At 52.4% G+C, this 113419-nt stretch carries 115 protein-coding genes and 2 tRNA genes (2 of these 117 only partly in view); 59 read left to right on the plus strand and 58 right to left on the minus strand.

Annotation, left to right across the window (positions count from 1 at the left end):
• Window positions 1–117, plus strand: partial view of a hypothetical protein gene (locus tag KZZ10_RS00495; RefSeq protein ID WP_259659531.1) — the 3' end only. It extends 342 nt beyond the left edge of the window; 117 of the gene's 459 nt are visible here — the last part of the coding sequence; its start codon lies beyond the left edge, outside the window; the stop codon is at window positions 115–117.
• 18 nt (window positions 118–135) lie between these two features.
• Here the strand turns inward: KZZ10_RS00495 and KZZ10_RS00500 are convergent, their stop codons facing one another.
• The 4 genes from KZZ10_RS00500 to KZZ10_RS00515 all read right to left on the minus strand — a co-directional run bounded on the left by KZZ10_RS00500 (window position 136) and on the right by KZZ10_RS00515 (window position 3641).
• Window positions 136–468 (minus strand): hypothetical protein, encoded by a 333-nt coding sequence (locus KZZ10_RS00500; RefSeq protein WP_259659532.1) that lies wholly within the window; start codon window positions 466–468, stop codon window positions 136–138.
• 169 nt (window positions 469–637) lie between these two features.
• Window positions 638–1690, minus strand: coding sequence for a phosphotransferase family protein (locus KZZ10_RS00505; protein ID WP_259659533.1), 1053 nt, complete (start codon window positions 1688–1690; stop codon window positions 638–640).
• Window positions 1687–2472 (minus strand): SDR family NAD(P)-dependent oxidoreductase, encoded by a 786-nt coding sequence (locus KZZ10_RS00510; RefSeq protein WP_259659534.1) that lies wholly within the window; start codon window positions 2470–2472, stop codon window positions 1687–1689. Before KZZ10_RS00510 ends, KZZ10_RS00505 begins: the two co-directional genes overlap by 4 nt.
• Window positions 2469–3641 carry an acyl-CoA dehydrogenase family protein gene (locus tag KZZ10_RS00515; RefSeq protein ID WP_259659535.1) on the minus strand — a complete coding sequence of 391 codons (1173 nt, stop codon included), beginning with the start codon at window positions 3639–3641 and terminating at the stop codon, window positions 2469–2471. Before KZZ10_RS00515 ends, KZZ10_RS00510 begins: the two co-directional genes overlap by 4 nt.
• 133 nt (window positions 3642–3774) lie before the next feature.
• Between KZZ10_RS00515 and KZZ10_RS00520 the strand changes: the two genes are divergently transcribed.
• The gene (locus tag KZZ10_RS00520; RefSeq protein ID WP_259659536.1) at window positions 3775–4659 is read left to right on the plus strand and encodes a PCC domain-containing protein; all 885 of its coding nucleotides are present in this window, start codon (window positions 3775–3777) and stop codon (window positions 4657–4659) included.
• A 28-nt stretch (window positions 4660–4687) separates the two neighbouring features.
• Here the strand turns inward: KZZ10_RS00520 and KZZ10_RS00525 are convergent, their stop codons facing one another.
• The 3 genes from KZZ10_RS00525 to KZZ10_RS00535 form a co-directional block, all read right to left on the minus strand.
• On the minus strand, window positions 4688–5497 hold the full coding sequence (locus tag KZZ10_RS00525; RefSeq protein WP_259659537.1) for a hypothetical protein: 810 nt from the start codon (window positions 5495–5497) through the stop codon (window positions 4688–4690).
• Window positions 5498–5566: 69 nt separating this feature from the next.
• On the minus strand, window positions 5567–6394 hold the full coding sequence (locus KZZ10_RS00530; RefSeq protein ID WP_259659538.1) for an SDR family NAD(P)-dependent oxidoreductase: 828 nt from the start codon (window positions 6392–6394) through the stop codon (window positions 5567–5569).
• Window positions 6395–6406: 12 nt separating this feature from the next.
• Window positions 6407–7393 carry a Bug family tripartite tricarboxylate transporter substrate binding protein gene (locus KZZ10_RS00535; protein WP_259659539.1) on the minus strand — a complete coding sequence of 329 codons (987 nt, stop codon included), beginning with the start codon at window positions 7391–7393 and terminating at the stop codon, window positions 6407–6409.
• A 183-nt stretch (window positions 7394–7576) separates the two neighbouring features.
• Between KZZ10_RS00535 and KZZ10_RS00540 the strand changes: the two genes are divergently transcribed.
• Window positions 7577–8548: an NAD(P)H-dependent flavin oxidoreductase gene (locus tag KZZ10_RS00540; RefSeq protein ID WP_259659540.1), complete on the plus strand. Its 972-nt coding sequence runs from the start codon at window positions 7577–7579 to the stop codon at window positions 8546–8548.
• A 41-nt stretch (window positions 8549–8589) separates the two neighbouring features.
• Window positions 8590–9534 (plus strand): PaaI family thioesterase, encoded by a 945-nt coding sequence (locus KZZ10_RS00545; protein WP_259659541.1) that lies wholly within the window; start codon window positions 8590–8592, stop codon window positions 9532–9534.
• Here KZZ10_RS00545 and KZZ10_RS00550 read toward each other — a convergent pair.
• Window positions 9531–10415, minus strand: coding sequence for a lysophospholipid acyltransferase family protein (locus KZZ10_RS00550; protein WP_259659542.1), 885 nt, complete (start codon window positions 10413–10415; stop codon window positions 9531–9533). The two genes, KZZ10_RS00545 and KZZ10_RS00550, sit on opposite strands and share 4 nt — an antisense overlap.
• Before the next feature lie 141 nt (window positions 10416–10556).
• Here KZZ10_RS00550 and KZZ10_RS00555 point away from each other — a divergent pair, with 141 nt between their 5' ends.
• The 10 genes from KZZ10_RS00555 (at window position 10557) to KZZ10_RS15445 (ending at window position 20662) form a co-directional block, all read left to right on the plus strand.
• Entirely contained in the window at window positions 10557–11687 is a 1131-nt protein-coding gene (locus KZZ10_RS00555; protein ID WP_259659543.1) for a DSD1 family PLP-dependent enzyme, read from the plus strand.
• Between the two features lie 95 nt (window positions 11688–11782).
• Window positions 11783–12082: a hypothetical protein gene (locus KZZ10_RS00560; RefSeq protein WP_259659544.1), complete on the plus strand. Its 300-nt coding sequence runs from the start codon at window positions 11783–11785 to the stop codon at window positions 12080–12082.
• Window positions 12083–12144: 62 nt separating this feature from the next.
• Window positions 12145–13479, plus strand: coding sequence for a hypothetical protein (locus KZZ10_RS00565; protein WP_259659545.1), 1335 nt, complete (start codon window positions 12145–12147; stop codon window positions 13477–13479).
• Between the two features lie 576 nt (window positions 13480–14055).
• Window positions 14056–14772: a hypothetical protein gene (locus tag KZZ10_RS00570; protein ID WP_259659546.1), complete on the plus strand. Its 717-nt coding sequence runs from the start codon at window positions 14056–14058 to the stop codon at window positions 14770–14772.
• 10 nt (window positions 14773–14782) lie between these two features.
• Window positions 14783–15652: a Flp pilus assembly protein CpaB gene (gene cpaB, locus KZZ10_RS00575; RefSeq protein WP_259659547.1), complete on the plus strand. Its 870-nt coding sequence runs from the start codon at window positions 14783–14785 to the stop codon at window positions 15650–15652.
• The gene (locus KZZ10_RS00580; RefSeq protein WP_259659548.1) at window positions 15649–16935 is read left to right on the plus strand and encodes a type II and III secretion system protein family protein; all 1287 of its coding nucleotides are present in this window, start codon (window positions 15649–15651) and stop codon (window positions 16933–16935) included. The genes cpaB and KZZ10_RS00580 overlap by 4 nt, the downstream gene beginning before the upstream one ends.
• A gap of 4 nt (window positions 16936–16939) precedes the next feature.
• Complete coding sequence (locus KZZ10_RS00585; RefSeq protein WP_259659549.1) at window positions 16940–18571, plus strand: TadA family conjugal transfer-associated ATPase; 1632 nt, start codon at window positions 16940–16942, stop codon at window positions 18569–18571.
• Window positions 18565–19413, plus strand: a complete 849-nt coding sequence (locus KZZ10_RS00590; RefSeq protein ID WP_259659550.1) for a type II secretion system F family protein — start codon at window positions 18565–18567, stop codon at window positions 19411–19413. Before KZZ10_RS00585 ends, KZZ10_RS00590 begins: the two co-directional genes overlap by 7 nt.
• Window positions 19377–20309, plus strand: a complete 933-nt coding sequence (locus KZZ10_RS00595) for a type II secretion system F family protein (RefSeq protein ID WP_259659551.1) — start codon at window positions 19377–19379, stop codon at window positions 20307–20309. The genes KZZ10_RS00590 and KZZ10_RS00595 overlap by 37 nt, the downstream gene beginning before the upstream one ends.
• Window positions 20306–20662: a DUF192 domain-containing protein gene (locus KZZ10_RS15445; protein ID WP_375372517.1), complete on the plus strand. Its 357-nt coding sequence runs from the start codon at window positions 20306–20308 to the stop codon at window positions 20660–20662. Before KZZ10_RS00595 ends, KZZ10_RS15445 begins: the two co-directional genes overlap by 4 nt.
• On the opposite strand, the gene KZZ10_RS00600 is transcribed toward KZZ10_RS15445, so the two are convergent.
• Both KZZ10_RS00600 and KZZ10_RS00605 read right to left on the minus strand, forming a co-directional pair.
• Window positions 20616–21410: a BPSS1780 family membrane protein gene (locus KZZ10_RS00600; protein ID WP_259659552.1), complete on the minus strand. Its 795-nt coding sequence runs from the start codon at window positions 21408–21410 to the stop codon at window positions 20616–20618. The genes KZZ10_RS15445 and KZZ10_RS00600 overlap by 47 nt on opposite strands.
• Window positions 21410–22387 carry a homoserine kinase gene (locus KZZ10_RS00605; protein WP_259659553.1) on the minus strand — a complete coding sequence of 326 codons (978 nt, stop codon included), beginning with the start codon at window positions 22385–22387 and terminating at the stop codon, window positions 21410–21412. The genes KZZ10_RS00600 and KZZ10_RS00605 overlap by 1 nt, the downstream gene beginning before the upstream one ends.
• A 213-nt stretch (window positions 22388–22600) precedes the next feature.
• Here KZZ10_RS00605 and dusA point away from each other — a divergent pair, with 213 nt between their 5' ends.
• A complete protein-coding gene (gene dusA / locus KZZ10_RS00610; RefSeq protein WP_375372521.1) occupies window positions 22601–23575 on the plus strand; it encodes a tRNA dihydrouridine(20/20a) synthase DusA in 975 nt (324 codons plus the stop codon).
• Here dusA and KZZ10_RS00615 read toward each other — a convergent pair.
• Both KZZ10_RS00615 and KZZ10_RS00620 read right to left on the minus strand, forming a co-directional pair.
• Window positions 23572–24033: a CBS domain-containing protein gene (locus KZZ10_RS00615; RefSeq protein WP_259659555.1), complete on the minus strand. Its 462-nt coding sequence runs from the start codon at window positions 24031–24033 to the stop codon at window positions 23572–23574. The two genes, dusA and KZZ10_RS00615, sit on opposite strands and share 4 nt — an antisense overlap.
• Entirely contained in the window at window positions 24017–24916 is a 900-nt protein-coding gene (locus KZZ10_RS00620) for a YihY family inner membrane protein (RefSeq protein WP_259659556.1), read from the minus strand. The genes KZZ10_RS00615 and KZZ10_RS00620 overlap by 17 nt, the downstream gene beginning before the upstream one ends.
• A gap of 82 nt (window positions 24917–24998) precedes the next feature.
• Between KZZ10_RS00620 and KZZ10_RS00625 the strand changes: the two genes are divergently transcribed.
• From KZZ10_RS00625 to KZZ10_RS00765, 29 genes are all read left to right on the plus strand, one after another.
• Window positions 24999–25457 carry a DUF2069 domain-containing protein gene (locus KZZ10_RS00625; protein WP_375372518.1) on the plus strand — a complete coding sequence of 153 codons (459 nt, stop codon included), beginning with the start codon at window positions 24999–25001 and terminating at the stop codon, window positions 25455–25457.
• The gene (locus tag KZZ10_RS00630; RefSeq protein ID WP_259659557.1) at window positions 25454–27016 is read left to right on the plus strand and encodes a protein adenylyltransferase SelO; all 1563 of its coding nucleotides are present in this window, start codon (window positions 25454–25456) and stop codon (window positions 27014–27016) included. The genes KZZ10_RS00625 and KZZ10_RS00630 overlap by 4 nt, the downstream gene beginning before the upstream one ends.
• Window positions 27017–27058: 42 nt before the next feature.
• Complete coding sequence (aroC, locus tag KZZ10_RS00635; protein ID WP_259659558.1) at window positions 27059–28132, plus strand: chorismate synthase; 1074 nt, start codon at window positions 27059–27061, stop codon at window positions 28130–28132.
• A gap of 94 nt (window positions 28133–28226) precedes the next feature.
• The gene (gene leuC / locus KZZ10_RS00640; protein WP_259659559.1) at window positions 28227–29630 is read left to right on the plus strand and encodes a 3-isopropylmalate dehydratase large subunit; all 1404 of its coding nucleotides are present in this window, start codon (window positions 28227–28229) and stop codon (window positions 29628–29630) included.
• Between the two features lie 5 nt (window positions 29631–29635).
• Window positions 29636–30289 (plus strand): 3-isopropylmalate dehydratase small subunit, encoded by a 654-nt coding sequence (gene leuD, locus KZZ10_RS00645; protein ID WP_259659560.1) that lies wholly within the window; start codon window positions 29636–29638, stop codon window positions 30287–30289.
• Window positions 30290–30342: 53 nt separating this feature from the next.
• Window positions 30343–31419: a 3-isopropylmalate dehydrogenase gene (gene leuB / locus KZZ10_RS00650; protein WP_259659561.1), complete on the plus strand. Its 1077-nt coding sequence runs from the start codon at window positions 30343–30345 to the stop codon at window positions 31417–31419.
• Between the two features lie 59 nt (window positions 31420–31478).
• Window positions 31479–32606, plus strand: a complete 1128-nt coding sequence (gene asd, locus KZZ10_RS00655; RefSeq protein WP_259659562.1) for an aspartate-semialdehyde dehydrogenase — start codon at window positions 31479–31481, stop codon at window positions 32604–32606.
• A gap of 17 nt (window positions 32607–32623) precedes the next feature.
• Window positions 32624–34027: a type IV pilus assembly protein FimV gene (locus KZZ10_RS00660; RefSeq protein WP_259659563.1), complete on the plus strand. Its 1404-nt coding sequence runs from the start codon at window positions 32624–32626 to the stop codon at window positions 34025–34027.
• Between the two features lie 26 nt (window positions 34028–34053).
• On the plus strand, window positions 34054–34860 hold the full coding sequence (gene truA / locus KZZ10_RS00665; RefSeq protein WP_259659564.1) for a tRNA pseudouridine(38-40) synthase TruA: 807 nt from the start codon (window positions 34054–34056) through the stop codon (window positions 34858–34860).
• Window positions 34857–35528 (plus strand): phosphoribosylanthranilate isomerase, encoded by a 672-nt coding sequence (locus KZZ10_RS00670; protein ID WP_259659565.1) that lies wholly within the window; start codon window positions 34857–34859, stop codon window positions 35526–35528. Before truA ends, KZZ10_RS00670 begins: the two co-directional genes overlap by 4 nt.
• 38 nt (window positions 35529–35566) lie before the next feature.
• Window positions 35567–35643: transfer RNA gene (locus tag KZZ10_RS00675), tRNA-Val, on the plus strand.
• Window positions 35644–35731: 88 nt separating this feature from the next.
• Window positions 35732–37681 carry a threonine--tRNA ligase gene (gene thrS, locus KZZ10_RS00680; protein ID WP_259659566.1) on the plus strand — a complete coding sequence of 650 codons (1950 nt, stop codon included), beginning with the start codon at window positions 35732–35734 and terminating at the stop codon, window positions 37679–37681.
• Window positions 37682–37699: 18 nt separating this feature from the next.
• The gene (gene infC / locus KZZ10_RS00685) at window positions 37700–38245 is read left to right on the plus strand and encodes a translation initiation factor IF-3 (protein WP_259659815.1); all 546 of its coding nucleotides are present in this window, start codon (window positions 37700–37702) and stop codon (window positions 38243–38245) included.
• A 3-nt stretch (window positions 38246–38248) separates the two neighbouring features.
• Window positions 38249–39214, plus strand: coding sequence for a glutathione synthase (gene gshB, locus KZZ10_RS00690; protein ID WP_259659567.1), 966 nt, complete (start codon window positions 38249–38251; stop codon window positions 39212–39214).
• Window positions 39215–39219: 5 nt separating this feature from the next.
• Window positions 39220–39615 carry a PTS sugar transporter subunit IIA gene (locus tag KZZ10_RS00695; RefSeq protein WP_259659568.1) on the plus strand — a complete coding sequence of 132 codons (396 nt, stop codon included), beginning with the start codon at window positions 39220–39222 and terminating at the stop codon, window positions 39613–39615.
• Window positions 39616–39657: 42 nt separating this feature from the next.
• On the plus strand, window positions 39658–39927 hold the full coding sequence (locus tag KZZ10_RS00700; protein ID WP_259659569.1) for an HPr family phosphocarrier protein: 270 nt from the start codon (window positions 39658–39660) through the stop codon (window positions 39925–39927).
• A 28-nt stretch (window positions 39928–39955) separates the two neighbouring features.
• Complete coding sequence (gene ptsP / locus KZZ10_RS00705; protein ID WP_259659816.1) at window positions 39956–41668, plus strand: phosphoenolpyruvate--protein phosphotransferase; 1713 nt, start codon at window positions 39956–39958, stop codon at window positions 41666–41668.
• A gap of 87 nt (window positions 41669–41755) precedes the next feature.
• Entirely contained in the window at window positions 41756–42013 is a 258-nt protein-coding gene (locus KZZ10_RS00710; RefSeq protein WP_259659570.1) for an accessory factor UbiK family protein, read from the plus strand.
• Between the two features lie 79 nt (window positions 42014–42092).
• Complete coding sequence (locus KZZ10_RS00715; protein WP_259659571.1) at window positions 42093–43601, plus strand: YifB family Mg chelatase-like AAA ATPase; 1509 nt, start codon at window positions 42093–42095, stop codon at window positions 43599–43601.
• A 196-nt stretch (window positions 43602–43797) separates the two neighbouring features.
• Entirely contained in the window at window positions 43798–43995 is a 198-nt protein-coding gene (gene rpmI, locus KZZ10_RS00720; RefSeq protein ID WP_259659572.1) for a 50S ribosomal protein L35, read from the plus strand.
• Between the two features lie 13 nt (window positions 43996–44008).
• Entirely contained in the window at window positions 44009–44368 is a 360-nt protein-coding gene (rplT, locus tag KZZ10_RS00725) for a 50S ribosomal protein L20 (protein WP_259659573.1), read from the plus strand.
• 82 nt (window positions 44369–44450) lie between these two features.
• Window positions 44451–45473, plus strand: coding sequence for a phenylalanine--tRNA ligase subunit alpha (gene pheS, locus KZZ10_RS00730; RefSeq protein ID WP_259659574.1), 1023 nt, complete (start codon window positions 44451–44453; stop codon window positions 45471–45473).
• A 26-nt stretch (window positions 45474–45499) separates the two neighbouring features.
• A complete protein-coding gene (gene pheT, locus KZZ10_RS00735; protein ID WP_259659575.1) occupies window positions 45500–47911 on the plus strand; it encodes a phenylalanine--tRNA ligase subunit beta in 2412 nt (803 codons plus the stop codon).
• 44 nt (window positions 47912–47955) lie between these two features.
• The gene (locus KZZ10_RS00740; protein ID WP_259659576.1) at window positions 47956–48267 is read left to right on the plus strand and encodes an integration host factor subunit alpha; all 312 of its coding nucleotides are present in this window, start codon (window positions 47956–47958) and stop codon (window positions 48265–48267) included.
• Window positions 48268–48310: 43 nt separating this feature from the next.
• Window positions 48311–48727 carry a MerR family transcriptional regulator gene (locus KZZ10_RS00745; protein ID WP_259659577.1) on the plus strand — a complete coding sequence of 139 codons (417 nt, stop codon included), beginning with the start codon at window positions 48311–48313 and terminating at the stop codon, window positions 48725–48727.
• 50 nt (window positions 48728–48777) lie between these two features.
• A tRNA-Pro gene (locus KZZ10_RS00750) sits at window positions 48778–48854 on the plus strand.
• Window positions 48855–49006: 152 nt separating this feature from the next.
• Window positions 49007–49399: a hypothetical protein gene (locus KZZ10_RS00755; RefSeq protein WP_259659578.1), complete on the plus strand. Its 393-nt coding sequence runs from the start codon at window positions 49007–49009 to the stop codon at window positions 49397–49399.
• Window positions 49400–49671: 272 nt separating this feature from the next.
• Entirely contained in the window at window positions 49672–50430 is a 759-nt protein-coding gene (locus KZZ10_RS00760) for a polyprenol monophosphomannose synthase (RefSeq protein WP_259659579.1), read from the plus strand.
• 20 nt (window positions 50431–50450) lie between these two features.
• Window positions 50451–52097: a hypothetical protein gene (locus KZZ10_RS00765; RefSeq protein WP_259659580.1), complete on the plus strand. Its 1647-nt coding sequence runs from the start codon at window positions 50451–50453 to the stop codon at window positions 52095–52097.
• Between the two features lie 37 nt (window positions 52098–52134).
• Here KZZ10_RS00765 and KZZ10_RS00770 read toward each other — a convergent pair whose 3' ends face one another.
• The 6 genes from KZZ10_RS00770 to KZZ10_RS00795 form a co-directional block, all read right to left on the minus strand.
• Window positions 52135–52488 carry a hypothetical protein gene (locus KZZ10_RS00770; RefSeq protein ID WP_259659581.1) on the minus strand — a complete coding sequence of 118 codons (354 nt, stop codon included), beginning with the start codon at window positions 52486–52488 and terminating at the stop codon, window positions 52135–52137.
• Window positions 52489–52542: 54 nt separating this feature from the next.
• Window positions 52543–53589 (minus strand): threonine aldolase family protein, encoded by a 1047-nt coding sequence (locus tag KZZ10_RS00775; protein ID WP_259659582.1) that lies wholly within the window; start codon window positions 53587–53589, stop codon window positions 52543–52545.
• 5 nt (window positions 53590–53594) lie between these two features.
• Window positions 53595–55454: a potassium transporter Kup gene (locus KZZ10_RS00780; RefSeq protein ID WP_259659583.1), complete on the minus strand. Its 1860-nt coding sequence runs from the start codon at window positions 55452–55454 to the stop codon at window positions 53595–53597.
• 46 nt (window positions 55455–55500) lie between these two features.
• A complete protein-coding gene (gene puuE, locus KZZ10_RS00785; RefSeq protein WP_259659584.1) occupies window positions 55501–56433 on the minus strand; it encodes an allantoinase PuuE in 933 nt (310 codons plus the stop codon).
• A 151-nt stretch (window positions 56434–56584) separates the two neighbouring features.
• Window positions 56585–56911: a hypothetical protein gene (locus KZZ10_RS00790; protein ID WP_259659585.1), complete on the minus strand. Its 327-nt coding sequence runs from the start codon at window positions 56909–56911 to the stop codon at window positions 56585–56587.
• A gap of 119 nt (window positions 56912–57030) precedes the next feature.
• Window positions 57031–57642 (minus strand): glutathione S-transferase family protein, encoded by a 612-nt coding sequence (locus KZZ10_RS00795; protein ID WP_259659586.1) that lies wholly within the window; start codon window positions 57640–57642, stop codon window positions 57031–57033.
• A 164-nt stretch (window positions 57643–57806) separates the two neighbouring features.
• On the opposite strand from KZZ10_RS00795, the gene KZZ10_RS00800 reads away from it, so the two are divergent.
• Window positions 57807–58907, plus strand: coding sequence for a tartrate dehydrogenase (locus KZZ10_RS00800; protein ID WP_259659587.1), 1101 nt, complete (start codon window positions 57807–57809; stop codon window positions 58905–58907).
• A 16-nt stretch (window positions 58908–58923) separates the two neighbouring features.
• Window positions 58924–59691, plus strand: a complete 768-nt coding sequence (locus KZZ10_RS00805; protein WP_259659588.1) for an aldolase/citrate lyase family protein — start codon at window positions 58924–58926, stop codon at window positions 59689–59691.
• On the opposite strand, the gene KZZ10_RS00810 is transcribed toward KZZ10_RS00805, so the two are convergent.
• The 5 genes from KZZ10_RS00810 to KZZ10_RS00830 form a co-directional block, all read right to left on the minus strand.
• Window positions 59681–60673, minus strand: a complete 993-nt coding sequence (locus tag KZZ10_RS00810) for a ketopantoate reductase family protein (protein ID WP_259659589.1) — start codon at window positions 60671–60673, stop codon at window positions 59681–59683. The genes KZZ10_RS00805 and KZZ10_RS00810 overlap by 11 nt on opposite strands.
• Before the next feature lie 77 nt (window positions 60674–60750).
• Window positions 60751–62106, minus strand: coding sequence for an MBL fold metallo-hydrolase RNA specificity domain-containing protein (locus KZZ10_RS00815; protein WP_259659590.1), 1356 nt, complete (start codon window positions 62104–62106; stop codon window positions 60751–60753).
• A gap of 69 nt (window positions 62107–62175) precedes the next feature.
• Window positions 62176–62979, minus strand: a complete 804-nt coding sequence (locus KZZ10_RS00820; RefSeq protein ID WP_259659591.1) for a crotonase/enoyl-CoA hydratase family protein — start codon at window positions 62977–62979, stop codon at window positions 62176–62178.
• Window positions 62980–63027: 48 nt separating this feature from the next.
• Window positions 63028–64227 carry a CaiB/BaiF CoA transferase family protein gene (locus KZZ10_RS00825; RefSeq protein WP_259659592.1) on the minus strand — a complete coding sequence of 400 codons (1200 nt, stop codon included), beginning with the start codon at window positions 64225–64227 and terminating at the stop codon, window positions 63028–63030.
• Complete coding sequence (locus tag KZZ10_RS00830) at window positions 64227–65399, minus strand: acyl-CoA dehydrogenase family protein (protein ID WP_259659593.1); 1173 nt, start codon at window positions 65397–65399, stop codon at window positions 64227–64229. Before KZZ10_RS00830 ends, KZZ10_RS00825 begins: the two co-directional genes overlap by 1 nt.
• Window positions 65400–65601: 202 nt before the next feature.
• On the opposite strand from KZZ10_RS00830, the gene KZZ10_RS00835 reads away from it, so the two are divergent.
• Window positions 65602–66006 (plus strand): DoxX family protein, encoded by a 405-nt coding sequence (locus KZZ10_RS00835; protein WP_259659594.1) that lies wholly within the window; start codon window positions 65602–65604, stop codon window positions 66004–66006.
• On the opposite strand, the gene KZZ10_RS00840 is transcribed toward KZZ10_RS00835, so the two are convergent.
• Window positions 66003–66362, minus strand: coding sequence for a hypothetical protein (locus tag KZZ10_RS00840; protein ID WP_259659595.1), 360 nt, complete (start codon window positions 66360–66362; stop codon window positions 66003–66005). The two genes, KZZ10_RS00835 and KZZ10_RS00840, sit on opposite strands and share 4 nt — an antisense overlap.
• Window positions 66363–66434: 72 nt before the next feature.
• On the opposite strand from KZZ10_RS00840, the gene KZZ10_RS00845 reads away from it, so the two are divergent.
• From KZZ10_RS00845 to KZZ10_RS00860, 4 genes are read left to right on the plus strand one after another with little or no spacing between them, the layout of a single operon-like run.
• Window positions 66435–66989, plus strand: a complete 555-nt coding sequence (locus KZZ10_RS00845; RefSeq protein ID WP_259659596.1) for a peroxiredoxin — start codon at window positions 66435–66437, stop codon at window positions 66987–66989.
• The gene (locus KZZ10_RS00850; RefSeq protein WP_259659597.1) at window positions 66986–68404 is read left to right on the plus strand and encodes a cryptochrome/photolyase family protein; all 1419 of its coding nucleotides are present in this window, start codon (window positions 66986–66988) and stop codon (window positions 68402–68404) included. The genes KZZ10_RS00845 and KZZ10_RS00850 overlap by 4 nt, the downstream gene beginning before the upstream one ends.
• Window positions 68405–68412: 8 nt before the next feature.
• On the plus strand, window positions 68413–68916 hold the full coding sequence (locus tag KZZ10_RS00855; RefSeq protein ID WP_259659598.1) for a glutathione peroxidase: 504 nt from the start codon (window positions 68413–68415) through the stop codon (window positions 68914–68916).
• A 14-nt stretch (window positions 68917–68930) separates the two neighbouring features.
• Window positions 68931–70034 carry an RsiV family protein gene (locus tag KZZ10_RS00860; RefSeq protein ID WP_259659599.1) on the plus strand — a complete coding sequence of 368 codons (1104 nt, stop codon included), beginning with the start codon at window positions 68931–68933 and terminating at the stop codon, window positions 70032–70034.
• A gap of 1 nt (window position 70035) precedes the next feature.
• On the opposite strand, the gene KZZ10_RS00865 is transcribed toward KZZ10_RS00860, so the two are convergent.
• From KZZ10_RS00865 to mltG, 5 genes are all read right to left on the minus strand, one after another.
• Window positions 70036–70611: an ankyrin repeat domain-containing protein gene (locus KZZ10_RS00865; RefSeq protein ID WP_259659600.1), complete on the minus strand. Its 576-nt coding sequence runs from the start codon at window positions 70609–70611 to the stop codon at window positions 70036–70038.
• A gap of 267 nt (window positions 70612–70878) precedes the next feature.
• Window positions 70879–71649, minus strand: coding sequence for a TatD family hydrolase (locus KZZ10_RS00870; RefSeq protein WP_259659601.1), 771 nt, complete (start codon window positions 71647–71649; stop codon window positions 70879–70881).
• A gap of 40 nt (window positions 71650–71689) precedes the next feature.
• Window positions 71690–72769: a DNA polymerase III subunit delta' gene (gene holB / locus KZZ10_RS00875; protein ID WP_259659602.1), complete on the minus strand. Its 1080-nt coding sequence runs from the start codon at window positions 72767–72769 to the stop codon at window positions 71690–71692.
• Window positions 72766–73398 carry a dTMP kinase gene (tmk, locus tag KZZ10_RS00880; RefSeq protein ID WP_259659817.1) on the minus strand — a complete coding sequence of 211 codons (633 nt, stop codon included), beginning with the start codon at window positions 73396–73398 and terminating at the stop codon, window positions 72766–72768. The genes holB and tmk overlap by 4 nt, the downstream gene beginning before the upstream one ends.
• Window positions 73398–74420, minus strand: a complete 1023-nt coding sequence (mltG, locus tag KZZ10_RS00885) for an endolytic transglycosylase MltG (protein WP_259659603.1) — start codon at window positions 74418–74420, stop codon at window positions 73398–73400. Before mltG ends, tmk begins: the two co-directional genes overlap by 1 nt.
• Window positions 74421–74480: 60 nt before the next feature.
• Between mltG and ygfZ the strand changes: the two genes are divergently transcribed.
• Entirely contained in the window at window positions 74481–75542 is a 1062-nt protein-coding gene (gene ygfZ, locus KZZ10_RS00890) for a CAF17-like 4Fe-4S cluster assembly/insertion protein YgfZ (RefSeq protein WP_259659604.1), read from the plus strand.
• Window positions 75543–75554: 12 nt separating this feature from the next.
• Here the strand turns inward: ygfZ and mmsB are convergent, their stop codons facing one another.
• From mmsB to KZZ10_RS00915, 5 genes are all read right to left on the minus strand, one after another.
• The gene (mmsB, locus tag KZZ10_RS00895) at window positions 75555–76442 is read right to left on the minus strand and encodes a 3-hydroxyisobutyrate dehydrogenase (RefSeq protein ID WP_259659605.1); all 888 of its coding nucleotides are present in this window, start codon (window positions 76440–76442) and stop codon (window positions 75555–75557) included.
• Window positions 76439–77632: an enoyl-CoA hydratase/isomerase family protein gene (locus KZZ10_RS00900; RefSeq protein ID WP_259659606.1), complete on the minus strand. Its 1194-nt coding sequence runs from the start codon at window positions 77630–77632 to the stop codon at window positions 76439–76441. The genes mmsB and KZZ10_RS00900 overlap by 4 nt, the downstream gene beginning before the upstream one ends.
• Window positions 77629–78783, minus strand: a complete 1155-nt coding sequence (locus tag KZZ10_RS00905; protein WP_259659607.1) for an acyl-CoA dehydrogenase family protein — start codon at window positions 78781–78783, stop codon at window positions 77629–77631. The genes KZZ10_RS00900 and KZZ10_RS00905 overlap by 4 nt, the downstream gene beginning before the upstream one ends.
• Window positions 78784–78844: 61 nt before the next feature.
• Window positions 78845–79195: an RnfH family protein gene (locus KZZ10_RS00910; RefSeq protein ID WP_259659608.1), complete on the minus strand. Its 351-nt coding sequence runs from the start codon at window positions 79193–79195 to the stop codon at window positions 78845–78847.
• Window positions 79192–79632: a type II toxin-antitoxin system RatA family toxin gene (locus tag KZZ10_RS00915; RefSeq protein ID WP_259659609.1), complete on the minus strand. Its 441-nt coding sequence runs from the start codon at window positions 79630–79632 to the stop codon at window positions 79192–79194. The genes KZZ10_RS00910 and KZZ10_RS00915 overlap by 4 nt, the downstream gene beginning before the upstream one ends.
• 95 nt (window positions 79633–79727) lie before the next feature.
• On the opposite strand from KZZ10_RS00915, the gene KZZ10_RS00920 reads away from it, so the two are divergent.
• The gene (locus KZZ10_RS00920) at window positions 79728–80858 is read left to right on the plus strand and encodes a transglycosylase SLT domain-containing protein (protein WP_259659610.1); all 1131 of its coding nucleotides are present in this window, start codon (window positions 79728–79730) and stop codon (window positions 80856–80858) included.
• A 40-nt stretch (window positions 80859–80898) separates the two neighbouring features.
• Here KZZ10_RS00920 and KZZ10_RS00925 read toward each other — a convergent pair whose 3' ends face one another.
• From KZZ10_RS00925 to KZZ10_RS00935, 3 genes are read right to left on the minus strand one after another with little or no spacing between them, the layout of a single operon-like run.
• Window positions 80899–82293: an SGNH/GDSL hydrolase family protein gene (locus KZZ10_RS00925; RefSeq protein WP_259659611.1), complete on the minus strand. Its 1395-nt coding sequence runs from the start codon at window positions 82291–82293 to the stop codon at window positions 80899–80901.
• 24 nt (window positions 82294–82317) lie between these two features.
• Window positions 82318–83967 carry a DHHW family protein gene (locus tag KZZ10_RS00930; RefSeq protein ID WP_259659612.1) on the minus strand — a complete coding sequence of 550 codons (1650 nt, stop codon included), beginning with the start codon at window positions 83965–83967 and terminating at the stop codon, window positions 82318–82320.
• A complete protein-coding gene (locus KZZ10_RS00935; protein ID WP_259659613.1) occupies window positions 83967–85430 on the minus strand; it encodes an MBOAT family O-acyltransferase in 1464 nt (487 codons plus the stop codon). The genes KZZ10_RS00930 and KZZ10_RS00935 overlap by 1 nt, the downstream gene beginning before the upstream one ends.
• A gap of 180 nt (window positions 85431–85610) precedes the next feature.
• Between KZZ10_RS00935 and smpB the strand changes: the two genes are divergently transcribed.
• A complete protein-coding gene (gene smpB, locus KZZ10_RS00940; RefSeq protein WP_259659614.1) occupies window positions 85611–86069 on the plus strand; it encodes an SsrA-binding protein SmpB in 459 nt (152 codons plus the stop codon).
• Between the two features lie 60 nt (window positions 86070–86129).
• Here smpB and ppsA read toward each other — a convergent pair whose 3' ends face one another.
• Window positions 86130–88493: a phosphoenolpyruvate synthase gene (gene ppsA, locus KZZ10_RS00945; RefSeq protein WP_259659615.1), complete on the minus strand. Its 2364-nt coding sequence runs from the start codon at window positions 88491–88493 to the stop codon at window positions 86130–86132.
• A 188-nt stretch (window positions 88494–88681) separates the two neighbouring features.
• Here ppsA and ppsR point away from each other — a divergent pair, with 188 nt between their 5' ends.
• Entirely contained in the window at window positions 88682–89518 is an 837-nt protein-coding gene (ppsR, locus tag KZZ10_RS00950) for a posphoenolpyruvate synthetase regulatory kinase/phosphorylase PpsR (protein ID WP_259659616.1), read from the plus strand.
• A gap of 5 nt (window positions 89519–89523) precedes the next feature.
• On the opposite strand, the gene KZZ10_RS00955 is transcribed toward ppsR, so the two are convergent.
• From KZZ10_RS00955 to rpsB, 16 genes are all read right to left on the minus strand, one after another.
• The gene (locus KZZ10_RS00955) at window positions 89524–90294 is read right to left on the minus strand and encodes a TrmH family RNA methyltransferase (protein WP_259659617.1); all 771 of its coding nucleotides are present in this window, start codon (window positions 90292–90294) and stop codon (window positions 89524–89526) included.
• On the minus strand, window positions 90291–90899 hold the full coding sequence (gene rnhB / locus KZZ10_RS00960) for a ribonuclease HII (RefSeq protein ID WP_375372522.1): 609 nt from the start codon (window positions 90897–90899) through the stop codon (window positions 90291–90293). The genes KZZ10_RS00955 and rnhB overlap by 4 nt, the downstream gene beginning before the upstream one ends.
• A 31-nt stretch (window positions 90900–90930) precedes the next feature.
• Entirely contained in the window at window positions 90931–92118 is a 1188-nt protein-coding gene (gene lpxB, locus KZZ10_RS00965; RefSeq protein ID WP_259659619.1) for a lipid-A-disaccharide synthase, read from the minus strand.
• Entirely contained in the window at window positions 92115–92909 is a 795-nt protein-coding gene (gene lpxA / locus KZZ10_RS00970; RefSeq protein ID WP_259659620.1) for an acyl-ACP--UDP-N-acetylglucosamine O-acyltransferase, read from the minus strand. Before lpxA ends, lpxB begins: the two co-directional genes overlap by 4 nt.
• Entirely contained in the window at window positions 92909–93361 is a 453-nt protein-coding gene (fabZ, locus tag KZZ10_RS00975; RefSeq protein WP_259659818.1) for a 3-hydroxyacyl-ACP dehydratase FabZ, read from the minus strand. The genes lpxA and fabZ overlap by 1 nt, the downstream gene beginning before the upstream one ends.
• Window positions 93362–93427: 66 nt before the next feature.
• Window positions 93428–94522 (minus strand): UDP-3-O-(3-hydroxymyristoyl)glucosamine N-acyltransferase, encoded by a 1095-nt coding sequence (gene lpxD, locus KZZ10_RS00980; protein ID WP_259659621.1) that lies wholly within the window; start codon window positions 94520–94522, stop codon window positions 93428–93430.
• A 15-nt stretch (window positions 94523–94537) separates the two neighbouring features.
• A complete protein-coding gene (locus tag KZZ10_RS00985; RefSeq protein ID WP_259659622.1) occupies window positions 94538–95104 on the minus strand; it encodes an OmpH/Skp family outer membrane protein in 567 nt (188 codons plus the stop codon).
• Window positions 95105–95170: 66 nt separating this feature from the next.
• Window positions 95171–97525, minus strand: a complete 2355-nt coding sequence (gene bamA, locus KZZ10_RS00990) for an outer membrane protein assembly factor BamA (RefSeq protein WP_259659623.1) — start codon at window positions 97523–97525, stop codon at window positions 95171–95173.
• Window positions 97526–97578: 53 nt separating this feature from the next.
• The gene (gene rseP, locus KZZ10_RS00995) at window positions 97579–98943 is read right to left on the minus strand and encodes an RIP metalloprotease RseP (protein WP_259659624.1); all 1365 of its coding nucleotides are present in this window, start codon (window positions 98941–98943) and stop codon (window positions 97579–97581) included.
• Between the two features lie 20 nt (window positions 98944–98963).
• Window positions 98964–100166: a 1-deoxy-D-xylulose-5-phosphate reductoisomerase gene (gene ispC, locus KZZ10_RS01000; protein WP_259659625.1), complete on the minus strand. Its 1203-nt coding sequence runs from the start codon at window positions 100164–100166 to the stop codon at window positions 98964–98966.
• On the minus strand, window positions 100160–101005 hold the full coding sequence (locus KZZ10_RS01005; RefSeq protein WP_259659626.1) for a phosphatidate cytidylyltransferase: 846 nt from the start codon (window positions 101003–101005) through the stop codon (window positions 100160–100162). The genes ispC and KZZ10_RS01005 overlap by 7 nt, the downstream gene beginning before the upstream one ends.
• A gap of 3 nt (window positions 101006–101008) precedes the next feature.
• A complete protein-coding gene (gene uppS, locus KZZ10_RS01010; protein ID WP_259659627.1) occupies window positions 101009–101773 on the minus strand; it encodes a polyprenyl diphosphate synthase in 765 nt (254 codons plus the stop codon).
• Between the two features lie 12 nt (window positions 101774–101785).
• Window positions 101786–102346, minus strand: coding sequence for a ribosome recycling factor (gene frr, locus KZZ10_RS01015; protein ID WP_259659819.1), 561 nt, complete (start codon window positions 102344–102346; stop codon window positions 101786–101788).
• 11 nt (window positions 102347–102357) lie between these two features.
• Window positions 102358–103074: a UMP kinase gene (pyrH, locus tag KZZ10_RS01020; RefSeq protein ID WP_259659628.1), complete on the minus strand. Its 717-nt coding sequence runs from the start codon at window positions 103072–103074 to the stop codon at window positions 102358–102360.
• 91 nt (window positions 103075–103165) lie between these two features.
• Window positions 103166–104044, minus strand: coding sequence for a translation elongation factor Ts (gene tsf, locus KZZ10_RS01025; RefSeq protein WP_259659629.1), 879 nt, complete (start codon window positions 104042–104044; stop codon window positions 103166–103168).
• Between the two features lie 98 nt (window positions 104045–104142).
• Window positions 104143–104889: a 30S ribosomal protein S2 gene (gene rpsB, locus KZZ10_RS01030; RefSeq protein ID WP_259659630.1), complete on the minus strand. Its 747-nt coding sequence runs from the start codon at window positions 104887–104889 to the stop codon at window positions 104143–104145.
• A 167-nt stretch (window positions 104890–105056) separates the two neighbouring features.
• Here rpsB and map point away from each other — a divergent pair, with 167 nt between their 5' ends.
• The 3 genes from map to KZZ10_RS01045 are packed head-to-tail and all read left to right on the plus strand — an operon-like array spanning window position 105057 to window position 108961.
• Window positions 105057–105857: a type I methionyl aminopeptidase gene (gene map / locus KZZ10_RS01035; protein WP_259659631.1), complete on the plus strand. Its 801-nt coding sequence runs from the start codon at window positions 105057–105059 to the stop codon at window positions 105855–105857.
• A gap of 34 nt (window positions 105858–105891) precedes the next feature.
• Window positions 105892–108480, plus strand: coding sequence for a [protein-PII] uridylyltransferase (locus KZZ10_RS01040; protein WP_259659632.1), 2589 nt, complete (start codon window positions 105892–105894; stop codon window positions 108478–108480).
• Window positions 108470–108961, plus strand: coding sequence for a disulfide bond formation protein B (locus KZZ10_RS01045; protein ID WP_259659633.1), 492 nt, complete (start codon window positions 108470–108472; stop codon window positions 108959–108961). Before KZZ10_RS01040 ends, KZZ10_RS01045 begins: the two co-directional genes overlap by 11 nt.
• Here KZZ10_RS01045 and purF read toward each other — a convergent pair.
• The 4 genes from purF to folC all read right to left on the minus strand — a co-directional run bounded on the left by purF (window position 108930) and on the right by folC (window position 113144).
• Window positions 108930–110444 (minus strand): amidophosphoribosyltransferase, encoded by a 1515-nt coding sequence (purF, locus tag KZZ10_RS01050; RefSeq protein ID WP_259659634.1) that lies wholly within the window; start codon window positions 110442–110444, stop codon window positions 108930–108932. The genes KZZ10_RS01045 and purF overlap by 32 nt on opposite strands.
• Window positions 110445–110495: 51 nt before the next feature.
• Window positions 110496–110984, minus strand: coding sequence for a CvpA family protein (locus tag KZZ10_RS01055; protein ID WP_259659635.1), 489 nt, complete (start codon window positions 110982–110984; stop codon window positions 110496–110498).
• Window positions 110981–111772, minus strand: coding sequence for an SPOR domain-containing protein (locus tag KZZ10_RS01060; RefSeq protein WP_259659636.1), 792 nt, complete (start codon window positions 111770–111772; stop codon window positions 110981–110983). The genes KZZ10_RS01055 and KZZ10_RS01060 overlap by 4 nt, the downstream gene beginning before the upstream one ends.
• 64 nt (window positions 111773–111836) lie before the next feature.
• Window positions 111837–113144, minus strand: coding sequence for a bifunctional tetrahydrofolate synthase/dihydrofolate synthase (gene folC, locus KZZ10_RS01065; protein ID WP_259659637.1), 1308 nt, complete (start codon window positions 113142–113144; stop codon window positions 111837–111839).
• Between the two features lie 118 nt (window positions 113145–113262).
• Here folC and KZZ10_RS01070 point away from each other — a divergent pair, with 118 nt between their 5' ends.
• A protein-coding gene (locus tag KZZ10_RS01070) for a DMT family transporter (RefSeq protein ID WP_259659638.1) crosses the window boundary here: on the plus strand, window positions 113263–113419 show its start. Its footprint extends 755 nt past the window's final position; the window shows 157 of its 912 coding nt (coding positions 1–157); the start codon lies at window positions 113263–113265; its stop codon lies off the right edge, out of view.

The following is a 113419-nucleotide window of genomic DNA, read 5'->3' on the forward strand; positions in this document are numbered from 1 at the left end:
CTCGATAAGGATGTTTCTCTCGCTCTGGACGCGCTGGCCGAGCATTACAAAGAGCCGCGCAGTGAAGTCATTTCCACCTTGATTGCTAAAGCAGCAACCAAGGTGCTGAAGAAATAACGTCGACAGGCTAACGCCTTAACGTGCGCCAGGACGGTTCGCAGGACCACCGCGGTTAGGACCTTCGCCGGGGCCTCGTGCACCGGCGGCACCGACGCCAGGGGCACCAACACCCGGCGCTACACCAGGTCCTGGTGCACCAACGCCAGGCGCGATTCCTGGTCCCGGAGCGCCAACGCCCGGTCCTGGAAGTACGCCGACACCGGGCGCTCCGCGATCGAGTGGGCGAGCAACACAGCCGACTGGCGCACCCTCTGCAGTGCAGTAAACAGCCTGAGCCGCAACGTGACTCGTGATGAATGCGCTTGCTGCAATAAATCCAACCGCGGCGATACGTGCTAGTTTGCTCATGAGCTTTTCCTACTCGAGGTGATCAATATGGCTGCAGACTCACAACTGAGTCTGAGATTCAATTGTTTGGATGCTAACGCCACCCAGCGGGGCTTTGCGCAGGAGACCCTCATTTTTCTCTAGATTGCCAGATCTTGCGAGGAGTCTGCTGCTATTCATGTCCTTGTGCTTACCGGCTGCGCGCATAGCGTTGGGCGTACTTCCAGCCAATTTCGGCTAGAGGTCTCGCTTTATTGCCAGTTTCGAGGGCATCGCTCGAGGCTGCTGTTCCGTCGGCAGCACGTCTGGCAATTCCCTGCAAAATTGCGGCCATCCTGAACAGGTTGTAGGCAATGTAGAAGTCCCAGTGTTCGGCGCCGTCAAGCCCCGTCGTTTGCGAATACTGCTTGAGGTACTGCGCCTCGTCAGGAATGCCCAGCGCTGAAAGATCTAAGCCACCGATACCTCGCCACAGGGACGCTGGAATATGCCAGCTCATGCAATGGTATGCAAAATCGGCAAGAGGATGCCCTAAGGTCGCGAGTTCCCAGTCCAACAAGCCTATCGCGCGCGGTTCGGTGGGGTGTAACACCAGATTGTCTAAACGGTAGTCACCATGAACAATGGAGGTCTGCTCTCCAACTGGAATGTTGGCAGGTAACCATTCGATTAAGGCATGCAGCGCGGGTATATCTTCCGTATTCGCCTCTTTGTATTGACGGCTCCAGCGCGCGATCTGACGACCAAAGTAGTTACCCGGCTTGCCGAATGTTTCTAGACCGACGGTCGCGTAATCAACGCTATGCAATGCAGCAATCACACGATTCATGTCCTGATAGACGAGGCTGCGATCCTCTCTGGAGAAGGTTGGGAGGGATTGATCGACAATCACTCGACCGTCTAGATACTCCATGATGTAGAACGGTGTGCCGACGATCTCCAGCTCTTCGCTAAACGCAAAAAGTCTTGGTACTGGCACGGCACTATTCTGTAACGCTTGCATGACCCGATACTCTCGATCTACCGCATGCGCAGACGGCAGTAGGGGGCCTGGCGGTTTTTTTCTCAGCACATAACGTTGCTGCCCGCTCGTCAAAAGATAGGTAGGATTGGACTGACCTCCTGTTAAGGGCTTCACCGCCAGTGAGGCCTTATCAAGCAATCCGTTCTCTTTCAACCAGGTTGCGAGCACGTTCTCATCAAAAGTCAGTGCGCCTGCTTCTGTCGATACGGGCGGCGTCATAGCGAGCTCACGAGATGGCCCCAGTCTACGGCGAGACTTGTTCCTGTCATCGCCTTTCCGGCATCCGAGGCAAGTAACAAGATCGGTCCATCCATATCCGACATCTGACAAAAACGCCTGAATGGAATGCGGGATTCCAATTTCTTTCCTGCTTCACTCGCTAAAAAGTCGCTGTTTAAGTCAGTGACAACGTAACCGGGAAGGACCGCATTAACACGAATGCCATAGCGTGCAAACTCAAGTGCCAGAGATTTTGTGAACTGTATAACACCGGCCTTAGAGGCACTATAGCCAACGACCGCGCCGGCGACACGTTCACCGAGTATTGATGAAATGTTAATAATGCTGCCGGGCTGTTTTTGTTTGACTAGTCGACGTGCTGCCTCGGTGTTCACAAGCCAGCAGCCTTTGAGGTTCGTGTCTAGAACCTGATCCCAGTCTTGTTCTGTTTGCTCAAGTGCTGGCTTTGCGACGGTAACACCCGCATTGCTGACAATGATGTCAGCGACAAGTCCTTGCGCTTCGATTGCATCGAAGCATGCCGAAACGCTTGCTGCACTCGTGACATCCAGAGGAACCGCGTAGGCATGCCCGCCGAATAGTTCAATCTCTTTAACAAGTGTATCGAGCCGATCGACTCTGCGTGCTGCGACAACGACTCGCGCTCCAGCTTGCGCCAAGGTGAGGGCGATGTGGTGGCCAATACCACTCGATGCGCCAGTGACCAATGCTGTGCGCCCCTCAAGATTAAAGAGTGCGCTTGTTTTGTTGTGGGCGGTCATACGCGCTTTTCTCCGGCTTCGATAATCTTGCGCGCCATGCTCCATCGGTGCACTTCACTCGGACCGTCGTAAATTCTAAAAGCTCGCATGTCCGTGAAAATTCGCATGACCATAGTTTCTCCGGTGACGCCCTGGCCGCCAAGTATCTGTACGCACCGATCGACAACGCGCCATTCGGCCTCTGAGCATACGACTTTAGCTCGACTAGATTCGAAGTTCGCACCATGTCCCTGGTCCAGAATCCATGCTGTGTGGGCAATGTGTAGGCGACTCGTCTGCAAGTCCATATCGTTGTCGGCCAACATGAAGCCCACGCCTTCGTGTTTGCCCAAGATTCTGCCAAACGCTTCGCGCTTACGCGCATACTCGGTCGCGATGTCATGCGCACGGCGCGCTTGTCCGAGCCAGCGCATGCAGTGTGTCAGGCGCGCCGGCGCCAAGCGAACCTGCGCGTATTTGAATCCTCTGCCGATTTCACCCAACACATCTGTCGCTGGGATGCGAACATTGTCAAAGCTCATCACGCAGTGTCCGCCAGTAAAACAGCTATCCATGGCATCCATTTGACGTGTCACCTTGATGCCGTCGCGGCTCATGTTACTGAGAAACATCGTAGCGGAGCCGTCTTCCATTTTCGCCATGATGATGACGTAGGTGGCACCCTCGGCACCCGTGATGAACCATTTTGTTCCGTTAATGATGTAGTGGTCACCGTCCTTTATTGCAGTGGTTTGCATCATCGATGGATCGGCTCCGGCCCCAGGACTGGGCTCAGTCATTGCAAAGCAAGAGCGGATATGACCTTGAACCTGCGGGCGCAGCCAGCGTTCTTTTTGCTCAGGTGTGGCCACCACCTCCATTAAGTGGATATTACCCTCGTCAGGAGCGTGGATATTCATGGCGGTTGGACCTAAGGTCGAATAACCGGCTTCCTCAAATACAACAGCCTTTTCTGCGTGAGTTAGCCCTAAACCGCCAAGTTCGACAGAGGCATGGGGCGTCAACAATCCCGCCGCACGCGCATGTGCAACTAGCTCGTTGCGGAACTCCTCTGTCGGACCATGAGAGGTAGCCCTTGGGTCGCGTTCGAGGGGTATGATCACCTCTGCGATGAAGGCGCGCGTGCGCTCCTGAAGCTCTAGTTGTCTTGCGGTAAGAGAAAATTCCATGCTTGCATCCTCGTGTAGAGTGCGCGCCTTAAAAGCTGCGCATCCTTGGAATTACTGAGTACGATTTAAAATACCTTTACGCCAATGTTTCCTATTATCGCAATTTCACAGATTTCCGCACACGCTAATTACTATGCGACGTATTGATCATCCCGGTATACCGGCAACGGAACGCCTTCACAGCGCGATCTGCCGGGTTGAGGCGTTTGAGACAGTGCTTGAACCTGGCTACAGTTTGATCGATTCTGTTGCGCTCGCAGTGGGTCGCTATGGAGTGTCGAGTGCGGTGATGCGCCTGAGTGGCGGCTGTTTGGATTGCTTTGCTTACTGTATGCCTGCGCTGTCCAAGACTAGTGAGCATGCGGTGTACTTTAGTGAGACCTTTCGTGTGCAAGGGCGAGTTCTCATTGAAACTGCCAGCGTCACCTACGGAGTCCGTGACGGTCAGCCTTGGCTGCATTGTCACGCGGTTTGGCTAGAGCCTGACGGAAGGCGCCACAGCGGTCATCTGTTGCCCGATCAAGTTAACGTCGTTAAGGGGATTGCTGCGACGGGCAGAGCAATATACGGTGCCGAGTTTGTTGTGACTCCAGACAGAGAAACGAATTTTTCATTGTTTATGCCGACGGTGACGCCATCCCGCTCAGTTTTATCGCAGACAAAGTCCTTTGGGAACGCGGCGGAGTCGCATATCGTTCGACTGTCACCAAATACCGATGTTTGTCTCGCACTTGAGAACTTCTGTCTGGAAAAAGGGATTATCGCAGCGACGATACAGGGCGGAGTCGGCAGTACAGTTGGCGCTGTGTTCGACGACGGTCGAATCGTAGAGCCTTTTGTCACTGAGTTACTCATTCGCTCGGGTGTTATTTGTCCGGACGCAAACGGCGACCTGAGGGCGCGAATTGACATTGCGATGGTGGATTACAAAGGAACAGTATCTGAGGGTGTCTTGGCGCGGGGCCAGAATCCGGTTCTGGTCACTTTCGAACTGGTTGTGGAGCCGCTCGACGCCTAGTGGCGAGCCGAGCGGCTTGCAGTCAGTGTTAGAACTTAAATGTTACGCCTAGCGTCACACCGTACAAACTTTGATCTGTTGTAACGTTGTTGGCTTTCTGTTTGTAGTACAGATTCTTGATGCCCAAGGTTGTGTCACCCCAGGCAAACGCTCGGCCAACACCGATCATTTGCTGGCTAGTGATTTCAGTGTTGCTGCTGCCCCCGCCCACATCGATATAAAAGGGCACGAAGTAGTCGCTAGCCCCTAATTGCACACGGCCCTTTAAACCAATGATTGGGTCAGTTGTTGTCGTGTTCTTTGTTTTTGATAAACCAAGTGGCGTCCCTTGTACGGCGATGGATGTTGAGGTTTTCATATCAAGAACCCGGACACCCACCAACGCATCAACATATGCGCTGGGACTGTTGTGCAAAGTGTAGGTGCCGGCAACGGTATAGATGCCTTGTTCCACGGAAGTTTTGCTGCCCAAGTCGACAGCGCCTCGAACAGCCGAGTCCTGGGCTGAAATCTTCGAGTAGACGAGGTCAGCCGCGAGACCGAGGCGACCTTTGTGCGCTTCGAGTGTGAGCATCCCCGCGCCATTCAGGTGAGACAAAAGTTCACTGCTATTTAGATTGACGCGTCCTAGCCTAGTGTTGTCATAGTAGACACTGCCATTGATATTGACAAGCCACAAATATGGTGTGACGTTAAAACGCCAGGTGTCTGACACCTGAAAGACGGGCTGTGGCTTATTTGCTGCTGTCTGTGCTGTTGCGACAGAAGTTAAGGTGGTAGCTCCTACGAGAATGCTTGCTGTTGCGGCGTACTTAATCGAAGTTAGGTAATTTGTCATGGTGAGGAGCGCTCGACTGAGTGGTGATGTGGTGAAGGAAGCAAGTAATTGAGAAAAGAAACAATTGTTTTACGCATACAACTGCGAGACATAGGATTTGGTATGGGGACCACCGTCAACGGTTAGCGCTGCACCGTTGACGTATATCGCTCGTGTGGAAGCAAAAAAAGCGACAACATGCGCGATGTCCTGCGGTTCCCCCCAGCGCTGACCCTTTGGGACTGCCACACTTTCGAGGGCGTCGCGCTTGTCAATGGCCTCGGCCTTCCATGCGCCACCATTGGCCTGCGCCTCCCAGAGTCGTAGTCGCTCTTCCGATTTCACTACCCCAGGAATGACGCAGTTTACTCGGATACCGAACTCAGCAAGCTCTGTGGCGAGGTCGGTTGAGAACCTGACCTCAGCAGCTTTCGCCGGCCCCGTGCAGCTTGACCCTGGTGGGAAGTTCCCCCGCAACGCTGTGCGCCCTGAAATGTTGATGATTGATGGGAACGCAGAGCGCTTCAGCAGTGGTAGAGCGCGCTGTGACACTCGGAACTGCGCGAAAAAGTTAATTGACATTCCATCTAGGAGCTCCTGATCAGTCACGTCAGCGAACCCTTTGTAAATACCGGTTCCTGCATTGTTCACGAGCACGTCGAGTCGTCCGTAGCGCGTGTTGATATGTGCAATCAACGCCTCGATATCGGAGACCTTCGTGACATCTGCTTGAAATCCCTCGATGGTTGCACCGTTCGAGCATATTGTTTCCTTCACTGCTTGTTCAAGCTTGTCAGGGCGACGGGCGCAAATAATGACGTGCGCACCCTCCGAGGCAAAAACACGTGCGCAAGCGAGACCGATGCCTTCGCTCGCTCCGGTGATGCAAACAATCTTTCCCGATAACTCTAAGTCCACAACCGACTCCGTTTATTGCACTTTAATATCGAGACGCTTGATGATTGCTCCGAACCGCTCAATTTCAGACTGTGCGAAGGACCCAAGTTGTGCAGCGCTCGAGTACTCAGGTTCTGCGCCTTGTTTAACAATGGCTTCTTGTATTTCTGGACGCGCAAGAACGACTTTTGCTGCGGCATTCATTTTTTCGATTGTGGCGGGTGGTGTACCAGCGCGTGCAAACAACCCGTACCATTGAGACACTTCAATCTTGTACCCCGCCTCTGCAAAGGTTGGCACATCTGGCATCGAGGAGGAGCGCCGCGAGCTTGCTACACCCAACACCTTAACTTTGCCACCTTTGTACAGCGACGTCGCTGAGGCCACGCCAACAAAGGACAGTGCAATCTGTCCCGCAGCGACGTCGCCTATGGCGGGGGCATCACCTTTGTAAGGAGCATGGATCATATCGATACCCGAGGCCGCTTTAAAGGCTTCGCCAGCAAGATGGCCAGTCGAGCCAATGCCGCTACTTGAAAAGGCGACCTTGCCAGGATTCTTCTTCGCATAGGCAAGAAGCTCAGCAACCGTATTGATGCCTAGACGAGGGTCGACAACCATCACTAACGGGACAAAGCCCACCATACTGATTGGAGCAAAATCTTTAATGGCGTCATACGGCGTATTGGGGTAGAGGCTAGGGTTCGTGCCTTGGGTCGCGCTGTTGCCCATCAATACGGTGTAGCCATCGGGTGCCGCTTTCGCAACGAACGTTGCGCCAACGATGCCATTAGCACCCGATTTATTCTCCACAACGATCGTTGTCTTCAGAATCGGTCCCATATGTTGTGCCATGAGGCGAGTCAGATAGTCGTTCGCTCCACCAGCTGCAAATGGGGAAATGAACTGAATAGGCTTGTCGGGAAACTGTGCCTGGGCAACGCCGCTAAAGCCTAGTGTCACAACGCCAAGAGCTGCTATTAGGTTAAGAATTCGTTTCGTACTGCTCTTTTTCATCATGATCTCCGTGTGTGTTCTTCGGCCGCTGATCGCTCGCGTCGTTTGTGTATCAGTTGTCTGAGGTACTCATGTCGGCTAGGATAAGGGAAATCAATCTAAAAATATTGCTGCGGCGCAACATTTCGAGCCTATTTGGGTGTGTGACATCGCAACGGCATCCAAGACCTACAGGAAGATAAGAATATGCATACAGCTCTTACCAGAGCCCTCGGAATTCGGCATCCCATTATTCAAGGGGGGATGCAGTGGATTGGGCGTGCCGAGCTTGTCGCTGCGGTCTCAAACGCTGGTGCACTCGGCACCTTAACCGCGTTGACCCAACCCACACCGGAAGCGTTGAGCGATGAGATCGCCCGGGTCCGAACACTGACAGACAAGCCATTTGCGGTCAATCTCACCTTTTTGCCCACGCTAAAGCCGGTCCCCTACGAGGCCTATCGCGATGTCATCATTGCCTCGGGTGTTCGCATTGTGGAAACAGCGGGCAACAACCCCTCGGCACATATGCCTGCGCTTAAAGAAGCAGGCATCACAGTGATCCATAAGTGCACGACTGCCAGGCACGCCTTGAAAGCTCAGCAAATCGGTGTGGATATGGTCAGTATCGATGGTTTTGAATGTGCTGGGCATACAGGAGAAGAAGATATTCCTGGTTTGATTTTGATCCCTTCAGCCGTTGCAAAGTTGTCTATTCCCGTCATCGCCTCAGGTGGATTTGGCGATGGTAAAGGGCTTGTGGCAGCGCTTGCGCTGGGTGCAGAAGGGATCAACATGGGTACGCGATTCATGTGTACTCAAGAGTCGCCTGCACACCTCAATATCAAAGAGGCCATCGTAAAGAATGCAGAGACCGATACGGCATTGATTTTGCGAAGCTTGCGTAACAGCAGTCGTGTCGCTCGCACTCAACTTGCGCAGAGCATCATCGACATGGAGAAGGCAGGCGCGACTATTCAAGAGATTGGCCCAAAAGTCGCGGGCGCAAAGGGACGTGCAGTTTACGAAGAAGGTGATACCGAAGGCGGCATATGGACGGTTGGAATGGTTCAGGGCCTGATTCATGACATTCCCACTTGTGCTCAGCTGGTGCAGCGAATTGTGGATGAAGCTGAACACATCATCAAGCAACGGTTGATGCTTCTTATTGAAAGTTAGTTTTACGGCTTCTTTTGTTTGTTTTCTCAAAGTAACTCGACATGACTGTTTCAACTATGAACGACCACGCGATCGTAAAAAAAGCGATTAGAGCGATTGCGTTAAACCGCACACCTGGTTACAGCTTTTGCGGAAATTTTTTTGATTTTTCTTATGACTCTGCTGATCAGGATCACTCGATAGTCCACGTCGCACCGGAAGGGCAGAGTGTGGGGGTAGATGGGCAGATCCACACCGTTGTACAGGCGATTCTTGCTGATATGGGACTAGCGACTTGTTTGCGCTACAACATCGGAGATCGCCATCGTACGGCGACTGTTTCGCTGTCGCTACAATTTACCGGAGCTGAGCCACGAGGTAATCTCGTCGCGACAAGCTATTCTCAAGCGCATTTGCGAGGCGTGCAAGGTCGTCAGGGTATTAGTCAAACGCGGTTGATGAGTGGTGATGATCTGGTGGCGATTGGGAGTGCCGCCTTCATGATTTTGCCGATGCCTGAGGGGACAATCTTGCCTCCGGTCCCCTGGGTCGCGCAAAAGCCGCCCGCTAACCCCCCGCTTGACCTCACGAGCCTGAATGGAACTGAGCAGTGGATACTTGACCGTGTACGACAGTCGGTGCAAGAGACGCAGCAGACAGGACAAAATTTCTTATCGCATTTTTTAAATTTGTATCCCCGTTCGTCCGAAACAGGAGCCGAATGTGATGTACAGAATGGACCCCACATCGGCAATCGAGTTGGACATGTGCAAGGAGGCATTATTCTTGCGATTGGTATGGTTTGTGCGAGGGCCGCACTGGGGGACGAGTGGTTGCTGTCAGGTGTTACCGCAACTTATATCAGTCCAGGCGAAGGCGAAGTCATTGGGGCCCAGGCTGTGATTATTCATCGTGGTCGAATGACGGCGGTGGTAAAAACATCGGTCAGATCGGGGTCTGGAAAGCTTGCACTGGAAGTGCTGTCTACGCACGCCCGTCGAGTCTAGTTTCCTGGTAATTGTTTTGTTGCTTTGGTTTTTGGTGTGCGGTAGCGGTTGTAACCCCAAAGGTATTGCTCGGGCATCTTATTTATCATCCCTTCCATTTCTTGGTTGATGATCGTCGCCGCCGATTGTGCATCATCGGGAAGAGAGGCCTCAAGTCGCTTGTAGTGAAGCAGGTAGCCTTTCCCAACCGCGTTTCTTTCTGCCGCCAGAACAAAAATCGTGGCTCCTGAAAGCTTCTGCAACCGCTGAACAAGTGTCATGGTGTACGCCGGCTTTCCGAAGAAAGGTGCCCACACCCCTTCGCCGTCAGGAGGAACCTGGTCCGGTAAGATGCCGATTATCCGCCCGCGCAGTAGGGTTTTGACTAGTGTTCGCACACCACTTTGATTCGCCGGTGCCATCGTCAGTTGACGGCGCGAGCGCATTTCGATGATCCAAGCGGTAAGCCATGCCATTCTTGGTGGTCTAAAGAGTACGGTCGCCGGATATCGTGCACCAAAGATAGGGCCTAGCAACTCAAAACAGCCGAGATGCGGTGATAGCAATATCACGCCTTTCTCGAGTGCGAGCGCTTCATCGAATTGTTGCCAGTTATCACATTGTAATAATGCATCCAAAGCGGGTTCGTCGCGTCGAGTCCACCAAAAGGTCATCTCAAACATTAATTGGCCGACGTTAATCATGGCGGCGCGGAGCATCAGCGGGCTGTAGTCTGGATAGGCCTGACGCAGGTTTCTAGCGGCGGATTCTTTATAGCTCCCTGGTACACACCACGCGATCCATCCAAAAAATCTACCCAACGTCTGAAGTAGCGTCAACGGGAGAGCGCCAAGCAGCTTAAAGATCACGGTAACAACCGGAGGGCCGATTTTTTGAAGCATGTTGTGTAAACGTAATTTATAAGGAAGCAAAGAGGAGCGTTTGTGTCGCGATCGCACACTTTTGACGCAACAGGCCACATCATAATGCCTTAACGATAAAATAAGGCATCGAGCCCTCTCTAACCTTTCTTGGATCTATTCATGAAGCTGTCTGATCTTATTACGCCCGTTGCCTTGATTGATGTCAAACGTATGCAACAAAATATTGACCGCATGCAGTCACAGACAAATCGGCTTGGCGTGGCGTTTCGACCACACGTGAAAACTTCAAAGTGTGTTGAAGTGACACAGGCCCAAGTCCAGGCGGGAGCCCGAGGAATTACTGTTTCAACACTGAAAGAAGCAGAACAGTTTTTTGATGCGGGGGTACATGACATTCTCTATGCTGTGGGAATCGCTGGGAATAAGCTGCCCCAAGCGGCTGCGCTCCTAAGCAAAGGTTGCGACTTAAAAATATTGACTGATAGCGTGCCAAGCGCGCAGGCGATTGTTGATTTTGCAAATGCGAAGGGTCTCGTTTTTAAGGTACTCATTGAGATTGATACCGATGATCATCGTTCGGGGATCAAGCCGGATGCGGCATCCTTATTGAACGTCGCAAAAGTGCTTGCTGATGGTGGGATGGCTATTCACGGTGTGATGACGCACGCTGGCTCAAGTTACGATCTCAACACGCCTGAATCCTTGGCAAACATGGCAGAGCAAGAGCGCTCAGGATGCGTGCATGCTGCTGAGCGCCTCCGTGCCGCAGGCTTTGCTTGCCCCGTGGTAAGTGTTGGGTCAACGCCCACCGCCTTGGCGGCCAGAAGTCTAGATGGAGTGACTGAAGTGCGGGCCGGCGTCTACGTTTTCTTTGATCTGGTTATGCATAACGTGGGTGTATGCGACATTGAGGATATCGCGTTAAGTGTGCTGACGACAGTGATTGGTCACCAAGAGGAGAAGGGCTGGGCGATCGTTGATGCGGGATGGATGGCGATGAGTCGAGATCGTGGCACACAAAAGCAAACAACAGATTATGGTTATGGTCAGGTCTGTGATGAGAGTGGTAACGCGCTAAAGGGCTATGTTATCTCCGGTGCAAACCAAGAACATGGCATTATCTCTCGGGCTGGTGAGCCTGATTTAGACATCGTAAAGCGATTCCCTGTGGGGACTCAGCTTCGTGTCTTGCCAAATCATGCCTGCGCCACAGGCGCTCAGTTTCCGGAGTATCAAGCGCTAGCGGCTACCGGTGCTGTGACGACTTGGAGTCGTTTTTACGGTTGGTAAGCCTGATCAAAATAGCTATGCGGTGATCTGCGGATTGAACTGTATTGTGACTTGCATCACACTCATCACACGTTAATTCATGTGGTGAGTTATTGATGAGTGCACACTTTCAGTCCAGAAATCTTCAGAAGTCAAAACAACGCGCGCAGAGCGGTCAAGGTATGACCGAGTACATCATTATCGTCGCGCTTGTCGCCGTCGCGGCGATTGCTGTTTATCAGTACTTTGGCCAGGTGTTGCGCGCACAAACTGCCGCGATTGCCAAGGAGCTCGCCGGAGAAGACGGCACACAAGAAACGCGTACAGCTAGAACTGCTGCCCAAGGCGCTAAAGAGCAGGCCAAACGCAAATCCCTGAGCGATTTCACTGGAAACGCGGATAAGGCGAGCAGGTAGGGCTGCGGCAGATCGTGATCTTCAGCAATAAATACTCTGGCTGGCCTCTTAATGCCAGCGCTATGCACCCGCGCGCCAACCAGCAGAGCGGGCAAGCGCTGCTGGTTGGCGTGGGCATGCTTGCGCTGTGTGCCTTGGCCTGGTTTTTAATGTTGAAGGTGGGTAGCTGGATACACAACAAAAGCGCACTGCATCGTGCGACTGATGCGGCCGTTTATAGCGCCGCGCTCATGTACGCGCGCAACCTAAATATTCATGCTTATTTAAACCGAGCGCAACTAGCACACCAGGTTGCGCAGCTTCACTTGTTTGCGCTTGGATCAGCCGAACGCTTTCGCTCACGTTTGGCGCGACAGTCTACCGTACGAAATCCGCCGCCGGCATTACTTGGTTTTCGCTTTGGGCCACAGTATGCAGCGGCCTATCTTTCCTCTAAGCGAGGAGGGTCAACCGATACGTTGCATCGTAATGCGCTGCATCGTGCCTTTAGTCAGCACGATCAATTAATACAGACAGTATTAGAAAACATTCGACAGTCTAGGATTGACACGGCTGCGGAGACGGCACGCGTACTGAATACAACGCTCGTGGCTAACCTTGGAAAAAATGGTTCTGATGTCAGAGGAAACTCACTCGAAGAACTTGGTGTGAATTATCGTGTGTTGCAAGATGAAACCCGAGGCTTTGTGACTAGTCGTCTGACATCGGATGACGAGTGGTATCAAATGTTTCAGGCGGTTAGGAACCGCTATCGATTTCTGGATGATCGCAAGTCGATCGTCCGCAGCTTCAATGGCATTAATATTCGCTGTCCATGGAGGCAACACCAACTTCGGCGCCGCACAAGCTTGCAACTGTCAAACAACGGAGTTTGGCAAAGCGAAGAGACCCAGTCTTTCCATGCGGTGCGCTTTAACCGCTATATCGGTTGCTATTACCGAGAGTATCCGATGGGCTGGGCGAAGCTTGAAACGAGTGTCGATCCAGTGTCTACATCAAGCGCCTTTGATGAAAATGAGCCCATGCAATCATTTACACACAAGCCTTTTTGGCGCTGGGTCGGTGAGCGAGCATGGACTGGATGGAATCTCTTTGGTGGGTCGAGAAATCCCCTTGCCGCACGTTGGGCGAATCAAGCCCCTGTTGTGTGGCGAAGCAATTCACGGGCTCGTTATGCGCGCATCAATCCAGCCAATTCCAAAACCTCAGCGACTCTTGCTATCCAGGTCGTCCAACGCTGGCGTGATTTTCCTAGGTTAAGTTCTTCTGCTGCAGCCGAGGCGCATTTCGTCAATCCGACTGACGGGACTCGGTCGCGGCCACAGGCGCCCAGTCTCTTCCTGCCGTTTTGGCAAGCGAGATTAGTTCGGGTGCCAACACGAGGCTTAGACGAATGACCCTTTCACACCGGCAGAGTGGGCAAGGTCTTACAGAGGCGGTGCTTGCAATTGGTGCCTTGGGTTTGCTTGTGTGCTGCCTGCACAAGACTGCGAGCCTGCGCCAGCTAACCTTAGGGGCACTGCAAGAAAGCACACTACTTGTTTTTATGGGTGAAGGACGTATCTCCACCGAAAGCGATGAGGAACGAGCGATAGGAAATCGTAAGGGTTTAGAGAATGAGCTCTTAGGCGGCTTGTCGGGGATGTTGCATCGGGCCACATCCACAAAAACGCGGGGACACCTCCCACTAGACATGCTTCTTGGCAACGGACGCATTGTCAGTGAAATACACCGATTGAGTTATACGTACCTTGGAACAGGTCAGGCTAAGAGTAGCCAGTCAGCCCATACCAATATTGCAAACTCACGGCACTTCTGGGGGTCGGTCGCTGGACCTAGCCAGCGTATTGCAATGCAGACAGCTTCCCGAACGGTTCCTATCGATGCTGTGTGGCGAAGGGGAAAACCAAAAAGCAATTGGCTCGACGGATGGAGTGACGTGGTTCCGCCGGCGCCACGAAAGCGATAGCGTTATGAAAGCGATCCGTTTCAGTCAAGTCTGCTTACTTGCACTTTGCACCGCAAACATGGTCTCGGTAAAGGCGCATGAGGTGGTGTCGGCTCTTGCGCCGGACTTGAAATATCAAGCGGTAGTCGAGCGTATGTGCGTTCAAGGATTTGAGTTGACACTTTACCGACTAACAGGACGCCTGAACATTAGCCGTGCGATGAGTAAGGTTGCAAGCAGCATTCCTGAGGGCTCGTTGAGCGAGATCGATACAAATTACATGTTGGTGCATTGGGAAAACGACGGAAACCTTGCCTTGATTAGCCTATGGGCTGCGTCCGAGTCGTCCGTAGAAGGCTTCTATTCAATACTGATCAATAACAACCGAACCGCATCTCAGGCATCCGCGGCGACTTGTCATGGTGCTGAGCGACCGCCGACGTCATTGATTGAGTGGATCAACGCATCGATGGGACTTCGCTCGATATTTTTTGCTGTTGATTATGCGCGTACAGCACCGACCTACTCGATGGTTTACTCAAGCTGGCTGACCTCATCCGCATTGGCTGTCGCGGTCTCTACAGGACTCAAGAGTGCTGGATGGCTTGTTGAGGGCGAGCGACTGGCAGCTAAGTCAACAAGGCATGCGTACTCGATGCTCGCCACAAAAGCGTTGAGTCAACTTCGTCTCAAGATTCTGGATGCGCACGGACACACAATGCTTTTCATCATTAGTCACTAGGAGCGGGGAAATGCTTTCGAACGAGCGACATAAAAGATGGTTGTTGCTAGCGTTATCTATCGCCCTAGGGTGTTGCTCAGCCTGGGCGATTGGAAGTCACATCACAAACAAAACGCGTGAGCTTGAGAAACTGAATAGTGTGGAGTATGTGCGTTTGTTAGTGGCCTCGCGCGAGCTAAAGCGCGACACGATTATTCAAGCAGAGGACCTCTCGGAACATTCTTTTCAAGCACAAGGTGTTGCCAATGACGCTTTGTTCGCTCATGAAGTCGATGCAGTGATTGGAAAGCGGTTACGCGCAGATCTTCAGGCCGGTGCGTGGGTCAATGCCAGTGCGCTTGCTGAGCCGGCCGTGCCCACGCTAGCAAAGCGTTTGAAGCCCACCTTACGCGCGGTGACACTACAGGTAGATCCCGTCAATGCGATGTCTGGGTTGATTAACCCAGGTGACTATATCGATATATTTGTGTCGTTTGAGCATCTCGGAAAACGTGTCACCGCTCTTCTCTTGAAGTCGGTTGAAGTACTTGCAACAGACCGTATTACAAGCGATACGAGTGTGCGAGAAGATCAGAATGAGTCTCGATTCTCAACCATCACCGTCGCGGTGTCCTCGACCGACTCGATTCGACTGGTAGCTGCCAGGCAGAGCGGAGTGATTAGTGCGACGATGAGCGCGGACATTGCTCCAGAAACCTCCACGGGGCTTGAGCCAGGGCTGGTGAGTTTGGAGCAGATACTTGGTTTGCGTCAAGCCGAGACCAGCGAACCCATTCGGGTCATTTATGGAGATCGACTTGAGGGCGATCCCGATGCCTCCGGCTTAGGATTCAATAATCCTGCAGGCGAACACAACAGCAGATTGGATGCGCTTAGATGAAACACAGTTTGTTTGGAGGCTCGGCACTGGTATTGACATTACTGTGTGCAATGGCGTGTGCCAGTCCGGTACGCGATATCGAGCTTGAGGTGGGCGCATCCTTCGTTATCCGACATCCTAGCATTCAGCGTATTGCAGTCGGTAATAGTCAGGTCGTACAGGCATCAGCACTTAGTCCTTCCGAGGGAATTCTGTTTGGCAAACGCAGTGGCACAACAACTGTTACCGCGTGGATATCTGAGACCGCACATGTGGTCTACCGAGTTCAGGTCAGACCCGAAGGACATAGTCGTGTGTTAAAGGACGCGATGGCAATACTTAGCGCCATTCCAGGCGCCCGAGCTACGCTGGTTTCGGGTCGACTAATTATTGAAGGAGTCGACCTGTCGGATAAGGAACAGGCGACGATTTCGCGCTTGGTTGCACGCTATCCAGACTTGCTGGAGTTTACCAATCACTCAGACTGGGATCGAATGGTGATGTTAGATGTGCAAGTGATTGAAATTCCAACGGCTCGCATGCGCGAGCTTGGAGTGCGTTGGGACACCAACGCCTCTCTTGGTATGCAATCAACCCGATTCGCGTTGACGGCGCTCGTTTCGGCGCGACTTGCAGCGTTATCAAAGGCAGGAGAGGCGGTTGTGCTTGCGCAGCCTCAACTGCTTGCACGTAGTGGATCGACTGCGAGCTTCTCTGCTGGCGGCGAGGTCCCTTACACGACACAAGATAAAGACGGAAAGGCGCATACGACCTTTAAAAAGTACGGTGTTCATTTGAATATCACACCACACGTTGGCAAGAATCTTGGAGTGCGGTCAAAGATCGAAATCGAAGTGAGCACGGTGGATCAAAGTTTGGCCTCGGCAGCAGGACCTGCACTAAAGGTCAGACGAGCCTCCACAGATTTCAATGTGCGCTCTGGACAGACGCTTGTTCTTGGCGGATTTATTTCGCGCGAGCGCACTCAGGAGAGCGAGGGAGTGCCAGGTTTGTCCGAAGTTCCGGTTTTAGGTCATCTTTTCGGGGTTAATCGCGCACATCGCACACAAACCGAACTCGCCATATTCGTGACGCCAATCGTAGTGGATGCAACCAATGCTGACTTGTTGCAGCGAACGTCTAATGCGAAAGCGCTCTTGGATAGTAACTTTCCTGAAGGGGTTAGGCTCAATAACGCTGTTCGCGCGGAGGTCAAAGAGAAAGCGCTCGATATTTTCGATAGTCAGTGGGGTCCTTTGCCGAGCGAGTCGGGGACCCCTCCATTCGCGGACCAGTGGGAGTAGGATCTTGATCCATGTCGCTATCACCTACGAAGATGGCCACGCGGCTACGTGCACGTTGTGCCCACCTTTCTTGGTCGGCCGCTCAGGCGAGTGTGCCCTTCGCATACAACATTGGCGAGTGGCGAAGCGCCATGTTCGAGTGCATCTCGATGAGTCAGGCTGCCATTTGGAAGACCTGGGCTCTCTCTCCGGTACAACAGCCAATGGTTGCCGGGTCGTGCGTTATGGTCCAGTTCAGCCGTCAGACGAAATTGTCGTCGGTCCATGCCTGCTGCGGTTAACAGTGCTGCTTGAGGCAGCTCCTTTAAGTGCTGAGATAGAGCCTGAGAGTGCGGAGTTAAAGGCTTCTGTTGGTAATGAGAATCTACAGACAACAATGACTGGGTCGAGTACCACCTATCGCGAATTGCGCAAGTCGCTGCATATAGGGCTTGTCAAAGCTCTGGATTTGAGACGTCATGATATTGCTGCGTTGTCCACGAGTGCACTTCGTGAGTATGCGCGAAATTGCGCAAAGCAATTACCGGTTGAACAACTTGGTGGTGTCAACGATAAAGAGAGGGAGAATTTAATTGAGCTTGTTGTAAGTGAAGCAGTTGGACTTGGCGTGCTTGAGCCGATGCTGTCCGACCCAACCGTGTCAGAGATTCTTGTGAATGCTTTTGACGAAATTTATGTAGAGCGTGAAGGTGTGTTGACGCGCTCGGCCGCGGAGTTTAGTTCCGAAAGTGCGGTGCGTGGAATTATTGAGCGAATTGTTTTTCCGCTTGGTAGGAGGATCGATGAGCTTTCTCCAATGGTGGATGCTCGGTTAGCCGATGGCTCACGACTGAATGCTGTCATTGCGCCAATTTCATTGCGCGGTGCAAGTATGACTATTCGCAAGTTCCCTAAAAATCGTCCGACCTTAAGTGATTTAGTCGCGAACAACACCCTGGCACAGGCACTAGCAGATTTTCTTTCAATTTGTATCGTTCATCGAGTGAATATCCTTGTTGCCGGTGGCACCGGCTCGGGTAAGACGACACTGTTAAATGTTTTAGCGGCTCAGATTCCCCATACACAGCGCATTGTCACAATCGAGGACTCCGCCGAATTGCAAATCAAGCATCCCCATGTCGTGGCGCTCGAGACGCGTGTCGCAAATGCCGAAGGTCGGGGCGCGATTACGATACGCGATTTAGTTAGGAATGCTTTGCGGATGCGTCCGGACCGGATAGTCGTCGGCGAAGTGCGGGGCACAGAGTGTATTGATATGCTGGCAGCTATGAATACTGGCCATGAGGGATCGATGACAACCCTACATGCTAATAGCCCTCGAGATGCCTTGGCGAGGTTAGAAACAATGACCTTAAGCGCTCAAAGTGGCCTGCCACTTCCCGCGATACGTGATCAAATCGCATCAGCGATTCAGTTAATCGTTCATCAGGCTCGGCTACCTAGTGGGCGCCGCATCGTGCACGCAGTCGCGGAGGTGTGCGGGGTAGAGTCAGGCATCATTCAGACCCAAACGATCGCACGCTTTGATCCTGGGACTGGTCTTGCTACTGGGGTTGGTTTGGTTCCAATGCTGTTCGATCGGAACAATCTGCCGCTCGAAGGTGGCTTGAAAAACTGGTTTGCTTTGACATGCTAGCGATGGGCTTGTTGTTAGCCGGTGCTTCGACAGCACTCATCTTTGGGCTGTTGCATCGCAGCCTAACCAACGCATGGGTGAAATATCAGGAATCGCTGAGCAATGAAGCGGAATCTCGGCTAGCGGATATGTTTGTTTTTGTAGATTTATCGCAGCTGTGGCCACTGTTGGTTGCGTTGGCTTTTGTGATGGGGTTGTTGGGTTGGCTGTTGTTGGATAGCGTTGCGTTCAGCATGAGCGTTAGCGTGTTGGTGTTGACCGTGCCACGCCTACTTCTGGCTAGAGCCCACGCGGCGAGAAAGTATACGTTGGACCGGCAGTTGCCGGATGCCTTGCGGATACTCGCCGCTGCGTTGAGCTCTGGATCTAGTTTGAGCACCGCATTAAACGTTATGGCAAAAGATCTAAACCCGCCTCTGTCTCAAGAGCTCTCACTGATACTGCGGGAGCAACGCGTAGGCATACCGTTGCAGAGCGCCCTAGAGAACTTTCGCTTACGCATTCGCTCAGAAAGCGTGGCGCAGGCGACTACGTTGCTGCGCGTAGGTGCAGAGTCTGGTGGTTCGTTAGCATTGCTTCTTGACAAGCTGTCTTTAAACTTGTCCGAGCAACAGTATATGGGTCTGAAGGTTGAGATGTTAACGACGCAGGGGAAAATGCAAGCGTGGGTGATTGGCGTATTGCCACTTATCTTGCTTGGCGTATTGTGTGCGCTTGATCCCAATGCGATGCAACTAGCGATGTCTAACGTTATCGGGCAAGTCGTACTTGTGATTATCGCTGTGCTTGAACTCGTTGGTTTGTTATGGCTTCGCGCAATCTTGCGCACTGTGTGCAACTAATGCTGTTTTGGTGGGGCATCGTTGTTGGGGCTGTAAGTGTTGGAGCGGCGGTCTACTTGGGCGGTTCGCTATTACTACGCTTACGGTCGGCTCTGCGCTCCTCAGCCACGGTGCAGCCTGTTTTTTCAGATTCGTCTGGCAAGAGTATTTGGGTTGCGAGCCGCTATCTTGGCGACCGATTCCTTCGGCTAGTAACCTGGAACCAGCGCAGAAGCGGCACGACCTTATTAGCTCGTGCCGGGTTGGAGCACTTTAGCGTTGGGCAACTATACCTAGCCAAGCTCTTCCTCGGGATCATTGCTGCACTTGTGGTTGCGGTAGTTCAGAGCGTAGTGTGGCGCCAATTGTTTGACTGGGGTTGGGGCAATGGTGTTTTGTTTTTTCTCAGTGGATACCTCGGCTACAGTTATCCCAACGCTGCCGCGCTTGCACGGGTACGTAGGCGCCAGTCGTCGATCCTCAATGACCTTCCTGCTCTGTTGGACTTGATTGTTCTTGGACTTGAGTCCGGACAGAATCTGCAGGCGTCATTGCAACTCGCATTGCGGTATAGCCGTCCTGGCCCTCTACATTCGGAGTGGACTCGGGTACTGCTTGATATCCGCTCAGGGCAACCTCGCTCGCATGCGCTCGCGCAGTTATCTGCGCGGGTGAACTTACCAGCAGTCAGACAGCTTGTTTCGGCACTTAGACAAGCAGAGCGTACTGGCTTTAGTGTGGCGCCGATAATTAGAAACTTTAGTGATCAACAAAGAAGGGAGCGCCTGATGGCGGTTGAGAAGCTCGCCATGCAAGCACCAATTAAAATGCTCTTTCCTTTGGCTTTGTGCATCTTTCCTTGCACATTTCTCGTGCTTGGCATTCCTGTAGCGATTCAGTTAGTTGGACTGCAATGACCGAACTTGAACGAACAGGTGTAGATTCATTGAAGGTCTATGTGGCACGTGGTTTCTTTGCTCGGGCGAGGGGACTCCTCTTACGCCATCCAATGCCTTCGGGTTGCGTGCTGTACTTTCCTGACTGTCGCTCAGTGCACACATTCGGAATGACCTACCCACTGACAATCATTTTTCTAGACAGACAACATCAAGTTGTCGGATTTAAGCGAAAAGTGATGCCTAATAGAATCGTGACATGCCGGCTTGCAAGTGCCGTCTGCGAAATGACATGGCGTAAGGAGAGCGAGGAAACAGACAGCAAAATTAGTTTACTGGCTCAGAGTCTGAAACAACTGCTTGCTGGGTGTTAAAGACAGATACGAAGCTTGTGTAAAAACTGCAGTAGAGCACGGCACTTGCTACCACATTGATCGGAACTTGAATCGTTGCGCTCAAGCTTTTGGGAAGCCCGAGCATGCTAAGTGCGCTCAGAGCAGTATCTATTGCCAAGAATATGCCCAACCATGACAAGCCGTAAACAACGAAGGCCAACTTGTTTCGCCAGCAAGCGATACCGCTGTAAAAAAGGGCACGGGTCATTGGTATGGTGTGCCAGCCGACCAGCGCTGGCGCGTACCAAAATATCGCAGCCATCAGCACATATAACACCGCGAAAATTGCCATCGGGGTTCGAACTGCCTCGAGCAGAGGGAGTAGGTCGTTGCTGACGGTAACCGATTTGAGGGCTTCGGTGACTTCTGCTGAAAATGGCATGAATGCGATGAGTCCCAAAATCAAGCAAAACACCACGTACAACGCACCCATGCCGAGCAACCGTTTAAATACACCAGCTACGCGCAATGGCGCGATCCATGTGCCTAACAGAATCTTTTGACCTTGCTCCGCGTGGCGAGAGGCGCTCAGCGATAATAGGGTGGCTGTGGGCATAAGCACTACAAACAACAATGGCCCAATCGGTGGTGTCACACTTGCCACCATCAGTATTAAGCTGACAAACATAGCCCACGTAAAAAAGGCCATCGGCTGCTTACGAAAAAGCATCCAGCCGTCACGTACCCAGCGCCAACCGGCTAGAGCGGGTAAAGATACTGCTTGCATCAGAAATCCTTGGGTAAATTCGGAATTGCTTGAAGCGTCCGTTGGGTCAGGATACGCTCAAAGTGGGTTGGATCATGCGGCTTAAGTGTTTTGGCTGGCCTAGGTAGGTAAAAATCATACAGGCGAGAGATCCAAAACCGCAATGCCGCGGCTCGTAGCATCATCGGCCACAAACGATGCTCTTGCTCAGTAAATGCACGTACGCGACTATAGGCTTCTAACCAAGCGGTCGCAAGCTCGGGGATGAGTTCTCCTGATGTTTGGTCAATGCACCAATCGTTTAGGCAAACAGCAACATCAAATAGCCAGGCGTCTACACCGGCAAAGTAATAATCGATAAACCCGCCAAGCACGGGACTCTCGGTCGTGCCGGCAAACAAGACGTTATCTCGAAACAGATCGCAATGGGAGGGCCCTTTGGGCAAGGCGCGCCAATCTTCGGATCTTGCGACAGCAATTTGTTCTGCCAAGGAGGTCGACAACAGATTCTGCGCAGACTGAGACAGAAAGGGCATGACCACAGGCGCGGTTTCTTGCCACCACGACAGCCCGCGTAAATTTGGCTGACGAATTGTAAAATCCGCGGAGGCTAAATGAGCGCGGGCGAGGGTGGCTCCAGTCAAAGCACAATGGGCTGTGTTAGGCGATACGATATATGTGCCAGCCAGTTTCGAAACGATTGCGGCGGGCTTGCCGTGCAGCATGGTTAACCTGGCACCATCAAGTCTAGTTTGAGGCTTTGGGACCGGGATACCGCGCTCTGCCAAATGGTGCATGAGCTCTATGTAGAAAGGCAACTGCTCTACCTTTAGGACCTCAAATATCGTTAGAACGTACTCTGCCGCAGATGTGGTGAGAAAATAATTGCTGTTTTCTATGCCTGCTGCGATCCCTTTGAGCGACGCAAACTCACCAAGCGAGTAGTTGCTAAGTAGGTTGCGTGCATCTTGTTCGCTAACAGGAGTGAATACGGCCATCGCGCAATTGAATGCAAAGATTAAAAACGAGTTTTGGTGTGGTTTCTCCGTAATTCTACCAAGTCAGTCGCCAACTGCGCACACGAGCCTCTGTTTGACAACTAAAATCAAGCTCTTTGTGCTTCTCTCGATTTGTAGCGTTGTCCGTATTTTTCACCGTTGTTTATGAATCCTCTCTCTCCCCAGCCACCCTTAGCTTCAGATGACCTGACAATCGATCGTAATGGTTGGCAACTATGTGTCGCGCCGATGATCGACGTTACCGATCGCCATTGTCGGTACTTTCATCGGCTGCTCGCACCACGTGCGCGTCTCTATACTGAGATGATCACGACAGGTGCGCTCACGCATGGAGATGTCGCAAGACATTTAGCCTTTAGTCAGCAAGAGCACCCAGTTGCGCTTCAGCTCGGCGGCAGTGAGCCTCAAGCGCTTGGACTCGCTGCTAAGCTTGGAGAGCAATGGGGCTACGACGAGATAAATCTGAACTGTGGCTGTCCTTCTGAGCGTGTGCAGAAGGGTTCCTTTGGCGCATGTTTGATGGCTGAGCCAACACTGGTTGCTGATTGTGTGAAGGCGATGCAAGATGTCGTGAGTGTGCCGATCACTGTGAAACATAGGCTCGGACTCGACTGGGATGAAAGTTATGGTTTTGTACAAGACTTTGTGGGTGCGCTGTATGACGTCGGATGCCGCGTCTTCATCATCCATGCACGCAACGCCGTACTAAAGGGGTTAACTCCTAAGGACAACCGTGAGGTGCCAGCGCTCAGATACGACCAGGCCGCGCAATTGAAGCACGACTTTCCAGAGGCTGTGATGGTTCTTAACGGGGGCCTAACTTCGCAAGAGGATTGTGAGCAAGAGCGCCATCGGTTCGATGGGGTCATGCTTGGCCGTGCGCCTTGGCACAATCCCATTGTGCTTCGAGAAATGTCTCAGGCCTGGTGGCCCCTAGACACGTTACTTCCCGAGCAAGAAGTTATTGAAGCGCTAGCGTGTTATGCACATGCTCAGACTCAGGCTGGGGTGCCGTTGCGGGTGGTGGTTCGGCCTTTGCTTGGCCTGTTTAATGGTCGCCCGCGCTCTCGTTTGTGGCGACGGATGTTGTCGGATTCAAGCCTATTGAACGACAGCAAAGCAGACCTCATCCGGCAGGCCTACGATTTAGTGGGCGCACCAGCTTAGTCGGCTACTCGGGTCGGCTTTTCATCAGGCCAGTCCCTGATATAGGCCTTCAACATCGAGTTCTCGAACTTCTGCGCCGCGACGATCGCTTGCGCGAGGTCGTAGAACGAGATCACCCCTAGAAGAACACCGTCTTCCATCACTGGGACATAGCGGCAGTGGTTGTCGAGCATCAAGCGTTGAAGGGTGTTCGCGTCCGTGCTTGGCGTGACTGAAACAGGCTTGGACTCCATGATGGCTCGAATCGGCGTAGCGCCGACTGCCCCGTGATTATTGTTTACATGTCGAATAAGCTCTCGAAAGGTCAACATGCCGACAAGCTTGCCTTGGTCCATAATCACCAGCGAACCAATGTCATGGGTGCTCATGGTTTCGAGCGCTTGCACAACTTGTGTTTCTGGGGATGCGGTAAACAAGGTGTTTCCCTTTACACGCAAAATTTCACTGACCTGTAGCATGTTCTTCCTCCAATTTGCTGCCTGCTGATTGTAGTGTTTGTTGGCGCAGAAGCGGTAGGTTTGCGGCAACGTGACCACCAAGCAATACACCCAGCCACGAAAAATACACCCACAGCAAAAATACCGGCACCGCCGCAAACGCGCCATAAATGAGGGTGTAGGTAGAAAAACTCGTGATGTACAGTGCAAAGCCGAACTTCATTGCCTCTAAAAGCAGTGCCGCAACAAAACCACCCAGCAGCGCGTCACGCCAAAGTACGCTTGTATTTGGCACTACAACAAAAAGCACGGTAAACCCCAGGGTGCTCACGACAAAAGGCGATAACTTGAGAGATAGATTGAGCAGCGCCGGAATATGCGTGACATGACCAAACGATTCGCGCGCTAGAAAGGCGGTGGCCCAAAGTAAAACGCTAAGCATCACAGGTCCAACAACAACAATCATGACGTAGACAAAGAGCCGACGCAGGGCGTGACGTTGTTCCTTGATTCGCCAAACGGTGTTGAGCGCCTCATCAACCGAGATCACAAGTGCGATGATTGTGCCGATTAAAAACACGCCACCAATTACACTTAAATGGCTCGCTTGTGCGGCGAACGCGTTCAAGTAATCCATGATGTTGCTCGAGAGCTGAGCCGGCAGGAGGCTGTTCGTTAGATACTCCTGCAATGCACGGTTGAACTCGTCAAACTGCGGCAACGCGGTAAAGATTGAAAGCACCACGGCTAACAAAGGCACAATTGCAAAAACCGTCGAAAACGCCAAACTCGAAGCGAGTTGCATGGTGTTCGCTTTGAGTGACCGTTTAAAGGCAATCGCAATCGCCAATTGCCAAGGTTTAAGCAAGGTGTTTGAAGGGGTATGGGCTAAATTTGAGGACATACGGTAGGTGTACTACCCAAAATACCTGAGGATCGTTGGATAATACTAACCTGCGACGCTTAATTAATTCGAAGACCTGAATATGCAGCAATTGCGAAGTACTAACACAGCGCAAGCCCCTCGCTTAAATGTTGCGCTGCAGCGTTGCGCAATGGTCAGTTTGATCGCGCTGTTTATCTGGTGCGTGGTTTGGGAGATCTGGTTTGCACCCTTGCGCCCGGGAGGCACGCTCCTGTTCCTGAAGGCGTTCCCTTTAGCGTTTGCCCTCCGTGGAGTGGCGAAAGGTAGCCTCTATACAATTCAATGGGCATCGATGCTCGTGCTGTTGTATCTCATGGAAGGCGTCGTGCGGGTCATGTCAGATCCTCCGGGTCCAAGCATCTCGGCGGCCTGGATTGAGATCGTGTTGTCGAGCGTTTTTTTCTTTTGTTCGATCTTTTATGTGCGGCCCGCAAAGCGCGCCGCCAAGCTAGCCGCTGCGGCCGAAAAGGCTGCTTCGGTATCGCCACCGACTGACCCCCTTGAGGAACGAGGTAGATGAGCCAGTTTAGCGATTTGCAGGACAGCGCTTTTTTTCGGGTTCCGAAGGAAAACTCTTTTGCGGCATTGCCGACAGATTTTTTCACCCGCATCCCCACGACGCCCCTTAAAGATTCTATCTTGGTGCATGCCAATCCCTCCGTAGGCGAGCTTCTTGAGCTTGGCCCAAGGGAATTGGAGTCTAAAGAGTTTTTAAATATCGTGAGTGGTTCCACACCTCTTCCCGGGGGGGACACTCTCGCAGCGGTCTATAGCGGCCATCAGTTTGGCGTTTGGGCGGGACAACTGGGTGATGGCCGAGCCCATTTACTTGGTGAAGTTTCCGGTCCTCGTGGTAATTGGGAGCTTCAACTTAAGGGGGCCGGACCAACACCGTACTCTCGGCGTGGAGATGGGAGAGCGGTATTGCGCTCCTCTATCCGAGAGTATCTCGCAAGTCAGGCCATGTCCGGCTTGGGAATTCCGACAACGCAAGCATTGTCGATCGTGAGCGCCAAAGACCGGGTGATTCGTGAGACAGTCGAAAGTGCGGCGGTGGTCGCGCGTATGGCCCCAAGTTTTATAAGGTTCGGTTCGTTTGAGCATTGGGCTTCGCGTAATGCGCCACAACAGTTAACGGTGCTGGCTGATTACGTTATCAGCCGCTTTTACCCAGAGTGCCTGTTACCAGAGGCGGGCGTGACTGAAACGGGCGAGCAACGCTATGTTCGATTCTTGCGCGCTGTGGTGCAACGCACTGCGCGTTTGATGGCGCAGTGGCAGGTTGTCGGTTTTTGCCACGGTGTTATGAACACAGACAATATGTCGATTCTTGGCTTGACCCTAGACTATGGGCCATTCGGATTCATGGATGCATTTGATGCCAAGCACATATGTAATCACACCGATACACAGGGGCGGTACGCTTGGCACGCACAGCCCGCCGTTGCCCATTGGAATCTATATCAGTTGGCCAACAGCCTGCATGTGATTGCGCCCGATGCAGACGCCCTACGTGCTGCGTTGGATACCTATGACGGCATTTTTCTTCAAGAAATGCAGACGCGCATGAGTGCAAAATTGGGCTTAGGTGTTTGGCAGCTGGGTGATGAGGCACTCATTGATGATCTCTGGTCCTTAATGCAGGCCAATCACGCGGACTTTACACTGACCTTTAGGCAGCTGGCCTATGCACCAGGTGTTGCTGGGGTTGATACAGCACAGGCGTCGCGCGACCTTGGGGGCACAGTCGGTCCTGGACTGGTGCCTTTTGTTGATCTTTTTATCGATCGGGAGGCTGCTATCGCTTGGCTTGATAAGTATCAGGCTCGATTGCGATCCGCTCCCGCGCAAGATTCAGGCGCACGTGTAAATGGCATGCTCAGTGTGAATCCGCTTTATGTTCTTCGCAATTACTTGGCCCAGAAAGCCATCGAGAGAGCCGAAGAGGGGGATTTTTCGGAGGTTCAGGCATTGTTTGACGTGTTACGGTCACCGTTTACCTTCCAACACGGTAAGGATGCTTACGCTGCGCAGCCCCCGGCCTGGGCGACTACAATCGAAGTAAGTTGTTCGTCCTAGTGCCATAATTCAACATCAACCCTAGTTTTGTACGGTTTCTTTATGTCTGGCAACACTCTCGGCACACTATTTCGCGTCACCAATTTCGGTGAATCTCACGGCCCAGCGATAGGCTGTGTTGTCGATGGCTGCCCTCCAGGGCTTGCCTTATCTGAAGCCGATATCCAAATAGAGTTAGACAGGCGACGCCCGGGTACTTCACGACACGTGACGCAGCGGCAGGAGTCGGACCGTGTTGAGATCCTGTCAGGCGTGTTCGAAGGGCACACGACCGGCACCCCGATCGGTTTGCTCATACGTAACATCGATGCGCGTAGCAAGGACTACAGCAATATTGCTGAGACCTTTCGCCCCGGACATGCCGATTACTCTTACTTTAAAAAGTACGGCGTGCGTGACCCGCGTGGTGGTGGGCGTTCGTCGGCGCGTCTTACGGCTCCGACGGTCGCTGCAGGGGCTATTGCCAAGAAGTGGCTGCGAGAAAATTTCGGTACGCAGGTGCGCGGGTACATGTCCGCCCTCGGTCCAATCCCTCTTGATTTTGTTAGCTGGGAACATGTTGAGACGAATCCGTTTTTCGCGGCCGACCCCTCGCGGGTCCAGGAGCTTGAGGAATACATGGATGCCTTGCGCAAAGCTGGTGATTCCGTTGGCGCGCGCATTGAGGTAATCGCTGAAGGTGTACCAGTGGGGTGGGGTGCACCAATTTACGACCGACTAGATGCCGACATTGCGCATGCCATGATGGGGTTGAACGCAGTCAAGGGGGTCGAGATTGGAGCCGGGTTTCGCAGTGTCGCGCAGCGCGGCTCTGAGCATGGCGACGAAATGACGCCAGACGGGTTTCTAACCAACAATGCAGGGGGAGTTTTGGGCGGTATATCGACCGGTCAACCTGTTTGTGTGAGTTTAGCTATCAAGCCAACGTCGAGTATCAGAACCGAACGTCGTTCGGTGGATAAAGCCGGGCAGGCGGTCATGGTTCAAACCCTAGGTCGGCATGATCCCTGCGTGGGCATCCGAGCAACCCCCATCGCCGAGGCGCTATTGGCTTTAGTCCTCGCAGATCACGCGCTGCTTGATCGTGCTTTATGTGGAACTGTTTTGCGTCGCTGATCTATTCGGAATCTTTGCCGTTAGGGGGTTGTCCCTATGGCATAATCAAACGCTGATTTATTAACACTAGCCTGTGACTGACAGAGACAACGTCATGAAAAAAACCCTTTACGACAAGCTGTGGGACGCTCACGTGGTCCATGAAGAGGCCGACGGCACCACCATCCTGTATATCGATCGCCATCTTTTGCACGAAGTCACCAGTCCGCAAGCCTTCGAGGGATTGGAGTTGGCGGGGCGCAAGTTGTGGCGCTTGAACGCGAACCTTGCGGTGGCTGATCATAATGTCCCCACCATTGACCGCAGAGATGGGATCACCGATCCGATTTCCAAGCTGCAAGTGGACACCTTGGACGCGAACTGTGCAAAACACAATGTCATCGAATTCAAGATGAATGACTTGCGCCAGGGTATTGTTCATGTGATTGGCCCAGAGCAAGGCGCAACATTGCCAGGCATGACGGTTGTCTGTGGTGATTCACACACAAGCACGCACGGTGCTATGGCGGCGCTAGCTTTCGGTATTGGCACATCCGAAGTTGAACACGTGATGGCGACCCAGACCCTGCAGGCTAAAAAGAACAAGAATATGTTGGTGCGTGTCGAAGGCACGCTCCCAACAGGCTGCACCGCAAAAGATATTATTTTGCATGTTATCGGCGTCATTGGCACTGCTGGCGGCACTGGGCACGCCATCGAGTTCGCTGGGAGCGCGATCCGTGACTTGTCAATCGAAGGTCGCATGACTTTGTGCAACATGTCGATCGAGGCCGGTGCGCGGTCCGGAATGGTGGCTGTAGACCAAAAGACCCTTGACTACTTTGTTGACAGGCCGTTTGCGCCAAGCGGGGCGCTGTGGGATGCTGCGGTCGCCTACTGGAAGACGCTACGCTCGGATGAGGGTGCTCATTTTGACCGTGTGGTTGATATTGATGCAAAACAGATTGCCCCCCAGGTGACTTGGGGAACATCGCCAGAGATGGTGTTGCCCGTCACTGGTCGAGTACCAGATCCTGATCGCGAGAAAGATGACATGCGTCGAAGCGGCATGGAGCGTGCTCTCGAGTACATGGGCCTCAAGCCCAATACTCCGATCGAAGATATCAAGATTGATCGCGTGTTTATCGGTTCGTGTACGAATTCACGCATTGAAGATCTTCGGGCAGCTGCTGCTGTTGCTCGGGGTAAGCGCGTTGCGAGCACGGTGCGTCAGGCGATGGTGGTTGCGGGCTCCGGCTTGGTAAAGGCGCAGGCTGAGCGTGAAGGTTTGGACAAGATTTTTATTGAGGCTGGTTTCGAGTGGCGTGAGCCTGGTTGTTCAATGTGTCTCGCGATGAACGCCGATAGGCTCGAGCCAGGTGAACGTTGCGCCTCCACATCCAATCGAAATTTTGAAGGGCGTCAGGGGCAGGGCGGACGCACACACCTCGTTAGCCCCGCAATGGCTGCTGCTGCAGCGGTTGCTGGCCACTTTGTCGACGTACGTAACTTCCGGTAATCATCATGGACGCATTCACAACACATCAAGGCCTTGTGGCCCCTTTAGATCGTGAGAACGTTGACACCGATCTCATCATCCCTAAACAGTTTCTGAAGTCAATTAAGCGTACTGGATTCGGACCTAATTTGTTCGATGAGTTGCGCTATTTGGATCATGGCGAGCCAGGAATGGACAATTCCAAGCGACCACTGAATCCGGATTTTGTACTGAATCATTCCCGCTATCAAGGTGCTTCAATATTGCTTGGCCGTAAGAACTTTGGATGTGGCTCGAGCCGTGAGCATGCACCTTGGGCGCTGGCTCAGTATGGCTTCAGAGCTGTGATTGCGCCTTCGTTTGCGGACATCTTTTTTAACAACAGCTACAAGACCGGGTTTCTTCCGATCGTGTTATCCGAACTTCAGGTAGCACGCTTGTTCGATGAAGTGCGAGGGTTTGTCGGCTATAAGTTGACGATCGACCTGGAGAAGCAAGTAGTAATTGCCCCTGATGGTCGAGGCATGGAGTTCGACATCACACCTCACCGCAAATACTGTCTTGTAAATGGGTTGGATGAAATCGGTTTAACGCTGCGTAAAGAAGAAAAAATTCGCACGTTTGAAGCTGAACGTCTTGCCCGCCATCCTTGGTTGGATGTTGTGCCGATTGTCCGTTAGACCTCGTTTAGACGGGCCGGTTTTCCGGCCCAATATTTTTGGATGTACACATCATGACAAAAAAAATTGCGGTGTTGCCTGGCGACGGCATTGGTTCCGAGATTATCGAACAGGCCGTTCGCGTACTTAAGGCACTGGATATACCGCTTGAAATTGAACATGCCCCGGTTGGTGGAACAGCCTATGATTTGCATGGGCATCCTCTGCCGCCCAGTACACTGAAGCTTGCGCAAGAGTCTCATGCCGTGCTGTTTGGAGCGGTGGGTGACTGGAAGTATGACAAGCTCCCTCGCGAACACCGACCTGAACAAGCGATTCTTGGACTGCGTAAGTCGCTAGGTTTATTCGCGAATCTACGGCCGGCTATTTTGTACCCGGAACTCGCAAACGCTTCTTCGCTAAAACCTGAAATCGTATCTGGTCTTGATATATTGATTTTGCGCGAACTGACTGGCGACATTTATTTTGGAACGCCCCGTGGTATTCGTACTGCGACTGATGGTCCGTTTGCTGGAAGCAAAGAAGGTTTCGATACGATGCGCTATGCGGAGCCGGAGATTCGACGTATTGCTCATCTCGGGTTCCAGGCGGCGCAAAAGCGCAGTCGTAAGCTTTGCAGTGTTGACAAGGCCAATGTTCTTGAAACCTCGCAGCTTTGGCGCGATACCGTGATTGAAGTTGCCAAAGAGTATCCAGACGTTGCGCTGACGCATATGTACGTAGATAACGCCGCCATGCAACTGGTTCGTGCGCCACGCGATTTTGATGTCATTGTCACGGGCAATTTGTTTGGCGACATCCTGTCGGATGAAGCAGCCATGTTGACGGGTTCAATTGGGATGTTGCCCTCTGCGTCCATGAACGCCTCTGGTCAAGGCTTGTATGAGCCAAGCCATGGCTCGGCACCTGACATCGCTGGCAAAGGCGTCGCAAATCCTCTCGCCACAATTTTGTCGGCTGCAATGCTGCTACGGTATTCACTCGATCATGATGCCCAAGCCAAGCGCATCGAACAGGCGGTCCAGCGCGTCCTACAGCAGGGTTTCCGTACCGCGGATATTTATGAGGCTGGTATGACAAAGGTTGGAACAGCGGCGATGGGTGACGCAGTTCTCAAAGCGCTCGGTTAAGTTTTAATTAGCGTTAAAATGGTTATAAATTCGTCATTCTTTTTTAACAAAGCTCTGAAATGAAACACTCTGTCGGTTTAGTCGGTTGGCGCGGTATGGTTGGATCTGTGCTCATGCAACGCATGCGCGATGAAGGTGATTTCGCGCTCATTGACCCAGTCTTTTTCTCCACTAGTAACGCTGGGGGAAAAAGTCCAACTTGGGCCGGTGAAACCGCTTTGCAGAGCGCTTATGACATTGATGCCTTAAAGAAGCTAAACACGATCGTGACTGCGCAAGGGGGAGATTACACCTCAGAGGTGTATCCGAAGCTGAGGGCGGCGGGGTGGAAGGGCTATTGGATTGACGCTGCAAGTACGCTCCGCATGAAGGACGACGCGATTATCGTGTTGGATCCTGTTAATCGGTCCGTGATTGACGCTGCGCTCACGCGCGGGGTGAAAGACTTTATAGGTGGGAACTGCACGGTTAGTTGTATGTTGATGGGCCTGGCGGGCTTGTTTAACCAAGGCTTGATCCAATGGATGACGTCTATGACTTACCAGGCAGCATCTGGTGGTGGGGCCCAGCACATGCGCGAATTACTCACACAGTTCGGGCTAATTAATGCAGAGGTGCATGCAGCCTTAAGCGATCCTGCCTCTGCAATCCTCGACATCGACAGGCAGGTACTTTCGATTCAACAGTCCGGTCGTCTGCCTACAGAACAGTTTGGAGTCCCGCTGGCCGGCAATCTGATACCTTGGATTGACAAAGACCTGGGCAATGGGATGTCCCGCGAGGAGTGGAAAGGCGAAGCGGAGACCAATAAGATTCTCGGCCGTGGAGAAGGCTTCGGCTCCACAGCGATTCCCATTGATGGGTTGTGTGTTCGTGTTGGTGCGATGCGTTGCCATAGTCAAGCGCTGACGATCAAGCTTACACGAGATGTACCGTTAGACGAGGTGGTTGACATTGTTGCAAAGGGGACGCAGTGGGCGAAGGTCATACCTAATACAAAGGAAGATACGCTAAGAGAACTCTCACCTGTTGCGGTAACAGGCACACTTGATATCCCCGTGGGACGTATGCGCAAGCTATCCATGGGTAGTGACTATTTGGGCGCGTTCACCGTAGGCGATCAACTCCTCTGGGGAGCTGCCGAGCCGCTCCGTAGAATGCTTCGCATCACGTTGGGCCAGCTGTGATGTTTAAGGATAAGACCATGCGTATTGGATCTCAGTTGGCGTTGGTGTGCGTGACGCTGTTGAGCGCTGCAAGCACTGCTTGGGCAGCAAAGCCTGGGCACGGAAGTGTTATGTCACCCGCGGGTGCCCCCTTGCGTGTCGAAATACCGTTGTACGATTTGACAGCATCGGACTCTGACGCTTTAAAGGTTACAGTGGCTGGAGCGCAGGCTTGGGCCGCTGCAGGGCTGACTGCCCCTGCACCTTTGTCAACCTTGTCGGCAAGTGTAGAGCCTGGTTTCAGTCCGGGTTCACGGCGATTAGTGCTCCGCTCTTCACAGCCAGTAAATATACCGGTTGTGGATGTCTTGCTTGACGTGACGCTCGCGAACGCGCGTTTGGCTGTGCAATCGAGCTACCTGGTTCTGGTCAGTGCCTCTGGTCAGGGAAGTGTCCTTGTGGTCCCCGGTGATACCTTGTCTGGGATTGCACAGCGTTACGCGGTTGCTGGTGCGGATTTATATCAAGTGCTTTGGGGCATATACCAAGCGAATCCGAGTGCGTTCCTATCGCAGAATATGAATCAGCTTCGTGCGGGAACCACACTGTCGATTCCGGATGCAAAAACGATACTGACTATCGATCCAAAGTATGCGTATGGGATGTTCTTAAAGCATGCGGCGGCCTTCAAGCAAGGACGGGGAGCTGCGGGACGTGCTATTCAAACCGGAACGGTTGCTACTGTTTCGGCCCAGTCTGAGTCGTCGATGCCACCCGCTGTTGTTGCGGTACCGGCGCCAACGCCAGCACCAGCGCCAACGGTAACGCCAACGGTTCCCCCGGGCCCGACCCAGTCGGGGTCGGTTAAGCCACCAGCAGCGGTCGCGCAGTCGGCTCCAATGGGTGATCAATTGCGCCTGAGTTCAGCGGCACCAGGTAGCTCTGATGAGGACGCGAAGGTAGCGGCCGCACAAGAGCTAAAGGAAATGCAACAGCGTATCGACATGCTGCAGCAGAACTTGCAGCAGCTGCGTGATGCTGTACGTACACAAACTGAGCCAGCGCGAACGCCACAGGCCACGCAAAATACAAGCAGCGCTGCGGTCGGATCGGCATCACGGCCCAACGGTGACGCAGGACAAGTCGATCGCCCGAAGGGTACAGATATCACACGTCCCCCTGCAACGGGACTGGCTCGGGTGCAGCAAGTCGCAAACGACAATGTACTGTGGGTTGTACTTGGCGCTTCGGGCGTGTTGGCACTACTCATGGCTTTGATGCTGCGTCGCGCCGGTACCCGAGAGAGCAATGGTGATTATCACGCCACCAACAATGCGGAAGTGTCAAAAGCCTTCGATCAAAAGCTACAGTCTCTTGATCTGAATTTAGACTCCCCGGCAAGCGATACAAAACCGACTCCATCTTCATCGGGGAAGGTGTAGTTGGACCAGCGAGTCAGAGCGACACCGTGAAGCGAATTGCTTTAGGTATCGCTTATAACGGCCACGCTTGGCAGGGTTGGCAAACGCAGCCGCACGGGCAAACAGTGCAGGACTGTCTGGAACTGGCCTTGTCGCGTTTTGCGGCGCAACCTATCGGCACAGTTTGTGCCGGACGGACAGATACTGGCGTACATGCGCTAAACCAGGTTATTCACCTAGATACGCCGATTGAGCGTGCACAAGAGTCCTGGGTGCGTGGAACGAATGCGCACCTGCCCCCGAGCGTTGCTGTGCAATGGGCGCGTGAAGTGGATACTGCATTTCATGCGCGATTCAGTGCGGCATCGCGGACGTATACTTATGTGATCTTGAATGCCCGCGTAAGGCATCCGCTGTGGGATGGGCGAGTGGGTTGGGTGCATCAAATGCTAGATGTGGCTGCAATGCGAGAGGCGGCTAACGCGCTACTCGGCGAGCATGATTTTTCTAGCTTTCGGTCATCTCAATGTCAGGCGAAGTCGCCAGTGCGACTGATGCATAAAGTAGATGTGGCCAGTCATGGTCAGAAAATTATCGTTCGCTTAACAGCCAATGCGTTTCTACATCACATGGTTCGTAATATCATGGGTGCGTTAGTGCAGGTTGGGCAAGGTCGGGAGGATGAGGGGTATATCGCACGGCTATTACTCGCACGAGATCGAACGCTTGGCGCACCAACGTTTTCTGCGCACGGTCTCTATCTGACCGAGGTGGACTATCCCGGTTACGAGTTCCCACGCGTCAGTACAGAGGGCTTTAGTCTTGACAGCATAAACTTTGAAGACAAACTATGAGCAATAACAAACGTACGCGCATCAAGATTTGTGGGATTACCCGAGAAGAGGATCTTTTGTGCGCCGTTGCCGCTGGCGCAGACGCATTAGGATTTGTGTTTCATCCATCTAGTAAGCGTTGCGTTAGCCCGTCGCGTGCAAGCGAACTGTGTGCCGCATTGCCTCCCTTTGTGACGAGCGTGGCTCTGTTCGTTAATCCAGAGCGCTCTTTCGTTAATGAAGTCATTAACAAAATGTCGCCCTCTACGCTGCAGTTTCACGGCGACGAAGCGCCAGATTTTTGCTCAAGCTTCGGAAGGCCGTATTTGAAAGCGTTTCGAGTCGGGGCACCGGGGCTTGACACGAGTGCAGGGCTCGCTTTACGTTGCGCGGACTATGGTTCTGCTTGCGGATGGCTGTTTGACAGTTATTCACCATTATTTGGTGGAAGCGGGCATGGTTTCGATCACGGTTTGCTTGGCGGCGTCAAGCAACTACGCGAAGCACAACCCATTATCCTGTCTGGTGGCCTTAGCGCACTGAACGTGCAAGCAGCGATCGAAGCCACCCATCCTTGGGCGGTTGACGTAAGCAGCGGTGTTGAGTCAAGCCCCGGCATCAAGTCTGCGGAAAAAATGTTGGAGTTTGTCTCTGCGGTCAGCAAAGCGCGTTTGAAGATAGCCTTTTGACAGGGGGGCTGCTAAACCGATATAATCGTAGTCTTTACAGGCGGTTAGCTCAGCTGGTTAGAGCGCCACGTTGACATCGTGGAGGTCGTTGGTTCGATTCCAATACCGCCTACCAATTTTGGCCCGTAGCTGGTTGGCTGCAGGTATATGCAGGTGCAAAACAGCGGCTTAGGGCCGCTATTTTTTTGTTCACAGGATTGCTGATGGTCACGATCACACTGCCAGACGGTTCCCAACGACAGTATCCCGAGCCCGTTACCGTTGCCGAGGTTGCACAATCGATCGGTGCCGGCTTGGCGCGTGCCGCGCTCGGTGGACGAGTCTCCTTGGCGGGTCAATCTAAGCTCGTTGATACGACGCATCGCATTGAACACGACACGCAGCTTGCAATCATTACAACGAAGGACGCGGAGGGTCTGGATCTAATTAGACATTCCACCGCCCATTTATTGGCCTACGCGGTCAAAGCATTATTTCCTGACGCACAAGTCACTATCGGTCCGGTCATTGAAAACGGCTTTTACTATGACTTTTCTTACAAGCGTCCGTTTACACCTGATGACTTAATTGCCATTGAAAAGAAGATGGCCGAGCTTGCTAAGAAGGATGAGGTTGTTACCCGAGAAGAGTGGCTGCGTGACGAAGCGGTTGCGTATTTCAAAGGTATTGGCGAAACCTATAAAGCAGAAATTATTGGCGCTATTCCAGGGAACGAGCCGATTAGTTTGTATCGCGAGGGTAACTTTATCGATTTGTGTCGGGGGCCGCACGTACCAAGCACGGGCAAGTTAAAAGTATTCAAGCTAATGAAAGTCGCTGGCGCCTACTGGCGTGGTGACAGTAATAATGAAATGCTCCAACGCATTTATGGCACGGCGTGGGCAACGAAAGAAGAGCAAGATGCTTACTTGCATATGCTCGAAGAGGCGGAGCGACGTGATCACCGTAAGATTGGTCGAGATCTTGATTTATTCCACTTCCAAGAGGAAGGCCCGGGACTGATTTTCTGGCATCCCAAGGGTTGGACGATCTGGCAGCAGGTCGAGCAATACATGCGCGCGGTGTATCGCGACAACGGCTACCAAGAGGTTAAGGCGCCACAGATCCTGGATATTTCTCTTTGGAAAAAGACCGGTCACTGGGATAACTATCGCGAGAACATGTTCACCACGGAGTCCGAAAACCGTGTCTATGGACTCAAGCCCATGAACTGTCCGGGGCACGTGCAGATCTTTAATTCTGGTTTGCACTCATACCGTGATTTGCCGCTGCGCTATGGTGAGTTTGGTCAGTGTCACCGTAATGAGCCATCCGGTTCTTTGCACGGAATGATGCGTGTGCGTGGCTTTACGCAAGACGACGGACACATTTTTTGTACAGAAGATCAGCTCCAAGACGAGTGCGCAGATTTCACCGCGTTGCTTCAGAAAGTCTATGCTGATTTTGGTTTCCATGAAGTGTTGTACAAGGTAGCGACTCGGCCTGAAAAGCGTATCGGTAGCGATGAGGTTTGGGACAAAGCTGAGACCGCACTCATGGAAAGCCTTCGTCGTACTGGGTGTGCGTTCGAAGTTTCGCCGGGAGAGGGCGCATTTTATGGCCCCAAGATTGAATACACATTGAAAGATGCGATCGGACGTCACTGGCAATGCGGCACCATACAGGTCGATTTTTCGATGCCTCAACGGCTTGGCGCAGAGTTTGTGGATGCATCCGATCAACGGCGTGCGCCAGTCATGCTGCACCGTGCGATTTTGGGCTCGTTTGAGCGATTCATCGGCATGTTGATTGAAAACCACTCCGGCGCGATGCCGGCTTGGTTGGCGCCAGTGCAGGCGGTTATCTGCTGCATTTCGGAACCTACAGCCGATTATGCGGCGGAAATAGCACAATCCCTGAAAAAACAAGGCTTTAGAGTAGAATCTGATTTACGTAGTGAAAAGATTAACTATAAAATCAGAGAGCACAGTTTGCAGAAAGTCCCCTATATATTGGTTGTTGGCGACAAAGAGCGTCAGGCCGGGGCTGTAGCTGTACGCGGACGCGGTGGGGTCGAGCTAGGCGTTATGCCATTAGCCCAGTTCTCTGCCTTATTGTCCGAAGACGTGGCATTACGCCGCAATTCCGGTTTGACTGTATCCCAGTCAGCCTAATCGTTAGGAGTCGTCAACATCGCAACAGAAAAACCCCATCGCATTAACGGTGAAATCCGAGTTCCCGAAGTGCGCTTGCTTGGAATCGAAGGTGAACAACTCGGTATCGTAAAAATATTCGACGCCATTCGCATGGCCGAAGAAAACGAAATAGATCTCGTCGAGATCGCGCCAAACGCAGAGCCGCCCGTGTGCCGCCTGATGGATTATGGCAAGTTCAAGTACCAAGAGCAAAAGCGTCTGGCGGAGGCTCGTGCGAAACAAAAAATTATTCAAGTCAAAGAAGTGAAGTTCCGCCCAGCCACCGACGAAGGTGACTACCAGGTGAAACTTCGTAACCTTAAGCGCTTCCTTGACGAAGGCGACAAGGCTAAAGTCACACTGCGTTTTCGTGGTCGTGAGATGGCGCACCAAGAGCTCGGAATGCGCGTGCTTGAACGCGTGCGGGATGATCTGACGGATATGGCAGTCGTTGAAGCGATGCCTAAACTCGAAGGCCGGCAAATGGTCATGGTGCTTGCTCCTCGCAAGAAAGCGCCGGGCAAGGCCGAGGCTGCGGCTTAATCGATGCGGGTTCTATTTGTACTTGATCCGCTCGAGAGCCTAAACGCCTACAAAGATAGTTCTGTGGCGATGATGCGAGCCCTCGTGGCTCGAGGCCATACGCTTTGCGTAGCGATGCAGGGTGATTTGTTTATTGAGGCTGGAGAGGTTCGCGCCAAGGCAAGCTCGATAGAACTTGTTGATGGTGCTGACTTGCACGCCCGAGCGTGGTGGACTGAGACGCAGGCAGGGGTGGATACACCTTTGCATGCATTTGGTGCCGTGCTCATGCGTAAGGACCCGCCATTCGATATGGAGTATGTGTACGCAACGCATATGCTCGAGTACGCACAGGCGCAAGGCGCGAAAGTGTTCAATAGTGGTGCCGCCATTCGTAATCACCCTGAGAAGTTGGCTATTACAGAATTTACGGAATTTACTGCTCCAACTCTTGTGAGCCGGGACATGTCGCGTCTGAAGGCGTTTCACACTGAGCATCGCGATGTAATTGTTAAGCCACTAGACGGCATGGGTGGGACCGGCGTTTTTCGGTTGACTCCTAATGAAACGAATCGCAACGCAATTCTCGAGACCTTGACCAACGACGGTTGCCGAACCATCATGGCCCAACGCTATATTCCCGAGATCACGCAAGGTGACAAGCGGATCCTGTTGATTGGTGGAGAAGCGGTTCCTTATTGCTTGGCGCGGATCCCTCTTGCTGGAGAAACGCGCGGTAATTTGGCAGCGGGCGGGCGGGGGGTCGCACAAGCTTTGTCCGAGCGAGACACCTACATAGCGGCTCAAATCGGGCCTAAACTCGCTAAGCGCGGTTTGTTGCTTGTCGGCTTAGATGTTATCGGCGACTACGTCACCGAGGTGAACGTGACAAGCCCGACGTGTTTCGTGGAGATCACCGAGCAAACGGGGTTTGATGTTGGTGCCCGTTTCGTTCAGGCGCTTGAGGCCGCAGTTAGCCTAGCTGCGTAAGCGCAATGATTTCCATTCTGGTCGTTGCCCATGCACCACTCGCTACCGCGTTGGTATCTTGTGCGCGCCACGTGTTAGGCCGTGACCCCGAGGTCATTGCTTTAGATATCGAGCCGAACGAGTGCGCCCAGGATTGCTCGCCTCGGGTAGCTAAACTCATTACGCAGGCCGACCGCGGCGATGGTGTCTTGGTGCTCACTGATCTTCCTGGCGCTAGCCCCTCAAATATTGCAGTCAAAGCGAGTGAGGTGGCCCGTCTTGAAGGCACACCTTCCTGTGTGCTGGGCGGTGCGAACGCGGCGATGTTGCTGCGCGCCATAAACTATCGACAAGGCAGCCTCGAGGATGTGGCCGCGAGTGCGCTGGCGGGTGCCGCTCACTCCGTGTTGCGTGTAGACTAAGCAAAATTCGTAAGCCATCCTGTAAACGGATCTCCAAACCTTATGCCTGCAATCGATATCGTTATCTCTAATAAGCTCGGACTTCACGCTCGAGCCGCGGCGAAACTCACACAATTGGCGAGTCAATTCGCCTGCGAGGTCTTTATCATTAAGTCTGGGCAGCGGGTGAATGCAAAAAGTATTATGGGAGTCATGATGCTTGCTGCAGGGCTGGGGACGACCGTGACAATTGAGACCAGCGGGAGCGATGCCGACCAGGCCCTAGCAGCCGTTCAGGCGTTATTCAATGACAAATTCGGCGAAGGGCAATAATCCGCTAGCTGACCCAGCAAGCGCACCTATGTTGTGCTTGTCTGGTCAGCGGGCCGCTCACGGCTACGCAATTGGCCGAGCGGTCGTGATGGGTGCAACCGCTCTTGAAGTTGCGCACTACAGAATTTCTGCAGACACCGTCGCTGCGGAACAGTCGAGACTCACTGTTGCCCTAGACACTGCACGTCGTGAGATGCTCGAGCTAGCAGAAACGCTTCCGGAGGATGCACCACGTGAGCTTGGCGCGTTACTCAATGTACATGGAATGTTGCTTTCGGACCCACTCTTGGCTGATCAGGCCTTATCGTTGATACAAGAGAAGCTCTATAACGCTGAATGGGCGCTGACGACGCAAGGGCAATTGCTCGGGGAGCAGTTTGCGGCGATGGAGGATGAGTATCTGCGAGAGCGCGGAGCCGACGTTCGGCAGGTTATTGAGCGAGTCTTGCACGTGCTTGGTGGCTCACGTCCGATGTTGTCTCTAGAACGTGTTGGCCAATCTACTGAGCCGCTGGTGGTTATCGCCCATGATATTTCTCCGGCGGACATGATCCGCTTACGGGGCGGACGTTTTGCCGGCTTTGCCACCGACTTAGGCGGGCCAACATCGCACACAGCTATCGTTGCTCGCAGCATGGATGTTCCTGCTGTGGTGGGACTCGGGCAAGTGAGAAGCCTGGTGCGTGATGGCGATGTTGTCGTAGTCGATGGGGTTCGTGGCACGCTGCTCGTGAATCCCTCAGTCCAGGCCTTAGAGCAATATCGCGTATTACAGAAGCGGCACGCCCAAGAGCGAGTGGTTTTAGCCCAACTTAAAGATGTCCCAGCAGAAACACAAGATGGGATAGCGGTTTCCTTACAAGCGAACATAGAGTTACCTGACGAGGCAGAGAGTGCGCTTGCTAATGGAGCGACTGGGATAGGTTTGTTTCGTAGTGAGTTTCTCTTTATTGGACGTAGTGAGCTCCCAACAGAGGAAGAACAGTACCAAGCTTATGCCTCTGTCGTAAGAACGATGCAGCACCGTCCGGTGACAATACGCACATTGGATATCGGTGCGGATAAGGCACTAGACGGAGAAGCGACGGTGGCGACGAATCCTGCTCTTGGATTGCGCGCTATTCGTTATTGTCTTGCACATCCTGATTTATTCGCGACGCAGTTACGTGCGATTTTGCGCGCGTCTGCGCATGGCACCGTCCGGATTCTGATTCCAATGGTTGCCCATATGCATGAAGTTCGTGCAGCGCGAGCCGCGATCGCCAGTGCGATGGCCGAGCTCGACTTACGTGGTCAGTCCTACTCCAAGAACGTTGAGGTTGGAGCGATGGTCGAGATTCCTGCAACGGCGATTGCGATTGAACCGTTCGCCGACGCGCTTGATTTTCTATCGATCGGCACAAATGACTTAATTCAATACACATTGGCGATTGACCGAGCTGATAATGAGGTTGCAGGTTTGTACGATCCCCTGCATCCCGCGATACTACGACTCATTGCAAACGTTATTAACGCAGGGATCCGAGTCGGCAAGTCCGTTGCCCTTTGTGGTGAAATGGCGGGGGATCCACAGCTTACGCGCTTGTTACTCGGCCTAGGACTGACCCAGTTTTCGATGCATCCGCAGCAGCTTCTTTCAGTCAAGAGAGAAATTCTTCGCGCACATTCGAATGCCTTGCGTGTACAGGTCGCAACATCACTGAACCGCGCTAGCCCAATCGATCCGGCTTCATTGCATTAATTTACGGCCGATGGCGAGACCGAGCTCCGCGCGTGCCAGCGCAGGGGGCTAAAATGCGTTAACGAAGACCCAACTTGAGAGTATGCGATGCAAAAGAATCCGTGGTTTGAGGAATTTCAAAAAAACGTGGCTGAGCTTATTGCACGTAGCCCAGCGGCAGATATCGAACGCAACGTGAAAGCGTTTATGGGCCAAGCCTTTACACGCATGGATCTCATTACACGCGAGGAGTTTGATGTTCAAGTTGCTCTCCTAGGTAAAGCCCAAACGCGTATCGAGGCTTTAGAGGCTCAGCTTCAGGCACTTGAACACCGCATTTCGATTTTGGAAACAAGTACGAACTAGTCCGCTAGGCTAAGGCGAATCAGTCGACGACAGATTCGTATTCACACCGCTTCATAATCGACCTCTTTGCGGAGGACGTATGTCGCTGGCGATTTTATTAAGTCGTTCCTTAGTCGGTTTAGATGCACCGCTCGTCAGAGTAGAAACACATCTCGGTGTGGGGCTTCCTGCCTTTCATATTGTCGGACTCGCAGACGCGGAGGTTAGAGAGAGCCGAGAGCGCGTCCGAGCCGCGATCTTAAGCACTGGTCTAGCGTTTCCAAGCGGCCGGCTGATTGTCAATTTGTCACCCGCTGATTTGCCTAAAGAGTCCGGACGCTTTGATTTACCTATCGCACTGGGTGTGCTTTTGGTGTCAGGGCAAATTAAAGTTGTTGCGCCTGGAATGTTGTTATCGATGGTGTTTGCCGGAGAGCTCTCGCTCACGGGCGCCCTGGTACCCACGCGCGGTGCGATAGCGCTCGGTCTCGCCGTGGCTCGCACCCAGCCCGATTGTGTGTTGATTCTTCCCATGAGTAACGCGATAGAGGCTACAAATATTCCAGAACTACGCGTGTTGGGTGCGAACAGTCTTGCCGAGGTAGTTGCCCATATTCAAGGGGTCTCCACATTACAAAGGCTCAGACCGCGTGATGTCAGCGCGTCTCCACAAGAGTCTGCATGTTTGTCAGATGTTCGTGGTCAGACAATGGCGAAACGAGCCCTTGAGGTTGCAGCGAGTGGAGGGCACAGTCTGCTGATGTGCGGTGCCCCAGGCGTCGGAAAAAGTATGCTCGCTAAACGATTGCCAGGGATTCTTCCGCCACTTACAAACAAGCAGGCATTAGAGCTCGCAGCAATCTCTGCGTATGCTGGCTTAGATACAGCGATATCCAACCAAAGGCCAGTGCGCAGTCCGCACCATTCGGCCTCGGCAGTAGCCATCATCGGTGGCGGAGCTCGACCAACGCCCGGAGAAGTCTCGTTGGCGCATCATGGCGTGCTATTCCTTGACGAACTACCCGAGTACGATCGCAAAGTACGGGAGGGCCTACGTGAGCCGCTAGAAAACGGTGTTGTATGTATTTCTCGTGCAAAAGGTAGGTGTGAGTTTCCAGCAAAGTTTCAACTGGTCGCCACGATGAACCCGTGCCCATGCGGCTGGAGAGGGCATCTTAAGCGTCGCTGTCGCTGCACCGAGACCCAGGTTCAAAGTTATCAGGCACGCGTGTCGGGTCCCGTGCTAGATCGTATCGATCTGTTTGTTCCGCTGTTTCAGGAAGTAGAAGATCTAGTTCATGAAGGGATTTCGGAGGCGTCGGCGCAGGTGGCGTCTCGCGTTGCGGCAGCATGGCGGGTGCAGGTTGCCAGGCAAGGCGTGCTTAATGCACACTTAGCTGATTCATCCTTAGACCTCCAATGCGGACTTGATAGTAATGCTAAACAATTATTAGCTTCTGTTGCAGCCCAACATCATCTGTCTTTGCGAGCAGTCCAACGGACGCGCCGGGTGGCGAGAACCTGCGCTGACCTAGACGGATGCGTTGCAATATCTAGGACTCACCTTTCGGAAGCGTACAGATATAGGCTCACTATTGGCGTGCAGTAACTAAAAAAATGTCATATAATCAAAGGCTTTCCTGCGTAACTGCATCCTAAATAACTACGGGGCGGTGTGCAAGGAAGCGGATAGATGAACGAGCGTTACTAAGAAGTGGCTCTAGGGTTTCCAAGACTTGCGATTGTTGCTTGCGACAATCAGGCAAGGCACCTTCAGAACACAATTTTAAGCAATAGGAATAGCAATGCCTAAGATGAAGACGAAAAAGAGCGCTGCAAAGCGCTTCCAGGTTCGCGGAAGCGGATCGATCAAGCGGGGTCAGGCGTTTAAGCGCCACATCCTTACCAAAAAAACCACGAAGAACAAGCGCCAATTGCGCGGTTCAGCAGCGGTCGATAAAACCAACGTGGCTTCTGTAAAAGCCATGATGCCTTTCGCTTGATAGGAGAAACTAAATGCCTCGCGTAAAACGTGGTGTAACGGCTAGAGCCCGTCACAAAAAAGTTATTTCGGCAGCCAAAGGCTACCGTGGCCGTCGCGGTAATGTATTCCGTATTGCCAAGCAAGCAGTTATGCGTGCTGGTCAGTACGCATACAGAGATCGTCGCAACAAGAAGCGCACTTTCCGCGCCTTGTGGATTACTCGTATCAACGCAGCAGTGCGCGAGCACGGCGTAACGTATAGCGTGTTTGTCGCAGGTCTGAAAAAGGCTGCGATCGAGCTCGATCGTAAGGTCCTTGCTGATATGGCCGTGCACGACAAAGCTGGTTTTGCAGCTGTCGTTAATCAGGTCAAATCTGCGTTGGCTGCGTAAGCACCGCGCGATCTACGTGTGGACGGGGCCTGCTGGGCTCCGTTTGCATTTTTAAGCAGTGTTTCCTGAAGGCTTTATAAAGATGACTGGATTAGCTACCGACCTGATTGAACAGGCGCGTGCGCAGTTTGAACAGGCTGCCGACGCCGCTGCTCTTGAGAATGCGAAAGCAAAGTTCCTAGGTAAGCAAGGCTCGCTGACCGAAATGTTGAAAGGGCTCGCGAAGCTAGATGCTGATGCTAAGCGCGCGGAAGGCGCGCGGATCAACCAGATTAAGCAGGAAATTGAAGGTTTGCTTAACGTCCGCCGTGCTCAATTAGCGCAGGCAGAGTTGAATATGCGCTTGGCGAGCGAGACGATTGATGTGACGTTACCAGGTCGTGGTCGAGGCAAGGGCGGCATTCACCCAGTCATCCGAACATGGCATCGCGTTGAAGAAATATTTAAATCAATTGGTTTCGACGTAGCGGATGGTCCCGAGATCGAGAACGATTGGACTAACTTTACAGCACTAAATAATCCAGAGAACCACCCCGCACGCTCAATGCAAGATACCTTTTATGTTGACATGAAAGACGATAAGGGCCTGCCTTTACTGTTACGTACTCACACGAGTCCGATGCAAGTCCGCTATGCGCGGATGAACAAGCCGCCCATTAAAGTCATCGCACCAGGACGCACATACCGTGTCGACAGCGATGCGACGCACTCCCCGATGTTTCATCAGGTAGAGGGGTTATGGATTGATGAGAATATTTCGTTTGCAGACCTCAAGGGTGTGTATACGAACTTTTTGCGCTGTTTTTTTGAAACAGACGATTTGGTTTTGCGCTTCCGGCCATCCTTCTTTCCTTTCACGGAACCATCCGCTGAAATTGACATGATGTTTACGTCAGGTCCGAACAAAGGTCGTTGGCTAGAGATTTCGGGCTCGGGTCAGGTTCATCCCGACGTCGTGAGGAACTTTGGGTTAGACCCTGAGCGTTACATTGGCTTTGCGTTTGGCTCAGGCCTCGAGCGCTTGACGATGCTGCGCTATGGTGTGAATGACTTACGTCAGTTTTTTGAAGGCGATCTGCGCTTCTTGCAGCAGTTCAACGATTAATTAGTTTTAAACCGGTACGGTTCAACATGCAATTTCCCGAATCTTGGCTACGTGCGCTGGTCAATCCTAAACTGAGCACGGACGAGCTCTCACATCGGCTTACGATGGCGGGTCTTGAAGTCGAAGAGGCCAATCCTGTTGCCCCAGGTTTTTCAGGGGTCGTTGTAGCACGCATCGTTAGCGCCGAGCCTCATCCCAATGCCGACAAGCTACGCGTCTGCCAAGTGGATGCCGGTACGGGCGCGTTATTGCAGATCGTATGCGGTGCACCGAATGCCGCTGCTGGAATCAATGTGCCGCTTGCAACTGTGGGAGCTGTGCTTCCTGGCGAGTTGAAGATTGGTGTCGCTAAAATGCGCGGCGTTGAGTCCTCCGGCATGCTTTGTTCTGCACGTGAGCTTGGTCTTTCTCAAGATCACGGTGGACTGCTTGTGTTGGATGCGAGTTTGGCTCCGGGTACAGATATTAGAAAGGCCTTGGATTTAGACGATACGTTATTCACTCTGAAACTCACACCGAATCGCGCAGACTGCCTGTCAATTCTTGGCGTCGCACGTGAAGTATCTGCGCTGACTGGGGCTGAGCTAGTTCCGCCGACCCCCCGTGCGATTAAAGCCTCTATCCACGACGTGTTGCGCGTCACGGTCACTGCCCCTGACCTCTGTGGACGCTTTGCAGGGCGTGTGATACGCGGCGTGAATGCGCGTGCTCAGACTCCTGCGTGGCTAGTGCAGCGCCTCGAGCGAGCAGGGCAGCGCTCGGTCAGTGCCTTGGTCGATATTTCTAACTACGTCATGCTCGAGCTTGGCCGGCCGACGCATGTATTTGATCTTGACCAGATCTCGGAACAGAGCCTCGAGGTACGTTGGGCTCGTGAGGGTGAGTCGCTCACATTGCTTAACGAGCAAACGATTAAGCTCGATGCCTCGATGGGCGTAATAGCAAGCGGCGCACAGCCCGAGAGTCTTGCTGGGATTATGGGTGGTGCGAGCACAGCCGTTACGCTCGACACGTCCAATATTTATGTGGAGGCGGCGTTTTGGTGGCCGCAGGCAATTGCAGGTCGGGCGCGCAAGCTCAAAATTAGCTCCGAAGCTAGCCACCGCTTCGAACGGGGTGTCGACTTTGAGCAAATCCCTGAACACCTCGATTTGATTACGGGGCTGATTCTAGACATTTGCGGTGGACAAGCTGGTCCCATAGACGATCAACACGTCAATATGCCACAGCGACAGGCGGTAACCATGCGGTTAGCACGCTGTCAACGCGTGCTAGGCATACCTGTCTCGCATGCTCAAGTTTCAACAACGTTTGAGCGTCTTGGATTCGTTTTTAACGCGACCGCAGATGCGTTTATCGTGTCCCCACCATCGTTTCGCTTCGATATAGCAATTGAAGAGGATTTGATTGAAGAGGTCGCCCGCATCATCGGCTTCGATAACATTCCAGCAAATCCACCGGTTGCCGCTGCAGTCATGCGACAGGCGCCGGAGATCCAAAGATCGGCCCATACCATCCGCGCTGAAATGTCCGGCTTAGACTACCAAGAAGTTATTAATTTTTCATTTGTCGAGGATGTCTGGGAGCGTGACATGCTCGGGACAAAAGATCCCATTCGGCTTCTCAATCCAATTGCGAGCCAGTTAGCGGTCATGCGTACGTCCTTGCTTCCAGGACTCGTTGCCAACATCCGCTATAACGCGAACCGCAAACAGTCTCGTATACGTGTATTTGAACTTGGTAGAGTGTTCTCTAGGAACGATCAGGTCAAAGATGGCCCACTAACCGTGGCAGGTATTGAACAACCGCAAAAGCTCGCAGGCGCTGTCTGGGGTGGGACAAATCCTGATCAATGGGGGCTAGCGACGAAGAATGTTGACTTTTTTGATGTAAAACGGGATGTTGAGGTCTTGCTCGATGGGCGGACGGCCGACTTGCGTTTTGCGGCTTTGGCACATCCGCTGCTGCACCCTGGCCGTAGCGCCCAAATTATGCTGGACGGAAAACAGATCGGTTTGATAGGTGAGTTGCATCCGAAGTGGGTCCAAGAGCAAGAGTTGGGTACTGCGCCCGTGCTATTTGAGCTAACCTACGATTCGCTCTGTACGATTGCGATGCCCTCGATAAAAGAGCTCTCAAAGCAGCCAGTGGTTCAGCGGGACTTGGCTATATGGGTTTCTACCGATAAAACAGTGCAGTCCTTATTGGATACTATTGGGCGTACGATCGCAGCTGACGAAAGTTTGAGGGTGGTACAGGATGTGCGACTCTTTGACCAATGGAAGGATCCGTCTAAGCAAGCGGCAGAGGAAAAGAGTCTTGCTTTCCGCTTTAGTTTGCAAGACACTGAAGTGACGCTCGATGATGCTCGTGTGGATGCGTGCGTAGTGAAAATCCGCCAAGCACTTGAGACCGAGCATCAAGCACGTCCTCGCTAGACGCGCCCCGGTAACTATAAAACGTTTTAAAGTTGATCTGACTTATGATTGAACCTCGCACACTGACCAAAGCGGAGCTCGCAGAGCTATTGTTCGACCGCGTCGGGCTGAATAAGCGCGAGGCCAAAGACATTGTTGATACTTTCTTTGAAGAGATCCGTGACGCGCTGGCTCGGGGAGAGCCTGTCAAGCTTTCCGGATTTGGTAACTTTCAAGTTCGTCACAAGCCCCCACGTCCCGGGCGAAACCCTAAGACCGGTGAAACAATCCCAATTGCAGCTCGCCGTGTCGTAACGTTTCACGCTAGCCAAAAGCTCAAAGGTGCAGTGGAGCACCCAGAGCAACCGTCGATCTAATCGGTTGCGGCCTTACTACCGACATTCGTATTAAGCTCAGGTTATGACGATTTCAGACAAGCCGTTTGTACTACCACCGATTCCGGCAAAGCGTTACTTCACAATCGGTGAGGTGAGTGACCTTTGCGGCGTTAAGCCTCATGTGCTTCGCTATTGGGAACAGGAGTTTACGCAGCTCAAACCTGTGAAGCGTCGGGGTAACCGACGCTACTATCAGCACCACGAGGTCCTACTGATTCGCAAGATCCGTGAGCTGCTATATGAGCAGGGCTTTACGATCAGCGGCGCACGGAATCGTTTAGGGGAGGGGCGCGAAGTTCCGCAGCAAGATCCCGATGCGGCCGTTCGCCTGACTGCGCAAGAGCTCAATGCCTTGCGCACGGAGCTCAACAGTATTCGTGATATGTTGATCCACGCACAGAGCCGCCATCCACCGAGTGGTCAGCTCAAGCTCGGCTAGTCGTTGCGACTCGGCAGGACCTGATCGCCTCTGCTATACTTTCAACCTTTCGGGGCGTAGCGCAGCCTGGTAGCGCACTTGCATGGGGTGCAAGGGGTCGCGAGTTCGAATCCCGCCGTCCCGACCAGTATTGTTAAGGGGTTAGTGTTCACAAGACACTAACCCGTTCTTTTAAGATAAGTACTAATATGGTTTCAGTTGATTAAAAAATAGTTTTCCTTAGGGTTGGTGCAAAGCTTTTGATATTGAGTCTAACTTTGTGACGAGGAGTTCAAAATTATGTCCATCGCAAATTCGAAATTTGTCTTATTTAGTTTTGCTCTCATGTTGTTAAGTTCTACAGCTAGCGCCGATACATTTAGGGCTAACGTTCAAACGACGACTCTAAAAGGGCACTCAATCCTTATTCAATACGAATTGAAATACACTGTTTCTGCTGATAATATCGTTTCAGGAAAGCTAAAAAACTTTACTCAGAAGAATCCATGCCTTCAATCTGAAGGTAATGACATCACTGGAAAAATTGAAGGTGACTCCTTGTCATTTACGGTAAAGATGTCATTGCAAGGCTGCGAAGAAAATAATTTTGTTGGCAAAAAGCAAGCCGACGGATGGGCGGGAAAGATGCGAATTACTGGTGCTGAAAGGGAGATTTTGTTTACAAAGCAATGAAGCTTTTCTTTTGGCTCATTCAATGACGGTTTTATTCTGAGCTTTCGACTCTCGATCTCGTAGCCACTTATCATTCCATACTCAAAACCGATAGCTCCAAGCATGGGGTGCAAGGGGTCGCGAGTTCGAATCCCGCCGTCCCGACCAGTATTATCAAGGGGTTAGCTTTCAAAAGAAGCTAACCCCTTTACAATTCAGCTTTCAGTTCTCTGGTAGGCGCTCAGGCTTTACTAGGGCTTGTCTAAACTGCGAAGCGATCGCTTCTCATCAATGTGAGTCACTCCTTGAGGCTAGCGATACTCGTACCAACCTATAACGAGTCGAAAAATATCGACGCGTTGCTCGGTGCATTGGCACAGGTCGGTCAACTCAATCCAGGAATCGTCATTGAGGTCTTTGTGCTCGATGATTCGTCTCCGGATGGTACGGGTCAAGTTGTCCACGATGCGGCTCAGCGTTTGCTTTCCAACAGCTTTCGCGCGGAGCTCATTGAGCGCCCTAAAAAGGAAGGCCTCGGCAAAGCCTATATCGACGGCTTGAGTCGGATGCTACTGCTACCCATGCCACCAGATTATGTTCTGCAAATGGATGCCGATCTATCTCACAACCCAAAGTACATTTCTGAGTTTATTTCACTCGCACGTTCTGGCTGCGACTTTGTGTTGGGATCGCGGTATATCCCCGGTGGGTCAAGTCCAAATTGGCAGTGGCACCGTAAGTTATTGAGTCGGGGCGGCAACATGTACGCACGCTTTGTACTCGGTAGCCATGTCTCTGACTATACCGGTGGCTTCAATATGTACTCGCTTGTTCTTTTGAAAAAAATTGATTTAACACGTCTGAATCATACGGGTTATGGCTTTTTGATCGACTTAAAGTACAAAGCGGCAAAAGCGTGTGAATGTCTCGGACAAGTCCCCATTGAATTCACAGAACGAGAGCATGGCGTTTCTAAAATGCCGGCAAGCACCATCTGGAGAAATTTCTTCATGGTGCTCTCCATCAAAATCAACTCCTTGATTTCGCGTTAACACCATCGACACGAATGTCAATGAATACTAATAGACATCCTCTGCATGCCACTCTTGTACTACTGACCATCTGTTCAGTGATCGGCACATCGTTACTTGCGGTAGGACATCTCTTGAATTCGCGCTGGCTGGATTTGTTTTTGTTCAACGGCGACTCGCTCACCCTCGCACTCTACGCAAAGTCTCTCTTCTCCGGAGAGGTCAGGGACTGGACATTTTCGTCGCAGATATTTTTCTTTCCAGAAATCTTCATTTACTTGCTTTGTTATGCACTCACTCCAACCATCGAGTGGTCATTCATCTTAAATGCATTAATCAATTACTGGTTATTTGCTTTCTTCCTGTACAAGATTGCGGGTGCAGTCGGTGCAGCAATTTGGGTCCGTACTGGCTTTGTCGTGCTGGCCTCCTGTTTATTACTTTTATATTGTTCGCTTGAACAGAAAGCTGAGGTCAATGTCACGGCTCTTGTGACATTGTTCTTATTCAACACATACTACTTTGGCGCAATTCTTTGTGCGTTGTTGATAGCGTGGTTGAGCTGTTGCGCGCTAAATGGGACTCGGTTTGATAGAAAGCCTGTTTATGGATTGGTCGCAGTGTGCAGCGCCATGACATATTTTTCAAACCCCATGTTTCTTTTACAAGGGGCAATTCCGTATGTAGTGTGCCTGCTATATATGCGCTGGTCCCGTACTATTGAAAACGGCGTTTCTCGATGGCTGATCGTTGCGATGGTTCTTGGTGTCGTCACCGGTCAGCTCATGCGATTGTATTTTTCAGAACACGTTGGCAAGGCTATTGGAAAGTACGTGCACCTTAAATCGTTTCTTGAGGGACTCCAAGGTGTTGGCAATAACCTAGGTCGCGTCGCTGAGACTTCGGCAGGTATTCTTGAGTTCTCGATCATCGGTGGTCTATTCATGCTATCGACCGTGCTGGCTTGTGTTTACATACGATCAACGGCACGACGCCCTGCGTTTTCTATTACCTATCCCGGGTCGGCCTTTCTATTCTTGGTGTTGTTTTCAGCTTTCTCCGCGTGCATCACACTTGTGGGGACAATCGTGTCGGGTAATTTTTTGATGCGCTATTTTTTACCAATCGCATTGCTACCTGTATTCGTTTTGTTAACTGCGGTTTTGGCTTTGCGTGCAGAGCATGGTGCAAAAGGGAAGGCGTATTTCTTGGTATGCGCAACACTCGGTTTAGCCATGGTCACTTTTGCCTGGCGGTCCTCACCCGCTCTGGGAAACTTCTCTTGGTTATCTGCCGCGCCCAATAGTGAGTCACATCCAGGTGTTCGTTGTTTTAACGAACTGATGACGAAGAAATCCTTTAATGTCGTCGGTACTTTTTGGAGTACGCGAACATTAGATGCGTATAGCAAGACTGAAGCTCGGGCCTTGCAGGTCAACGAGCGTTTTGAACCCACGCTGTGGTTGAACAATCGAGATACCTACAGAAACCTGGCGGTCAATGGCGTGATTGTTAGTCGTCCTGCAGATAATGTTCGGCAAAAGGGCGCGATTTATGCTGAACAAACACAGGCATTAGGCGCACCAGACTCGATTGCTACCTGTACAGATTTTGATATCTATTATTATGCTGAGGGTTCGAAAGGGTACAAGCTACTCGCCGAACAAATGAAGAAACTTAAACGCTAGCAAATGGCTCGCTAGCACAGCATGATCGATGGGCGCGCTATCGACACGGGTAGGCATTCTTTAGAGCGAAAATCAAAATAATTGAAATTTCGTCCGTGGGCTTGAAATTGTTTCTGCCGATAAAGTTTTCTAGGATCTGATTCGTTAGATCGCCAGTGAGTGGTAAATCGCCAGGCGGGCAAAAAATCTGAGGTAAGTTGTAGGACTTGTTGTGTACATTCGAAAACACAACGCCTTGCCCCATACCCGCTGTGTAGGTCGTTAACATCTCTTTCTTTATCGAATCTTTCTTCCATTCGCGGTATTGCGCAAGCGTGAGCCCCGACGATGCGTACGCATCTTGCAGCACCAAGCCAATTGAAAGTACCGCCATCAGTACGATCGCTTTCATGCAATGACTCACTGTCCTCTCCTTGACTACCCAGTCTCCACGGGCCACGCCTAACTATTTTGCAGCAGCTGCTTGCTGTATGCGTGCAATCAATTGTTGGATCTCCTGCTGCGTTGTATCCCAACGACATACAAGGCGAGCGAGATCAGGCCCTCTACGATAAAAAAGTACACCACTCGCAGCTAAGTGATCGAGTGCTGTTGAACGCATGGAAAGGAACAACTCATTTGCCTGAACAGGGGCGACGATACGAGTGCCTTCGATTGCTTGTATGGCGAGTGCAAGTGTGCTGGCTGCGGCATTGGACTGGGTAGCTAGTCGCAGCCATAAGTCGTCCTGAATATACGCAAGAACTTGCGCAGAGGCGAAACGCATCTTTGACCAGATCATACCGGCACGCCTGAGGTGAAAGCCGATGTTGTTTGCAATTTCGTCATTGAACACAACAATTGCATCGGTTAAGAGTCCACCGTTTTTTGTGACTCCGAATGACAGAATATCAACACCTGCCTTCCAGGTGAGTTCGGCCGGAGTACACCCCAAGTGCGCCACTGCGTTTGCAAAGCGTGCGCCGTCCATATGCATGACCAGGCCGTGGCGCTTCGCAATATCGCCAAGTTGAGCAACCTCATGGCATTGATACACAGCGCCAAGATCCGTTGCTTGAACCAGATTGACCGCAGCAGGCTGACTCTTGTGCGCCTGCCCTCGACCAGCTGTTGCAGCCGCTCGATCTAGTGCGAACGGATCAAGCTTGCCGAATTGGCCCGACAGGGATGTGACTTTTAATCCTGAACCAAAGAAACCCGCAGCGTTACATTCTGAAGTGTTGATGTGCGACTCGGGGCTGCAATAGACTGCGGAGAAAGGCGTGGTGGTTGCCGCTAGTGCCAAGGCGTTCGCGCCAGTTCCGGTAGGTATGGGGAATACCCGGACAGGGCGCTCAAATAACGCACCCATCTGCGCTTGTAACGCAATCGTTAGCTCATCGGCTCCATACCCGAGTGCAGTACTTTGATTGCTTTTGACAACCGCCTCAATGATTTCAGGTGCGGCGCGTCCGCAATTGTCACTACGAAATTCAAGCTCTAGGTTTGACATGGCTCTCAAATTACAAGTTGTGTACCAAGCTCTACAACGCGGTTTGCAGGAATCTTAAAAAAGTCAGTTGCACTGGTTGCATTCTTGGACATGATCCTGAAGAGCTGCGCACGCATTGCCCAGACACTGCGCTTGCCAGAAGGGACAACCGTCTCACGTGATAGATAGAATGTGGTCGACATCATGTCAAAGGTCTGACCGAATTTCTCACAAAGCGTGAGTGCTTTGGGAACATCTGGGTTTTCCATGAAACCATAGCGCACTACAATTCGGCTAAAGCCTTTGCCCAAGTTCTCGTAGGTCAGACGTTGATCAGCCTTCACAAAAGGCGTGTCAGCCGTGTGCACAGTCATCAGCACAACCCGTTCGTGCAAAATCTGATTATGTTTTAGGTTGTGGAGAAGGGCGGTGGGTACTCCACTAGGAGAGCTCGTCATAAATATGGCGGTACCGCGCACGCGATGGACATCATCGATCGCCTGAATGAACAAATCCATCGGCATACTTTGCTTGGCAACTTCAGCGCCGAGCACTTTACGCCCTCTAAGCCACGTTGTGAGTACGACAAAAGTGATCAGGCCAATACCGATGGGGAACCAGCCACCCTCTGGAATCTTGATTGCATTGGCGAAAAAAAACGCAGAATCGATGATGAGCAGAAAGCCGCCAACAATTGACGTCTTCAACCACGACCAATCCCAGATCAGTCTCATCACAAATACGATCAAAATAGTGTCAATTAGCATCGTCCCAGTCACTGCAATGCCATAAACAGCTGCAAGGTTTGATGAAGTTTTAAACCCAAGGACGAGCGCAATCACGCAGAAAAACAGCATCCAGTTTGTGAAAGGCACATAAATTTGTCCTTTTTCCTCGCCCGAGGTGTGCACGATTAACATACGGGGTAACAGACCCATCTGTATCGCTTGGCGAGAGATTGAAAATGCGCCCGAGATCACAGCTTGCGAGGCAATAACTGCTGCCAATGTCGACAGGATCACCATGGGTATTAAAGCCCAGTCAGGGGACATTTTATAGAACGGATTGTCGATGGCGCTTTGATCTGCAAGCAGCAAAGCTCCTTGCCCAAAGTAGTTCAGCACAAGCGCTGGAAGTACAAACCCAAACCAAGCCCAACGAATGGGGCGACGGCCAAAGTGTCCCATGTCTGTATAGAGAGCCTCTCCACCCGTGACAGTTAGCACAACAGCAGATAAAGCAAAAAAGGTTAAAACCGGGTAGGCGATCGCAAACTTAAAGGCGTAATAAGGATTCAACGCGAACAAAATTTGTGGATCATGGGCAATATGCACGATGCCAAGCAGACCCAGCACCGAAAACCATAGCACCATAATCGGTCCGAAAAACATTCCGATAAAAGACGTTCCATGTTTTTGAATCAGAAACAGTCCAGTCAAAATGACAACAGCGATTGGCATGACGAAAGGGGTGAGCCTCGGCGTAACGATTTCGAGGCCTTCCACCGCGGACAGAACCGAGATTGCAGGTGTGATCATGCTGTCGCCAAAAAACAGACCGGCAGCAAATACGCCAAGCGTCGTCACAATGGCAGTCAACCCTAAAGCTTTCGTGCGCTCCGTCATCATCGCAAGAAGAGAAAGTGACCCGCCTTCTCCTTTGTTGTCAGCGCGCATGATGACCGTTACATATTGGAAAGACACAACCAACATAATCGACCAAAACACAATGGATAGCATACCCATCACATTGTCTGGCGTGACCGGCACGGGGTGTCGACCATTAAAAATTTCTTTGAGTGCGTAAAGTGGACTTGTTCCAATGTCGCCAAATACGACACCCAGCGCTCCAAGCGTTAGGGCAGGTAGAGCTTGACGATTATTCATGCGTGCCGCGAGTCTTCTTGTAATCGATTATTGTAGAGCACGAACATCACTTACCTGCGTACGGGTGTTGCGATTTCCAGTGTCGAGCGATATCAATGCGTCGACAGACCCAAACACGGTCATGTTTCTCAATGTGATCTAAGAACCGTATGAGGCCCGCCATGCGTCCTGGACGGCCCAAGAGTCGACAATGCATGCCGATCGACAGCATCTTGGGGCAATCTTGGCCCTCGGCATACAGCACATCGAAGCTGTCACGCAGATACTCAAAGAAGTGCTGCCCCGTGTTGAAGCCTTGGGGCGTGGCGAATCGCATATCGTTCGAATCAAGCGTGTAAGGCACGATCAATTGTGGCACCGAGCTGCCGTCGGTTTTTGTAACGTTGGTCCAGAAGGGCAGATCGTCGCCATAGTTATCACTGTCGTACTCAAAGCCGCCGTGGTCCGCAACTAGGCGACGCGTGTTGGGGCTATCTCGGCCGGTGTACCAGCCTAGCGGCCACTTTCCATGCGTGAGCGCTTTGAGCATCGTCGTGGCTGCCGCCATGTGTGCACGCTCGGTCGCTTCATCCATGCCCTGATAATGGATCCAGCGCAACCCATGCGAGGCGATTTCATGGTCCTGCTCTAGCAAAGCGGCTGTCAGCTCAGGGTGTCGCTTTAACGCAAGTGAGACGCCGAAAACTGTTAGCGGTAGTTTTCTACGCTCAAACTCGCGCAAAATCCGCCACACACCTGCGCGCGAGCCATACTCATAAATCGACTCCATGCTCATATGCCTGGCCGGATAGCTCTCAGCCCCAACGATTTCAGACAAAAACCGCTCGGAGCCAGGGTCGCCGTCCAGGACCGTGTTCTCTGAACCTTCCTCGTAATTCAGCACGAACTGGACTGCGATCTTGGCACGTCCAGGCCAGTTTGCCTGTGGGGGATTGGCTCCGTAGCCGACTAGCTCGCGGGGGTAAATATCTGAATACATGCTCGGCACCTTTTGAAAGAACTCAATTAGATACGATCTTTCGCTTTGCGTTAGTGCGAACTAGGGATTACCCTAATAGCAACTGTTTTCGGCAATGCGGTGGCGAGGCAGTCTTGGAAAGAAGTTTGCGCGAGATAGCCAAAGCCTCGTGCTAGTTACACACCTGTCGATACTGGACGATACGACCGTACTGATCGTACACAGGCACTTGTGATGTTTGGCATGCACGTTGTGGCGCATAGTAGTACGGAGGCTGCGTGGCGTAGTTGCGCTGTTCGTAAATGTAACTAGGCGTTTGTTGGCTAATGATCGCTGAGCCGATTGCGACTCCCACTACTGCCCCGATGGCCGCTGCAGCCCACCCGTTGGCATTGTTATTGCCGTGGTAAGAATGACGACGTCCGCCGGCCTCTGCAGGGAGCGCCATTGTGAAAGCTAACAGGGCGACGAGGGCCAACTTCGTAAACATACGCTTCATGATCCATTCCTTTAAAAGGAAACAGTTTTGACAGCGCAATCATAGATGTTTGCACTGAAAAAACGGGTCAAATTGCGTCGCCGGCCCAAAACAGTTATTTCAATCTGTTACAAAGCACCTTACTTTAAGCCCTCAGCCGCCAACGCCGCTTGCACTGCCGGATCCGCAGACATGCGCTTGAAATGGGCTTGGATGTTTGGCATGTCGGCGATGTCGATTTTCTTCGCACTTGCCCAACGCAGCGTGACATACAGGTATGCGTCGGCGACGGAGCGCCCCTCAGATAACCAGTCACGACCGGAAAGATGCTTGTCAATGATTCCGTACATGTCCCGTAAACGCTGTGAGGCGTTACCACTCAGCTCCGCCTGACCTGCGGCGTCATTTAATAAGCGGGCGGCACCAAAAATCATACTGTAGGTTTTATGGATATCTGAGTTACAGAACGCAAGCCAGCGTCGTGCCTCGGAACGCGCTTTGAGTGAGTCGCCACCAAGCAAATGTGCCTCAGGATTTTTCTCTGCTAGGTATTCAAGAATCGCGCAATTTTGCGTCAGGGTAAAGCCTCCGTCATCGATGGCAGGCACGGCACCCATTGGGCTTACCGCGAGAAACGGTGCTTGTTTAAGAGCGTCGCGACCAATCGCAACGTATTCAAACGGTTTTCCAACCCATTGCAGTGCAATGTGGTCTACCAGTGAGCAAGCGCCGGGCAAGCCGTATAGTTTCATGTTTGTATTCCTTGATGAAGATGTCCCAAGCATACCTCTAAGTACTCTGAGCTTGGATCCCGATTGTCCATAAGCATTGCTTTAGTCCGGATGGGGCAAAAAATTGGGAAAAGGTTAACATCGCGCTATCTTATTCACTCCGTTTTATACAAGAGGATTCGCGCATGAGCCGCCCATTTCGTATCGCAGTGCTGCCCGGTGATGGTATTGGTAAAGAAGTGATGCCAGAGGGACTCAAAGTCCTGAAGACCGCCGCGGACAAGTTTGGTTTGAATTTGGAATACCGCCACTTCGAATGGGCATCTTGCGATTACTACGCGCAAACTGGGCAGATGATGCCTGATGACTGGAAGTCACACCTGCAGGATTGCGATGCAATTTATTTTGGAGCAGTCGGCTGGCCCGCAATTGTGCCCGACCACACCTCGCTGTATGGTTCGTTGCTGAAATTCCGTCGCGAATTTGATCAGTACATCAACTTGCGTCCAGTTCGTTTGTTTGACGGTGTTCCATGCCCGCTTGCCAATCGCAAAGCAGGGGACATTGACTTCTTCGTCGTGCGTGAAAACACGGAAGGCGAGTACTCCGCTGTTGGCGGAAAAATGTTTGAAGGCACCGATCGCGAGATCGTTCTGCAAGAGTCGATTTTTACGCGCATTGGCTGTGATCGCGTGTTGCGCTTCGCCTTTGAGATGGCCTCGCGTCGTGCGCGCAAGCACCTCACGATTGCGACGAAGTCGAACGGCATTGCGATCAGCATGCCTTACTGGGATGAGCGCGCGGCGGAAATCGGTAAAGAATATCCGGGCGTTACAACCGATAAGCAACACATTGATATTTTGTCCGCACGTTTTGTTCTAACACCTGATCGTTTCGACGTGGTGGTTGCCTCAAACTTGTTTGGAGACATCTTGTCGGACCTCGGACCAGCCTGCACGGGCACGATCGGCTTGGCTCCTTCGGCCAACCTCAATCCAGACCGCAAGTTCCCATCACTTTTTGAGCCTGTTCATGGCTCAGCGCCTGACATTGCAGGCAAGAACATTGCAAACCCGATTGCAATGATTTGGTCCGGTGCGCTGATGTTGGATTATCTTGGGCGCGGTCTGACAGGTGCAGCGCAAAAGCCTTACTTGGATGCACACGATGCGATCGTCAAAGCAATCGAAGACGTCCTCGTTCAAGGACCACACACTCCAGACTTGGGTGGTAAAGCAAGCACCAGCCAAATCGGTGATGCCTTGAGCAAAGTACTGGCGAAGTAAATCACCGGAGACCCACATGCCTGACTATACGAATCGATTTAAAAAATCACTCAAAGCCGGAGAGGCAAACATCGGGCTGTGGATCTCTATTCCTGATCCGTTTACAACGGAAATCTGCGCGACCGCTGAGTTCGACTGGATGCTCTTGGATGGGGAGCATACGCCGACCGATCCACTAACAATCCTGTCGCAGCTACAAGCCTGTGCCGCCTACAACACACAAGTCGTTGCACGACCTCCAATCGGCCAAACGCATCTAATTAAGCAGTTACTCGATTTGGGTGTGCAGAACCTACTGATACCCATGGTCGACACGGCCGAACAAGCACGTGAACTTGTACAAGCGGTGCGGTACCCGCCACATGGTATTCGCGGTGTCGGGTATGGTTCAGCTCGCGTATCGCGCTGGGACTCACGCAAAGACTATGTCAAGATAGCGAACGACGATGTGTGTCTGTTGGTTCAAGCAGAAACTGCTACGGGCCTGAGCAATTTAGACGCGATCTGTGCAGTGGAGGGCGTAGACGGTGTGTTTCTCGGCCCCTCGGACATTTCGGCAGCACTTGGCCACCTCGGTAACCCGGGTCATCCTGATGTCGTTGCCACCATTGAAAGAGGTATCACGACTATTTTGAAGCATGGCAAGGCCGCCGGAATCCTCACGCCCGATCGAACCTTGGCACAGCATTATTTGAAGCTGGGTTGCACGTTCGTCGCGGTTGGTGTCGATGCGCGCACCCTCGCGCTTGGTGTACGCGAATTGCGAGCGTCCTTTAAGAATTAAGCGTCATCGATTCAGCCAAACCGCGCATCAAGCCAAGCATCAATTCGCAACGAACGGCTTGCACGCCGTGCTGGCGTGCAAGTGCGACTGTCTGACCTAAGATCGCTTCAACCTCAAGAGGGCGTCCCGCCAGAACGTCTTGCAACATCGAGGCACGGTTAGAGCCCGAACGCTTGGTTGGTGTGACCGCCTCGTCAAGATCAATCTTGCCCCGCAAATCAGTGCCGCAAGCTAACGCAATATCAATCACCTCAAGCATGATCTGCTTACGTAAGGCAATGACATCGGGATTAGCGTTCATATTTGCCGTGGGCAGTCTTGTAAGTGCTGCAACCGGGTTCAGCGCGTAGTTAATGAGTAGTTTGTACCAAGTCTCATACCGAATGTCCGTCGTTGCTACGCCTCGGATGTTTGCGGACTGAAGAAGGTCAGCTACTCGATGCGCTCGAGGCGAATCCGATCCGTCAGGCTCGCCAATCATCCAGCGATCTTTGATATTGCTGCGGATTACACCTGGTTCGATCACTTCGTTGGGCGAATAAATGACACAGCCCAACGTTTTGTCCCGTAAACGGCTCCAAAGCTCGCCATCAGGGTCTAGCAAGGGAAGAGGGGTCTGAGGGACATCAAGTCCCTTGTTCCACCACCAAGGGATGCCATTGGTCGCAAACACAGCAACGCCGTCTGGTGCTAATAAACTCTCAATCGTTGCAGCTGCAGCGGGCAACGCGGTGGCTTTAAGCGTTACCAGCACGATGTCCTGCGGTGGTAGGCTCATAGGGTCATCGGTAGCGGCACTTGGACGACCGGTAAACACCTCATCGCCACGATAAAGCGTCACGCCGTTGCGTTTGATTGCCTCGAGCTGTGGACCACGACAAACGAGGGAAAGCTCGTGAGGGCCTCCGGGGGGAAACTGAGCGGCAATCCTAGCGGCGAGGTGCCCGCCGACTGCGCCGGCGCCATAGATACAAACCTTCATTTCGGTATTTCCATTACTTTACATAATATACATTATGCGGTTATTACGGATGGGCAAATGTGTACCCGCCTAGTTGTCTAAACCTCAATTTGTTGCCCCAACAACGGCACGCTTGCCTCTAATTTGAGCTCATGTTTGATCCGTAACCGCAGACCGTCTGCCGCGGCTGGTTCACCATGATTCAAAAACACACCACGCGGCTTCACCTTCGCCGTTTGCAACCAAGCCAGGATTTCGTTGGAGTCTGCGTGTGCTGACATTCCGGTAATTGAAATAACTTCTGCATTGATCGGTACGTCTTCGCCGTATATACGCACCGTTCGTTCACCCGCAAGCATTTTCGCTCCACGGGTCCCTGCAGCTTGAAATCCGGCAAACAAGATCATATTGCGGTGGTCTGGCGCCAAGGTTTTGATGTGATGCAGTACCCGACCCCCCGTCGCCATTCCGCTAGCCGATATGATGACCGACGGATACCGGATGGCATCAAGCGCCCTTGATTCGTCCGGTGTACGAACCATCTTTGCGACCGCCCCAAGCGCCTTGCAATCCTTCGCCTCGAGGCGGTGTTCATCGCAATGGCGCTGATAAATTTCAGTCATGTCGATCGCCATCGGGCTATTCAAATACACCGGTAAGTTCGGTATTGCGCCGCGCTGTTTGAGCCGGTGCAAGGCCAACAGTAATTCTTGAGCGCGACCGACAGCAAATGCCGGAATCACCACAATGCCGCCACGCACAGCACAACGGTTGACTGCATCCGCAAGCTGCGCTTCAGGCTCGACCGTTTCGTGCACCCTATCGCCATAGGTGGATTCGACAACAACATAATCCGCATGCTCGATAGGTGCTGGTGCCCGCATGATTTTGTCATTAGACCGACCAAGATCACCTGAAAACAAGACAGTTTTACCTTCAGCAGTGAGCTCCACTGAGCTCGCACCTAAGATATGTCCGGCCGGACGTAGGCGCACCTGGATACCTGCCGCGACTTCTAGCTTGCGATCAAACTCTAATGGTTTAAACAAGCGTAATGTCTTCTTGGCTTCGGCTACTGTATACAACGGCAAGGCTGGTGCATGCACTGTCGTGTGGTGACGATTTGCGAAATCAGCTTCTTCTTCTTGTAGCTTTGCGCTATCGAGCAATAGTCCATGACATAGGTCTATGGTTGATGGCGTGGCATAGATAGCGCCATGAAACCCTTGCTTCATCAGTATTGGCAATGCGCCGGAGTGATCCAAGTGTGCATGTGACAGCACGACCGCGCCTAATTTAGAGGCGTCTAGCGGCATCTCTGTACGGTTCAGTGCACGTAGATTTTTAAATCCCTGAAATAGACCGCAATCAATTAACACTTGCGTGTTCGCGGCACTGACCAATGTCTTAGATCCGGTGACTGTGCCGGCGGCGCCCAGGAAAGTAAGTTTCATCTTATGCCTTTGGTAAGTCGTATGCATGCATGATACAGACTATTCCCAGGATCAATCCGCCCTACTTTCTTAACGATTCTCAAACTTTGGTTTACGTTTTTCCGCAAAGGCGGTGATCGCTTCGCGATGATCAAATGTTGTCTGCACGAGTGCCTGATAGGCTGAAGCCATGTCAAGTGAAACAGGCAAGCTTACGTGCTGGGAATCGCGCACCAATTTTTTACTTGCGCGAATTGCATGTACAGGATGCGAGGCAATTCGAGCCGCCATTGCACGTGCTTCATCCATGAGTGCAGCGTCATCGACCACCTTTGAAACAAGCCCAATGCGCGCCGCCTCTTCACCGTCGATGAAGTCGCCTGTGAATGTCATTTCAAACGCTTTAGACAGACCAACAGCTCTGGGCAAAAACCACGCACCACCATCGCCGGAAACCAGGCCCACACGCGCGAAGCTTTCACCAAACTTTGCACTGCGCGCAGCAATACGAATATCGCACATCGTCGCGAGATCACAGCCTGCTCCGATTGCAGCGCCATTCACCGCTGCAATGATCGGTGCTTCGAGGTTGTATAAGGCGACCGGCACACGTTGGATTCCTTCCGTGTAATAGCGGCGCACATCGACCGGTGCCTTTTGCACAGAAGCTGTACTGCGATCTTGCATCTTCTTGACGTTTCCTCCGGATGAGAACCCCTCGCCGGCTCCGGTCAAAATGACACAGCCTACGCTGTAGTCTTTATTTATCTTTGCAGCGTACTCAACTAGGGCATCATTGATTTCCGGCGACAACGCATTACGCGTGTCCGGTTCGTTCAGCGTCAGAATGACGATCCCACCTTCTTGTTCATACTTTACGGGCACCGCGCTCATAGAAATCTCCTACGGGAAGAACCCCGCGTGTGTCATGTGTCCAACGAATTAAATCGTGCCTTCCTGCTTTAACGTTTCGATTGAGGCGTCAGACAAGCCTAGCCATTCCCCATAGATTTCTTGGTTATGCTGACCAAGCTTTGGACTGGATACGGTTGTAACCCGATCTGCACCATGAATCATCAATGGACTACCCGGCAGCACCACACGGCCGAGGTCCTGATCTTCAAACCACTCCAGCATGCCACGCGCATGCATGTGGGGATCATTCATGACCTCAATTAAATTACGCACTGGTGCCGCGGGAAACCCGTGTTGCTTACTTGCGGCAATCAACTCATCCCGTGTGCGTGAGCGCGCCCATTGCTGTACGACCTCATCCGTGTGAGCGAGGTTCTCCACCCGCGCTTTATTCGTTGAAAAGCGAGGGTCATCCTTTAAATCTTCGCGTCCCATCGCAGCGAGCATCTTGTTCCAGTGAGGCTCGGTGACACATACGACAGCAATGTGTCCGTCTTTAGCTTCGTAAACGTTATACGGCGCCAAGGCCAAGCCGCCATGGCGATTACCGACTCGTGGTGGCAAAGCGCCGCTGCCCCGATAAGTAAATCCAAGGTTAGACGCAAGCGTTGGATAAGCGGTATCTTGCATCGCAACCTCAACCAACCTGCCCTCACCTGTCTGCGACCGCTCATACAACGCCGTCATAATTCCCGCATAAAGATGTACGCCACTCAAAAAATCGACGATCGACGCACCCGCTCGCATCGGTGGACCGTCTGGCATTCCTGTCACACTCATCATCCCCGAAGATGCCTGAATCGTGACGTCCATTGCCAAATTGTCTCGATCGGGCCCTGACAGCCCGTAGCCTGTACCGGATCCGTAAATCAGTCGTGGGTTGATCTCGTGCAATACAGACCAGCCCACGCCTAGGCGGTCCATGACACCTGGTGCAAAGTTTTCAACAACGATGTCTGCGCGCTTGACCATTTCCTTGAACAAGTTGCGGCCGCTCTCCGTCTTTAGATTAAGCGTTATCCCACGCTTATTGGTATTGAGCATGGCCATCGGAAGAGAGGCGCTGCCACTAACCTTCGCACGGATGCGAGACGGCTCACCATTCACAGGCTCGATTTTAATTACGTTCGCCCCAGCCTTTGCCATCAAAAATGTTGCATAAGGCCCTTGATAGATCTGTGTCAGATCGATTACGGTAATTCCATCTAACGGCGTGTTCTTTCGCACTAGCGTGCCTCTTTCAAAATCTTTTTAGCAATCGACATGCGGTGAACCTCAGAGGGGCCTTCGTACACACGCATCACACGAATCCGCTGCGCCATTAAATGCAACGGCATTTCTTTCGTGACGCCCATCGCACCAAACGTTTGCATGGCATGATCAATAATCTCAGCTGCCATTTCGGTCGCGTATACCTTGATCATCGAGGCTTCAAATTTCACATCCAAACCTTGATCCTGTTTGCGCGCGGCATCAAGCACCATCAAACGGCATGCATGTATTTTCATCGCTGCATCGGCAATCCACCATTGAATTGCTTGGCGATCACTCAAGGGCATTCCAAACGTGACACGCTGCTTGGCATGCGTACACATCATATCGAGTGCACGTCTCGACATACCAATACACCAGGCCCCCATCTGCAATCGTCGGATCACGAGCCTAAGCTGCATCGGCGCAAAACCTGCACCGACTTCACCCAATAGGTTATCTTTAGGGATGCGGCAATCTTCAAACGCGAGTTCGTAGGTGCGGTGACCGGCGAGCATGGGAATTTCGCGCAAAATCTCAAAGCCCTTCGTGCCCTTATCCACAATAAACGCAGTGATGCCTTCATGACGCTTGCCCGAACCAACACGCGCCATGACAACCACGAAATCAGCTGCAGGTACACGGCTCACCCAGATTTTGCGACCATTGATCACCCAGCTATCGCCATCCAACACGGCCCGCGTCAGCATGCCAGAGGGATCGCCACCCGCATTGGGTTCTGAAATAGCGATCGCTGATTTAGCATCACCACTCGCGTAGGGTTCAAGGTACTTCTTTTTCTGCTGTTCGTTCGCAGTCGCCATCAGCATGTGAAGATTAGGAGAATCAGGAGGGAATGTGAACGGGACGACAGTGCGACCAAGCTCTTCGTTTAACGCCATTAAGGTCACCGCAGGAAGATTCGCACCACCCATCGACTCGGGGGCATCCAAGGCCCAAAGTCCTAGTTCCTTGCACTTCGTGCGTAAGCTTTGGTCCTCGGCTTTTGTGAGCGCACAGTGCTCACCCGCGATCTCACGACTCAGGATTCCTGCTTCGAGCGGCATTAACTCTTGATCGACGAACTTTGCCACCAGTTCAACAATCATCTTCGCTTCTTCGCTCTCTTGTGCGCTTGCGTGACCCATTTCCACCTTGTGCTCCTAATGTTTGAATCTTGATGAGCAATCATACCGAATACTCAAAAAAGTAATCCTTAAGTCAGTCATGGGATTTGTATGCATTGGAAACTCAATTTGGACCGAATGGAGCCTCGCTCTGTTAGCATTGACCGTACCTGGTTTCGTCGATCCCCACTGAACCAAGGGCTCCCCTTCGAGAGGACAACGAATGAATCGTTTCGATGATGCTGGCAAATTGATACTGCGCCTGACGGTCGGCCTGTTAATGCTGTCGCATGGCCTGCACAAGCTAATTAACGGTATTGACGGGATCAGTGCGCTGATCGCGACAAACGGGTGGCCCAGTCTGCTGGCCTACGGTGTATACATCGGTGAAATTGTTGCACCAGTCCTAATCATTCTGGGCGTGTTAACCCGCCCAGCCGCGCTGATCGTGGTGGTGAACATGATTCTTGCCGTCTATCTTGCGCACAGTCATCAATTGTTCCAACTGACTAAAACGGGTGGTTGGTTCCTTGAGTTGCAGGCGTTTTTCTTATTTGGTGCGCTTTGTGTCGCCCTGCTAGGAGCGGGTAAATTTAGCCTCGCAGGCCCACGGGGGCGTTTCAACTAGCGAATATCACCAAACCGCTGCCGAATAACTGCCATTTCGGAATCAAACACGACGCGTGCTTGCGCTAGACAGAGACGCTGATCGTCTACGGGCATCGCCTTACAGGCGTTCTGAGCGTCCTGATGAGCAGCTAGCGCTTCAGCGCGCGCAGTTTTGAACTTTTGCTCTGGTGTAACGTCCTCCTCACTCCAACGAGCAGGGTCAGAGTCGCCTGAGCCCGGCCATACAATCTCGGGAACGGGTGGCAACGCTCTTTGAGCAAAACAGATAGGTGCTAGAAAGCTCAGACCGAAAGATAACAGCAAGCCCCTTGTGAGGTGGCCAAAACGCTTTGAACGAGAGCTACGCATCATCATTCCTTTGTTCAATAACGATCACTTGAGTTACTTTACGCTGATTTCCCAATAAAACGACTCTTCGAGTTTGATATGACGCAAAAACATATTACTTGGCAGGCCATCATCAGCTTAATGATGGCGCTCTGCCTAACGCCTGTCGCAATGGCGCAACTTAAGCCAGGCGCCACCGCTCCGGCTTTTAATGCGCCCGCTGCCCTGGCCGGTAATACTTTTACGTTTAGCTTAGTGGAAACGCTAAAGACTGGGCCAGTTGTTGTGTATTTTTATCCGAAGGCCTTTACTAGCGGCTGCTCCATCGAGGCCAACCTCTTCGCTCAGGCGACTGAGGACTTTCAAGCGCTCGGCGCCACGGTCATCGGTGTCTCTGGAGATGACATTGAAACCCTCAAAAAATTCTCACTTGGTCCCTGTGGCGGAAAGTTTGCAGTGGCAGCAGATCTCGATCGAACGACAATGAAAGCCTACCAGGCAACCTTGTTTTTTTCCTCAGAGATGGCGAGTCGGATCTCATATGTGGTGACACCGGATCTAAAGATTTTTTTTACTCATGCGAGCCTGAGTCCTGATCAACATGTATCCAGTACCCTTGCTGCGGTCAAGCGCTGGCGCGAGCAGACCAAATGACGAGTATCTGTTGGTTTAGAACCGATCTCCGAATAGCAGACCAACCGGCTCTTTACGCTGCGGCCGCTTCGGGTTCGGCTATAGGGTTGTTCATCATCTCGGAAGAACAGTGGGCCTCTCATCAAGATGCGCCCGTGAAAGTGGATTTTTGGTTGCGGGCGCTCAAAAGCCTTTCTGACGAACTGGCCACACTAAATATTCCGCTCAAACTCCTTACTATTCAGCAATGGAGAGACATACCGCGGGCTCTGCTTTCATTTGCGAAGCAACATGGCGCGACCTCCATTCATTGCAACCGAGAGTACGGTTTGAATGAGCGCAACCGAGATCGAGCGAGCTACAAACTACTCAAAGAGCATGGCATCGACCTAACCGGTCACTTAGGGGCAACCCTATTAGAACCCGGTACCATCAAGACGGGAGGGGACAGCTACTACCGTGTATTTACACCTTTCGCGCGGGCTTGCCGTAGCGCGCTCGAGGCGCGTCCATACGTCCTGACACCTGCACCGGCTAAGCAAGTTAAGTTGGCTTCAGTGACGACAGATCCCGTCCCAGCAACACTCTCTTATTGTGAGGATGTATCGCAGACAATTCGGCAGGGCTGGCCTGCGACTGAGGCAGAGGCGTACAAACGCCTCGAGCACTTCTCGCAAGAAGCGATCTATCACTATCAGCGTGATCGCGACATCCCCTCTCTTCCTGGAACCAGCACACTTTCCCCTTACCTAGCAGCAGGCTTGGTCTCGGCAGGTCAATGCTTATATCGTGCCATGAGTTGTAACCAAGGTGAGACAGGGACAGGAAAGCCGGGGGTTACAACTTGGATCACAGAGCTTCTTTGGCGCGAGTTCTATCAGCACCTTCTTCACGGCTATCCAGAGCTCTCCATGCACCAGCCTATGCGACCGCAAACTAACGCAGTGCTCTGGCGTGATGCTCCAGACGATTTTGCTGCGTGGACAAAAGGAGAAACTGGCGTACCGTTGATCGACGCAGCAATGCGGCAACTTCTGCACACCGGTTGGATGCATAATCGCTTGCGCATGGTAGTGGCGATGTACTTAACAAAGAACATGTTGATCGACTGGCGACGAGGAGAAGCCTTTTTTATGCGGCATCTCATAGACGGTGAGCTTGCTGCGAATAATGGGGGCTGGCAATGGAGTGCCTCTACAGGAGCAGACTCTGCACCGTATTTCAGAGTCTTCAATCCGATCAGCCAATCGGAGAGATTTGACCCAAAGGGAGCTTTCATTAAGCACTGGCTGCCCGAGCTGACGAGTGTTAGCACCAAAGAGATTCATGACCCCCTGCCCCTGACCCGCTCAGCCATCGGCTACCCCATGCAGCGCGTCGATCTTCGCAGCTCTCGGTTGCGTGCGATCGAAGCGTTCTCTTCTCTTAACCCGTGAGTATCTCTATGCGCCTTGAAAATTTGAGTGCTACCAAAATCGATGGCCAATTACAACAGCTCAACGTCTACGCAGGCAAAGTGCTCCTTATTGTCAACGTTGCCTCGAAATGCGGATTTACAAAACAGTACGCAGATCTTGAGATGCTGCAGCAAGAGTTCGGTGCTCAGGGTTTTACGGTGCTAGGCTTCCCTTGCGACCAATTTGGTCACCAAGAGCCTGGAGATGAGGCGCAGATCGCCAAGTTTTGCGAAACGCAGTTCAAGATCTCCTTTCCGATGTTTGCGAAAATAGCGGTGAACGGACCGGAGGCTAGCCCTGTGTTTGAGTGGCTAAAACAAGAGAAAGCTGGTCTCCTCGGCACTGAGAGTATCAAGTGGAATTTCACTAAATTTTTAGTGGGTCGGGACCAACGCGTCATCGATCGCTACGCTCCTACGACGAGGCCAACGGAGCTGCGGGGCGACATCCAACAAGCACTATCACTCCCGTATACTTCCGCTGACAAATAACCTGGATTGCCAACGTGCGTCGATTTTTACTTGCCATCGCTGTGACCACTTTGACGTTTCTCGTCGCCTGTACCTCACAACCCTCGGGTGGGGACATTACGCTAGCGAGCTCGCCGCAGCCGTCCAGCGCAACCTCAAATAAACGTTCCCAACCCACCATTACAGTGAACGAGGCGACCCCAGCGGCCCCCACGAACTTCCAGACTGGCTCCGGCGCGACAATCAACATCGGCACTCAATACAACGACACAGCCGGAGCCGCTAAGCCTGCTGCCCCGATTGTTTCCACTCAAAGTGTTATTCAGCCATCGCCGCTGCGCTCGCCCGTTCCCCTACCTCCAGTTGCTACCGCACCGACTCCACCGAAAACGGTCAGTTCAACATCAGCCACCCCAGTTGCGCGTGTGCCGGCCAGACCAAAACCAGAGGCTCAGACTGCAAGCAATCAGCAGGGAGTCCAGCCATCGAAAAAACAGGTTCTCGTCCTCACAAAACCGGCCTGCACCGGAAAACAGTGTCCAACAATCAAGTTCGAGCGGCTCATTTTTACCGAGCACGAACGGTTTAGTAATTTCGTTGAACAGTCGCTCCTCTCAATGGCACAAATTGAGTCGAACCAGGCCAAAAACTTCGAGACCTTGAATCAACTTAGCGACTACTTTTGGGCAACGGCAAGACCGCGGAATGAAATTCTGTTGCGTGCAACGCTTAAGCGCGCAAATCCGGCGCTAGTCGTCGTGCAGCTTGATAGCTATCTTTACTCTGGCGGTGCGCACGGGAACTCCACAACACAATATATCAATTGGCTGCCCCAATCGGACATCGTGGTCAATCTACCGATCATGATCCCTTCAGACAATATGCCTGCGTTCGAGGCGGCACTCAAGCGGCAACATGCTCGCTGGTTAGAGACGAACGCGCTTGCAAAAGCAGACCCTCAGGCCTACAACAAGATGTGGCCCTTCCGGCTTTCTGAGAATGCAGCACTCTTAGAGGAGGGTATCGCAGTGACCTACGACCCCTTCGAGATCGGTCCCTATGCCTTGGGTATGCCCACCCTGGTGGTACCTTATGCTGAACTGCAAGGCATACTGCGCCCTGAGTTGATGCCGCGCTAGCTTACTGAGTTGCGGATTGTTTAGCACGACGCTCGCGCGCAATTTTTTCGAGCGCTTGGGCCAGAGGTATGTTGCCTTTTTCGCGAGCGGTGTCAATTGCGTCTTGGGCCTTGAAGTTCGACGCCGTGGGATCTGACCCCGCGTTGATAAGTGCCTGAATCACTTCGACATTTCCCGTACGAACCGCCAGAATCAAAGCCGTATCACCATCGGGATTCAACTCGTCGACAGAGGCGCCGTTGGACAGTAGTAATTTAACCACTGGGACTTGGCTCTTAATGGTCGCGTAATGCAACGCATTCCACCCTGGTTGACTCACGCGCGCCCCTAATTCGATCAGCTTTTTGGTACGCGCGAGGTCGCCTAGCAAAGCTGTGTACATAATCGGCGTCTCGTTGTACTGATTTCCGAGATTAATGTCTATTTTCGGATGTCCCATCAGCAGATCGAAAGCTCGCCAGGAGTCCTCGCGAGCAGCGTAGATCAGAGCCGGTTGCTGATCCGGATTCTTTCGATTGGGGTTAAATCCCGTACGAAAGAGCTCTCGCATCTCGGCGTCACGGTCATTTTTGATCATCAGCCAGTACTCCTTTAGCACCGCTGGACTCGAAGGCTGAGCCGAGACGCTACTCGCAGAGATTATCAAGGCACAAAATATAAAAAAACCGGAAACATATTTGTTGAATTTCTTTCTTAAGTTTGACATAAAAATATTATTCATCCGGATAAATTTAAAAGAAACGTAAGAAATACTATCTAAAGTGTTACTTGAAGTAATAAATAGCGAATATTGCACTTTAAATAATCTACTAGAGCTAAATTAGTTTAAATAATTGACCTTAAACTAACTTTTTAACTTACTGAATAAATTGAAGAAATTGTTAGTTGAAGCAAGCTCGATCTCGGCAAGCGGCACGCCTCGAAGTGCAGCCAACATCTCAGCTACGTGCACGACTTTTGAGGGATCATTTATTTGCCCGCGATATGGAACTGGTGACAAGTACGGAGCATCTGTCTCGATCAAGATGCGCTCAAGCGGCATCCGTTTAGCAACTTCCTGAAGGTCTTTCGCGCTTTTAAAAGTCACAATCCCTGAGAAAGAGATATAGAAGCCCAACTCCATCGCTTGGCAAGCGACCTCCCAGGACTCGGTAAAGCAATGCATCACCCCACCAACCTCTTGAGCTCCCTCTTCTCGCATAATCTGTATGGTGTCGGCCGATGCGGAGCGAGTATGAATAATCAGGGGCAGCTGGGCTTGGCGCGCTGCACGGATGTGCGTGCGAAATCGCTCTCGCTGCCAAGCTAAGTCTCCGGTTAAACGAAAATAATCGAGCCCTGTCTCGCCGATCGCTACGACCTTTGGATGCTGACTTTGCTCAACAAGTCCGTCAACGCTAGGTTCAATCGTATCTTCATAATCTGGATGCACGCCCACGGACGCCCAGAGTGCATCATTCTGCTCAACAATTTCTATTAAGCCAGGCCAGTCGGGCAAATTAACGCTCACGCACAACGCGTGCGAGACTCGGTTCACGCCCATTTTTTTTAGAATTTCTGGTAGCTGTGCTGCCAACTCTGGAAAATCTAGATGGCAGTGTGAATCCACATACATAAGGAATTGTTCCAGACAAGGGTGTTAAAAATTAAAAGATCTATCTGTTGGTAACTTGCTGGCAACTTAGACTCACGCGTTGCAAGGCAGCCTGAGCAAACAGCTTTGCATTCAAGGGATGCCCTGCGACGCGCGATTGCTCAGCAAGCCATTTGCTCAAATCGCTTAGTTTCCTGGGGTCGCCCTTACGGGCGATTGCCTCAATACTCTTACTCAATCCTGGGTAATAACGCGGTGCCAAGCAATGCGCGGCAAGATTCAAATCTACCGTAGCGCGAGACAGCGCGTCCAACCAAGAGGGCGTGGGAAACTTCGCAACAGTATCTGCGAGTGTCCCCAGGTCAAAGGATCGGGCCGACTCAAGGGATTGCAACAGACCACCGAGCCACGAGGGACACGCCTGCTCATCAGAATGCGCTAGGCGCCGCGCTTCTACTGGAGCACCTCCGGCTGCGGAGAGCCACTGTTCAGGCGACGTCACGCCTTGACCCGCCAGCCACTGCATTGCTTCAATATGTCCGGGTGTAGGGAGTGCAAGCCGACGGCAGCGAGACAGTAACGTGGGCAAAAGCCTGTCTGGAGCGCTGGCTACCAACAAAAACACTGTCGACGCGGGCGGCTCTTCCAGCACTTTCAGCAACGCATTGCCAGAAATCGTCGTCAAGGCCTCTGCGGGATAGATGACTGCGACGCGCCAACCGCCACGGTGAGTCGCATGGTTGAACCAAGGTTCCATCGAACGAATTTGATCAATCCGAATGTCCTTAGAGGGAGTCTTTTTAGACACCACACTCCCAGAGGCGACATCCCCAGACGCCTCCAACGCGTCCTCACCCGTTGCGTCTTCAGCACCCTCTTCTAGCGCCATGGCCTCAGGCCGAATGCGCTTGAGATCTGGATGGTTGCCGTGTGACATCCAACCACAGGCGAGACACTTGCCGCAAGCTAGGCCGTCGGTTGGACTCTCACAAAGTAAGGCGGCCGCAGCGGCCAACGCAAACTCTCGTTTACCAATGCCAGCCAGTCCATGAATTAACCACGCGTGCGCAAAGCGCTCACGCGCACCTAGCCATTCGCGAGCCAAGCCGGTTTGCCATGGAAGGAACAAAGCCTGACTCATTGAAGTATCCGAGACTGCACCAAGCGTGTTAGTGCCTCGCTCAGATCAGTGCGTATTTCGTCAATTGGTCGTGTCGAATCAATGACCGTGAATCGATTGGGCTGTTTGGAGGCCCGCTCTAAATACACCTGACGCGTGCGCAGAAAAAACGCGTCTGCCTCAGTCTCAAAACGGTCCTGGTCTCGCGTGCGATTCAGGCGTTCGCGGGCGACCTCCAGTGGAACATCAAACAACCAGGTCTTGTCAGGCTGCAAGGTCGGATGCACCCAATTCTGGAGAACTTCAATTCGAGCCGTCCCGAGCTCTCGACCCCCGCCCTGGTAGGCAAAGGTCGCATCCGTGAAGCGGTCGCAGACCACCCACGTTCCTGCCGCAAGCGCCGGCTCAATCACTGTCCTGATATGTTCAGCGCGTGCCGCAAACATCAGCAAGGTCTCGCATTCAAGTGTCATTGGAGTGTGTAACAAAAGATCGCGGAGTCTCTCTCCGATGGGAGTCCCACCCGGCTCACGCGTGCAAAGCACGGGCTGGCCAAGTGAGCTGAGCATCTCAACAATCCATTGCACATGCGTACTCTTACCAGCACCATCAACACCTTCGAGCGTTAAAAACAATCCGCGTGCGGGCATCATGGCTTGCGTCCCAAAATATATTGCGCCACGTTACGATTGTGCTCTGGCAACGTCTTAGCGAAGGCACTTGTCCCATCTCCCTTCGCTACAAAATACAGATAGTCATGCTTTTCAGGCTGCAATGCAGCCTGAAGGGAGGCAAGCCCTGTACTTGCAATTGGCGTTGGCGGCAGTCCATTACGTGTGTATGTATTCCACGGCGTGTCGGTTTGAAGATCAACCTTACGTAACCTTCCTGTATAGGCCTCCCCCAAGCCATAAATGACCGTTGGGTCTGTCTGCAAAGGCATATTTAACCTGAGCCGATTTATAAAAACGCCAGCGATTCGTGCCCGATCCGACGCCTTACCCGTCTCTTTTTCTACAATCGAAGCAAGAATCAAGGCTTCATAGGGAGACCTAAGTGGGAGCCCTTCTTGTCGCACCTGCCAGGCCTTTTCTAAGACTCTCTGTTGTGTACGAGCTGCTCGCTCTACAATCTCTGTGTCGGGCGTACCAATCGAAAATATATATGTATCCGGAAACAACAAACCTTCGGGAGGATAGGATTTAAGCGCCGTTCCCCCTTGTATTAACCGTGGTACTTCTTGGTCCGTCCAAGGAGGATCGGATTTTTTTATATCCGGATTAGATAAAATGGCTGCTCGTACTTGCCTAAGCGTCCAGCCTTCCACGATTGTGATCTGCCGTGACGTGACTTCCCCAAGCGCGATACGACGCAGCACATCCCAGACGCTATCTCCACGGGCTATCTGATAGCCACCCGCCTTAAGTTTCTTATCAAGCTCCGTGGCTCTGGCAAGCATCGCAAACGCGCCCGAATTAACCTGAACGCCAGCCTGGTTGAGTAGCCGCGCAATCGTTGCAGGCGTGGCACCCGCTGGGACTAGCAGATCTACCTTGGCGCTCGGTAGTTCCAGCGGGCGCGTGACCCACTGGTAACCCACTGCAGCTACCGCGCCAAGCAGCACAACGATAGGCAATACCAGATAAAGGAGAAGTTTATTGAGCAGTTTCATGAGGTTCACAGTTTAATATGCCTTGCGTAGGTTCCAATCGTTTTGCCCATTAAAAGTCTCATGCATCCATTTTTTCAGCACACCGTTACTCATACCGAAACGCATCCAAGCAGTGAAACGCCACCGGAAGCTATCACCGTCCACCGTCTCGAGGACGAGCTCACCGTGCTGTCTGTGACGGGTGAAGATGCGCTTAGCTTTCTTCAAGGCCAAATTACCAACGATCTCGCCGCCCGCGGCACAGATGCCGCATGTTTAGCTGGCTACTGCACGGCGCAGGGACGTTTATTGGCAACTGCAATTTTCAGCCAAGACAGATCACGCGCCTCGACACAAACGGCACAGCCTGCACAATCGCACGAGATTTCCATGCTTTTGCGCAGCGATATCGCGACAGCGGTAGCCAAGCGCCTATCGATGTTTGTACTTCGCTCAAAGGTAAAGATAGCGCCATCCGCTTACGCAGCCGCTGGGGTATGTGCACCCAACAGCAAGCTAGACATGCTCACTGCAGCCTTAGGTCACGACCTACCTCTTACGCCGTGGCAGACCATGCACGACAAGACCGGCACTTGGATCGCAGCACCGACACGGCCTGGCTTTCATCGCTGGTGGTGGCTAGCGTCGAAAGAAGCCTCTGAGCCAAGCCAAATCAACTGGCCAAGCTTGAATGCGGTCCTAGCCTTGGCAGATACAAAAATCTGGTTCACCATAGACATTCAGCTCGGACTGCCCTGGGTCGAAGCAAAAACTCAGGATCTTTTCATTCCTCAAACGCTCAACCTCGATTTGATTGAGGGCGTCAGCTTCACTAAGGGCTGCTATCCCGGGCAAGAGATTGTGGCGCGCAGCCACTACCGGGGCACGCTTAAACGCCGCATGACCCTCGCCCGAGTAGACACCTTGCTCGGCGCTGAAGTAACACCTGGCCAAGATATCTATGAAGGCGATCAGCCTTGCGGACGCGTGATCAACCTATCAAGCTCGGGCGAACAGTCCTGGTTACTTCTTGAGGCGCCCTTCGACGCAATGGATCGCAATGCGCTGTTACTCGGCAGCGCAACCGGACCTCGCGTACTTCTAGAGTCGCTTCCTTACGAGATCCGCCCGACAAAAACCTAACGTGACTTATTGTCAGTCACGCTTGATCAAATTAACAATGCTCGAGAAGTCCAGCTTTCCGCTGCCTTGGGCGCTGTGCATTGCAAACAAGTTTCGTGCGAGCTCGCCCAACGCAATGACCGACTGAGTACTGACGGCCGCTTCAGCAGCCAGACCAAGGTCTTTGAGCATCAGGTCCACGCCAAAGCCACCGGCATAGCCCTTAGATGAGGGAACGTTCTCCATCACACCTGGCCATGGGTTGTAGAGCTCAATCGCCCAGTTACGGCCAGAGCTCTTAGCGATGATCTCAGAAAGTACTTTGGGGTCCAGTCCGTTGGCTACCCCTAGGGCCAACGCCTCGGCGGTGCCTGCCATTGCAATACCGAGCAGCATATTGTTTGCAATCTTGGCAACCTGGCCAGCACCGGCTGCACCGGCGTGGAAAATGTTCTTGCCCATTTTCTCTAACAGAGGGCGGGCGCGGGCTAGATCAGTAGCCTCGCCGCCGACGATAAAAGTCAGTGTCCCAGCAATCGCGCCACCAGTGCCACCCGAGACTGGGGCATCGATCATTGCGAGGCCACGCTCCGAAGCAGCGCGTGCAACTTTGCGTGCGGAATCAGCGGCAATGGTGCTGCAGTCAATAATGAGGGCCTTCGATGGAATCTTTGTCAGCAAACCCTCGGCACCCAGGTAGACCCCTTCGACGTGCTTGCTTGCTGGCAACATCGTGATCACCACATCCGCATCTATGACGGCATCGCTTGCCGACTTAGCCGCACTCGCACCGCCGGCGACTAGCTGAGCGACCGATTCAGCAACCAAATCGAACACCTTAAGGCTAAACCCACCCTTGATGAGATTCAGCGCCATGGGGGCGCCCATATTTCCTAATCCAATAAAGGCAACACGTGTCATGACAACTCTCCTAGTGTGTGTAATGGGTGCTTGAACGGCGGTATGGGCAAGGTGAAGAATTTTTCGACCCAGTCTGCACTTGCTTCCTGGAGTGTCGCAGGATTCCATTTGGGTTGTTTATCTTTATCGATCAACAAAGCCCGTATCCCCTCAGCAAAATCTCCATGTGATGCGGCCATCAAACCCGCAATCCACTCGGTGCGAAAAACCTGTGCAAGCGACATGCGCTTCGTGCGCTCAAGCAATGCGAAAGTTAGTCTTGCCGAACCTGGGGAACCAGACGCAAAGGTTTTGGCCGCACGTTGCAGCCAGGGGTCTTCTTGCGCGGCAAGCGCCAAGAGGTTTGCTGCCACTTGATCCAAATTCGACGAGACACAAGAGCGTTGAATCAAGGCTTGATGTGTCTGTAACGGACCGACTAACGGTGTAGGTTGCGTGGCCAACTGGGCAATTAACTGATGCAGCTTCGCATGATTATTTGTGAGCGCCAAATCGCGATCATCGCGAAAGTTCGACTGCTGTCCGGCAGCGCACGCGGTCCAACTCACAGAAGCAACTGCCTGCGTCAGCTGATCCCACTTGCCGCGTTCAACGTGGTAATCGGCTAAGCCTGCAAATAGCGCATCGGCCGCACCGACCTGAGCACCGGTTAGCCCCATGAATAGCCCAGTTTTTCCCGGTAGTCGGTTTAGGAGCCAAGTGCCTCCTACATCTGGAAACAAGCCGATTGATATCTCCGGCATTGCCAAGCGGGAGGTCTCGGTGACTATGCGGTGACTTGCTCCCATCATCAGACCCATTCCGCCGCCCATGACAATGCCATCTCCCCAAACGAGCACAGGTTTGGGAAAGGTATGCAGCCGATAGTCTAGGGCGTACTCTTCCGCGAAAAACGTACCTGCATACACATTTGCAACAGGCGCAAGACCCGCATACTCGAGCATACTGTGATGCAGCGCGTGAAGATCACCACCTGCACAGAAAGCTTTGTCGCCTGCGCCCTTTAAAATCACCAACGCTACCTTCGAGTCGCTTGCCCAATGTTCAAGCTGGGTCGCCAACAAACGCGTCATATCCAGCGTCAACCCATTTAAGGTCTTTGGAGCGTTAAGCGTAGCAACACCCGCACACATTCCGCCTGCACATGGAATAGTCGAAAAAACGACAGGGCTCTCATCAAGCTGGCTCATTCCAGTATCAATCCTCTCTCTAGTAACTGTTGCGCAATAATGACGCGCATGATTTCATTCGTGCCCTCAAGAATTTGATGCACGCGCGTATCGCGTACCAAGCGTTCAAGAGGATAGTCCTTAAGGTATCCATATCCGCCGAGCAGTTGCTGCGCGTCCAAGCAGACAGAAAAACCTGCGTCCGTTGCAAAACGTTTAGCCATCGCGCTGTAAACCGTCGCATCCGACGAGTCGGCATCAAGCTTGCAAGCTGCTAAGCGAACCATCTGCCTCGCGGCGACGACTTGAGTTGCCATGTCTGCATACTTAAACTGCAATGCTTGGAACTGAGTCAGGTCCTTGTTGAATTGTTTCCTTCCTCGCATGTACTCTCGGGCGACGTTCATTGCACCTTGCGCAGCACCTACAGAGCAGGTTGCAATATTGATGCGCCCGCCTACAAGCCCCTTCATTGCGAGTTTGAAACCCTCCCCCTCCTTTGCTAGCAAGCAATGTGCGGGCACCTCTACGTTGTCGAACGTAATCGCGCGGGTCGACTGACTATTCCAGCCCATTTTGAGCTCTTTGCGACCATAACTGATGCCAGGCAAGTCAGCAGGAACCGCAAAAGCTGAAATACCACCAGCACCGGCCGCCCCAGTGCGTGCCATCACTACCAGCAATTCGGTCTCGCCAGCGCCTGAAATAAACGCCTTCGCCCCATTTAGCAGGTAAAAATCCCCTTGCTTTTGGGCCGAGGTCTTCAAAGAGGCCGCATCCGAGCCCGCGCCCGGTTCGGTAAGGCAGTAAGAAGCCAACTTGTTACCGCCGGCTAATGCCTCTCCCCACTGCTCGAGGAGTTTTGGCGATCCCCAGGTTCCAACCATCCATACGGCCATGTTGTGTATCGTAAGAAAGGCGGTGGTCGAGGGATCCACCGCAGCCAACTCTTCAAATACAATAGATGCATCCAGACGTGACAATCCTAAGCCACCCATTTCCGCAGGCGCATACAGACCACAAAAGCCAAGTTCACCAGCACGCCGAAAGGCGTCAACGGGGAATATGCACTCTTGATCCCAGCGTGCTGCGTGCGGGGCGAGTTCGCCTTGCGCAAACTCGCGTGCAAGCTGTGCGAAAGCTTGTTGCTCCTGACTCAGTTCAACATCCATTCAACCTCCGGTCTACTTTTAAGCAAAACAAGTCAAACAGCGGTAACTACTTCATCTTGCCTCAGACAGTGCGATCCGCTATTGGGACTCTATTTTTTGTTTGGCGTACCTTCTGACGATGTGCAGCGCGTCTACGGCGCGCCACCTTAGGCTCAACCACAAGCGCCCGATACAGTTCTACCCTGTCGCCATCGCTAAGCAGAGCGCAAAGATCGCACTTCACTCCAAAAATGCCAAATGTCACAGCCTCATCGACGAGCATACCAAACCCGGAGTGCTCTCGCGCCCTACTGAGTGCATCCTGCACTAGGGAGCCCTTGGCTAGCATTAACGTGACTTCTCGACATGATTGGGCCAGGGCGTAACACACGGTGACCTGAATCAAGGTACCGGGTAGCGAGGGCAAGCTCAAGAGCCATCTCCGTAGCACTGGGCTGCGCGTTGCGTGAAGGAATCGATGAAGCTTGTCGCGATTCGATTAAAGACCGGCCCGACAACAACCTCAAGCGCTCGGCTAGAAAACTCATAACGCAAGGTAAACAACACCTTGCACGCATCCTCTGCCAAAGGCATAAATCTCCACTCGCCATCGAGCGCCGAAAACGGCCCTTTTACTAAGGACAACGCGATACGGCTGGGGAACTCGTGGGTATTGTTGGTTGTAAAGGTATGCTTAAGGCCGGCAATCGCGATCGTTATTGATGCCTGCACTCCAGACGCATCCTGCTTGTCGACAGAGGCGCCACCGCACCAAGGCATGAATTCTGGGTATTTTTGAACATCCGCAACTAAGTTAAACATCTGGCTTGCGCTGTGCGGAACCAAAACGGAGCGCTCGACTGTATGCATGCTGTGTTGTGATTGGCTAGAATGCAGACATTTTAGCGGCAGTCGCACGATATGTGCGCTCGGCCCTTGCCATTTGACCAAGGTTAGAGGCGATCATGACTGTGCGCAACAACCGACGTTCCGGCATCTTGCTTTCGGCTGCAATTGTGGCCCTCGGGTTATTAACCGGTTGTTCCATGAAGGACTGGCCAGCGTTTCTAGGCTTGATGGAGCAAGAGCACACAAACCCAAGCGATGCAGGACCCTCAGCGCCAATCTGGCCAAGTATCACGCAGCACTATCGATTGCCAGCGATCAGTACACCAATCGTCGCACAGCAGGCCAAACTCTACGCCTCGGGAGCCAATCATTTCCAAACGGTGCTTTCAAACGCGACACCCTACTTGTATTTCGTAGTGCAGGAGCTAAAGCGCCGAAACATGCCCGTTGAATTGGCGTTCCTTCCCATTATCGAGAGTAGCTATTCGCCAAGAACAAAAACGGGGCTCAACCCCGCTGGGCTCTGGGGCCTCATGCCGGTCGCGGCTAAACATTTGAACTTAGTGCGTGACGAATTTAAGGATGAACGCAGAGACATTATTCGTTCAACTCAAGCGGCACTGGACTTGCTGCAAGAGCTCCATACCCAATTTGGCGATTGGAACTTAGCCTTGGCGGCTTACAACTGGGGGCCAGGCAATGTCACTCGTGCGCTTTCTAACAATGCAAAGCGTAAAGTACCCATAACGTACGATCACTTGTCTATGCCTAGGGAAACACAAGTATTTGTACCTAAGCTGTTCGCAATTCGCGACATCATCGCACGCCCAGACCTCTACAAAATCGCCCTCCCTAATATCCCGGACGCTCCCTATTTTGAGGTGATATCTGTCGCGCAAACCATCGATATTCACATTGCCGCTGAATTAGCTGACATGACACTTCAGGACTTTGTAGACCTTAACCCTGCATTTAACAGACCAGTCATTGTTGGTGGCCCAACACAGACAATCCTTTTGCCGATCGATCAAGCAAAAAAATATCGAGCAAATTTGAACCTCCGAAAAGAGGCGCTGTCTGCGTTCACGTCAGTCGTACTTGAAACAGTGGAAACACCGGAAAGCCTAGCACGCACCTGGAAAGTTGATGCAGCACGTGTCCGAGCGCTCAATCACTTACGTTGGGGTGTCCGCCTGAAGGTCGGCACCGTCGTTCTCTTGCCAATCCCAAGCGGACAACGCCCTTGAGCACACACCATGCGCGGGACCACTCGCGCATGATGTATGTTTATTGTGCGCGATTAAGCGACAGTACGTGCGGTGTCTTCCTCATCAAAATTGCGCGCGCATCGATCGCCGCATTCGTTGAATCCATCCATGACTGCATAAACGTTAAATAAGCGCTGTGCCCAACAACACCAAAATCCGGAAGATCTCGCATGCGATCACCACGCGTTGCCGCGACGAGTAAGTCGCGCTTAACGATCATGTCGAAGAGACAATCGTAATCATTCACATACGAATAGCCCGTCTTCAAAGAGCAGGCCTCAAGGTCTTTTCGCGCTTGTGCACTAAGTGAAGCACGTGTTTCTGCCCCCTGCATGACATCCACACCACGCGCGAGCTCCTCGCCAGTGAAGCGGCCAACCGACACACTGTCAAGCATGACGTGGTAACTCGCTTGTGCTTCTAGCCCACTCACACGCCAAACGAGCGACTTAAGAGCACTGAGTTCAGCACTTGCGACCGATTTAACCTGAGCGTGGCTTAAAACAAAGGGGACCGGTGGTAGAGCCATACCAACGTCGACGGATACTCCCTTTCCTCGCGTTAAGGCAGTCTGAAACTTAAGTGCTTTCTTTTCGTTTGCTCCGGCAGGGAGAAACTCTGTCTCAACAGTTCTGTCCGAAACATTGCTTTGAATCACAGCGGGCGCCAAGTTTGCTCCAATTTGCCTTAGAAACTCAACGGCCATCAAACCATGCCCTATGGCACTGGGGTGTATACGATCAGGGATCAATTTAATATCTTGAGACGACGCCGTAAGCGCTAGCGCGTTCTTTAACGTCTGATGCCACTGAACCTTCAGTACGTCTGCGCCAACTGCCTCAGCTTGCATCGCCGCAACAAGCCGTTCGAGCTGCCTTTGTCGGTCAATCAACTTTGATGGGGAGGCAACACCTGCGATATTCGCTGGACTCGGTTCGACCCAAATAATGCGCTTGACCCCCGCCTCACGAAGGCGCTCAATAATGGCTTGAACGTTCTTTATCAATGCAGCGTGCGGGCTGTTCAGAGGATACGCCGCATCATTCATTCCAAAATTAATCACAACAACGGTTGGACGATGAACCAGTACGTCTCGATCTAATCGATTGAGACCATCGAACGCAGAATGTCCACCAATCCCCGCATTCACAAACGTCAAATCCAGGTCTGGCCGACGTAGCAAGAAAAAAGTTTCGATGTATCGCCCGTATGTGTATGCAGCGGTGATGCTGTCACCAAGCCAAACAATGCGATCCCCTTGGGAAAAAGCCAAGGGTTTGGTCTGAGCAATTGCAGTGGTCAACGGCACACACAACATCACACATACCATCAAAAACTGGCGTAAATTTCGAATGCGTTTCACCCTATTTTCTTCCACCAGACCACACGGTCTTGTCACTCGATCTATCTTCATGGTTCACTCCTAGAGCCAAAAGGGTCATTGACTAGGTGCGCTATTACTTTTTGCTGCTGCCGCTGCAGCCTCTTCCTGTCTGATGCGCCGCTTCTCTGCCTCGGTTTGCCATGCAGTGCTTGTACCACGAGCAACTTGACGCATACGCTCTTGATGAGCACCTGAATTAGCGGTAATCGTCGCGTTAACAAAAACCAAATCCGTGACCCCAAAGGTCTTGACAATATCCTGGATATTGCGGAACACATAGCGATAGTCGACAACGACAACCTTATCGAAATGCGGCAACAGGTAGGGTGCAAAGGCATTGCCATAAGAGTTCTTGACCACAAGTGCCGTTCTACCCGTTCCGGCGCTTGTCGTGCCAACCAACAGCGGCACATCTCCGCCAAGAAATACGATATACCCACGGCTCTTCTCTGCGAAGAACTCGTGCGGCGCAGGCGTCTTTTGCTCCGGACCAACATATTGAGTGCTCTTAACAGTCACCGTTGTTGGCACGTAGTAGTCAGAGACCTTATCGGCTTGTCTGAGCTCGGGCGCTTGGGTCAGACTCCAAAATGACCCTGCGACTCCTGCAACCGAGCGCTTATCGAACGCGGAAAGCTCAAGTGGCGTAAGCCCCATCACTTGAGCCCACGCACGATAGGCATAATAGGCGCCCAGTCCAGTCCAGTGATGATCAGACTTGAAAAACATGGGTTCGGACGTATGGTCTTGCATTTCGGTGATGACATCGGCAAAGCGTACTTCAGGGTTCAGCGCTAACTTCATTGCCTCTAAGTTGCGCGCCTCCGAGGTCGTGCGCGCTCGCGCCGCTGCAGGCAGATAAAAATGGCTGCTTGTCGGAGTCACAACAACACTGACACTTTGCATATTATTTGGCTTCGCGACCTGGTCCACCCACGTGTTCACCGCATTCGCATAGCCTTGTGCAGACTTGTCTGTGCCCCCAAACATAAACAACGCCTGTCCCTCGTGTAGTAATACGCCTCCCACCACATTCAGTGGCTTGTTGCTGGGTGCCGCAGCCTGAGCTGTCAAGCTAGGCGGGGCGGTCTCCCGCGAGCGTGCCACTTCGGGTGAGGTCGACTGAGGAACCGCATTGACTTGTGGGGCCGTCTCTTGGGCACTAAGCGTGTCGCTCTTCTGTACACCTGTCGCTCCCTCAGCGCGCTCTAGGGGCTCAGGGGAAGCATTAGACTCACGATCAAGCCCTGGGGTAACCAGTGCGATCTCGGCTTCTGCCCCAACTTCTTTAGGCGATTCGTCCTGATCGGTACCGGTCTTAGGCTTAGCCCAGCTGTTTATATCCTCAAAGCCGGTATCACCACCCTTCACTTGGACAATGCGACCATCTAGCGTCAGACCGCGGTTGGTCCGCACGAAGCTCGCAACCTGGGTGAAGTACTCACGAAGGGGGAAATGATCGGCCACATACGACTCAATGCCGCGAGCAAAGCTTCCGTCTAACAAATTTTCTTGCGTCAGCTCTGGCCATGGGGCCAGCCGACGATTCTCAGTCTCGGAAACAGCTTGCCGAGACTCGTATTGCGCAAGAAAAATGACACCTAGCGAAGAAAGCAAAAGAAAAATCAAAAGTGCGTGCAGAATCCGTGCCGACCGACTTGCATGCGGATAGTGAACACCCGAGGCTTGTGTTGATTTTTCCATCAAAAACGAAAGTATAAAAACGGGTTGTAACTTTGACCGACTAGCAAGGCGGTACAGGAAAGCAACATGACCAAGTCGACAGCTAAGATTGCGATCGGTCTCCAACTAACAAGTGACCGCACGATGTCCAAACGCACGAGAATGGACGACGACCAAGGCGCGACGGGTGTGCACGCAACCAATGCCAGCGGTAGCCAGAGCGCGTGCGCCTGGATATCAGTGAAAGTTTGCTCACCAAACAATGGTGCCTCGGTAAAGCCAAACAAAATCATCGAAAACAGTTTCAGTTGCTGCAAATCTGTGAAGTAAAAGAGTGCCCATCCCAGCGTGACGATGAGTAGTAAATATAGGTGCCCGAACAGTCCTGGGAGCCTGGCGAGCAAATTGCCCAAAAAGAGACGCTCGATCGCGATCCAAACGCCAAAATAGAGCCCCCAAAGCATAAAGTTCCAACTCGGACCATGCCAAAAGCCGGTTAACGCCCAAACAATAAACAAGTTTCTATAAGGCCAACGTGCTCGCCCTCCCAAGGGGATATAGACATAGTCTCGAAAAAACGTACTGAGCGAAATATGCCAACGTCGCCAGAATTCGGTGACCGATTTGGAAATATAGGGATAGTTAAAGTTCTCGTGAAAATGGAAGCCGAACATCATTCCCAAGCCGATAGCCATGTCTGAATACGCAGAGAAATCAAAGTAGATCTGCAACGCAAACATAGCCAAACCCAACCAAGCGTCACCGGTAGACAACGTTGACAGGTCCCCTCCCATGGTCCGCTCGGCCCACTCGCCAGCGACGTTGGCAATGAATACTTTCTTGAATAGCCCGACACACAGGCGATGTAAACCCCGGCTAAACAAATCCCAGGAGTGCCTACGTCCGCGGATCTCCGCTGCGATATGAACATACCGCACGATTGGACCCGCAACCAGCTGAGGGAAGAGGCTTACAAAAAGCAAGAAATCGGTGAACCTACGCTGCGCACGGACATCTCCACGATAGACATCGATCGAATAAGACAGCGTTTGAAAAACATAAAACGAAATTCCGATCGGCAATGCATAGCCAGGCAAATTGAACGAAGCGCCAAAAGAAGTGTTGACGTTCTCGACCACAAAATCACTGTACTTAAAGACACCCAACAACGACAGATTTGAAACAAGAGAAAGGGCTAATGCAAGTTTCGGGCCATTTGTGCCACGCGTGCGCTCCATCCACAATGCCGCCAGCCAATCAATCGCTGCGGTGAGTACCAACAAAGACACCCAAATCGGCTCGCCCCAAGCATAAAAAAATAGACTGACTGCGATCAGGATATAGTTTTGCGCTTCGGTTGGGGCACCGGTATCTGTGGTTCCATCCGCGCCAACGCCATGACGAAACTTTGAGCCAAAAAAATAATAAAGGATCAAACTGCAGGGTAGAAACAGATACAGAAATACCAAAGAGGAGAAAACCATGGCAAGGAGGGGTATCTGTTACGGGGAGTTTGAGTTGGTGACTGGTGGAGGCAAAAACACGACGCATTATTCAAAAAAGCAACGAATTTTACCTAGATAACTGTCCCACTGCACCACGGGTTAAAATGAGGATCCTAGCTCTACGAGTGTGTAGGCTTTCTAAGCCCTCTGATAGAAACAATGAGCATCATCGAAAACCGCAAAGCGTTCCATGATTTTTTGATAGAAGAACGCTTTGAAGCAGGCTTAGTCCTGCAGGGGTGGGAGGTCAAGGCCATCCGCGAGGGGCGAGCGCAACTTAAGGAAAGCTATGTTGTGATTTTAGAGGGTGAGCTTTGGCTGTTGGGTATGCATATTAGCCCCCTCCACTCGGCCTCTACACACGTTCTACCGAACTCCACCCGCACCCGCAAGCTGCTGCTCAAGGCGGAGGAGATCAGCAAACTGATCGGCAAGGTAGAGCAGCGAGGTTACGCCCTTGTGCCGATTAATTTACATTATAAAAATGGTCGGATTAAGCTCGATTTTGGACTAGGAAAAGGCAAGAAACTGCACGACAAACGCGATGCGTCTCAAGAGAAAGACTGGGCTCGCGAGAAAGAACGCCTCATGAAACATGACACCCGGAACCGGGACTAGTAAAAATGGGGCCATCGGCCCCATTTTTACACTTACTACTAGTTTCTCTTTTTTACTGTTTTAAATAGCGAGCTTCTTCCAAGTGTCGACAACGGTATCTGGGTTTAGCGACATAGATAAGATGCCCTGGTCACGCAACCAAACCGCGAAATCGGCGTGATCGCTTGGACCTTGCCCACAAATACCAACATACTTACCCGCTTTCAAACATGCATTAATGGCACGACTGAGCATAAATTTCACTGCCTCGTCCCGCTCATCAAAGTCGGCTGCTAACAGCTCCATTCCCGAGTCACGATCTAGACCTAGCGTCAACTGCGTGAGGTCATTGGACCCAATTGAAAAGCCATCGAAATGCTCAAGAAACTGTTCCGCCAAAATTGCATTGGATGGAACTTCGCACATCATGATGAGGCGTAAACCATTCTCCCCTCGCACCAGCCCATGCGCTGCCAACAAATCGACTACGCGCTTGGCTTGCTGAACGGTGCGCACAAAGGGCACCATGATTTCAACGTTCGTCAGACCCATCTCATTGCGTACGCGTTTTAAGGCTTCACACTCCATTTTGAAGCACTCTGCAAAATCTGCAGAGATGTAACGAGATGCTCCGCGAAAGCCCAACATCGGATTCTCTTCCTCGGGTTCGTAACGTGCGCCGCCTACAAGCTTTCGGTATTCATTCGATTTAAAGTCTGAGAGACGGACGATTACAGACTTAGGGTAAAAAGCGGCGCCGATTGTGGCCACACCATCAGCAAGCTTTTCTACAAAGAAGGCGCGAGGGCTGGCATGGCCTCTCGCTGCAGACTCCACCGCCACCTTGAGCTCCGCATCCACATTGGGATAGTCAAGGACAGCCTTAGGATGAATCCCGATATTGTTGTTGATAATGAACTCAAGGCGCGCAAGACCAACCCCATGGTTTGGGATGGACGAAAAGTCAAACGCGAGCTGTGGATTGCCAACGTTCATCATGACTTTAAGTCCAATCTCAGGCATCGCACCACGTTGGACTTCTTCGATTTCAGTTTCGATCAGACCGTCATAAATGCGACCCTCGTCACCTTCAGCACACGACACGGTCACTTGATGACCGTCCTTTAAGCGATCGGTCGCGTCGCCGCAGCCAACCACTGCTGGAATACCGAGCTCTCGGGCGATAATGGCAGCGTGGCAAGTACGACCACCACGATTAGTCACAATCGCAGACGCACGCTTCATGACAGGCTCCCAGTTTGGATCCGTCATATCGGTCACTAATACATCCCCTGCCTGTACCTTATCCATATCCGAGATGTCTGCAACAACTCGCACTGGACCCGCGCCGATTTTCTGTCCGATCGCGCGACCTGTCACCAAGACCTTCCCGGTAGCCTTAAGCTTGTAGCGCTGCTGCACGTCACTGTGGCCTTGCTGAGACTTCACGGTCTCGGGACGGGCCTGCAAAATGTATATTTTTCCATCTACACCATCCCTGCCCCATTCAATATCCATGGGGCGTTGGTAATGCTGCTCGATGATGACTGCGTACTTTGCGAGTTCAATAACTTCGGTATCAGTTAAAGAAAAACGATTCCGTTCGGAAACCGGCACATCCACCGTGCGCACCGCTCGACCTTCCGATCGTTGTGCATCAAACTCCATTTTTAAGAGCTTTGAACCAATGCGTCGGCTAACAATCGGGTACTTCCCGCTAGCCAGTGTCGGTTTGAAGACATAGAACTCATCCGGATTCACTGCACCTTGTACGACCGTTTCACCTAGGCCATAAGAGGATGTGATAAAGACGACATCCGCAAAACCAGATTCGGTGTCAAGAGTGAACATAACCCCTGCGCTGCCCTTATCCGAGCGGACCATCCGTTGGATACCAGCAGAGAGTGCGACATCTGCGTGGGCATAACCTTTGTGAACGCGGTAGGAAATAGCTCGATCGTTATACAACGAAGCGAACACGTGACGAATCTTGTCGATGACGTCGTCAAAGCCGACGACATTCAAAAAGGTTTCTTGCTGGCCCGCGAAGGACGCATCGGGCAAATCCTCCGCAGTCGCAGACGAGCGCACCGCGAACGAGCCTTTGCCATCCGCATCCAGCACGGCAAACGCCTTCCTAATATCATCATGCAACTGTTGGGGAAGAGGCGCTTCAACGATCCACTGCCGAATCTGACCTCCGGCCACGGCTAACTCACGGACATCGTCCGGATTTAAGGTGCTAAGCCGGTCGGCAATACGCTTATCCAATCCCGTGCCGGAAAGGAAGTCACGAAAGGCCTGAGCGGTGGTCGCAAAACCGCCCGGTACACGAACGCCCGCATGTGCGAGCTGGCTGATCATTTCGCCTAGTGAGGCGTTTTTTCCCCCGACAGAGTCAACATCCGTCATACGGAGCTGCTCGAATGAAACGACATACGACATGAAAGTCACCTTTAACAATATTGAAAGCGAGTTTGGTCAATGTGCGATACACGCTGACCAAACTGGCCTATCCCGTCTTCAAACTCCAGTGTTGTGACGCAGTCTTAGGGACGGTTTTTAGGTGACGTTTCAGAACAAATTGCTGCGGTGCATTATACTACTTCGTACTCTTGTGACGGATACTTTTCATGTCGACGCCAGCCACCGAACGCACCGTTTTTATTATTTCTGACGGCACAGGCATTACCGCTGAGACCTTTAGTCATTCGGTTTTGTCACAGTTCGAGTCCGTCACGTTCAAGCAGGTGCGCGTACCCTTCATTGACTCAGTTGAGAAGGCTGATACGGTCGTCCAGCGTATTAACCGGTGCGCGGCCGATCAAGGTAAACCCCCTATCGTCTTCACGACCCTGGTCAATCCAGATGTTCTGGCGCGTGTGCGCATTGCAAATGCCCTATTTTTGGACTTATTCGGTGCCTTCGTCGAGCCGCTTGAACAAAACCTTGGGATGAAGTCCAGTCACTCCATCGGAAAGTCCCATAAAGCGGTTAGCTCCCTACAGTACCGCAACCGCATTGAAGCCATTAACTTTAGCTTAGCCCACGATGATGGTCAGTTTGTCTCAGGGCTTGCCCAAGCCGATGTCATTCTGATTGGTGTGTCGCGTTGTGGGAAAACACCGACAAGTCTCTATCTCGCAATGCAATACGGCGTAAAGGCCGCTAACTTCCCGTTGATTCCGGAAGATTTTGACCGAGGCGCCCTACCCAAAACGATCATGCCATATCGGACAAAATTGTTCGGCCTGACAATTCAGCCCGAACGATTAACAGAAGTCAGGCATGAGCGCCGACCAGACAGCAAATATGCCTCGCTACCACAGTGTCGTCACGAAGTCGCCGAAGCAGAAAGACTAATGAGACGTGAAAGTATTCCCATGCTATCGACCACCACAAAGTCGATCGAAGAAATCTCGACAACTGTACTTCAAGAAGTTGGCTTAGACCGGCACTCTGCCTATTGAACTGCTCACCGATGTTGTCTGCGTTGCTCAAACAGACAGATAGCCGCTGCTGCAGTGACATTGAGCGAATCCACCGCTTGCGCGTGGTCAATCCGTATGCGGAGCGCCGCCAAATCAATCAGTGACTGGCTCACGCCCTGCCCCTCGTGCCCAAACACCCAAGCGGCTTGAACTGGCAACTCTACTTCAAACAAGTCGTTCGCCTCGCTTAGCGTAGTCACAATAAGCGGAACCACTAGCGTGCGTGCAACGGCAAGTAAATCGATGTGTTCATGCAGATGCATGCCAAAGTGCACACCCTGACCGCTCCGCAGCACTTTCGGCGACCAAAGTGATGCCGTACCCGTTGACGCCAATACACGCGTTATACCAGCCGCCGCAGCGGTTCTGAGAAGCGTCCCAACATTACCTGGGTCCTGTACACGGTCAAGCCACAGCATGTTTGCATTCAAATGCGTGGGCAAAGTGGCCACCGCTGGCCTCACCACGAACAAAACACCTTGCCCCGTATCGACGTTCGACAGATTAGCCAGCAAGCCTGCAGGTAGGAGGCAACAAACCTCCTCGGACAAATTCTCAATCAATCCGGCGAGATGCGGTTCAGTAATCCGTGTTTGATCGAATAATGCATACTGCGGTTGGCGCCCGAGCGCCAGAAATGCTTCGCATAGATGGACACCTTCCAAAAGAATGGGTTCATCCCTGCGTCCAGCGCTCGACTGCCATTTGAAAAGCTGCTTGTACAAGGGATTCGAGCGAGACTCAATCGTTTTCATTGCTTATCCAATAAGGTACGAACAGGAGCAAAGCTTCGCCGGTGTGCAGCACAAGGCCCGTGGAGACGAAGCCGTTCTAGATGCAGTGCAGTTCCGTAGCCTTTGTGTTGATCAAACGCGTATTGGGGATATTGTCTATGCAGTTGCACCAGCGTCGCATCGCGCGCGGTCTTGGCTAAGATGGACGCTGCAGATATCGCAGGCACTAACGCATCGCCCTTAATGATTGTTCTCACTGCACAGTTAAGAACGGGTGCGCGATTTCCATCGATCCAAGCTAAATCCGGAACCACCTCTAAACCTTGAACCGCACGCTGCATGGCAAGCAACGTCGCTTGCAGAATATTGAGATGATCGATTTCCTCGACACTTGCACTTGCCACACACCAAGCGAGCGCATGCGCTTTAATCTCGGTGGCTAGCAACTCACGCTTAGCTTCGGTCAGCGTTTTCGAGTCCGCTAACCCTGTAATTGGATGTGCGGGATCGAGAATGACAGCCGCTGCATAGACATCGCCCGCCAACGGGCCACGCCCGGCTTCGTCTACCCCCGCACAATGCGCAAACCTCTCTAAATCATCACCAAACAAAGCCACTTGCCGCAGCCCAACCTCAGAGGCATGCCGCGAGGGACGCTTAGACTCCGTCATGAACGATATGCTCAAGTGCCTGCGCCACTCGGGTTGGCGTATCGCACTTCAAGGTATGGTGCATTTCAGCAAAGCGATTTTGAATCTGTTCGCAGAGCGACGCATTATCTAATAGGCCCCACATCGCACTTGCAAGCTTCTCCGGCGTAGCATCCTCTTGGATAAGCTCCGGCACGACAAAATCATTTAACAAAATGTTGGGCAGTCCCACCCAGGGAAGGTAGGGACGCTCTTGACCGGACTTCCAGCCCATAACACGACGAATCATGGGAGACACTGCGTAAGAAATCACCATCGGCCGTTTAAATAGTGCAGTCTCAAGCGTTGCCGTACCGCTCGCAACTAAAGCGGCATCACACGCTTCGAGTGCAAGCCATGCCGTCGGATCTGTCTGAATACCCGATTGGGTCGAAGACAACAAAATCTGTAGATGATTAACTGGATACTGAGCCAACGCAGTCTCAAACTCGAGTTTCCGCGCCTCGTTGACCATGGGTACAACAAACTGCAGCGAAGGATCCCGTTTTTGCATGATCTGGGCTGCTTGCAAAAAACGAGGAGCAATCAAACGGACTTCGGATGACCGACTGCCGGGAAGTATCGCAAGCACACGGGCGTTATCTGAAATCTGTAGTCGGCGTCTTGCCGCTGCTCGATCAGGCGTCATGGGTATAGCGTCGGCCAAGGGATGGCCCACATAGGTCACCGGGATTCCTTCCTTTCGGTAAATCGCTTCCTCAAAGGGGAACAGAACTAGCATGTGTGACACGGATTCGCGGATGTGCCGAATGCGCTCGTAGCGCCATGCCCAAATGGAGGGACCCACAAAGTGTACGGTCGGTATGCCTGCGCGTTTTAAGCGATTCTCTAAACGAAAATTAAAATCTGGTGCATCGACACCAAGAAACAACTGAGGGGGCTCACGCAACCATCGAGATTTGACATCATGGTAGATCCGAAGCAAGGACGGTAAGCGCTTGAACGCATCTACATACCCAAATACGGTTAAAGCGTGCATTGGATGCCAGACATCCATCCCCTGCGCACTAAGATTTGGTCCTCCTATCCCTTCTGGGCGCATCGCTGGATCACGTCTCGACAATCCAGCTAAGACTCGTGAGGCAATCAGATCCCCGGAGGGCTCACCAGCCACTAAGCCAAGCCGCCAAGTCATGGGCGGATAATGCCCCGTGTGCTCGCCGCGATGAAGGCAAGTAAAGGTTCGATCGCCTGCGCTACAGCCGGTTCGCTCTTCTGACGCGCACGCAACTCTTCGCAAGCGTCGCTAAGTGACAAACCCCTGCGATAGATGATCTTATAAGCGTCACGCAAAGCCGTAATCGCTTCTGGAGAGAACCCTCTGCGCTTCAGACCTTCTGCATTAATCCCAACTGGCACGCAAGGATTGCCTGAGCCCATGACATAGGGTGGAATGTCCATATGCAGAGCGCTTTGCCCACCAGTCATACTGTGCGCACCAATGCGTCCGAACTGATGCACTGCAGCCAGACCTCCGACGATGGCCCAATCGCCAATATGCACATGACCACCCATCTGAACGCCATTCGCCAAAATCACATGGCTGCCCACCTGACAGTCGTGTGCGACGTGCACATAGGCCATTACCCAATTATCAGATCCCATGCGGGTCACACCCACATCTTGTGTCGTGCCAATGTTAATCGTGACATACTCACGAAACATATTACGGTCGCCGATTTCGAGTCTTGTCGCCTCGCCAGCGTACTTCTTATCTTGAGGAATTCCGCCTACCGAACAAAAGCGATAAAACTGATTGTCACAACCAATCGTCGTGTGGCCGTCGATAACGCAATGCGAACCTACAACCGTATTAGCACCAATCTGAACGTGCGGACCAATAATGGAATAAGCGCCCACGCTAACCGTTGGGTGTAACTGGGCTTGTGGGTCGACCAACGCAGTGGGATGGATCTGGGCAGACATTATTTTTCCAGTGGTCTGATCGCACACATAAGCTTTGCCTCGGCTACTACCTCACCGTCAACAAACGCTTTACTTTGATACTTACAAATCGTACGGCCTAACCGCTCGGCTTCAACTTCAATAATTAACTGGTCGCCTGGTAAAACTGGCTTACGGAAACGCGCTCCGTCGATGCCAACGAAGTAATACACGGCCTCGCCATCTACGGGCTTTAGTCCGGTTTCATCTGCGAAAGAAAAAATGGCGGCGGCTTGTGCCATTGCTTCGAGAATCAATACGCCCGGCATCACAGGATGATGCGGAAAATGACCCGTGAAAAACGGCTCATTGATCGATACATTCTTGAGGGCCTTGATCGACTTGCCAGGCACCATATCCAAGACCCGATCCACTAGCAACATCGGATAACGGTGAGGAATTCGATCGAGGATCTCTTTAATATCCAGCTGTATCGCCATATTGATTCAACGCTTTAAGAAGGCGACATCAAAAAGACATCGCGATTAATCGTAGCTAAACTATTCACGCTCAAGCGCCCGTAGGCGCTTACGAAGACTCCATAGCTGCGTAACTACCGCTGCATTACGCTGCCACTCCGCATGCTCACCGAAAGGAAACACGCCGGTATACCTACCGGGTTTTGATACATCATTGGTAATGCCTGTACCGCCAGACACGTGCACATCATCGCCAATGGTGAGATGCCCAGCGACACCCGCTGCACCACCAATTGTGCACCGTGAACCAATCACCGTCGAGCCAGCAATAGCGGCGCAAGCAGCGATTGCTGTGTGCGCACCGATGCGAACGTTATGTGCGACCATCACCAAATTATCGATCTTGACACCATCATCGATGACCGTGTTTTCAAGTGCGCCACGATCAATGGTTGTGTTGGCACCGACTTCGACATCGTTCCCGATGACCACGCCACCAAGTTGAGGAATCTTTCCCCACGCGCCCTTGGCAAGGCTCGGATCAGGCGCAAAACCGAATCCATCTGCACCAATCACCACGCCGCTATGCAGAATCGCGCGCGACCCGACACGCACACCTGAATAGATAGAAACATGCGCATGAAGTCGACCAGAGACGCCGATTGACACATCATCACCAATGACACAACCGGGCCCAAGATAGGTCATCGCACCGATCTCACAGCGCGCACCCACAACACTATTGGCACCAATAGTGACTCCAGCGCCTAAAACTGCAGTAGGGTCCACAACTGCACTCGGGTGCACGGTAGGTTCACGTGGAGGCTGTATCGCCCACTCGAACCACTGCGCAATTCGTGCATAGAGTAAATAAGGATGCTTACACACCACGCGAGCAAACGATGGGGGTGGTGACTGCGTGGCGAGGTGCACCTCGATCTCAGGCAGCACGATCACAGCGCACGCATTTGTGCGCGAAAGGTGCTCTAAATACTTCGCATGAACGATAAAAGAAATTTCAGATGGACCGGCGCTAGACAGCGCCCCTAGCCCCGCGATGCACGGATCTGAATCTTGTTCGGAACCGGCAACAATACTTTGCACAAGGCCGCCAGGAATGGCGCGCAAAAGCGCCGATAACGGAGGAGCGCGATTGGCGTCTAGCAATACCGGCATGCCTAAACCCTTTAATTACTTGCCAAGGGCTTGAATAACTCTATCGGTGATGTCAACACGAGGACTTACCGTCACGGCATCCTGCAAGATGACATCATAATTTTCCTGTTCAGCAATACGCTTAATCGCCGCGTTGGCTTTTTCTACGATTGTTGCGAACTCTTCATTGCGACGACGATTGAAGTCCTCTTGAAACTCACGACGCTTTCGCTGTATGTCCGCGTCGATGTTCGCGAGTTCACGTTGACGCTTATTACGGTCCGACTCAGACAAAACCGGCGCATCTTTCTCGAATTTTTGAGCAAGATTTCGTAAGTTAGCGGCTAACTTTTGGAGATCATCTTCGCGTTTTTTAAACTCAGCCTCTATTTTGGTCTGTGCGGCTTTAGCAGGAATCGAATCGCGTAAGATCCGCTCGGTATTGACGAAACCGATTTTCGATCCTTGAGCTTGAGCCATTGCGCTAAACAGCAGGCCAAGAGCCAATAGCCCAGCGCTCAACAACCAAAAGAGTCGGTTGCCACGAGCGTGAGCTTGTTTTGCGATCGCAATCTGAGCGGTTGAAGTGTGATTTACAGACATGATTCCATTTCCACAGTAAACAAAATTGCAAGTTGGCATTGTGCCACTAAAAAATTTTAAACAAATCTAGAACCCGGTTCCGATCTGGAACTGAAAGACCTGTGTGTTATCACCTGGTTTGGCGTTAAGCGGCTTGGCAAGCGATAGCTGTAATGGTCCGATTGGCGAAATCCAAGACAAACCGATACCGGCCGAATAACGTAACTGGCTTAGGTCAATTGAGGTGTCGTTACCAAACCCATCGGTTCCGTACACTTGGCCACCATCACCAAAAATATACCAACGCAAACTACGATCTTTCTGGGTTCCAGGGAATGGCATGTACAACTGAACGTTGCCAACCACGCGCTTGGAGCCGCCAAGGTACGTCCCAGTGATCGGATCAATCGGGCCAAGCGAACTCTGTGAGTAGCCTCTCACCGTCCCGATACCGCCGGCGTAGACGTTTTTAATGATCGGGTAAGGCAAATCGCTGTAGCTCTTACCATAGTCAAACATGGCATTAAATGCGATCGTGTAGTCACGCGACAGGGGCAAGAATAGCTGTTGCTGAGCGCTTAACAAGTAATACTCTAGGCTGCCAGTACCCAAGTCTGCTTTGAGTCGAGTAAACGAGCCTTTTGTAGGTGCAAGCGCGCTATCTCGCGTGTCTTTCGCCCAACCAGTATTCAAAATCGCAGCGGTTGTGGTGTCGCCATAATCGCGTACGTATTCCCGGTAGGCGGCTGGGGAGTTAGAGTACAACCCGATCGTGTTGCGCTCAAGGCTCACCCCAGCATAAATCCGATCAAATTCGGTGATCGGCACCCCAAAGTTCAAGCCTAAACCCGCTGTAGTTACTTGGTACATCCCAGGGTTATTTGAATACGGAGTCACGGTGCGGTAGTAAATCGAACTCGTACGGCTGATGCCGTCGTTCGTAAAATATGGATCCGTGTGCGCTAGCACGGCAGTCCGGTTGTATTGGCTAGTGTTCAAATTAAGCGTTAAGTTGGTCCCGCTACCGAACGCATTGTCCTCTGAGATGCCCGCAGACAAAATAATGCCATCCGCCTGTCCATAGCCAACACCCAAGTTGACCATGCCGGTTGGTTTTTCCGCTACGACTACGCTGACATCAATTTGATCCGGCGCGCCTGGCACAGGCTCAGTGGTCACTTTGACTTCTTTAAAGTAACCGAGTCGATCTAGGCGATCCCGAGACAGCTTGATCTTGCCGGAGTCATACCAAGCGGCCTCCACCTGACGAATCTCACGTCTAACAACCTCGTCCTTGGTCCGATGATTACCACTCACTTGAATCCGACGTACATAAACACGGCGGCTCGGATCGACGTAAAACGTTACCTCAGCCGTTTGGTTCTCGCGGTTCAATACAGGGTTAGGATTGACGTTCGCGAACGCGTAGCCCAGATCACCAAGGTAGTCTGCAATTGCCTTCGCTGTACCATTGGTTTTTGCGCCAGAGAAGAGCTCGCCCTCTTTCAGTTGAACGAGCTTTCCAATTTCCGCATCTAAACCGATCAATTCACCCGCAAGCTTGACACTCGTTACCTTGTAGGGCTTGCCTTCATTGATGGTCAGCGTAATAAAAATGTCCTTGCGATCAGCCGATATCGTGACCTGAGGTGGCTCCACCTTGAACTCTAGGTAGCCTCTGTTCAAATAAAACGACTTCAGCTCTTCAATATCTCGTTCAAGTTTCTCGCGTGAGTACTTATCAGCGTCCGTGTACCAGGTCAACCAGCCTGGAGTTGTCAAAGAGAATAGACCTCTCAACGTGCTCTCAGAAAAGTCCTTATTTCCGACAAAAGAAATCTCTTTGATTCGCGCCACACTGCCTTCAAACAAGTCGAAGTTAATGCCGACCCGATTACGGGGCAAAGGCGTCACAGTGGGGGATATTTCGACGGCGTACTTGCCTTTCGCTAAGTACTGTTGCTTGAGCTCAAACTGAGCTTGATCCAACATGGACTGATCAAAAACTCGACCTTCGCCAAATCCGACTTGTTTAAAACTATCAATCATATTTTTGGATTCAAACTCGCGCATCCCGGTAAACGAGATCGATGCAATCGTTGGTCGTTCTTGCACCTGCACGATTACTACGCGACCCGTAGTCTGAATCCGTACGTCGGCATAAAGACCAGTTTCGTACAACTTGCGGACCGACTCGGTTGCTAATTCCTCGGTAAAGCGCTGGCCGACCTTGAACGGTAGACGCGCAAAGACAGAGCCCGGCTCCGTGCGTTGCATACCATCGACTCGAATGTCGCTCACCACGAAAGGATCGAACGCAGACGCATTAGGAAGCAACCCAAGCGAACTAACCGCTAACGTCACCCCAACGAGTCCCAGACGAACGGAAGCTATGACGCGACGCGCGCATCGACCCAATACACACAACAAGCTAGCGGACATCCTGACCAATCCTTGAAATTCAATTCATCTATGACGCGGCTGAGGCGCACGTATCATGGCGTAAGCCACTGCGTTAAATACCTCATCGAGTCGTTAAATAGTGCAAGCGCCATCAGCGCAGACAACAGCCCAAATCCTATCCTTTGCCCCCACTCCATAAATCGCTCGGGGGGCGGACTTCCACGTACGATCTCTATGAGATAGTACAGCAGATGCCCTCCATCTAGCATCGGTATCGGCAGCAGGTTAAGTACCCCAAGGCTGACGCTCACGAGCGCAAGATAGCCAATAAAGGAAACCCAGCCAATCTTTGCGGACTGGCCAGCATAATCAGCGATGGTGACCGGCCCACTGATGTTCTTAACCGAGACCTCCCCCAAGATCATCTTGCCCATCATCCGGAGGGAAAACCAAGCCGTATCAAAGGTTTTGACTACACCCTTGACCACACTATCTATCGGACCATAACTCACGGCTACGAGCTCAGGATCTCCACCCAATTGGATGCCGATCCGGCCAACAATCTGCCCATCTGCCTGCACAACCGCCGAAGGAACTAAAGTAATACTTAATTTTTCAGCATCCCGTTCAATCTCAAGCTGCAACGGCTTATCGGCGTGTTGTTGAATAAGTTGAATCAACTGACCTACATCCAAGTTCCCCTGTCTTTGAACTGCTAAAACGCGATCCCCGATCTTTAAGCCAGAGGCCATGCCGACACTATCGGCGACGATGCCGCGTATCACCGGCGTACCTGTTGCCAACCGCAAACCGAGTACGCGAAGTGGGTCTACCGCTGACGGATCCGCCAAGACAGGCATCTGCAGCGCCCGACTGAGCGTTGAGCCGCGTTGCTCAATCGTCAGCTCGATCGTGCCGCCGTCCCCTACCTTTTGCAGCAAGCTCCAGCGCAACTCTGACCAAGATTTAATCGGTGCGTCATCCACAGCAGTAATCCGATCACCTGACTGCAAACCCGCATTTGCAGCGGGCGACTGAGCGACCGGCGTCGCAAGGACGGCCGCCGGTTCTTCGGTCCCAACAAAACTCAACAAAGCGTACAGAAAAGCTGCCAACAGCAAATTAAAGATTGGACCAGCGGCAACAATCGCAATGCGTCGCGACACCGGCTGAGCAGCAAAACTCTCTGGCGATTGCTTGGCTTTCGTGTCTGCTGCACTGGACGCCGGCGCTAAATCCGACTCATCCAGCATCTTGACGTAGCCGCCCAACGGAATCGCAGACAGGGCCCATTCCGTGCCATGTCGATCTACGCGTTTGATTAACACACGACCGAATCCGATTGAAAATCGCAATACCCGCACACCACACCAACGTGCAACCCAGTAGTGACCGAGCTCATGAAACGTGATCAACACACCAAGTGTGACGACAAAGGCCAAAAGGGTAACAAGCATAGTTTGCGCCAGAAAAATCTTCAGTTCGACTGTATGGATACGAGCTGTTGTGCGTGCCGCCTAGCCTCAAGATCAAGGCTTAGGACATCATCAATCGCGCAAATCTGAGCGCCATGCATTGATGACATCTGCTCAAGAACGCGCTCGATGATTGATGGTATCCGAGTGTAGGAGAGTTTGTTGGATAAAAATGCTTCTACCGCAATTTCATTCGCAGCATTTAGCGCGATACAGGCGACTTGTCCGCTGCGTAAGGCTTCAAAGGACAGCCGCAAGCAAGGAAACTGTAGCAAATCTGGCTCAGCAAAATCAAGGCGTCCCGCAGCCGCAAGATCAAGCATTCCCACGCCTGAGTTGATGCGCTCAGGAAACCCGAGCCCATACGCAATAGGTGTGCGCATGTCGGGCTGCCCAAGTTGGGCGATCACCGAGCCATCCTCGTACTCGACCATGGAGTGAACCACGCTCTGCGGGTGAATGACTACGCTAATTCGATCTGCAGGCATGGCAAATAACCAGTGCGCTTCGATTACCTCAAGCCCCTTATTCAACATCGTTGCCGAATCGACTGAGATTTTTCGCCCCATACTCCAATTAGGATGGGCGCAAGCCTCCTGGGGAGTAACTGTATGCAAGTCTTCCCAACGCCTCGAACGAAAAGGTCCGCCAGAAGCCGTCAAAATCAATCGACGTACGCCTGGTGCTGGCTCTAACGGAGCACTCGCTCGACCGTGATGGGGGAGACACTGAAAGATCGCGTTGTGCTCACTGTCGATGGGCAATAGCTCAGCGCCGTTTGCCTTCACAGCAGCCATGAACAACGACCCCGCAGCAACAAGGGCCTCTTTGTTGGCAAGCAACACTCGCTTACCCGCTTGTGCGGCAGCTAAGGCCGCAGGCAGGCCCGCAGCACCCACAATCGCAGCCATCACGATCTGACTCTGATTATCGCCAGCCGTGTCCGTCAGGGCGTTGGCTCCCACCCTTACCTCTGGAGGTGTCGTGTTTTCACCCCACAACCGACGAAATTCGCGAGCAGTCGCGTCCGTTGGCACAACGACGACTCGAGCAGTCGCTGCGCGCGCTTGTGCAACCAACACATCGATGCGGGAGTAAGCAGACAACGCGTGAACCGCAAACTTATCAGGGTGCCTTGCAAGCACGTCAAGCGTGTTTTGCCCAATTGAGCCGGTAGAGCCAAGGACCGTCACGCGCTTCACCACGGAGAGTGTCCCAGAAAAAGATAAGCCAACGGCACGACAGCAACAACCGCATCAATTCGATCGTATACACCACCATGGCCTGGAAGAAGACTACTTGAGTCTTTCATCGACGCACGTCTTTTTAAAAGCGACTCGAACAAGTCCCCACCGATAGAAAACAGAGCCAAAAACACCGACAGCACAGCTGCGCCAAACAAACCCCAGCGTTGCGCCAACTCAAAGCCGAAGCTGTCGGGCAAATACAGGGCTGTTCCAACCACCCAAGCTACAACACCTATGACACCGACCAGTGCGCCCTCGACTGTCTTTCCAGGACTAATGCGCGGGGCAAGCTTGCGACGTCCAAAGGCCCTGCCGGCAAAATAAGCGAAGATATCAGCGATCCAAATGACCGCCAACATCGTGAGAACGAACTGAGCGCCTTTGGCCAAAAAGAGCCAAGCCAGACTAGACCATGTCGCTAAAAGCGTGATTGCGGCAAACAGGCTCCACAACAATGCGGACTGGCGAACATGCGTTTGAGCTCTTAGCAGCGCAGCACTGACAAACACGAGCCAACCAAAGACACAAAACAGAGTCGACCAAAGCAGCAACCTCTGGTCACCGGAACCGGATGGCATCCACATCCAGGCCTGAGTGACCGTGATGACAAAAAGCAGAAGCCCCATGAATAATGGCAGCTGCGTACCGCGTCCCCAAAGCAAACGACCCCACTCCCATGCGGCAAGCGCGCAGGTCAAGGACAAGAAGATAAGAAAAGGCCAAGCTGAAGGGATCGACAACAGCACCGTCAAGAGACACAGCAGCACAACGGCAGTGATCACGCGCTGTCCGAGCATGATCTACGTCTTCGCTGTGCCATGCACCTGAGCGCTAGTGCGACCAAAGCGTCGCTCGCGGGTGCTGTACCAGTCAAAGGCCTGGCGTAACTCTTGTTCGCCAAAATCGGGCCAGTAGCAGTCGGTAAAAAATAACTCGGTATAAGCTAACTGCCAGATTAGAAAATTCGAAATTCGTTGCTCGCCACCCGTCCGAATAAACAAATCGGGCTCTGGAGCCCATGCCATCGAAAGATGATTGGAGAGCAGTTGCTCGTCTAGTTGTTCTGGGTTGGCCACCAACTCTGGGTGAGCAGCGAGCATACGACGGGTCGCCTGCAAAATATCCCATCGTCCACCGTAATTGGCCGCGATGGTTAGGTGTAGCGCATCGTTTTGAGCGGTGCTGTCCTGAGCTTGCGTAATCAACTCCTGCAGCTTAGGCTCAAAAGGACTGAGGTCTCCGACCACACGTAATCTCACACCCTGCTCTTGCAAGCGCGACACCTCTCGCTCAAGAGCCTGCACGAATAATCGCATGAGCAACGAGACTTCATCCGCAGGCCGTCGCCAGTTTTCAGAGCTGAACGCGAAAAGTGTTAAGTAGCGTACACCTGCGTTACCGCAGGTCTCGACTGCGCGACGCACGGACTGCACACCCTTAGCATGCCCTGCCGTACGAGGGAGAAATCGCTGCGAGGCCCAGCGGCCGTTGCCATCCATAATGATCGCAACGTGTTCTGGGGTCGCCGACGTACTCGGCACGGTTTTAGTTGAGCTGATCGCCATAAATAAGACGGATTAAACCGTCATGATCTCGGCTTCTTTTTGGGCGACCAACTTGTCTATTTCTGTGACGCAACGATCTGTCAGTTTTTGTACGATATCTTGCGCGCGACGCTCGTCATCCTCAGAAATTGTCTTGTCTTTAACGAGTTTTTTGAAGCTGTCATTTGCATCGCGACGCAAATTACGCACAGCAATCTTTGCATCCTCACCCTCAGACTTCACCACCTTATTGAGGTCACGGCGGCGCTCCTCGGTGAGGGCCGGCATCGGCACGCGGATACTGTCTCCCATTCCAATCGGATTTAAGCCTAAATCGGAGTCCCGAATCGCTTTCTCTACGGTCCCTCCAAGGTTCTTTTCCCAAACCTGAACGTTGATCGTGCGAGCATCCAAGAGTGTCACGTTAGCGACTTGTGAAATTGGCACAGGAGAGCCGTAGTACTCAACTTGAACGTGATCAAGAATCCCGGTGTGGGCACGTCCCGTACGAATTTTCGCAAGATTGCTTTTAAGGGTCTCAAGCGACTTGCTCATCCGAGCTTCAATCGATTTCTGTATTTCGGCAGTACTCATCATTTATCCCTCTAGACATGAACGAGCGTACCCTCGTCCTCACCACTTACAGCGCGCTTAAGCGCACCAGGCTTATTGATTGAAAACACCTTGATTGGCAACTTTTGATCACGACACAATGCGAAAGCCGTCGCATCCATCACCTCGAGCCGACGCATAATGACCTCGTCGAAACTAATCCGCGCATAACGCGTGGCGGCGGGATCCTTTTTTGGATCGGCCGTATAGATGCCATCGACCTTGGTCGCCTTGAGCACAACTTCCGCACCAATTTCAGCGCCTCGTAGGGCCGCTGCAGTGTCGGTCGTAAAAAACGGATTACCCGTTCCAGCGGCAAATATGACGACTTTCCCCTCTTCGAGGTAGCGCAACGCTTTGGGACGAATATAGGGTTCGACGACTTGTTCGATATTCAGTGCAGACTGAACACGGGCGTCAACACCCCTGTGCTTCAGTGCGTCCTGTAAGGCCAAGGCATTCATCACTGTCGCCATCATGCCCATGTAATCGGCTGTCGCACGATCCATACCTTGGGCGCCCGGCGCTACGCCGCGAAAGATGTTGCCGCCACCAATCACGATGGCCAACTGCACGCCCATGGCGACGACCTCGGCGACCTCATCGGTCATTCGCATAATCGTCGCGCGATTGATACCGAAAGCGTCATCACCCATGAGCGCTTCGCCAGACAGTTTGAGGAGAACTCGTTTATGCATTCTGCTGGTCATATGCGTTATTTTTCCGGGATATTGATCACGAACAAAAGTGTAAACGAAAGCCGGGCGGCCATTACTGCGCCGCCCGGCTTAGAGTACAAAATTATGCGTTTCCGGCAGCAGCGGCAGCCACTTCAGCAGCAAAATCGCTGGTTTTCTTCTCGATGCCTTCGCCCACCACAAAAAGTGAGAAGCCTGCAATCGATGCGCTTTTTTCTTTCAGCATCTGGGCAACTGACTGTTTATCGTTTTTAACGAACGGCTGCGATAGCAGTGCCACTTCCTTGAGAAACTTCTGAACCGAGCCCTCAACCATCTTTTCAACGATTTCCGCCGGTTTACCGGACTCGGCTGCCTTTTGGCGCGCAACCGAACGTTCGGTCTCTTTGTCTGCCTCTGAAACGCCGGTCTCGTCCACTGCGCGTGGCTTTGTCGCGGCTATGTGCATCGCCAAATCTTTGCCCACCTCGTCCGGACCAGAAAACTCCACCAACACACCAATCTTGCCGCTGTGAACATAGCTAGCAAGCTTGTTTGCCGTGTTGTAGCGTTGAAAGCGTCGAACAGAAATGTTCTCGCCGATTTTGCCAATCAAGGCTGTGCGCACTGAGTCAACCGTACCATCACCAAAAGCAGTTGCCGACAATGCAGCTACGTCGGATATTGAAGACGTTGCCACAAGTTTGGCGATATTAGCGACAAATGCGACAAAGTCGTCATTCTTAGCGACAAAGTCCGTTTCACAGTTGATTTCGACAACAGCACCCTGCTTTGCATCGGGTGAAATGTACAAGCCGATTAGTCCTTCAGCGGTCACACGACTTGCTGCCTTGCTAGCTTTGCTGCCAAGCTTGACACGCAAGATCTCTTCGGCGCGTGCCATATCGCCAGCCGCTTCTGTCAAGGCTTTCTTACATTCCATCATTGGCGCGTCGGTTTTCTCGCGCAGTTCTTTAACCATTGCGGCGGTGATTTCAGCCATAACTACTCCAGATTGTGTTGTGCCCGCCCTAAGCCAGCAGGCTCAGGGTCGGGCAAGATAGACAAGCGCCAAATAACCGCGCAGAGCGCGGTGGCTACCTAGGCTTTCGCCTGATCGACTTCGATGAACTCTTCGCCCTGCGCGAGTTCTTCAACCAAACCGTTCACATTGTCTGTACGCCCGGCGAGTACTGCGTCAGCCACGCCTTTCGCGTACAGTGCGATGGCCTTGGCAGAGTCATCATTACCAGGAATGATGTAATCAATGCCATCTGGGGAGTGGTTGGTATCAACCACAGCAACCACAGGGATGCCCAAAGCTTTAGCTTCTGCAACCGCAATCTTGTGGTATCCCACATCAATCATGAAAATTGCGCTAGGCAGACCGTTCATGTCCTTGATGCCGCCGATCGACTTGTTTAGCTTATCGAGTTCGCGTTGAAACATCAGGCCTTCTTTCTTGGTCATGCGCTCCGTACCGCCTTCGGCGATCATCACTTCCATATCTTTTAAGCGCTTGATCGAGCTCTTCACCGTCTTGAAGTTAGTGAGCATTCCGCCCAACCAACGGCTATCAACGAAAGGCATACCTGCACGTTGCGCTTCAGCCGCAACGAGTTCGCGCGCAGCGCGTTTTGTACCAACAAACAGAACGTTACCGCCCTTGGCCGCAACCTGGCGCAGAAACTTAGTCGCCTCTTGGTAGTTTGCGACTGTTTTCTCGAGGTTGATAATATGGATTTTGTTGCGATGGCCGAAAATAAAGGGGGCCATCTTAGGATTCCAATAACGGGTCTGGTGACCGAAGTGCACGCCCGCTTCCAACATTTCACGCATTAACGACATAGTAAGAGCTCCGAGGGTTAGGTCTAGTGAGACGCCTGCACCAGCAACAGCCTTGAGGCTGCGCACTGGCACCCTGGCGGCGCATCACGCGATTTACAAATAAACCGTTAAAAAACAACGGTAAGCCTATAATTCTACTATCTTTCACCCTCAATACTCAAGTCAACATGGGTTTAGTCACCAATTCGATCGATTTAGACCGCATGCGGGCGGCCTGCAAAGACGCCGCGCGAGTGCTGGATTTCATTACCCCCTACGTAAAGCCCGGCGTCACGACCGGAGAGCTCGATAGGCTTTGCCTAGACTTCCTGACAAACGTGCTGCAGGTCAAATCGGCGACGGTGGGCTACGCCCCACCCGGTTACCCCCCGTTCCCTGGCGCTATTTGCACGTCGGTCAACCACCAGGTCTGCCATGGAATTCCCGGAGACAAGGTCTTGAAAAATGGCGACGTGTTGAACATCGACGTGACAATCATCAAGGAAGGCTGGTTCGGTGACACGAGCCGGATGTATTACGTCGGGGAGCCCTCGATTCTAGCCAAGCGTCTGACTGAGGTCACATTTGACTGCATGTGGCTGGGGATTGCTCAGGTTAAGCCCGGCAATACCCTTGGAGACATCGGCCAGGCAATTCAGCGACACGCCGAGGAGAACGGTTTTTCCGTTGTGCGGGAGTTTTGCGGACACGGAATTGGTAAGGTGTTTCACCAAGACCCTCAAATTCTGCACTATGGTAAAGCCGGCACTGGTCAACGCCTTGAACCAGGGTTGATATTTACGATCGAACCGATGATTAACGCTGGACGACGTGAGATTCGACAACTGGCTGATGGCTGGACCGTCGTCACACGCGATCACAGCCTCTCCGCGCAATGGGAGCACAGCGTGCTCGTGACCGAGACCGGTTTCGAGGTCATGACGATCTCTGACGGCATGCCAGCGCCTCCCGCATTCATCACCACATAGTTTGATTGAACTTCGCAACGCCTGCTTCGACAACATGACTGATACAACAACACTCGCTTCTATCCGCAGTCACGCTCAGGCCGCGCGTTTATCAGCCATCGAGGCCTATCGCACCAAGCCACAGGCAGACAAGTTACTTGGTGCGCTACGTCAGTGCGCTGATCAGGCCCTGCGCAGTTTGCTTAAACATCTACCACTCCCCAAAGGTGCAGCGCTTGCTGCCGTTGGTGGCTACGGCAGAGGAGAACTGTATCCTTTCTCCGATGTCGATCTGTTGATCTTGCTGCCCAAAGAGCCAAGCGAGAGTGATGAATCAGCGCTCAGCGCACTTGTTGCCGCGATGTGGGACATCGGCCTAGAGCCGGGTTGCAGTGTTCGAACAATCGAACAATGTGTATCCGAAGCAAGAGGCGATATCACTGTAGAGACGTCACTGCTCGAGACGCGCTGGATTGCCGGCAGTCGTAAGTTGACGCAGTCACTGCATCAACGCATGACCGAGCACCTTGATGCCCGTGTTTTCTTTCAAAGCAAGCGGGCCGAGATGCAGCAACGGCATGCGCGTTATCAGGATACTCCCTACTCTCTCGAGCCGAACTGCAAAGAATCACCAGGCGGCCTGCGTGACCTGCAAGTGATTATGTGGATGGCACGTGCGGCAGGCTTTGGTAATAGTTGGCAGAAAATCGCCAATGCCGGCCTGCTCACCTCCGCAGAGGCGCGTGACTTAAGACGCGCGGAGCAGGCCTTTAAGCGAGTGCGAATCGAAGTACATCTCTTGGCTAAGCGTCGTGAGGATCGCTTGTTGTTTGATCTACAGCATGGCCTAGCACAGGCGTATGGCATCGAAGCGACCGCAACACGGCGCGCGAGTGAAATTCTGATGCAACGCTACTACTGGGCGGCAAGGTTGGTGACACAGCTCAACACACTCCTCGTCCAAAATATCGAAGAAAACTTGTTTCCTCCAAATCGCGATGAAGTCCGACCGATCAATAGCTTTTACGTCGCGCACCGAAATCGGTTGGACATCATCGACGACGAGGTTTTTGAACAGCACCCCGAGCAGCTCTTAGGCGTGTTCTTGGTGATGCAACAACACCCTGATTTAACAGAGCTCTCTGGACGAGCACTGCGTGCAATTTGGCACGCACGTCATCGTATTGACGCGCAGTTTCGACGCTCGCAAACCAATCGTGCTTTGTTTCTGCAAATATTGCAACAGCCACATGGCATTGTGCATGCGATGCGACGCATGACAATGCTAAACATTCTGCCCCGTTACCTGCCCGTATTTCGCCTTGTTGTGGGTCAGATGCAGCACGACCTGTTTCACGTATACACGGTTGATCAGCATACGCTAGCCGTCTTGCGCAATCTGCGCCGGTTCACAATGCCCGAACATGCGCAAGAGTATCCACTCGCAAGCAGACTGACGGCCAGCTTTGATCGCCACTGGTTACTCTACGTTGCAGCGCTATTTCACGATATCGCGAAGGGGCGAGGCGGAGACCACTCCACCTTAGGTGCCGAGGAAGTCAAGCGCTTTGCTCGCGATCATGGCCTGTCTAAAGAAGATACAAACCTGGTCGTATTCCTCGTCCACCGCCATCTGCTGATGTCTCACGTCGCACAGAAAAAAGACTTGTCAGACCCAGAGGTCATCAAAGAGTTTGCAACATTGGTCGAGACTCCGAGGCGGTTAACGGCGTTATACCTGTTGACCGTCGCCGATATTCGCGGCACAAGCCCTAAAGTCTGGAACGCTTGGAAAGGTAAATTGCTTGAAGACCTTTACAACCAAACCCGCGCGACCTTCAGTGGTACAAGCGACGATGCGAACACTGTGCTGCGACAGCGGATGGAAGAAGCGTCCGGCCTTGTTCGCCTCGCGGGTTTACGTGACGAAACGAGAGAGGCATTTTGGAAGCAGTTGGATGTCGCCTACTTTTTACGCCATGAAGCAAGTGAAATCGCCTGGCATACAAGACACTTGTATCACCGCGTCGGGACAACCCAAACGATTGTGAAGGCACGACCTACTGACGGGGGCGAAGGCATACAAGTCCTGGTCTACACAAAGGATGTTGCAGATCTTTTTGCACGCATCTGTGGCTATTTTGCGCGGCGTCTCATCAGCATTCAAGATGCGCGCATTCACACGACGCGCGATGGCTATGCCTTGGACAGCTTTGTGGTGCTACCGACTGATGGCAACGAAGATTTGCGAACGATTGCGGCACTTATTGAACACGAACTTACACAGCATTTAGATGCACCACAAGACGCAAGCGGAGCCGCTGATGCCTTTGGCCTAAGGCCATCCCGGCTTTCCAAAGCCTTTCCCTTCCCACCGATCGTTGAGCTCTATCCCGACGAGCGCAGCCAGAGCTGGCGCCTAGACGTCATCGCCAGTGATCGCCCCGGCCTGCTCGGCGACATCGCTCAAGTGTTTGTGTCCTATGCAATCAACCTGCAAACGGCTAAGGTCATGACGCTGGGCGACCGGATCGAAGATGTGTTCGTCATCAGTGGTGACACCCTCGCACAACCACGCACACAGCGACAGTTCGAACGTGCTCTGCTAGCTGTACTAGGCGTGGAGCAAAAGAATGCAGCCTGATCAACGCGCTCAGCTATACATCGCATCGATTAGTTTGCTTGCAGTGCTTATTGCGCTGGTATCGCAACATGTCTATGACATGCAACCTTGTGCCTGGTGTGTGGCCCAACGCATGCTGTATTTGCTCATTGCAGCCGTTGGTTTTTTGGGCTCACTCGGACAAGCGCAACGAACAAAACTCGCATTATGCTTTGCGCTCATACTATCGATTGCCTTAGCTGGCATTACGGCCGCGATCTACCAAGCACAAGTTGCATCGCAAAGTTTCTCATGCGCACAGAGCCTAGCAGATCAATGGATGACAAAGACCGGGCTAGAGTCTGCGGTGCCATGGCTGTTTGGCATCTACGCAAGCTGCATGGACGCTCGCATTACGCTGTTGGGCATCGAATACGCTTATTGGAGTCTGACGTTGTTTGCGTTGATTGCGCTTGCCTCGGTCTATCGACTCAGTTGTCTTCTGCGGCGTAACCCATATTAAAGAGTAGTCCACTCGCCTCATCTTGCGCATTGTGTCGGCTGCGACCCAGTCGCTCTAAGTATTCGGGCGTAATATCGCCAGTGACATAGTCTCCGGTAAAGCAAGAATTATCGAATCTTGTTAATGCAGGATTCAAGTCAGTGACGGACTTTTGCATTGAAGCAATATCTTGATATACCAATGCATCAGCACCAATAATTTTTGCAATTTCCGCCTCATCGCGTCCGGTCGCAATCAATTCCTTTTGGGTGGGCATATCGATGCCGTACACATTCTGGTAGCGCACGGGTGGCGCAGCAGAGGCCATGTACACCTTGTTTGCACCAGCGGCGCGCGCCATATCCACAATCTCTCGACTCGTAGTGCCTCGAACGATCGAATCGTCTACGAGCAGTACATTTTTACCTTTAAACTCCATCCCAATCGTATTCAGTTTTTGACGCACAGATTTTTTTCGGACAGCCTGCCCGGGCATAATGAACGTGCGACCGACGTATCTATTTTTAATGAGTCCTTCGCGGTAGTTCAACCCAAGTCGATCTGCGAGTTGCATAGCGGAAGGACGCGATGAGTCAGGGATAGGCATCACAACATCAATGTCACCGAGTCTAAGAGTCTTGGCTAATTTATCTGCCAAATACTCGCCCATTTTTAAGCGCGAGCCATAGACCGAGACACCATCCAAGACAGAGTCAGGCCTAGCAAAGTAAACGTACTCAAAAATACAGGGCGCGTGCACCGTGGAGGCCGCACAAAGTTCACTGCTCAACTTGCCATCCAGAGATATAAAAATCGCCTCGCCTGGCGCCACATCCCGCACGAACTGAAAGCCTGAGCCTTCTAACGCAACCGACTCGGATGCGACCATCCATTCCGATCCCTGATCCGTATCAAAACGCCCCAAACACAACGGCCGAATGCCATGTGGATCGCGGAACGCCAGCAATCCATAGCCAGAAATCTGCGCAACGACTGCATAGGCGCCCTTCACCCGCTGATGGACCGCCTTAACCGACTTGAATATTGCAGTTTCATCCAGAGACACGCCATTCGCAGCCCGCTGCAACTCATGCGCGAGAACATTGAGCAGCACCTCGGAGTCAGAATTCGTATTGATATGCCGCTGGTCTACTTTAAACAACGATTCGCGCAGCTCGTGCCAGTTCGTCAGATTACCGTTATGTGCGAAGGTGATGCCAAATGGCGCGTTGACATAAAACGGCTGAGCTTCTTCTACGCTTTCAGAAGAACCCGCCGTAGGGTAGCGGACCTGCCCAATGCCAGAAGTGCCAGGCAATGACCGCATATTGCGTGTACGAAAGACATCACGAACTAAGCCATGCGCCTTGTACATATTGAAATGATTGCCGTTCGATGTCGCAATGCCTGCAGCGTCCTGACCCCGGTGCTGCAGCAACAACAAGCTATCGTAAAGCAACTGATTAACCGGTCCGCGACCAATGACTCCGACAATTCCGCACATGAAAATTCCTGATATCGGTTAAACCGAAAAAATAAAGCACGAAGACCACATTCAGTAGGGCAACCATCCCGCGATCGGTTCAGGCAGCCGCACTTTAATTTGTTGAACTGCCGAGACGACCTGCGCCGAAAACATCGCGTTCTTCCACCACGATTCGTTCGGCAATGGCGTATAACCCGCCAAGGTCACTAAAATTAAAACAAACAAGGCGCCTCGCACTAGACCGAATAGCCCCCCCAGACCGTGGTCCGCGGGAGTCAAGCCTGTCTTACTAATCAAAGCACTCAAGGTCATATTGACGAGCCCGAGCGTCAGTAACACTGCGATGAAGATCCCTAGGTAAGAGACAGCCATTCTTAAAAAGGACTGTGTAATCCAGGCCTCTACCCAATCAGAGACCTCGGGGCCCCACCAAATCGCAGCTAAAAATGCTGAAATGTAGGCGACTAATGACAACACTTCTTTGAGCAGCCCTCTCAACAATCCCAGCACAGCCGAGACCCCAAGTATTGCAATCAGAACGAAATCGAATCCGGTCACTGCGAGGCTATAAAGGCGCCGCTATACCCCAACGTGCGCAACCGAGTCTGAGCAGCCTGTGCTGCCTCGCGGGACGGGAACGGACCGATGCGCACACGATACTTGGGGTTACCGTTCACATTCACTGGGCCATCAACAAAAGCATTGCTCACACCGGAAGCTAACAACTTCCCACGCTGTCGTTGCGCATCATCTGCTGAATCAAGCGACATGGCTTGTACAACGAAATTGCCTGCTGCCGGTGGGGGACGAGGTGCTGCAGTCTGAGCGGGTGTTGGGCTTGCGCCAGCGGGTCGGACAGGCCTGCCTTCAAGCAAGGCGAGCGCACGCTCGCCGTCTGCCGAGCGTGCGCTCAGCGCCGGGCTCGCGGCTTTTGGAGGCTCCGTGCGAGTAGGAGGATCGGTACGCTTGGGATCCACTTTTAACTCAGGCTTCGGATCATCCGAAACTGCGGCTGTTGCTCCCGGAGCTGGGGCGGCGCCAGGAGTCGCCTGCGCGACCGCAGTGGGTTCAACCGCCGCAGGCGGCTCTGGCGCATTCGGCCCAAAGGGAGCTGCCTGACGATCAGGGATGCGAATCGGTATATTTGTCGCGACTGGGGCGGGCTCTGAGTCAAGCAACATTGGCAGGACAATGACCGCAGTTAAGACCAACGCCACTGCGCCAGCGAGACGACGACGCGCCCGTACACGCATTTCAGCCGCTTGGGCCTCACTCGTAACCGAGGGACGAGGCTTGACCGCTGGCTTGCGGGCGCTGGCACTATCTTTTCTAGAAAACAGTCCCATTATTCACACATCCTGGCCGTAAAACTGATCGCGCACATAGTCACCAAAAGTGATTGGACTTTTTTTAAATGCGTCCGATTGCAGTAAGTGCCTCGGCAACTGTTAAAAACGATCCGAACACTACGATTCTATCATCCGGGTTAGCCTTGGCGACGGCCGCTTGATAGGCTTTTTCGACATTGACAAAACCAGAAACTTGTATGTTTTTAGCGCCACTTGGATCATAACTTTGCACATATTGCCGCACACGCGACTCTAACGCTTGGCCGGTTACCCCTCGAGCCCCGGGCAGTCCTGCGCAAAACCAGTGGTCTACCCGTCCAGCCATGTGCCCCAACACGCCCTCAATATCCTTATCGGCCAACATTCCGAACACTGCGTACGTGTAAGGGTGAAAGCCCATATTTCCAAGGTTCTTTTCCAGTACAGCCGCCGCATGGGGATTGTGTGCCACATCCAAGATGGTTGTTGGTTGGCCGGGTAAGATTTGAAAACGTCCTGGCAGAGACGCCTGCAACAGCCCCTGTCTTACGGCCTGCTGGGGCACCGCGAGTCGCTCACGTAACGCTTCAAGTGCTGCGAGTGCTGCAGAGGCGTTCAACAGCTGATTAGCCCCTCGCAAAGCGGGATAGGCTAGAGCATTGCGCCGCTGCTGTCGGCCTGCAAAAGCCCATTGCTGTCGATCACCGGAATAATTGAAGTCGCGGCCAAATAGCCACAGATCTGCACCAATATCTTGCGCGTACTGCAGCAACGATAGAGGCGGCGCCGGATCGCTGCATATTGCAGGACGACCTGAACGATAAATGTGTGCCTTTTCGAAGCCGATTTTTTCACGTGTATCACCGAGCCAATCGGTGTGATCAATATCAACACTAGTCACGATAGAACAGTCGGCATCCACAATATTGACCGCATCCAATCGACCACCCAAGCCGACTTCTAGCACCCAGACATCGAGCGCCTGGGTGGCAAAGAGCGCCATCACAGCAAGTGTCGTGAACTCAAAGTATGTCAGGGAGACGCCTTGGCGTGCGGCTTCGATCCGTTCAAGTTGATCAACGAGCATGGCATCATCGACAATGACACCGTTCAAGCGCGCACGTTCATTAAAGGAAATCAGGTGCGGAGACGTATACAACCCAACCCGATAGCCCGCCGCCAACAAAATTGACTCGAGCATGGCGCAGGTTGAGCCTTTACCATTCGTGCCACCAACCACAATTTTGACCGCCTCCGCCTGTAAATCGAGGCGATGGGCAACTTGCTGTACACGCTCTAGCCCCATATCAATCGCGCTGGGATGAAGCGCCTCGAGATAAGCAAGCCACGCTGCGAGCGTAGAACCTTGAGGTGGGTGCGTGGAAACCATAAACATTGCTATCCGGATTGTTCTTCGTAGATTGCAGTTTAACAGTCGGGCTACAGGCACTGCGCCCACCAGCCTAGTTAAGCGTGGTGTGTAAAATCAGTTGTCAACAAGGAAATGTATGTCCAACTCCCGCAAACCGTTAGACGGCACGGCCTTCGCCTGTATTGTTTTTCTCTGCACACTTTGGGGTGGACAACAAATTTTTCTAAAACTCGCCGCACAGGATATCGCTCCAGCGATGCACATTGCCTTGCGCGGCTTCATCGGTTGCGTGC

Source organism: Zwartia hollandica (assembly GCF_019923725.1).
Classification (GTDB): domain Bacteria; phylum Pseudomonadota; class Gammaproteobacteria; order Burkholderiales; family Burkholderiaceae_B; genus Zwartia; species Zwartia hollandica.

What these genes read in the sequence shown, in the direction of transcription:
- KZZ10_RS00500 (WP_259659532.1), bottom strand. Translation starts at nt 468, where the DNA reads ATGAGCAAACTAGCACGTATCGCCGCGGTTGGATTTATTGCAGCAAGC.
- KZZ10_RS00505 (WP_259659533.1), bottom strand. Translation starts at nt 1,690, where the DNA reads ATGACGCCGCCCGTATCGACAGAAGCAGGCGCACTGACTTTTGATGAG.
- KZZ10_RS00510 (WP_259659534.1), bottom strand. Translation starts at nt 2,472, where the DNA reads ATGACCGCCCACAACAAAACAAGCGCACTCTTTAATCTTGAGGGGCGC.
- KZZ10_RS00515 (WP_259659535.1), bottom strand. Translation starts at nt 3,641, where the DNA reads ATGGAATTTTCTCTTACCGCAAGACAACTAGAGCTTCAGGAGCGCACG.
- KZZ10_RS00520 (WP_259659536.1), top strand. Translation starts at nt 3,775, where the DNA reads ATGCGACGTATTGATCATCCCGGTATACCGGCAACGGAACGCCTTCAC.
- KZZ10_RS00525 (WP_259659537.1), bottom strand. Translation starts at nt 5,497, where the DNA reads ATGACAAATTACCTAACTTCGATTAAGTACGCCGCAACAGCAAGCATT.
- KZZ10_RS00535 (WP_259659539.1), bottom strand. Translation starts at nt 7,393, where the DNA reads ATGATGAAAAAGAGCAGTACGAAACGAATTCTTAACCTAATAGCAGCT.
- KZZ10_RS00540 (WP_259659540.1), top strand. Translation starts at nt 7,577, where the DNA reads ATGCATACAGCTCTTACCAGAGCCCTCGGAATTCGGCATCCCATTATT.
- KZZ10_RS00545 (WP_259659541.1), top strand. Translation starts at nt 8,590, where the DNA reads ATGACTGTTTCAACTATGAACGACCACGCGATCGTAAAAAAAGCGATT.
- KZZ10_RS00550 (WP_259659542.1), bottom strand. Translation starts at nt 10,415, where the DNA reads ATGCTTCAAAAAATCGGCCCTCCGGTTGTTACCGTGATCTTTAAGCTG.
- KZZ10_RS00555 (WP_259659543.1), top strand. Translation starts at nt 10,557, where the DNA reads ATGAAGCTGTCTGATCTTATTACGCCCGTTGCCTTGATTGATGTCAAA.
- KZZ10_RS00560 (WP_259659544.1), top strand. Translation starts at nt 11,783, where the DNA reads ATGAGTGCACACTTTCAGTCCAGAAATCTTCAGAAGTCAAAACAACGC.
- KZZ10_RS00565 (WP_259659545.1), top strand. Translation starts at nt 12,145, where the DNA reads ATGCACCCGCGCGCCAACCAGCAGAGCGGGCAAGCGCTGCTGGTTGGC.
- KZZ10_RS00570 (WP_259659546.1), top strand. Translation starts at nt 14,056, where the DNA reads ATGAAAGCGATCCGTTTCAGTCAAGTCTGCTTACTTGCACTTTGCACC.
- cpaB (WP_259659547.1), top strand. Translation starts at nt 14,783, where the DNA reads ATGCTTTCGAACGAGCGACATAAAAGATGGTTGTTGCTAGCGTTATCT.
- KZZ10_RS00580 (WP_259659548.1), top strand. Translation starts at nt 15,649, where the DNA reads ATGAAACACAGTTTGTTTGGAGGCTCGGCACTGGTATTGACATTACTG.
- KZZ10_RS00590 (WP_259659550.1), top strand. Translation starts at nt 18,565, where the DNA reads ATGCTAGCGATGGGCTTGTTGTTAGCCGGTGCTTCGACAGCACTCATC.
- KZZ10_RS00595 (WP_259659551.1), top strand. Translation starts at nt 19,377, where the DNA reads ATGGCTTCGCGCAATCTTGCGCACTGTGTGCAACTAATGCTGTTTTGG.
- KZZ10_RS15445 (WP_375372517.1), top strand. Translation starts at nt 20,306, where the DNA reads ATGACCGAACTTGAACGAACAGGTGTAGATTCATTGAAGGTCTATGTG.
- KZZ10_RS00600 (WP_259659552.1), bottom strand. Translation starts at nt 21,410, where the DNA reads ATGCAAGCAGTATCTTTACCCGCTCTAGCCGGTTGGCGCTGGGTACGT.
- KZZ10_RS00605 (WP_259659553.1), bottom strand. Translation starts at nt 22,387, where the DNA reads ATGGCCGTATTCACTCCTGTTAGCGAACAAGATGCACGCAACCTACTT.
- KZZ10_RS00615 (WP_259659555.1), bottom strand. Translation starts at nt 24,033, where the DNA reads ATGCTACAGGTCAGTGAAATTTTGCGTGTAAAGGGAAACACCTTGTTT.
- KZZ10_RS00620 (WP_259659556.1), bottom strand. Translation starts at nt 24,916, where the DNA reads ATGTCCTCAAATTTAGCCCATACCCCTTCAAACACCTTGCTTAAACCT.
- KZZ10_RS00625 (WP_375372518.1), top strand. Translation starts at nt 24,999, where the DNA reads ATGCAGCAATTGCGAAGTACTAACACAGCGCAAGCCCCTCGCTTAAAT.
- KZZ10_RS00630 (WP_259659557.1), top strand. Translation starts at nt 25,454, where the DNA reads ATGAGCCAGTTTAGCGATTTGCAGGACAGCGCTTTTTTTCGGGTTCCG.
- aroC (WP_259659558.1), top strand. Translation starts at nt 27,059, where the DNA reads ATGTCTGGCAACACTCTCGGCACACTATTTCGCGTCACCAATTTCGGT.
- leuC (WP_259659559.1), top strand. Translation starts at nt 28,227, where the DNA reads ATGAAAAAAACCCTTTACGACAAGCTGTGGGACGCTCACGTGGTCCAT.
- leuD (WP_259659560.1), top strand. Translation starts at nt 29,636, where the DNA reads ATGGACGCATTCACAACACATCAAGGCCTTGTGGCCCCTTTAGATCGT.
- leuB (WP_259659561.1), top strand. Translation starts at nt 30,343, where the DNA reads ATGACAAAAAAAATTGCGGTGTTGCCTGGCGACGGCATTGGTTCCGAG.
- asd (WP_259659562.1), top strand. Translation starts at nt 31,479, where the DNA reads ATGAAACACTCTGTCGGTTTAGTCGGTTGGCGCGGTATGGTTGGATCT.
- KZZ10_RS00660 (WP_259659563.1), top strand. Translation starts at nt 32,624, where the DNA reads ATGCGTATTGGATCTCAGTTGGCGTTGGTGTGCGTGACGCTGTTGAGC.
- KZZ10_RS00670 (WP_259659565.1), top strand. Translation starts at nt 34,857, where the DNA reads ATGAGCAATAACAAACGTACGCGCATCAAGATTTGTGGGATTACCCGA.
- thrS (WP_259659566.1), top strand. Translation starts at nt 35,732, where the DNA reads ATGGTCACGATCACACTGCCAGACGGTTCCCAACGACAGTATCCCGAG.
- gshB (WP_259659567.1), top strand. Translation starts at nt 38,249, where the DNA reads ATGCGGGTTCTATTTGTACTTGATCCGCTCGAGAGCCTAAACGCCTAC.
- KZZ10_RS00695 (WP_259659568.1), top strand. Translation starts at nt 39,220, where the DNA reads ATGATTTCCATTCTGGTCGTTGCCCATGCACCACTCGCTACCGCGTTG.
- KZZ10_RS00700 (WP_259659569.1), top strand. Translation starts at nt 39,658, where the DNA reads ATGCCTGCAATCGATATCGTTATCTCTAATAAGCTCGGACTTCACGCT.
- ptsP (WP_259659816.1), top strand. Translation starts at nt 39,956, where the DNA reads ATGTTGTGCTTGTCTGGTCAGCGGGCCGCTCACGGCTACGCAATTGGC.
- KZZ10_RS00710 (WP_259659570.1), top strand. Translation starts at nt 41,756, where the DNA reads ATGCAAAAGAATCCGTGGTTTGAGGAATTTCAAAAAAACGTGGCTGAG.
- KZZ10_RS00715 (WP_259659571.1), top strand. Translation starts at nt 42,093, where the DNA reads ATGTCGCTGGCGATTTTATTAAGTCGTTCCTTAGTCGGTTTAGATGCA.
- rpmI (WP_259659572.1), top strand. Translation starts at nt 43,798, where the DNA reads ATGCCTAAGATGAAGACGAAAAAGAGCGCTGCAAAGCGCTTCCAGGTT.
- rplT (WP_259659573.1), top strand. Translation starts at nt 44,009, where the DNA reads ATGCCTCGCGTAAAACGTGGTGTAACGGCTAGAGCCCGTCACAAAAAA.
- pheS (WP_259659574.1), top strand. Translation starts at nt 44,451, where the DNA reads ATGACTGGATTAGCTACCGACCTGATTGAACAGGCGCGTGCGCAGTTT.
- pheT (WP_259659575.1), top strand. Translation starts at nt 45,500, where the DNA reads ATGCAATTTCCCGAATCTTGGCTACGTGCGCTGGTCAATCCTAAACTG.
- KZZ10_RS00740 (WP_259659576.1), top strand. Translation starts at nt 47,956, where the DNA reads ATGATTGAACCTCGCACACTGACCAAAGCGGAGCTCGCAGAGCTATTG.
- KZZ10_RS00745 (WP_259659577.1), top strand. Translation starts at nt 48,311, where the DNA reads ATGACGATTTCAGACAAGCCGTTTGTACTACCACCGATTCCGGCAAAG.
- KZZ10_RS00755 (WP_259659578.1), top strand. Translation starts at nt 49,007, where the DNA reads ATGTCCATCGCAAATTCGAAATTTGTCTTATTTAGTTTTGCTCTCATG.
- KZZ10_RS00765 (WP_259659580.1), top strand. Translation starts at nt 50,451, where the DNA reads ATGAATACTAATAGACATCCTCTGCATGCCACTCTTGTACTACTGACC.
- KZZ10_RS00770 (WP_259659581.1), bottom strand. Translation starts at nt 52,488, where the DNA reads ATGAAAGCGATCGTACTGATGGCGGTACTTTCAATTGGCTTGGTGCTG.
- KZZ10_RS00775 (WP_259659582.1), bottom strand. Translation starts at nt 53,589, where the DNA reads ATGTCAAACCTAGAGCTTGAATTTCGTAGTGACAATTGCGGACGCGCC.
- KZZ10_RS00780 (WP_259659583.1), bottom strand. Translation starts at nt 55,454, where the DNA reads ATGAATAATCGTCAAGCTCTACCTGCCCTAACGCTTGGAGCGCTGGGT.
- puuE (WP_259659584.1), bottom strand. Translation starts at nt 56,433, where the DNA reads ATGTATTCAGATATTTACCCCCGCGAGCTAGTCGGCTACGGAGCCAAT.
- KZZ10_RS00790 (WP_259659585.1), bottom strand. Translation starts at nt 56,911, where the DNA reads ATGAAGCGTATGTTTACGAAGTTGGCCCTCGTCGCCCTGTTAGCTTTC.
- KZZ10_RS00795 (WP_259659586.1), bottom strand. Translation starts at nt 57,642, where the DNA reads ATGAAACTATACGGCTTGCCCGGCGCTTGCTCACTGGTAGACCACATT.
- KZZ10_RS00800 (WP_259659587.1), top strand. Translation starts at nt 57,807, where the DNA reads ATGAGCCGCCCATTTCGTATCGCAGTGCTGCCCGGTGATGGTATTGGT.
- KZZ10_RS00805 (WP_259659588.1), top strand. Translation starts at nt 58,924, where the DNA reads ATGCCTGACTATACGAATCGATTTAAAAAATCACTCAAAGCCGGAGAG.
- KZZ10_RS00810 (WP_259659589.1), bottom strand. Translation starts at nt 60,673, where the DNA reads ATGAAGGTTTGTATCTATGGCGCCGGCGCAGTCGGCGGGCACCTCGCC.
- KZZ10_RS00815 (WP_259659590.1), bottom strand. Translation starts at nt 62,106, where the DNA reads ATGAAACTTACTTTCCTGGGCGCCGCCGGCACAGTCACCGGATCTAAG.
- KZZ10_RS00820 (WP_259659591.1), bottom strand. Translation starts at nt 62,979, where the DNA reads ATGAGCGCGGTGCCCGTAAAGTATGAACAAGAAGGTGGGATCGTCATT.
- KZZ10_RS00830 (WP_259659593.1), bottom strand. Translation starts at nt 65,399, where the DNA reads ATGGGTCACGCAAGCGCACAAGAGAGCGAAGAAGCGAAGATGATTGTT.
- KZZ10_RS00835 (WP_259659594.1), top strand. Translation starts at nt 65,602, where the DNA reads ATGAATCGTTTCGATGATGCTGGCAAATTGATACTGCGCCTGACGGTC.
- KZZ10_RS00840 (WP_259659595.1), bottom strand. Translation starts at nt 66,362, where the DNA reads ATGATGATGCGTAGCTCTCGTTCAAAGCGTTTTGGCCACCTCACAAGG.
- KZZ10_RS00845 (WP_259659596.1), top strand. Translation starts at nt 66,435, where the DNA reads ATGACGCAAAAACATATTACTTGGCAGGCCATCATCAGCTTAATGATG.
- KZZ10_RS00850 (WP_259659597.1), top strand. Translation starts at nt 66,986, where the DNA reads ATGACGAGTATCTGTTGGTTTAGAACCGATCTCCGAATAGCAGACCAA.
- KZZ10_RS00855 (WP_259659598.1), top strand. Translation starts at nt 68,413, where the DNA reads ATGCGCCTTGAAAATTTGAGTGCTACCAAAATCGATGGCCAATTACAA.
- KZZ10_RS00865 (WP_259659600.1), bottom strand. Translation starts at nt 70,611, where the DNA reads ATGATCAAAAATGACCGTGACGCCGAGATGCGAGAGCTCTTTCGTACG.
- KZZ10_RS00870 (WP_259659601.1), bottom strand. Translation starts at nt 71,649, where the DNA reads ATGTATGTGGATTCACACTGCCATCTAGATTTTCCAGAGTTGGCAGCA.
- holB (WP_259659602.1), bottom strand. Translation starts at nt 72,769, where the DNA reads ATGAGTCAGGCTTTGTTCCTTCCATGGCAAACCGGCTTGGCTCGCGAA.
- tmk (WP_259659817.1), bottom strand. Translation starts at nt 73,398, where the DNA reads ATGCCCGCACGCGGATTGTTTTTAACGCTCGAAGGTGTTGATGGTGCT.
- mltG (WP_259659603.1), bottom strand. Translation starts at nt 74,420, where the DNA reads ATGAAACTGCTCAATAAACTTCTCCTTTATCTGGTATTGCCTATCGTT.
- ygfZ (WP_259659604.1), top strand. Translation starts at nt 74,481, where the DNA reads ATGCATCCATTTTTTCAGCACACCGTTACTCATACCGAAACGCATCCA.
- mmsB (WP_259659605.1), bottom strand. Translation starts at nt 76,442, where the DNA reads ATGACACGTGTTGCCTTTATTGGATTAGGAAATATGGGCGCCCCCATG.
- KZZ10_RS00900 (WP_259659606.1), bottom strand. Translation starts at nt 77,632, where the DNA reads ATGAGCCAGCTTGATGAGAGCCCTGTCGTTTTTTCGACTATTCCATGT.
- KZZ10_RS00905 (WP_259659607.1), bottom strand. Translation starts at nt 78,783, where the DNA reads ATGGATGTTGAACTGAGTCAGGAGCAACAAGCTTTCGCACAGCTTGCA.
- KZZ10_RS00915 (WP_259659609.1), bottom strand. Translation starts at nt 79,632, where the DNA reads ATGCATACAGTCGAGCGCTCCGTTTTGGTTCCGCACAGCGCAAGCCAG.
- KZZ10_RS00920 (WP_259659610.1), top strand. Translation starts at nt 79,728, where the DNA reads ATGACTGTGCGCAACAACCGACGTTCCGGCATCTTGCTTTCGGCTGCA.
- KZZ10_RS00925 (WP_259659611.1), bottom strand. Translation starts at nt 82,293, where the DNA reads ATGAAGATAGATCGAGTGACAAGACCGTGTGGTCTGGTGGAAGAAAAT.
- KZZ10_RS00930 (WP_259659612.1), bottom strand. Translation starts at nt 83,967, where the DNA reads ATGGAAAAATCAACACAAGCCTCGGGTGTTCACTATCCGCATGCAAGT.
- KZZ10_RS00935 (WP_259659613.1), bottom strand. Translation starts at nt 85,430, where the DNA reads ATGGTTTTCTCCTCTTTGGTATTTCTGTATCTGTTTCTACCCTGCAGT.
- smpB (WP_259659614.1), top strand. Translation starts at nt 85,611, where the DNA reads ATGAGCATCATCGAAAACCGCAAAGCGTTCCATGATTTTTTGATAGAA.
- ppsA (WP_259659615.1), bottom strand. Translation starts at nt 88,493, where the DNA reads ATGTCGTATGTCGTTTCATTCGAGCAGCTCCGTATGACGGATGTTGAC.
- ppsR (WP_259659616.1), top strand. Translation starts at nt 88,682, where the DNA reads ATGTCGACGCCAGCCACCGAACGCACCGTTTTTATTATTTCTGACGGC.
- KZZ10_RS00955 (WP_259659617.1), bottom strand. Translation starts at nt 90,294, where the DNA reads ATGAAAACGATTGAGTCTCGCTCGAATCCCTTGTACAAGCAGCTTTTC.
- lpxB (WP_259659619.1), bottom strand. Translation starts at nt 92,118, where the DNA reads ATGACTTGGCGGCTTGGCTTAGTGGCTGGTGAGCCCTCCGGGGATCTG.
- lpxA (WP_259659620.1), bottom strand. Translation starts at nt 92,909, where the DNA reads ATGTCTGCCCAGATCCATCCCACTGCGTTGGTCGACCCACAAGCCCAG.
- lpxD (WP_259659621.1), bottom strand. Translation starts at nt 94,522, where the DNA reads ATGCCGGTATTGCTAGACGCCAATCGCGCTCCTCCGTTATCGGCGCTT.
- KZZ10_RS00985 (WP_259659622.1), bottom strand. Translation starts at nt 95,104, where the DNA reads ATGTCTGTAAATCACACTTCAACCGCTCAGATTGCGATCGCAAAACAA.
- bamA (WP_259659623.1), bottom strand. Translation starts at nt 97,525, where the DNA reads ATGTCCGCTAGCTTGTTGTGTGTATTGGGTCGATGCGCGCGTCGCGTC.
- rseP (WP_259659624.1), bottom strand. Translation starts at nt 98,943, where the DNA reads ATGCTTGTTACCCTTTTGGCCTTTGTCGTCACACTTGGTGTGTTGATC.
- KZZ10_RS01005 (WP_259659626.1), bottom strand. Translation starts at nt 101,005, where the DNA reads ATGCTCGGACAGCGCGTGATCACTGCCGTTGTGCTGCTGTGTCTCTTG.
- uppS (WP_259659627.1), bottom strand. Translation starts at nt 101,773, where the DNA reads ATGGCGATCAGCTCAACTAAAACCGTGCCGAGTACGTCGGCGACCCCA.
- frr (WP_259659819.1), bottom strand. Translation starts at nt 102,346, where the DNA reads ATGAGTACTGCCGAAATACAGAAATCGATTGAAGCTCGGATGAGCAAG.
- pyrH (WP_259659628.1), bottom strand. Translation starts at nt 103,074, where the DNA reads ATGACCAGCAGAATGCATAAACGAGTTCTCCTCAAACTGTCTGGCGAA.
- tsf (WP_259659629.1), bottom strand. Translation starts at nt 104,044, where the DNA reads ATGGCTGAAATCACCGCCGCAATGGTTAAAGAACTGCGCGAGAAAACC.
- rpsB (WP_259659630.1), bottom strand. Translation starts at nt 104,889, where the DNA reads ATGTCGTTAATGCGTGAAATGTTGGAAGCGGGCGTGCACTTCGGTCAC.
- map (WP_259659631.1), top strand. Translation starts at nt 105,057, where the DNA reads ATGGGTTTAGTCACCAATTCGATCGATTTAGACCGCATGCGGGCGGCC.
- KZZ10_RS01040 (WP_259659632.1), top strand. Translation starts at nt 105,892, where the DNA reads ATGACTGATACAACAACACTCGCTTCTATCCGCAGTCACGCTCAGGCC.
- KZZ10_RS01045 (WP_259659633.1), top strand. Translation starts at nt 108,470, where the DNA reads ATGCAGCCTGATCAACGCGCTCAGCTATACATCGCATCGATTAGTTTG.
- purF (WP_259659634.1), bottom strand. Translation starts at nt 110,444, where the DNA reads ATGTGCGGAATTGTCGGAGTCATTGGTCGCGGACCGGTTAATCAGTTG.
- KZZ10_RS01060 (WP_259659636.1), bottom strand. Translation starts at nt 111,772, where the DNA reads ATGGGACTGTTTTCTAGAAAAGATAGTGCCAGCGCCCGCAAGCCAGCG.
- folC (WP_259659637.1), bottom strand. Translation starts at nt 113,144, where the DNA reads ATGGTTTCCACGCACCCACCTCAAGGTTCTACGCTCGCAGCGTGGCTT.